Consider the following 115,343-nt stretch of genomic DNA (forward strand, 5'->3'; position numbering starts at 1 on the left):
CGTCGCCGCGGTGGTCCTCCTCGTCGTCATACGTACGTACGGCTCAGGGACCGAGCACCTGACCTTCTGGGCCGGCCTCAGTTTTCTGGCGTTTCTACAAGTCATGGCGACTGTGTTGAATCTGCTTCCAGTCCCCGGTCTGGACGGTTACAACGCGCTGGAGCCGTACCTCGCGCCCAACACGCGGCACCAACTCGAACAGTTCAAGCCGTACGGACTGCTCCTGCTGGTTGCACTCCTGTTTGTCCCGCAGATCAATGTCGTCTTCTTCGACGCGATCTACTGGATCTTCGAACTGAGCGGTGTGTCCGACTACTACGCCATGCTCGGTAACGCCCTCATGCGTTTCTGGACGTGATCGAGTGCGCTGGAGGAGACTCGTGAGAGTCTGACATTTCAGATATTTCTTCTTCAGGGGAGCATCGATGATTGCGACGTCATTTCAGTCCGGCGGAGTGGAGTACACCCTCACGCGGGCCGAGATTCGACACGTGGAGGCACTGATCGACTTGCTCGCCGACGACCCGATCGGGAGCACTCGGGAGACGACCAACCCCGAGGCCCGAATGATCTACGAGGACGCGTTCAAGCGAATCGACGAGGATCCGGCACAACTCCTCGTCACCGTTCTGATCGGCGACGCGGTAATCGGCACAATGCAATTGACCTTCATACCGGGTATGAGCCGGATGGGCGCGACGCGACTGCAGATCGAAGCCGTTCGCGTGCACGAGGATTTCCGCAGCAAGGGCATCGGCAGTTCGATGATCCGCTGGGCCTGCGAAGAAGGTGCCCGGCGGGGTGCCTTCCTGGCGCAGCTCACCTCGGATCAAACTCGCAAGGAAGCTCACGACTTCTACGAGCGACTCGGATTTGTCGCCTCCCATGTCGGGTTCAAGAAGTCACTGAGCTGAGGCTCATCTACGAACGGATCTGAACGCAGGAACGCAGCACAAGCACCGGGGCCTGGTGAAGCCCCGGTGCTCGCGTATTCAGTTATGCCCGTTCAGGCGGCCGTCGGTGGACTGTTCCCGCCGATCGGATGCTGGAACGGGTCGATCGACATCGGCGGATAGAACACTGTTTTCCGATCCGGGCCGATCTCCACCCGCCACTGCGTGTGATGCAGCGTCCGATGATGATGACCACACAACAAGATCAGATTGTCGAGATCCGTTGGACCACCGTCACCCCAGTGAACAACATGATGAGCATCGCACCACCCCGACGGAGTCCCGCACCCCGGAAACGCACACCCACCATCACGGACGGCCAACGCCCGCCGCTGCGGAACCGTCGCCGTTCGCACTTCCTTACCGCACTCGAGCGGAACACCATTCTCATCCAACAAAATCCGAGTGACCGTGCAGTCGCAGGCCAACATCCGGGCAGTATCGATGCTGATCGGGCCCACCCAATCTGCCCACGCGAACCCCAACTCTTCTGTCGACGGCAACAAGTCCTTCAAAGCCTGCATATCGGTCATGTCCTTCGCCGATGCGGTCACAGTGATGTGCGGTTTCACGCCGCCTTCGATCGGACCCAACCCCGCCCGCTCGTACCGGCGCAGCAGTTCGCAGAACCCGTCCGCCCGCCGCAATGCCGGAGTACGAGCGTCCTTCACCCCGTCCTTCTCCGGCGTCGGCGCCGACAAACTCGACAACAACGTGATCAGACGGGCACCGTTCACGGCATCCAAATCGCCTTTCACGCTGACTCTGCCGTACAAGCCCTTCGACGCGTAGAACTCGTTACGCTCCGAATTCTCACCCACCGGAACCCCGTCCTCGCGCTTGCCGTACTGCTTCTCGATCCGCCGAATCGCCGCCCGCACCGCATCACAATCCGCAATATTCTTCGACGCCAGATCAAGCAAAATCCCGCGAGCCTTGTCCACATCCGCCGGCGTCATGTTCTTAGGCGGATGCTGACAAAACGACGCCACCTGACGAGCCTTCAACGCATCCACCTCACCCCGCTGAAACGCAACCGCCACAACAGGTTCAAGCAACAGCAACCGCGCCAAACCGACCAGCAGACTGCACTCACCGATCTCCAAATTCGTCGAACCATGCAACCACTGCGCGATCGCCCGAAAACCCTTCCCGACCACAGTCTCCCGAGAAAACATCTCCACAATCAACAACACCATCCGCGACTGCAACTCGTGCCGCACGCGCACCAGATCCAGAACCTCACTCTCGAGATCCTCACCATCCAGCCGCCACGCTTCCCAACCGTCCATACCGAAAGTTTAATCGAACACACATTCGATTCCTAGGGACATAACGGACAACTTCAAAAACAAATAACACTCGAGACCCGTTGAAGTACATCAACATTCGAGCGTGCCTAAAACCTACCGCCCGCGCGATTTGTTGACAGAAACGCGCAACTCCCCCAAAGGCACTTCACGTCCCGACTCACTCCGCACCTCGACGCGAACGCGCTCACCGGTAGCGTCGTCCGCCACCTCCAACGGTCCACCTTTTCCGCCGTGCAGATACTTGTCCCCCCACTGCATCAGCGCAAGAACTGCCGGCAGCAGGTCACTGCCCTTCTCGGTGAGCACATACTCGTGCCGCGTCCGCTTTCCAGGTTCCTTGTACGGCACACGCTCGAAGAGGCCCGCCTCAGTGAGTTCCTTCAGCCTCGCCGACGCAACCGCCTCGGTAATTCCGACTCGCGACGCGAAGTCGTCGAAACGAGTTGTGCCGTAGTAAGCCTCTCGCAGAATCAGCATTGCGGAGCGAGTGCCGACCACTTCCATAGCCCGTCCGATCGAGCAGTGCGTGGCCCGCCAGGCGTCGCGATCTTCGAGCACCCCGGTCAGTCGCACAGCGTCCATGGGTTTCACCATACCCCCTGGCTTGCCATAACCATAGCCAGAGTCTAGATTGCTGACTATGGAACTTCATAGCCAGCCGGTGCGGACCTGGCCCCTCCTCGCCGTACTGTCGGGGGCGCCGTTTGTCGCCAGTCTCGATCTTTTTGTGGTCAACGTGGCCTTTGGCGACATCGCCAAGAGCTACCCGGGTCACTCGCTCGGCGAGTTCAGCTGGATCCTCAACAGCTACGCGATCGTCTACGCCGCGCTGTTGATACCCCTCGGACGCTGGGCGGACAGGATCGGACAGAAGCGAGCCTTCATCGCCGGCCTCGCGCTGTTCACCCTCGCCAGCTCCGCCTGCGCCTTCAGTCCGTCACTGTGGGCACTGGTGGCATTCCGCATCGTCCAGGCAGTCGGCGCCGCGGCGCTCACCCCGGCCAGCCTCGGCCTCTTGATCAGTGCACTCCCGGCTGCGAAACGTCAATCCGGCGTACGTATCTGGGCGGCAGCCGGCGCGGCCGCTGCGGCATTCGGCCCCGTCGTGGGCGGCATTCTCGTCGAGGCGTCGTGGCGCTGGGTCTTCTTGATCAATGTTCCAGTCGGGATCGTATTGCTCTACTTCGCAGTCCGACTCGTCCCGGATACAACACACAAGGACCCCGATGCCGGGATCGACTTCGTCGGCGCCGCCCTCCTCACCGTCGGAATCGGCTCTCTCGCGCTGGCACTCGTCCAGGGACCTGATTGGGGATGGACCGACAACCGCGTTCTGATCGCCTTCGCCGTCGCCGCCGCGACCCTACTTTCGTTCTGGTGGAGCAACTCTCGCCATCGCACTCCGTTGATTGCTCCCGATCTTCTGAAGATCCGCTCCTTTGCCTGGTCCAACGTCACCGCCATCTTGTTCAGCGCAGCATTTGCTGCCGGACTGCTCTCGAATATCTTCTGGCTGCAAGAAGTTTGGGGATACTCGGCATTGCGAACCGGCTTCGCCGTCTCGCCGGGTCCGCTTCTGGTTCCGCTGTTCGCGATCGCCGGAGGATCGCTTTCGCGCAGGTACTCGGCCGGCCGCGTCGCTGCACTCGGCAGCATTCTGTGGGCCGTCGGAACGGTATCAGTCCTCGTCTCGGTCGATACGACGCCCAACTACGCGACCGGACTCCTGCCAGGCTGGATCATCGCCGGAATCGGTGTCGGCCTTGCCCTCCCGACCATCCTGTCCCAGGCCACCGCCGATCTGGCGCCGGCCCGATCAGCCACCGGAAGCGCAGTCGTCAGCATGAGCCGACAGATCGGAACCGTTCTCGGCGTAAGTGTTCTGATCGCGGTTCTCGGCTCCTCCGTCGACCCTGACACCTTCCGTCAGGCCTGGTGGGTGATCTTCGCTGTCGCGCTCGCCTCCGCACTGGCATCGCTGGGAATGACCCCAGCGACTGCACCCACCCCAGTTGTCCCCGTTGAATCCGCCGTCCCTGAAAGGAATTTGTCATGAGAGACGCAGTTATCGTCGAATCCGTTCGAACTCCGATCGGCAAGGGAAAAGCGAACGGCGCACTGCACTGCATCAATGCCGTCGACCTCCTCGCCCACAGCCTGAAAGCGGTAGTCGAGCGCACCGGAATCGATGCCGCACTGATCGACGACGTCATCGGCGGTGCGATCAGTCAAGTCGGCGAACAGAGCCAGAACGTTACTCGCACTGCCCTTCTCGCCGCCGGATACCCCCGAGTCGGTTCCGGGGACCACCGTCGACCGACAGTGTGGAAGTAGCCAACAAGCGGTTCATTTTGCCGCTCAGGGCGTCATCGCCGGGGCATACGACATCGTCGTCGCTGCCGGAGTCGAGTCGATGAGCCGAGTGCCGATGGGCTCGAGCAGCGTCGGGCGCGAGTCACTCGGGGTAGGTTTCGAAGAGCGTTACCCGGACGGTCTGGTACCGCAGGGCATCAGCGCCGAATTGATCACAGCCAAGTGGGGACTGAGCCGCACCCAACTGGACGAGTTCTCGGCATCGAGTCATCGAAAAGCCGCGCTGGCAACCGAAAGTGGCTACTTCACCAAGGAAGTCGCCACTCTCCCGCAGCTCTCGATCGACGAGGCGATCCGCCCCGGCACCACGGTGGAAACCCTTGCCGGCCTGCGGACTGCTTTCGAATCCGACTACTACGCACAGCGATTCCCGCAGATCGACTGGTCCATCACCGCGGGTAACAGCAGCCCGCTTTCAGACGGCAGTTCGGCGGTGATGATCACGACCAGTGAGATCGCCGCGAAACTCGGTCTCACTCCGAGGGCAAGGTTGCACAGCTTCTCCGTCGCCGGCGACGATCCGCTGTACATGCTCACAGCGGTCATCCCTGCCATCCAAAAAGTCCTGGCCCGTGCGGGGTTGACGGTTTCGGACATCGATCTGTTCGAGGTCAACGAGGCCTTCGCTCCCGTCGTCCTCTCGTGGGCAGCGGATACCGGCGTCGACCTGTCCACGGTGAACGTCCACGGCGGCGCCATCGCGCTCGGCCATCAGTGTCTGAGGGCCGTCCCTTCGGACATCAGTGTCTGAGCGCCGTCCCTTCGGACATCAGTGACCGAGCGCCGTCCATTCGGGATCCGGCTTCCGCGCCACCACCCGAAACACGATTCCACCCCGTCCGCTGCGCTGCACCTCGTCGATCAGGAAGCCTGCGTTTTCGAGGTATCCGACCGGTTCGCGGGTGAGGTGATCAGCACCGAACCGAACGAACAGCGGTTCCACGGCCTTCATCAACGTGCGAGCAACAGTGTTTTTGCTCGGCCCGTGCTCCGCGAGAACGAATCGACCACCAGGCACCAGGACCCGAAATGCTTCGCTCGCAACTCGGTCCGGATCGGGGATCGTGCAAAAGGCGTACGTAGACACCAACGTGTCCACGCACTCGTCGGGAACGTCGAGTGCTTGCACGTCTCCGAGGCGTAGGTCGACTTCGGTCTTCACCCCCTCGGAGACCTTGACCCTGGCCTGATCGAGCATCGCACTCGAGATATCCACGCCGATGACGTAATCGACGTCATCCCCGTAGAGAGGCAGGTTCAGCCCGGTACCCACAGCGATCTCGACCACGCGGCCATGCGCCTGGTCCACAGCCCATTTCCGGGCGTCACCGAGCACAAAGCGTTCGAAGCGCCCGATCTGTCGGTCGTAGTGCGCCGCCATTGCGTCGAAAGTCTTGGCGACCTGTGCAGTGTCTGGTTCACGCATAGTGCCCCGTTTCGATCGATCTTCTGTGCAGTCTTACATGCGAGCACCGGGTCGGGAAGACCTTTCGTGACGAAGGCCAACCGACCGAGCGAGGTCGTCCCTGACGGATGCCCCCGGTATCGTTCCAGGTGACCTGACCTCACCTACGACGATCATGGATAGAGACCTCGTGCGATCAAGTAACTGCGTCACCGGTTCGGTCCGGCCACCTTTTTCCACTGATTCCACTGGAGGTCTGTGATGGCCGGAGGACTCTTCGCCCTGCTCGACGACGTCGCAGCCCTGGCTCGTATGGCTGCCGCCTCGATCGACGACGTTGCCGCCGCAACCGGTAAGGCGACCGCCAAAGCTGCAGGCGTCGTCATCGACGACGCAGCCGTCACGCCGCAGTACGTCCGTGGGCTCGCGGCCGAACGCGAACTGCCGATCATCAAGCGCATCGCCATCGGATCGCTACGCAACAAGCTGCTGATCATTCTGCCGATCGCTCTACTGCTGAGTCAGTTCCTTCCCTGGCTGCTGACTCCCCTGTTGATGGTCGGCGGCTGTTACCTCAGCTACGAAGCAGTTCACAAGATCTGGGGTGCAATCTTCGGCCACGGTGACCACCACGAAACGGCCGACGAGCATCCTCGCGACGAAGAGGCTGTGGTTTCGGGCGCCGTGCGCACCGACCTGATCCTGTCCGCCGAGATCATGGTGATCGCACTCAACACCATCGCGGGCGAAGGTTTCTGGAGCCGGTTGGTAATTCTTGCCGTCGTCGCCGTCGTCATCACCGTGGTCGTCTACGGCGTCGTCGGACTGATCGTGAAGATGGACGACATCGGCTTGAAAATCGCCGAGACGTCGTCGGGCTTCACCCACAAGGTCGGCCGAGGCCTGGTTCGCGGCATGCCTCACGTGATGTCAGTGCTCTCGGTGGTGGGTACCGCCGCGATGCTGTGGGTCGGTGGCCACATCCTGTTGGTCGGCATCGACGAACTGGGCTTCCACCCGCTGTACGACGCCGTTCATCATGGCGAAGAAGCAGTCAGTGACATCGCCGGAGTCGGCGGGGTACTGGCGTGGATCGTCAACACACTTGCGTCGGCAGCGCTTGGCCTCGTGGTTGGCGCGATCATCGTTGCAGCTCAGCTAGGCATTACCCGTCTGCTGGCAAAGCGTTCTGCGACGGCTTAGTTGTTGTACCTGTGGCGGAGCACCATCTGCTCCGCCACAGCGCGCATCCGTTCACGCAAGGACGAGGGTTCGAGCACTTCGACGTCCGATCCCAGCCCGATCAACTGCGAGAGCGCGACATCTTCGCTCTCGAGTTTCAGCTCGGCACTCACCCATCCGTCGTTGTCCTCTGGTCCCACTCCGACAGCAGCGGCGAGCTCGCCCACCACATCGGGGAGTCGGCGCCTTCCCTCGGGCGACACCCGCACTCGGCAGTGGAAACGGAGCAGCGACCGGTCGAACTCGGCCATCGACGCCGCCCACCACGACGCCAGGTCGAAATCCACCGGCCGGGCGAACGAATCATCTTCTACCACGGCGTTTTTGATGCGGCCGACCCGGAACGAGAGCGTACGTCCGTTCAAACCCGCCACGAGGTACCAAACGCCGGCTTTGATGACCAACCCCAGCGGTTCGACCGTCCGCTCCCGATCGCGATAGATGAAGCGCAGCCGACGCGAGTCGAGCACAGCAGATGTGACGATCGGAAGCGCAGAAATGTCGTCGACGCCGCCGAACCAGCCTGGGACGTCCACCAGGATTCGGTCCTGCCACAAGCGCGCGCTCTCGCGCAGCGGACCGGGCAGGGTGCGGAGCAATTTGGCCCCCGCCGAACCGACGGCGTCGGATCGCCCGAGATCCGCAGCGATGGACGGCACACCCAACAGCATGAGTGCGGACGTCTCGTCGTCCGTCATGCCGGACAGCTTGGACTGCCAACCGTCGAGCAGACGGATGCCACCACCCGGGCCGCTCTCGGTCCAGATCGGCACGCCGGCAGCCGACAACGAGGCCACGTCGCGGTAGATCGTTCGCACCGAAACACCGAATTCGTCGGCCAACTGATCGGCAACGGCGCCACGGCTGCCCTGCAAACGCAACATGAGTTGGAGCAACCGCGCGGATCTCATGACGCGAACATTACCGAGAATCACTGACAGAAGTTGTCAAGAATAGGGGTGCACAATGACCGTCATGGTCACCTGGAAGCAGTTCTCCGAAGAAGTTCCCGCCCTCGCCGACGCGGTCCAAGCGCGATTCAAGGCCCACAAGCATCACGTCCTCGCAACGCTGCGCAAGGACGGTTCGCCGAGGGTCAGCGGCACCGAAGTCGAAATCCTCGACGGGCGTCTGGTGCTCGGTTCGATGTTCGGCGCAATCAAAGCGAAGGACCTCATCCGTGACGGGCGCTACGCCCTCCACAGCAATCCCGGCGAGCACACGATGGAAGGCGGCGATGTGAAGATCGCCGGAATCGCACGCGAGGTGACCGGCGACGAGTTCGAAGCCGTGCTGGAAAGCTACCCCTACGAGGTTCCGAAACCCCTGCACCTCTTTGTCCTCGACATCGACGAGGTGGTGCACACGACTGTCGACGACGAGCACATGTACGTAGACCTCTGGAAGCCGGGCAAGGAGATCACCCGCTTCACCAAGTGACGTTCTTCTCGCAATGCTCGCCGTTGGCACATGATTCCACCTGGACAGTGGCGTGGGAAAGACCGTGACTCTCGAGGACGGTGCGCGCGGATTCCAGAACGTTCGACGAATTCGCGTCACTGGTCAGGTGTACCGTCGCGACATCCATTCCGGTGGTGAGTGTCCAGACGTGTAGGTCGTGAACGCCCATCACGCTCGGCAGCGCAGCCAGGTCGGCCTCGACTGCTTCGACGTCGACGTCGGCCGGCGACGCCTGCGTCAGAATGCGCAGCGATGCTGCGGCCAATTTCATCGCACGCGGCACCACCCACAGCGAGATGAGAACACCGACGACGACGTCCGCCCACGTCCAGTTGAACAGCAGGACAAGGCCACCGGCGATCAGAACACCGACGCTACCGACGGCGTCGGCAAGCACTTCGAGGTAGGCGCCGCGCACGGCCAGGCTGTCCTTGGAATCGCCGCGCAGCATCAGCATCACGACGATGTTCGCGGCCAAACCGGCGGCCGCAGTGATGATCAGGGCGCCGCCCGGGATCTCGGGTTCATTACCGATCCGCCCGATTGCCTCGTAGAAGACCCAGGCCGCGACGGCCAGCAGCATCACCGCGTTGGCCATGGCGGTCAACACTTCGGCGCGGTGCCAACCGAAGGTCCTGGCCGCGGTGGTGCTGCCCTTCTTCGCGAGTAGCAACGCCGTCAGGCCCATCGCCATACCCACCACGTCGGTGAGCATGTGACCGGCGTCGGCAAGCAGAGCCAACGAATTGATCAGGATGCCGACCGTGGCTTCGAGTACGAGGAACGCAACGAGGATCGCAAGCGCGATCGCCATTTTTCTGATGCGCTGCGGTGAAGGCCCTACGCCGACCGAATCTGCTGCCGAGTGGCCATGTGAATGACCGTGCCCTGCTCCCATTTGTCCTGTTCCCTCCCGAGTCCTTCTCAGAGCATATGCATACATTCGCATACATACAATGAGTTGCTCAGTGAGCGGGAAAGGGCAGAGGTCAGTGATCCGGCTCGTACGCCGGGTGCGGCACAGTCGGCGGCAGAGTGGCGATCGACGAGATGCGCTTCATACCTGCGACCTGCAAGAGGTCGACCGCCAACGATCGAATCTGGGCGAACACCACCGTCGAGGACAGGCCCGCGTTCTCGACTATCGCCGGTTTCAGTTCCTTGGCCACCGAGCGCAGGACACGCGCCGCCTCGGCCTGATCGGGTTGCTCCCCCGGCTCCGCCAGGATCATGTCCTTCAGAACTTCGACGGCTTTCGACAAGCGCTCGACCTGAGCCACCAGACGTGGATCGAGAATCTCGTCGTCCCTGACCAGCGTCAGCGAACGACGCGCGAGCACTCTGATATTGCGCAACGCATTGTCGATGGGATCGGCTGTCGCCATGAGCCTTTCGAGGCGCGGTCGACTGTTCCAGTACAGCGGGGAGATCCGGCTGATCTCGCGCCCGCCGAGGAGGTTGGTGCGCAAGCCGTCGATGGCACCTTGGGTTGCGCGCGCCTTCTGGAGCGCCTTCACGATCGGGTCCGGATCGTTGGCAACAAGGCCGTCTGCAACCAATTGCAGTACCTCGGAAGCTGTTCCGAGAATCGATGCAGCATCCTTGCGTGCGCGTCGCACCGGATGGGTGGGAATGATCGCGACAACCGCGATGCCCACCAGACCACCGACCAGGGCATCGATCATGCGATCGGGCCCGCCGCTGCCACCCGGTGGGATCAGCGTCGCCACCAGCACGGCCGAGTTTCCGGCCTGCATGGAGAAAATCGGCCCGCTGTTCAGAAGCACCGCGACGGACATCGCCAGCACGACGACCAAACTGATCTGCCACGGCCCGCTCCCGATACCGGAGATGATCAGGTCACCGATTCCGATACCGACCGTGACGCCCGCAACCAACTCGAACGAGCGTCGCAACCGGGCGCCCAACGACAGACCGAGCGAGACCACGGCGGCAATCGGCGCGAAGAACGGCGCATGGTGCCCGATCACCGTAGTGGCAACCCACCACGCCAATCCGGCCGCCAGGGCACATTGAATGATCGGTAGCGCCGACGTCTGAAGCCGACGCACCGATTTGCGAGCACGGTCCTTGATGCCGGCCCGGCTCGGGCGGAAACTGCTAACCGAGGCCAAGCGCTTCGGCGGCGTTGGGATCGCAGTCTTCGAGCAGATCGAGGCAACGCGCGTACTCGTCGGCCTCACCGATCGTCTTCGCAGCCTTGGCCAGGACAGCAACGCAACGCAAGAAGCCACGGTTCGGTTCATGGCTGTAGGGCACGGGACCGAAACCCTTCCAACCGTTACGACGCAGTTGGTCGAGTCCGCGGTGGTAGCCGGTACGCGCGTAGGCGTAGGCAGTGATGGTCTCGCCCTTGTCCAGGGCAGCCTCGGCGAGGTAGGCCCACGCGATGGAGGCAGTGGGATGGTCGGCCGCGACCTGGGCCGGGTCAGCGTGGTTGAGCAGTGCCGATTCCGCGTCTTCGTCGCCGGGAAGCAGAGTGGGCTTGGGTCCGAGCAGGTCACCGAATTGGGTCATGCGCTCATTGTGCCCGCTACACCTTTCCGCCACAGGATCGCCTCGCCGACGGTCGGAGTTATGCGGGCTACATACCGGTCGTTACCCTGACATGGTCATTGCTGCATAAGACCGAAGGGTTACCCGTGCCGGACTCGAAAGACGACAACTCGAAAAAGAGCGCAGCCCCGAACGGTGCGCCGGAGAAGTCGGTCCCGACCGAACCTGCGACTGTGGCGATTCAGAAGGCAGGCCAGGGCTCGACGGCACCGAAGGCGGACGCCGGAGTCAAGGCACCGAAGGCGGACGCCGGAGTCAAGGCACCGAAGGCGGATGGCGAAGGCACGGCAGCGAGTGCGCCAACAGTCGCGATCCCCAAGGCAACTCCGGCACCTGCAGCAACACCGACACCCCAGCCGAAACCGGAGCCGGCAACCGTCGCGATTCCGAAAGTCGCGCAGCCGACACCAACACCCCGGCAAGCTCCGGCACCCCCTCGAGCTCCGACACCACAGCCGCAGCGCGCCGCACCTCAACGAGTAGGCGTCGCGGCAACCCCACCTCCGGCCCAGCCGATGCCGACTCGCATCGAACCCGCGGCGCCGGAAAAGATCAAGCGCAGCGGCAAGGGCTGGTATATCGCGGCAGCAGCGGCCGGCGTCGCCGTAATCGCGGCAATCGGCATCGCTGTGTTCGTCTCGTCCAACAGCGGTAGCGGCGAAAGCTCACCCGAGGCGCAGGTTCAGACTGCCATCTCGACGTACGTCGACGCTCTGCAAACCGGCGATCTGGCGACGTTGCGAACGTCGACGTGTGGAGCGCTGGGCGAGTACTACCGCACCATTCCCGACGCGGCGTTCGCTCAGGTCCACGACAATGCCGTCGCACAGAAGACGATTCCTCAGGTCGGAGCCGTCGACGCTGTTCGCATCACCGACGACACCGCAATCGCTCAGGTGCAGGCAAGTTTGCCGAGCACCGGCGAGCAGTCGTGGCGCACGTTCGACCTCGAACGCCAGGACGGCACGTGGAAGGTTTGCGATCCCAGTAAGTAAGCACCTGAACAGAAAATGCGCGCCGGCGAGAATTTCGCCGGCGCGCATCTTGTTTTCTGAAGCTGAGTTGTGAAGCCGATCAGCCTGCGGACACCGAACGTCCGGCCGACTTCAGGTCGTTGCACGCCTCGACGACGCGAGCCGTCATGCCTGCTTCGGCCTTCTTGAGGTAGCTGCGCGGGTCGTATGCCTTCTTGTTTCCGACCTCGCCGTCGATTTTGAGGACGCCGTCGTAGTTGGAGAAGAAGTGTCCGGCGATCGGACGGGAGAACGCGTACTGCGTGTCGGTGTCGACGTTCATCTTCACGACGCCGAAGTTCAGCGAATCCTCGATCTCCGACTTCAGCGATCCCGATCCGCCGTGGAAGACGAAATCGAAGGGCTGTGAGCCGGCGGCCAGGCCGAGCTTGGCAGCAGCGACCTTCTGGCCCTCTTCGAGAACCTCGGGCTTGAGCTTGACGTTGCCCGGCTTGTAGACCCCGTGGACGTTGCCGAAGGTGGCAGCGAGCAGGTACTTGCCCTGTTCGCCGATGCCCAGAGCGTCGACCGTCTTCTCGAAGTCTTCGCTCGATGTGTAGAGCTTGTCGTTGATCTCGGCCTCGACGCCGTCTTCTTCGCCGCCGACAACACCGATCTCGACCTCGAGGATGATGCGTGCAGCCTTCGAGAGGGCGAGCAGTTCCTTGGCGATGGCCAGGTTCTCGTCGATCGGGATGGCCGACCCGTCCCACATGTGCGACTGGAACAGCGGGTTACGGCCGGCGTCGACGCGCTCCTGCGAGATCGCGAGCAGCGGACGCACGTAGGTGTCCAGCTTGTCCTTCGGGCAGTGGTCGGTGTGCAGCGCGATGGTGACGTCGTACTTTGCCGCGATCACGTGTGCGAACTCGGCGAGCGCAACAGCGCCGGTGACCATGTCCTTGACGCCCAAACCGGAACCGAACTCGGCGCCGCCCGTCGAGAACTGGATGATGCCGTCACTGCCGGCGTCCGCGAAGCCCTTGATGGCTGCGTTGATGGATTCGGAGCCGACACAGTTGATGGCGGGGAAGGCAAAGGAATGCTCCTTGGCCCGACCAAGCATCTCGGCATAGACCTCGGGAGTTGCGATAGGCACGGCGGGAGTCCTCCATTTACGTGTCGTTCGGAGCGCTCGGCGATGTGAAAGCGCTTCGTGTGGTCCTAGCAGTATGGCAAGTCCTACTCGCCACGTCTCTTTGCGGTCTCGGCCGCCGCACAACCCCGGCATCAGTCACCGAGACCGACGCGATGACCTGCGGTGGTGGGAAACACTCAGATTCGGCCGGTACTCTGGCCTCCGTGAATGTGCAGGCAGCAACTGAATCCGTGACGAACCTGGCCTTGCTGCCCGGCTTCCTCGATCCCGTGAACCTCTTGAATTCCTTCGGAACGTGGGTTCTGGTGGGGTTGCTTCTGGTGGTCTTCATCGAATCCGGCCTGCTGTTTCCGCTCTTGCCCGGCGATTCTCTCCTCTTCACCGCAGGGCTGATCGCGGCTTCCAAGTCGACTGAGATCGAACCGTTCGCACCGTTGTGGGTGCTCTTGGTGACAATTCCGATCGCCGCGATTCTGGGTGACCAAGTCGGGTTCTACATCGGAGCCAAAGGCGGAACGGCCCTGTTCAAGACGGACGACGCGAGGTTCTTCAAGAAGAAGTACATCGACGAGTCGCACGCCTTCTTCGAGAAGCACGGCCCGATCACCATTATTCTGGCTCGGTTCGTGCCGATTGTGCGTACTTTTGCACCGGTTGTCGCCGGAGCCTCGAAGATGAAGTACTCACTGTTCCTGACCTACAACATCGTCGGCGGCATCCTGTGGGGTGCCGGCGTGACTATGCTCGGCTATCTCCTGGGGCAGATCGAATTCATCCGCGACAATGTCGACTACATCTTCATCTTGATCGTCCTGGTGTCGGTTCTGCCGATCGTCTTCGAAATCGGAAAGCGAATTCTGGCGTCGAGACGTGGTGAAACGGCGAATACTTCCACTACGGACAATTCGACGGTGACAGTCCCCGAAGACCCCACCCCCTGATTGCAGAACGAGGCGAAGAACTGACGACGATGACGCTCGCATCCGGCAGTTTCTCCCCACTCGAGACTGCCGGGCCTCTGTTGGTCTGGATCATCGTCGTCACGTTCGTCTTCATCGAGTGCGCGATCATCCTCGGATTGTTTCTCCCCGGCGATTCGCTACTGATCACAGCCGGAATCGTGCTTGCCGGCCACGAATCCGGTGCAGGTCACGTGTGGGCGTTGTCGGTAGGCGCGATGATCGCCGCCATTGCCGGCAACCAGGTCGGGTACGTCATCGGTCACCGGACGGGCAACCACATCAAGGCCCGTAAGGGCGGCAAGTACTTCACCGAGAAGAATCTGCATCGCGTCAACATCTTGTTGGAGAGACACGGGTTCTGGGCGGTCCTGATTGCCCGTTGGGTTCCGTGGGTGCGCACCTTGTGCCCAATGGTCGCGGGCGCGGCCAAGATGAACCACACGCGATACACAATCGCGAGCACTATCGGCGCGATCATCTGGGCGCCGGTGCTTTTGCTGCTCGGCTTCTACGGTGGCTCGTTCCTCGATCGTGTTCCGTGGTTGCTGCCCGCCGTACTGATCGTGATGATGGTCAGCTTGGTCATCGGTACCGCGTTGGGAATCTGGCAGTACCGCAAGGAGATGGCCCGGCCGGCCGAAGACGTCGAGGTCGAAGAAGTCCTCGACTAGGAGCTGTCTGCTCAGTGCAGGTGGCTCTGGTCCCACGCCGGCAGCGGGTCCTCGTAGCGAGTCCAGGCCCGCGGTCCTTCGCGTAGTTCGTCATCGGTCAGCAGAGCTGGATCGAGGATTCGTGACGGCGCCGCCGGGTCGAGTTTCACTCCGATGAACACGATCTCCTGCCCTGGCACCTCCGCGGCCGACGCCCACAGTTGAGCCGGTTCGATGACGAGGTTGGGGCCTGCCTGCGACCAGATAGCGGCGAATTCGGGCCGGCTGGCGATCCAGCAGAAGCCTTTGCTTCGCAGGAGTCCGGCGAACTGACCGAGCGCAGCCTCGAGCCGCGCCGGATGAAAGGGTCGCGAGGCGCGATACGTGACGCTGCGTATTCCGTATTCCTCGGTTTCCGGGGTGTGCCCACCGGCCAGTTCCTCATCCCAACCGGGGACCTGCGCAGCCAGTTCCGGGTTGTAGAGACCGGTTTCGAGGACGCGATCGAGAGTGACTTTTCCGTGGTCCGTCCGTATCAGTTGAGCGGTGGGGTTGAGCCTACGGAGCGTTGCCTCGACGGTTCCTGCCGCCCGCGGGCTCACCAGGTCGGTTTTGTTCAGCAAGATGACGTCGGCGAACTCCGCCTGATCGACCAGGAGATCGGAGATGCTGCGTCCGTCCCCCTCCCCGGCTTCGAGGTTGCGCTCGTCGAGTCGTTCGCCTTTTGCCAGCTCGCCGAGGAAGGTCGACGCATCCACCACGGTCACCATCGTGTCGAGCTTCGCGAGCGAGCCGAGGCTGAAGCCGTCCTCGAATTCCCAGTCGAAGGTGGCTGCCACCGGCATCGGTTCGGAGATGCCGGTGGACTCGATCACCAACTGATCGAACCGTCCTTCTCGCGCCAGAGCGCGGACGGCGTCGATCAGATCCTCACGCAGCGTGCAGCAGATGCATCCGTTGGTCAGCTCGACCAACTTCTCCTCCGTCCGATCGAGGTGGCCCTGGCCCGCGACGAGGGCCGCGTCGATGTTGATCTCGCTCATGTCGTTGACGATGACGGCGACGCGTCTACCGTCGCGGTTGGCGAGGATGTGGTTGAGGAGTGTGGTCTTGCCTGCGCCCAGAAATCCGGACAGCACGGTTACCGGCAGCTGCTTCATTCCTTAATGGTAACCGTTGTCATTATCGACAACGCGAAGCGGGTCTACTGCACTGCGGAAGCACTAACCGCGAACTGGCTCTCGGGCCTCGGCAAACCGAAATGATCGCGAAGCGTCGTACCCGAGTATTCGGTCCGGAACAGACCGCGATCCTGCAGGATCGGGACCACTCGCTCGGTGAAGATCTCGAGCCCACCCGGGTAGTACGGCGGCATGACGTTGAATCCGTCGGCAGCACCGCTGGTGAACCACTCCTCGATCGTGTCGGCCACCTGCTCGGCGGTTCCGGCGAACACCCGATGTCCGCGCGCGCCCGCCAATCGATGAAGCAGTCCACGAACCGTCGGACGCTCGCGCTCGACGATCCCGGCGATCACCTGCAATCTGCTTTGTTTGTTGTCGGTGACATCCCCTGCAGCCGCGAACAATTCGACGGGAACCGGTGCATCCAGTTCCAGATTCCGAACATCGGTCCCGGTAAGTGCACCGAGTTGCGCGAGCCCGTACTCCGGCGAAGTCAACTCGTTGAACTCCCGCTCGAGCGCCTTGGCCTGCTCTTCGGTGTCACCGATGAACGGGCTGATTCCGGGCAGGACCTTGACGTGATCGGGGTTGCGGCCGAACTGAGCAGCCCTCGACTTGATGTCGGTGTAGAACGCCTGCGCATCGGAAAGTCTCTGGTGCGCTGTGAAAATCGCCTCCGCGTACTGACCGGCAAACGCGCGACCGTCGTTGGACGCACCGGCCTGCACCAGCACCGGGTATCCCTGCGGCGTTCGCGGCGCGTTGAACGGTCCCCGCACCCGCAGATGCCGGCCGACGTAGTTGATCTCGTGAATCTTGTTTCTGTCCGCGTAGATTCCGCTCTCGCGGTCCAGACTGATCGCGTCGTCCTCCCAGCTGTCCCACAGCCGCACCACCGCGTCGACGAATTCCCGTGCACGCGAATACCGGTCACCGTGGTCCGGATGCTTGGCCAGCCCGAAGTTGGCTGCCGCCAGATCGGTGCCGGTGGTGACGATGTTCCACCCCGCGCGTCCGTTGGAGATGTGGTCGAGCGAGGCGAACAGCCGAGCCAGGTTGTACGGCTCGTAGTACGTGGTCGACGCCGTCGCGATCAGACCGATCCGCTCGGTCGCCACCGCAATGGCTGTCAACAAGGTGATCGGCTCCAAAGTCCCTGCGGGACCGTGCTCGACGTCGCTGCGCAACGCCGGACCGTCGGCGAAGAAGATTCCGTCGAACTTCGCAGCCTCGGCGGTACGAGCGATCTCCTGGAAGTACGTGACGTCGAACAGACGTTCCGGGGTTGTCCACGGATGCCGCCACGCCGCTTCGTGATGGCCGGCGGGGTGAATGAACGCGTTGAGGCTCAGTTGGCGCGAGGAATCAGACATACCTGAATGCTGGCAACAACCACCACGCTCCGACAGGGTTACGGTTCGTGTGATTCCAACTCCGAGTGGGCGCTCGGTATCGTCACATGGGTGCCCTGTGTAGTTGTAACCGAGTTCGTACCGTCTGGAGCGACAGCACCTGTTCTTCACCAGTGGTGTGAAGTGTTCTCCGAAGGCCAGCGCCACCTCTCCGGAACGTCGCCGACAACGACTGCGCTGGTGGAAATGATCGAGGCCGAAGATGATTCGACCGACGTGTGGCGTTGGATCGCACGCGACACCGGGACCGACGAAATTCTCGGCATCGCCCAGGCGCGAAAAAATTCAGCGGAAGCCGATCTCGCAGAGTTTCGGATGTACGTGACACCCCATGCGCAACGACGAGGAGTGGGACGAGCGCTTGCCGAACTCGTCGAGGTCGACATCGCCGGGTTCGGCGTGCGGAGAATCAGGGTGACTGCGCTTGCGGGAAGTGCAGCCGAGCATTTTCTGCAAAAGTTCGACAGCCATCGCGTGCTGCTTCGACTGGCAAACCAAGTTCAGCACCTCGACCCTTCCAATGCAGAAGTCGCCCGGGCTGAGACCCGCCCCGGCTATCGAATCGTCAGTTGGCGCAACCGAACCCCGGACGAGCTTGTCCGCTCCTTCTCGGACGCATTGAACCGGCTCCTCGACGCACCGGGCGCCGATCTGCAAATTCCCGAACGTAATTGGGGAGTCGACGAGGTCAGATCGTGGGAGCAGAAGATGACCGGCGGCTCTCAGACACTCCTGGTGTGCTGCGCAGTCGACGACGGCGTCGGCGAAGTAGCCGCAGCGACAGTAGTGACAGTGGACTTTCATGACAGCACCCACGCTTCGCAGCACGACACCGTGGTACTTCCCCAGCACCGCGGGCACGGTCTCGCTCAGTGGGTCAAGGAGCAACAAGCGTCTGTGTTGGCAGCTGAATTTCCTTTGCTGCGAGCGATTTACACAACGGTGAACGCGGAAAACCACCCGATGCTGACCGTCAATCGGAGACTGGGATACCAGACCGTCGCGGAGCGAATCCTGGTGGAGATTGCATCGCACATGCCTCGGTGACGATCTTCCTCCACAGGTCCGGGTGAGACTGCCAGAAGTTATGTGCGACACCGTCGACGACCCCGAAATGACCGTTCGGCACGAGCGCGGCCAATTGATGCAACGGCCACGACGGGCGAATGTCGTCGGCCGCCGCGAGAAATGTCATGGGCACGGGTGAGTCGGCCAACTGCCGAAACAGCTGTGGCTCATGAATCCATTCGATGAAAGACTCTTGAAGCGATTGCCAGACAACAGGTTCCCAGGGTATCTGCAGATCCGGCTCGATCCCCGCTTCGTACTGCTTCGACCATGTCCGGTCCTTGTGGAGGCCGTGCCCCGCGATTCCGACGACACTGGACACCGATTCCGGGCAGTCGAGCGCGTACCGCACAGCCAAGTCCGATCCCCACGAGTGCCCCAGTACTACCCAGCTGTCGATCCCGAAGGTGCTCCGGACCAGTTCGAGGTCCGCAACGGCCTCCGCCATCGTATGAGCGCCGCCACCGGACCGGCCGACTCCGCGCGGCTCAGGGCACCACGCGCGCATTCCTTCAGGAAGCAGCTCGTCGTGAGCAAGATAGTGAACGCATCCCGGGCCGCCGGAAAGGACCAGAATGTCCGCCCCTGACCCTCCGACATCGATGTGAAGACGTACGCCATCGTTGTCGATCACGTGCCGGGATTCCATGACGGAAAAGCCTAACGCTTACGGGGGTATCCCGCCGCCGAGACGACAAATGCCGCTTCCATCAGCATCCACCCGCCCACCTGTACCGAGAGGTCTCGCTCGGGGACGCTCGACGAGCGCACCGTCCCGGCGGCGAAGGTGGCGATGTCGCCGGACAGACTCGGCAACTGGGCCTCCTTGGTCCAGTCGTGTCCGAACAGCGGCAGGCCTTCGATCTGCAGTCTGTTGTTCCAGGCAGCTTCCGCGGAGGACAGAACGATCTGCGCTGCAAGTTCTCGCGCTCGCAGGTCCTCGTGGGTCTCCCAGGACAGGTTCACCACCACGAACGCGAGGTAGCGAGCCAGGATCGCGTTGAACAATCCGCCGTCGCCCCCGCCACCGCCCGTGATGACTCCGTACTCGGTCATGCCGTCATACACGGCGTCGACCAGCTTGTGGACTCGCTCGCGGTGACGCGGTTCGCCCAATCGCGTCGACAATTCGGTTTCCAACCCCAGCGTGACGCCCTGACAGTACGAGTAGATCGCGCGCTCGAGGGTGCCGTCGCGGCGGATGCCGTCGAAGATCAGACCGGAGTCCGGATCCCGCAGCGTCGCGTCGATCCAGTCGGCTGTTGCCTGCGCACGCCAGAGTTTTCCGGTGCGCGCCAGCATGATTCCGGCGGGTCCGTTTGCCGGGGTGTTGTAGAAATCGGAGCCCTTGCACCACGGAATGCCGCCGCCGTCGGCCGGGGACCACGAATCGAAGAGTTGCGATTCGAGCGCCTGGACCGCAGTCCGGTGATCGACCGAGAACATACGTTGAGCACGTTCGAGGGATAGACCCAACCACGCCATGTCGTCGTAGTAATTGTTGGTCCACGCCGAGACGTTGCGGACCCGAACACTGCGGGCAACCTTCGCGACCCGACGACGACGCTTGGGCGTCGGGTCACGTTCGAGTGCGTCGATTGCAGTGTCGAGCAGGTGTGCTTGCCACCAGTAGTGCCACGGCTTGAACATCCGCTCGCGCCGAACTGCAGGCCAGGCAACCACGCCGAGTGCTGTCCGGGGCATCCCCCACAGGCGCCGAAGGTGACGACTGACTATCGCGCCCTCAGCCGCATCGGCCCGCTCTGCCCACACTTCCTGCATAACTACCTATCCTGTCTGGTCGAGGCGCTACGCGCTAGCCGGAATACGTCAGCGGGAATCAGCGGGAATCGGCGAGATCGGCGTGCTCACGTACCCACGCGTGCATCGCGATGCCGGCCGCGACGCCGGCGTTGATGCTGCGGGTCGAACCGAATTGTGCGATCGAGACCGTCATGGACGCAACCTCTTTCGCATGATCTGTCACACCGGGTCCTTCTTGGCCGAACAGCAGGATGCACTCTCGCGGCAGGCTGGCAGTCTCCAGCGGCACCGACCCCGGAGTGTTGTCGACGGCCACGATCGTGAGTGAATTCTCACGGGCGTACTCGACGAGCTCGCCGATGTCGGCATGGTGAACGATGTGCTGGTATCGATCGGTCACCATGGCGCCCCGCCGATTCCAGCGCCGACGCCCCACGATGTGGACGGCGGCTGCGGCGAACGCGTTGGCCGTGCGGACCACCGTGCCGATGTTGGCGTCGTGCGCGAAGTTCTCGATGGCGACGTGCATGGTGTGACGGCGCGAGTCGATGTCCTCGACTATCGCTTCCCGGGTCCAGTACCGGTACTCGTCCAAGACGTTTCGACGATCACCCTCGGCCAGAAGTACCGGGTCGTAGCATTCGTCGGTAGGAGGTTCCGTGTCGTGCTCCTCGGTCCACGGCCCCACGCCGTTGGGGTTCTCGCCCCATTCGGTGGGCCCCGGTTCGCCGGCCCCGCCGGAAACGTCTTCGGCAGCGACCTCGGTCATCAGAACACCTCGTTGGAATTTGCAGCCACCGTGAAGCCGTGCGTGGTCTGATCGTTGACACACGAGACGTCTGTCGCGGTGGTCGTGCAGGTGAAACCCAGTTTGCTCAGCGGCTGACCGGCCGCCAACACCGGATCGGCGTCGGGGCCGCCCGAGGTGTACACCTCACCGCCCGAACACATGAAGGCGCCCTCACCCTCGTCGGTGACGCGAATTCCGTTGCCCCAGTTGACCATGCAGCTCTCCGGTCGCGGCGGAACCGGGGTGGTCGTTCCCTCGCACCCGGCTTCGATTCTGGTGGGCAACTTGATGATGCCGCACTGGAAGTTCCCGTCGGGAGTGGTGAAGTAATACGACTCGTTGCGCTCGAACTGCACGTCCGTGAGCGTCGTCGTCGGCGGCAGTGTCGTGGTCGGAGGTTCGGTGGTCGTGGTCACGACGGGTGCGACGGTGGTTGTTGTCGTCGGCACGGCTGTCGTGGTGGTCGAACTGGGCTGCGCCGCTACCGTCGGCGCTGAATCCGCCTCGCCGCCGCACCCTGCAAGCAGAAGCGCGAACCCGACACCGAACAACACGAACCCCACCCGAACACGAACCACCCGAATACCTCCACACACGTCACCTTGGCCCTGCAACAGCCGACAGTGCACTCTATCGTGTGGCCGACTAAGTGCTGGTGACGCGCTTGTTCATCAACCGTGAGAGCCACGCGGGCGAGAAACGCGACGCACTGAGGAAGAGCTTCGCCTGAGTTCCGACCGGGTAGTGAACCTTGTGTATGCGTCCGGCGCCGCGCGTGGCCGCCCACAGCTCCTGAGCGACGTCGGTGGCAGTCAGCTTGATACCCAACGATCTGGTGGCACCGGTGTCCATTCCCGTGACCATCGCCGTCTGGACGAACAGGGGCCAGAGCGCGAGTACGCGGATGTCGTGCTGCGCCCATTCCAGATCGAGCGCCTCGGTCAAGCCGCGGATCGCGAACTTGGTGGCGCCGTAGGTCGCGAGTTCGGGTTGGCCGTAAATCGCCGAGGCGGAGCACAGATTGACCACCTGCGCCCCTGCGGTATCGCGGAGGTACGGGAAAGCCGTGTGCGTGCCGTTGAGAGTGCCGGTGACATTGATGTCGATCATTCGGCGATGCGACGCAAGAGAAATATCCTCGAATCGTCCTGAGGAGAGCACACCCGCGTTGTTGATCAGGATGTCCAGACGCCCTGACTTCCCGGCAAACTCGGCCAAACACTGCGCCCAGCCGGCCGGATCGGTGACGTCCAGGACACCCGTCACGACACTGCCACCGAAACCGTCGATCTCGGCCTTCAAGGAGGCAAGGCCGGCGTCGTCGATGTCGAACGCACCGACGCGGTATCCGTTGCGCGCGAACAACAGCGACGTCTCCCGTCCGATTCCCGCCGCAGCACCGGTGATGAAGACGTTCGATTCGCTCATGCGGTCAGGCTATCCTGGATGTGGAGGAAATCTGATGAATCACCGTCGCGTCGTACACACCGTGTGTTTCATCGCGGTGGGGTATCTGATCGTGCTCGCGGTGTGGCTCGGATGGCTGGTCGAGCACACTCCCCCTGGCACTCTGCCCTATCAGATCGGCGGACTGCTCGCCGCTTTCGGCTCGGTTCTCGGATTCGGAATGGCCTGGGCCAACCGCCCGACCCGCGCCGAACGCAAACTCGAAAAGCACGGCCTCGAAGGATGGGCACGAATAGACACGGTCACTCCCCTGCGCCGAACCGTCGACGGTGAATGGGCCAAACTCGCACTTCACCTCACGGTTCCGGGTTCCGACTCGTACTCGGGCCGGATCGAGTACGAGATCCGACCCGAGTACAAAGACAAGATCACTCCCGGATCTACGGTCACTGTCCTGGTGGACCCGAAGAACCGAGACCGAATCATGCTGTGCCCGTGAAAAACTAGACGCTCTTTTTGCGTCCCAGCGCCAACATGCCCTCCACCAGCATCAACTGTGCGCCCGCGTACGACGCCAAGATCACACCCTCGGCAGCGGCGCGGCCCGCAGTCCCGCGAATGAACAGTCGACGAACCACGATCAGCCCGTCGGACGCGGTGAAGAGCACTCCGCCCAAACCGAGCCAGGAGCGTCGATCCTTGTTCGGAACGACCACGTCGAGCACAGCCTTGGACTGCGGCGCCAAAGCGGGGTCTGCCGACAACGTCGAGGTTGTTCCCAACATCAATCCATATCCGGTGAGCGGCGTCGACACGCTCGGCGCCTTGGCGCGGAGCAGACCGGACGCCGTCGACCAACCGCTGATGCGGGGCCGCAGGGCAGCGCGGGTCGGGCGAGCGCCGCGGCGCAGCAGGAGCGCCGAGTAACTGGCCTGCATCACCGCGAACGAAGACGCGCCCTTGATCAGGCGCGCATCGTTGTCCGGGTCGATCATGAACACGTCGCCGACGGTTGCGGCGGCGAGACCGGCCAGAAGCAGTGCGGTATCGGCAGTTTCCGTCTCCGAACGCTTGCGCAGCACTCGGGCGGCCAGAGCGGGTGCGATCAAGGGCTTCGCGATCTGCTGAACCCGCTCGTTACCGACTACAGCCCCGACCACGGTCGCTGCCGTCGCCGCCACAAAAACTGCGTGCTCGATGCCCCACTTGCCCGCCATCACAATCCTCCTGTTGGTTACACGTCCAACAGCGACCGTACTGGGTCACTCAAGCGGCATCGCCGGATTTGACGTCCGCGCCGTAGACATCGACGTATTCCTGCCCGGATTGCTCACAAAGCACCGTCATCAATTCGTCCGTCGCCGCGCGCACGACGGCCTGGTAGCCACGAAGTTCGCGGTACCGAGAGAAGTCGATCGGCTCCCCTACCGTGATCCGGACCTTACTGAAGCGCCACATCCGTGTACCCGGCGGGTTGACGGCGTCGCCGCCGTGCACGACGACGGGAATGACCGGCGCCCCGGTTTCGAGGGCGACACGAATCGCTCCGGTCTTTCCCTTGTACAGGCATCCGTCGGGTGATCGTGTTCCCTCGGGGTAGATCCCCCAGACGCCGCCCTTGTCGAGAATCCCGATGGCCGTGTCCAACGCCGCACGGGAGGCGTCGGCGCCGCTACGGTCGATCGGCACCTGACCTGCACCGCCGAAGAACCAGCGTTGCATCGCGCCCTTCACACCGGTCCCGGTGAAATATTCGCTCTTCGCGACGAAGGTGATGCGTCGGCGAACCATGAGAACCAGGAAGAACGAGTCGACGACTGCCCGATGGTTTCCGGCGAGAATCACCGGTCCCTTCTTGGGGATGTTGTGCTGGCCCTCGATCGTCGGTCGCCCGAACACCCACAGGACTGGGCCGATCAGGACGTATTTGAACAACCAATAGAGCACTGGGCATCACCTCTCTGCACATCACCGAGAACCGTCTCCACACGCGGGTAGACGCTGTCTACGTTCGCAATAGTAGACACTGTCTTCTATGACCGTCATCAGCCTTCGCGAAACGCTCGTCGCCACCGGCGTCGAGATTCTCGATGCCGACGGCCCCACAGAACTGACGCTACGGGAGATATCGCGTCGGGCGGGCGTGTCGCACGGAGCCCCGCGGAGATACTTTCCGACGCACAACAGCCTGCTCGCCGCGATCGCCTTCCAAGGGCTTGTCGACCTCACCGACAGGCTCGATCCCATCCTCACCGGCAAACAATCCGCTCGCGACCGATTGATCTCGGCCGCAATCGAATACGTGTCATTCGCCCAGGAGCGGCCGGCGATGTTCGAGTTGATGTTTCGCCACGACCTCCTCGAGGGCGCAGGCAGCAACCTTCGAGAGTCCTCACTCCCTCTCTTTGCGGCTCTGCACACGCTGACCGAAGCGGCAAAGGCGTCCGATCCCACCACTTCTGCACTGAGCATCTGGACGGGAACCCACGGCGTCGCAGTGCTGGCGGCAAATCGAAGCCTCACGCTCGTCGCTCCAGACTTCGACATCGCCGCGCTGGTCGCCACGACTGTGACGGATCATCTGCCACACACTCGTTGATTTACATAGTTACCCTATGCAATAATATTTCTCGTGGCAGATGACCAGCAGCAACTGCATGAACTACTCGTCGACCTCGTGAGCAACACGCACCGCTTCGCGAAGCTGGCAGGCTCGTTCGCGTCCGATCAGTACCCACGCGCCTGGCTGCGCGCGCTCTCACTCCTCGAGGAGTACGGCGAAATGCGGATCAGCGATTTCGCCCGCCTCGACAGATGCTCGCAACCCTCCGCTACCGCGCTACTGCGCAAACTCGGTGAACACGGTTACGTCGAACGCCGCGCCGACCCGGAGGACGCCCGGGCAGTGAGAGTCGTCATGACTGACAAGGGGCGAAAGATCCTGAACGAAGGCCGAAACGAGATCGCCGACGCTCTAGTCCCCCACTTCGCAGAGCTCGAGCCCGAACAGATCAAGAAGCTGACCGAAGGATTGGCCGAATTACGGTCCATCATCAAAACTTCCGACCCCAGCTGAAACACCCACCACTGAAAAAGGAGGTGGCCGTGAGCAACACGACCGCGACATCAACGCACCAGAATGAGGCTCCGCCGAGCCTCCTGAAGCAACCGAAAGCTGTGTGGGCGGTAGCCTTTGCCAGCGTCATCGCCTTCATGGGCATCGGTCTGGTCGATCCGATCCTCAAGCCGATCGGTGAACAACTCGACGCCACACCGTCCCAGGTTTCGCTCCTGTTCACCAGCTACATGCTCGTCACCGGCGTCGCGATGCTCATCACCGGTGTGGTCTCGAGCCGCATCGGCGCCAAGAAGACGCTTCTTGTAGGCCTCGCAATCATCATCGTGTTCGCGTCTCTTGCAGGCGCTTCCAGCACCATCGGGCAGATCGTCGGATTCCGCGCAGGCTGGGGACTCGGCAATGCGCTCTTCATCGCAACGGCACTCGCGGCCATCGTCGGCGCGGCCAGTGGCGGTGTCGCTCGTGCGATCATCCTCTACGAGGCTGCATTGGGAATCGGCATCGCCGTCGGACCGTTGGTCGGCGGCGTTCTCGGTGACATCAGCTGGCGCGCACCGTTCTTCGGCGTCGCAGCCCTGATGGCGGTTGCCTTCATCCTCATCGTCGTGATGCTTCCCAGCGCACCCAAGCCAGAACACCACACGTCCATCGCTGCGCCGTTCCAGGCGCTGAGGCACCGCGGACTACTCACCGTCGCCATCACCGCGCTGCTCTACAACTACGGATTCTTCACCCTGCTCGCGTACACACCGTTCCCTCTCGACATGGGGGCGTACGCGATCGGATTCATCTTCTTCGGCTGGGGTCTGATGCTGGCGATCTCGTCGGTCTTCCTCGCCCCACGCCTGCAACGTCGCTTCGGCACACTCCCGATGATGATGCTGGCACTGACACTGTTTGCACTCGACCTGGGCATGATGGCTCTCTTCACCGAGAACAAGATCGTCCTGATCGTGGGCGTCGTCCTCGCAGGGTTGTTCCTCGGCGTGAACAACACACTCATCACCGAAACCGTCATGATCTCGGCTCCCGTGGAACGGTCGACCGCCTCAGCCGCTTACAGTTTCGTTCGATTCGTCGGCGGCGCCGCAGCCCCGTGGGTAGCCGGCAAGCTCGGCGAATCCAACGTCCACATGCCGTTCTGGGTCGGCGCGGTTCTCACCCTCGCCGCCGTATTCGTCCTGTCGAGCGGACGCAAGATTCTCGCTCACGTCGACGACCACGATCCCGCGCCACACAGCGTCGACGAAGCGCTCGCCGTCACCGTCGGCGACTAACCCCCTGTGAGTGGTTGAGGAGCCCCCAGACTCCTTAACCACTCACGGGCGTCAGCCACTCACGGGCATCAGCTCAGATTCAGATCTTCCAGGCCCAGCAGCGAGCGGTACTCGACGCCCTCGGCACCGATCACCGCGTCCGCACCCGTCGCGCGATCGACGACCGTCGCAACTCCGACCACGGTGGCCCCCGCTTCGCGCAGCGCCTTCACTGCCGTCAGCGGCGAATTGCCAGTCGTGGTCGTGTCCTCGACAACCAGGACGCGCTTGCCGACAATGTCCGGGCCCTCGATCTGACGCTGCATACCGTGCGCCTTGGCAGCCTTGCGGACGACAAACGCGTCGATCGGGCGTCCGGGAGCATGCATCACCGCCATCGCAACCGGATCGGCGCCCATCGTCAAACCGCCGACGGCGTCGAAATCCCAGTCCGCGACCAGTTCACGCAGCAGCGAGCCGATCAGCGGCGCTGCCTTGTGGTGAAGTGTCGCGCGGCGAAGGTCAACGTAGTAATCGGCTTCCTTGCCCGAGGACAACGTCACCTTTCCGTGTACAACAGCCAATTCGCGCACCAGCGCAGCCAAATCCTCACGATCGCTCATGAGTGCTCAGCCTACCGACCACCGCCTTACGTTCGGCTTCTGCCTCTGGGCTACGTTCGGCTTCTGCCTCTGGGCTACGTTCGCCCGCGGCCTCTGCCGACGATGTTGGTCATCCGGCGAACCAGCCCCTTGGGAACCAGACGCCCGGCCGTCGTGAGGACCTTGTACTGGATTCCCGGAATGCTGATGACCTTGTCGTCACCGAGATCCTTCATCGACGCCGCAACCACCTGGTCGACGCTCAGCCACATCGGCTTGGGGATCGTGGACATCTCGATGCCCGCACGCTCGTGGAACTCGGTGCGGATGAAGCCAGGGCACAGCGCCTGCACACGCACTCCCGTCCCGGCCAACCCGCCGGACAGCCCTTCGGTGAACGAAATGACATATGCCTTGCTTGCCGAATACGTCGAACCACGCCCGGACAGCAGGCCCGCGACGCTCGCCACGTTGACAATCGTTCCGTGCGCCGACGCGATCATGCTGGGCAGCGCCGCGCGAGTCAGCCGCATCACGGCGGTGACGTTGACGTCGAGTTGCGACTGCAGAAGCGCCGGATCTGCGGTCCAGAATTCGCCGGAGGTACCGAATCCGGCGTTGTTCACCAACACCTCGACGCCCTTCTCCAGGCGCAGCGCGACCGAATCGCGTCCAGCCTCCGATGCGAGATCGGCAACCAGAATCTCCGACTCGGTGCCGAACATCGTCTTCAACTCGGACGCAAGGTCGTGCAATCTGACCTCGTCACGCGCGACGAGAACCAGGTCATATCCGAGGGAGGCGTATTTCTTGGCGAAACCGGCGCCGAGACCAGAAGTAGGTCCGGTCACCAGGGCAACGGGGCGCACAGGGCGATCCGAGTGGGAAGTCGACATACCGGCCACGCTAGTGGTTATCGGGACGGGACGGGCACCTTAAGGGTCAGTCGACCGGACGAATTGTGCCCGAGCGCTGCGACGCCGGACGCTGAGCCGGCTTGTCAGCCGCCTCGGGCTTACGCAGCGATTGGTCCTGACGCGGTGCAGACTCACGCGGTGCAGACTCACGGGGCGGCGGCTCCTGACGTGAACGGGGCTGCTCTACCGGATCCGGAGTTGGGCGAGACTTCTCGGCACCCGGCCGCGGTCGGCTCGGATCGTGATCGACCTCGAGTTCGTTGGGATCGGTGACCGGGGGCAGTACGTGCAAAATGCCGGACAGGCGCGCAACCGACTCGATTGCAGCGTCCCAATCCCGGCCGTTGCTGGTCACCGGGAGCGAACCGAGCGTCCACTGCCCTTCGCTCCACAGCATGCTGATCGACGGCGGAACGGATTCGGTGAACGCCACCATGCGCTGATCACAGACGCGACGAGCAATCTCGAGGTCCGTTGCAAAAACCACCCGGGAACCGATCGCACCCAGCAGGTTCAGATCGCCGTCCTTGGGCGGAGCGGTCGACTTCAACCGAAGATCGATGTCGACGTCCGACCCGATCTCGCGGCGAACGGCCACGATGGTTGCGGTCTCTTCCAGGTCGAACAGCACGAACTGCTCTCCGCGACGGCGTCCGCGGACGACGTCGGTGGCAGTCAGGTAGTCCTGCTTGGCCATGACCGCGCGGTGCCATTCGCCTGCCAGCAGATCGTCAGTGGCCGTGTACGTGTAGCCCTGCGCCTTTGCCCAGATCTGACGCACTCGCCCCGATTGATCTCGCCTCGTCCTGTCGACGTACAGAAGCGCACCCGCGCCTGCGAGTGCAATTACTGCCAGTCCGAACCACATTCCAGTCATCACCCTCCAGGGTAGCGACTCACGGCCTCAACCTCCCGCGACACCCTGGTGGACTAGCCCGATGTGTCGTGAACGACTCAGTTGCCGAACTTCGGCAAGGACGTACTCAGAATCGTGTTGGCGGTCATCGTGCCGTTCTCCACCGGAGTTCCGTCGACGACGATGTTGTCTCCCGGTTGCAGATCCGCGATGGTCGCACGGTTGAGCGCGATGAGCGTGGTGTCCGCAGTGGTCAGGACCGTCACCTGCGAGCCGCCGATCGAATCGATGACCAACGTGCCGCCGTCGTTCGACTTGACGGTGCCGACGGCTCCCCCGGCGTCACCGATGACTTCGCCGAGCCCGCCCGGAAGCTGGCTGAGCGGGGAATCCGTCGTCGGAGTCGGCGCCGTGGTGCTCGCCTTCGGCGGTGTGGTGGTCGGCGCCTGCGTCGTGGTGGTCGGGGGGACAAAAGCGGTCTGGGTGCCCTTGTCGTTCGAGCCGAACGCCGAGAACGCGATGATCGCGATCACGGCGACCAGGATCCCGACCACGCCCGCGGCCACCCACATCGCGAGTTTGCGCTTCTTAGCGCCTCCCGACGACCCGTCTTCGATGAACGGCTGTTCCGGCGGAACCCCGCCACCGCCACCGGCAACCGGGTACTGCTGCGTGTTCCCGTACTGCTGGGCCGTGTACGGCGGATAGGCCTGGGTAGCACCGGGCGGCGCGGCCTGCGGATCGAACTGCGGGTTGTAGGCAGGAAAGGCTTGAGTGGGATTCGGCTGCTGACCCTGCTGGCCCAGGTACTCCGTGTTCTGATCCGGACCACCATAGGGATACTGCTGTGCCCCCGGCGGTTGACCGAAATACTCCGTCGGCTGGTTCGGATTCGACGGGCCCGACACCGTCCCGTATTGCTCCGTCGGCTGGTCGGGCGCACGCCCCCACACCTCGGTCGCCTCGGGATCCTCACGGCCCGGCCCACCCGAGTTACGCGGATCGTTCTGATCGGTCATGCCTGGCTCACCTTCGGTTAGGACGAAAGAGCGTCGAAGTCGTTCGGAGAGGCGCGGGTGCAGACATCCCCAGTTCGAGCATCCAGCCATCCAGGGTAGAACAAAAAGCGAATGCCCCGCCGATCCACTTGGATCGACGGGGCATTCCGCTTACCGAATCAGGAGAGAACCAACTGATCCGCGTCCTCGCTGACACCGACATGCACGGTGTCGCCGTCCTGGACCTTGCCGGCCAGGAGCAGCTTGGCGAGCTGGTCGCCGATCGACTGCTGAACGAGTCGACGCAGAGGCCGAGCGCCGTACAGCGGGTCGTAGCCGCGCACTGCGAGCCACATCCGAGCCGCACCGTTCACCTCCAGGGTGAGACGACGCGCAGCCAGACGCTTCTGCAACTGCTCGAGCTGGATGTCGACGATGTGCTCCAACTGCTCTTCCGAGAGCGAGTCGAAGACAACGACGTCGTCGAGGCGGTTGATGAACTCGGGCTTGAACGCGTGGCGCACCGCGTCCATGACCTGCTCACGTGTTCCACCGGATCCCAGGTTGGAGGTCAGGATCAGGATGGTGTTGCGGAAGTCCACCGTGCGGCCCTGACCGTCGGTGAGTCGACCTTCGTCGAGCACTGCGAGCAGGACGTCGAACACGTCGGGGTGCGCCTTCTCGACCTCGTCGAAGAGGACCACCGAGTACGGGCGTCGCCGAACTGCTTCGGTGAGCTGGCCGCCGGCTTCGTAGCCGACGTATCCCGGAGGGGCACCGACGAGTCGAGCCACCGAGTGCTTCTCGCCGTATTCGCTCATGTCGATGCGGATCATGGCGCGCTCGTCGTCGAAGAGGAAGTCCGCCAAGGCTTTGGCGAGCTCCGTCTTACCGACGCCGGTCGGGCCGAGGAACAGGAACGAACCGGTGGGCCGATTGGGATCGGCGACACCTGCTCGGGCGCGGCGGACGGCATCCGAGACGGCGACCACGGCGTCGGTCTGGCCGACAACGCGCTTGCCGAGCTCGGACTCCATGCGGAGCAGCTTCTCGGTTTCGCCTTCCATCATCCGGCCGGCGGGGATACCGGTCCAGGCTGCGACCACGTCTGCGACGTCGTCGGGCCCGACCTCCTCCTTGAGCATCACGTCACCGTCGGAGGCAGCTCCGGAAGCGGCTGCTGCTTCTTCCAGTTCCTTCTCGAGCGCCGGGATGCGGCCGTAGCGCAACTCGGCTGCCTTGCCCAGATCGCCGTCACGCTCAGCGCGTTCGGACTCTCCTCGGAGGGTTTCGAGCTGTTCCTTGAGCACGCGCACCGAATCGATGGCCTGCTTTTCGTTCTGCCAGCGGGTACTGAGCTGGTTGAGCTTTTCGCGGTCGTCGGCGAGTTCCTGACGCAGCTTCTCGAGCCGTGCCTTGGACGCGTCGTCGGTTTCCTTCTCGAGTGCCACTTCTTCGATTTCGAGTCGGCGAACAGTGCGTTCCACCTCGTCGATCTCCACGGGTCTCGAGTCGATCTCCATACGAAGTCGCGATGCGGCTTCGTCCACGAGGTCGATGGCCTTGTCGGGCAGGAACCGCGACGTGATGTAGCGGTCCGACAGCGCGGCAGCAGCCACCAACGCGGAGTCGGTGATGCGCACGCCGTGGTGCACTTCGTAGCGCTCCTTGAGGCCGCGCAGGATGCCGATGGTGTCCTCGACCGAGGGTTCACCGACGTACACCTGCTGGAAGCGACGCTCCAGTGCTGCGTCCTTTTCGATGTACTTGCGGTACTCCTCGAGCGTGGTGGCACCGACCAGCCGCAGCTCACCGCGGGCGAGCATCGGCTTGATCATGTTGCCTGCGTCCATCGCGGATTCACCGGTGGCTCCGGCGCCGACGATGGTGTGCAACTCGTCGATGAAGGTGATGACCTGTCCAGCGCTGTTCTTGATGTCGTCGAGGACAGCCTTGAGGCGCTCCTCGAATTCACCGCGGAACTTGGCGCCGGCGACCATGGACCCGAGGTCCAGGGACACGACGGTCTTGCCTCGCAGCGATTCCGGGACGTCACCCGCGACGATGCGTTGGGCCAGGCCCTCCACGATCGCGGTCTTGCCGACGCCGGGCTCACCGATGAGTACCGGGTTGTTCTTGGTACGACGCGAGAGCACCTGAACGACACGGCGGATCTCGGTATCGCGACCGATCACCGGGTCGAGCTTGCCGCTTCGTGCGGCTTCGGTGAGGTCGGTCGAGTACTTTTCCAGCGCTTGGTAGGTGCCTTCCGGCTCGGGGCTGGTGACGCGAGCGCTGCCGCGGACGGTGGTGAAGGCTTCACGCAGTGCGTCCTGGGTGGCGCCGTGGCGCACGAGCAACTGTGCGACGTCGGAGTCGCCGCCGGCCAGTCCGTAGAGGACGTGCTCGGTGGATACGTACTCGTCGTCCATCTCGGTGGCGAGGTGTTGAGCAGCGGTCAGTGCCGCGAGTGCCTCACGCCCGAGTTGCGGAGTGGAGCTTGCGCCGGTTGTCTTGGGCAGGCGATCGACGATTGCCTGCGCTTCTCGGTGTACGACGGTGGGGTCGACGCCTACAGCTTTGAGTAGTGGGGCAGCGATGCCGTCGGTCTGGTCGAGCAATGCGACCAGCAGATGGGCAGGCCGGATATCAGGGTTACCCGCCGACGACGCCGACTGCAGTGCAGCCGTCATCGCAGCCTGGGTCTTGGTTGTTGGTGTGAACGAGTCCACTTGTCACCTTTCTGGCGAAGTCGAACGGGAAGAGCCGCGACCGGTTGGTATTGCGACTGTGTCAATATGCTCAACGCGGACAAACTTGAGTCTATTCCGCTCAAGTTTGTTTTCGCCAGGCCGAGTTGGTTTCGTAGGTCACATTTTCGGCCGTACTAGAATTGTGGCGAGAGTTGCAGCTGGTGCGAAAGGGGGATGGATTGGATCCGACAGTGATCGCCCGTCTGCAATCCAGCCTCGATTCTCTGACCGACGACGAAGAGAGCCGTGCGCACTTCTCGGCAGTGTTCTACACCGGCCTCTTTGCGGAACATCCTCTGTACCGCTCATTGTTCCCCGCCGGGATGGAATCCCAGGGCCACCGTTTCTTCAGAGCCGTCGAGTTCGTCGTGAAGAACCTGCCCCAGCATCGCCGAATCCGAAAGTTCCTCACTCAACTCGGCCGCGACCACCGTCGCTACGGCGTCGAGCGTGAGCACTACGAGGCCGCCGGCGTCGCACTCGAACGCGCGGTTCGGTCGATGTACGGAACCAGCGCGCACAGTCGCTACAAGTGGACGCCGGAACTGGACGAGGCCTGGTCGCAGTTCACCGACCTCGTCGTGAGCACGATGGCCGACGGCGCCGAATCCGATACGTCCCCGGCGCTCTGGGGTGGAACCGTGGTCAGCCACGAACGAGTGCTCGACGATCTGGCGATAGTGCGCCTCGAAGCCGACCCACCGATTCCGTACGGGGCGGGGCAGTACCTCGGCGTTCAAATTCCCCAGCGCCCGAGAATGTGGCGGTACTACTCGCCGGCGATTCCGACCAACCCTTTCGGCCAGCTCGAGTTCCACATCCGCAAGGTGTCGGGAGGATGGGTCAGCCCGGCGATCGTCGGTGAAACCAATGTCGGTGACCGCTGGGTCATGTCCACTCCCCTCGGCGGCTTGGAGGTCGACTTCACCAGCGACCGCGACGTTCTGATGATCGGCTCCGGCACCGGCATCGCCCCACTGCGGGCCCAGGTGATGGAGATGTCTCAGCGCGCGAACAATCCGCGCGTGCACCTGTTCGTCGGCGGCCGATATCCGTGCGACCTCTACGACCTCGAAACGCTCTGGCATATCTCGCTCAGCAACCCGTGGTTGACCGTCGTACCGGTATCCGAAGAACCCGAAAACCCTTGGTGGCACAACGGACCGGTACTCGAACCCCCCTTCGGAATGCACAGCCGACTGATCGGACCGATCGGAAAAGTAGTCTCGCAGTTCGGCTCATGGGCCGACCGCCAGGTGCAGATCTCGGGTTCACCGTCGATGATCAAGACGACCGTCTACGCCTTGCGTGCCGGCGGAACTCCGCTCGACCAGATCCGGCACGACCCGCTCTACTGACTACAGGAGAACTTTCATGGCCCAGCGAACCTGGTCGAGCACAGTGATCGAACATCACCGTCTCCGTGAGGATCTGGCGGTTGTCCGTCTGGTCGGCGACGTCGTCCCGTTCCGCCCCGGCCAGTACGTCGACGTCAGCGTTCCACAGAATTCGCGGTTGCTCCGCCGACTCTCCCCCGCCCTGCCTCCCTCACACGACGGGAAGTTGGAGTTTCACGTCAAGACTGTTCCCGGCGGTTGGGTCAGCGGTTCGATAGTCAAGGACACCCAGCCTGGTGACGTCTGGCAGATACTCGACCCGCGCGGCAATCTGTCGGTCGACGAGAACGGCCCCGCCGTCATCATGGTCGCGGGCGGAACCGGTTTGGCCCCACTCCGCTCGATCATTCTCGATCTGGCTCAGACCCCGAACCCGCCGCAGGTGTACCTCTTCTTCGGCGGCCGAACGCTTCGTGATCTCTACGCAGCGGACATGCTGTGGCTACTCGCCGACCAGTTTCCGTGGTTGCAGCCGATTCCCGTCGTCGAAGATCTTTCCGACGGCGGCCCGCCCGACGGATGGTTCGACCGTTTGAACGTCGACATCGGATTCGGCGACGACCACCTCATCGAAGGCACGCTCGCCGACGTCGTCGCGTCGTACGGTGCGTTCACCGAACATCAGGTCTTGGTGTGCGGATCCGCGGCCATGGTTCGATCGACGCGTGATCGGTTGATCGAGGCCGGCACCCCGGCCGACGTCATTCAGTTCGATCCGTACTGACGGTCAGTAGGTCGGGTCATTGCGGACGGTGTCGACGTCGATCCCCACTGCACGAAGCCTGAATTTGGTGCTGTTGACCATGGATTCGCTGCCGACGAGCTGGATGTCGTAGCCCGCCCAGTCCCCGAACGAGGTCACGACCTTGCCGACCTTGCCGGTGATGCGCCGCTTCATGCCGATCGGCGGCAGTGGTTCCGATTCGGTGTGCCACCACGGATTCTCGTCCTCTTCGGAGACGGGGACGATCGTGAGCCACGGGTGCTTCTCGGCCAACTTCCACAGGTGCGGAAGGTCGTAGAGATCGCACGGATTCTGACCGGAATAGAACAGATGAACCTTGCGGGTGTTTCCGCGTCGGATCAGCTCGAGTATCTGCGCGCGAAGAGGCGCGACACCGGTTCCCGACGCGATCATCAGCAGGTCCTTGGAGTTCTCCGGAATCCCGAGAGCACCGATCGGCGAGCCGACCACCCAGGTGTCGCCGACAGCGGTCTGGTTCACCATCGCCGGGCTGACCCAACCGCCGGTGACCTGGCGGATGTGGAACTCGAGGAGTCCGGTTCCGTCGTACGGCGTCGCCGGTGACAGGTAGCGCCACATCCGCGGCCTCGCTGCGACCTGCACGCTGACGTACTGACCGGCGCGGTACTCCATCGTCTGGTCGAGTTGCAGCCGGACGACGGCGACGCCCTTGATGACCGGGCGGCATTCGATGACAGTGGCACTCCAGGCGGGCGGACCGTCCTCGGCGTTGGCGGCATCCATCATCGCTGCCGAGATGATCGCGAGCGTGTTACGCCACGCGCTGTCGACCTCGTCTGTCCACAGTTCGACGCCACCGAAGGACTCGAGCGCTTCGATCAAGGCATTGCCGACTGCCGTGTAGTGCTCGTCGGTGACTCCGTACTTACGGTGATCGCGGCCGAGCTGCGCGAGGTACTCGAGTATCGCGTCGGACTCGTCGAGACGTTCGACGACATGAGCGATAGCGCTGACGAGCCGATCCCGCTGCACATCCATCGCTGCCGGAAAAAACTCACGGGTTTCGGGCGATCGAGCGAACAGAATCGAATAAAAGGTACGGGCGAGCCGTTCCGGACCATCTTCTACCGCAGCGACGGATTTGAAGCTCGACCGGACCAGAGAAATTGCTTGCGAATCCACGCTCATCCTCGTCCCGACTAGACGCGGCAAGACCCGCCGCGGAATTTCGTCTGCAGCTTATGCCACAAATGTCTGACTCGTAAATCATTCTGGACAAGTGTCACAATCGACCCCATTTCGCGGTGTGACCGTCCCTTTCTTATTCTTGCGTGCAAGATAAACAAGAGCTTCGACACTCTCGATCGCCGAGCTAACGTTCAGCGAAATCTCAACCAGCCAAACAGGAGTCGTGCCGTGGATTTTGTTCGACAGGACGAATTGCCCACCGATAGCGGGCTTACGTCCCAGATCGCCTCCACTACCCCGACGCTGACCGAGCTTCAACGTCGGGAACTCGAGTGCGTCGAATTTTTCGACTCTCCGGAACTGGGCCACCTCCCGACCTCTCGGCGGCGCGAAGCCTTGCGTGAGCTCCACCGGACCGGTACCTACACGCACACAGCGGAGGAATTGCTCGTCGGCGCCAAACTCGCCTGGCGAAACCACGCCAGATGCGTTGGTCGTGCGCATTGGCGGACCCTCAAACTCATCGACGCGCGCGACGCCGTCACGGCTTCCGCTCTCGCAGAAGCGTGCTGGGAGCACCTGCGACTGTCGACCAACGGCGGCGCGCTGCAGTCGGTCGTGACGGTCGGGCCACTCCCCCGCGAGGACGGTCAGGAGTACCGCATCCTCAGCCCGCAACTGATCCGCTACGCCGGCTATCGTCAACCGGACGGCAGCATCCTGGGCGACCCGTGGCACGTCGATCTGACCGCTCAGGTCACCGCGATGGGATGGAAGGGTGCCGGTACACCGTTCGACGTTCTCCCCGTACTGATTTCGGTTCCCGACGAACCCCTGCAGTACTTCGACGTCCCGACCGACCTCGTTCTCGAGGTCGAGATCGAGCATCCCGAATACAGCTGGTTCGCTGATCTGGGGCTTAAATGGCATGCCGTTCCCGCGGTCTCGGACATGAACCTCGACATCGGCGGAATCGTGTATCCCTGCACGCCGTTCAGCGGTTGGTACGTCAGCACAGAGGTCGGCGCACGTAACTTCAGCGACGGCGATCGCTACAACATGTTGCCCACTATCGGAGCGATGATGGAGCTCGACATGAGCCACGACCGCACTCTCTGGAGGGACCGCGCACTGGTCGAACTGAACCGCGCAGTTATTCACAGCTACCGCAAGGCCGGCGTCATCATGGTCGACCACCACACTGTTGCAAAGCAATTCATCGATCACATCGCGCGCGAGGACAAGGCCGGGCGCAAGTGCCCGACCGACTGGTCGTGGGTGAACCCGCCCATGTCCAGCTCGCTCACCCCGACGTTCCACCGCCTGTACGACGAGCCAGATCTCGACATCCGGCCCAACTTCGTGACAAAAAAGAAGAAGGGCACCGACCAAGGCCGGTGCCCCTTCCACAACTGATCGCGCTCAGAAGGGGATCTGCCCCAATCCGACGCCGACCACGAGCATCGTGATCGAGATCAGGCCGGCTCGCCACAGAACCTTTTTGTGGTGATCCGCCAGTGACACACCGGCGAGTGTGACCAGGAGCAGGATCGCCGGGACCAGCGGGCTCTGCATGTGCACTGCCTGCCCGGTGATCGAGGCACGTGCCATTTCAACCGGCTCGATGCCGTACTGCGCTGCCGTCTCGGACAGCACCGGGAGCACACCGAAGTAGAACGCGTCGTTGGTCATGAAGAACGTGAGCGGAATGCTCAGGACGCCCGTGATGACGGCGAGGTGCGGGCCCATCGCGTCGGGAATGACCTGGAGCAGCCACTCTGCCATTGCCTCGACCATGCCGGTTCCCTGGAAAACGCCGGTCAGCACGGCTGCTGCCAGCACCATTGCGACAACCGAGACGATGCTCGACGAATGGCGTGCGATTGCTTCACCCTGATCCTTGACCGCCGGGAAGTTGACCGCGAGTGCGATCGACGACGCGATCATGAAGAGGACCGGAATGGGCAGGATGTCCATCACGAGCACAACGAGAAGGATCGTCGTCAGCGCCGCGTTGAACCAGAGCAGCTTCGGTCGCAAGGTGTCACGCCCGGGGGCAAGTCCGTCGATGAAGCGTCCGGTGTCGCCGCCGTCGTCTTCCGGGTCGTTCGAGCCGCCGGTGCCGGCGCTTCCGGTGCTGGAACTTCCACCTTTTCCGACCTTTTCGAGGATGCGCTCAGAAGTCAGGACCAAAGTCCCGATCCTTCGGCGTTCCATGATCCCGAGGTGAATCGCGAACCCGAGCACCATGATCAGGCCGACGATCAACGACGGCACCATCGGGACGAAGACGTCGGAAGGTGAGAGTCCCAGCGCGCTCGCGGCCCGGACGGTCGGGCCACCCCACGGAATGATGTTCATCGTCGCGTTCGACAGGCCGGCGATCACCGTCAGGACGACGGGACTGACACCGAGTTTGAGGTAGAGCGGTAGCAGCGCGGAGGTCACGATGATGAAGGTCGTCGAACCGTCGCCGTCCAGGGAGACCACCATCGCGAGCACTGCGGTTCCGACCACGAGCCGCATCGGATCGTCACGCACCATCCGCAGGATGAGCTTGACCAGCGGATCGAAGAGGCCGACGTCGATCATGATTCCGAAGAAGATGATCGCGAAGAACAACAGCGCTGCGGTGGGTGCGAGCGACTTGATGCCGTCGGTGATCATGTCGCCGATTCCGAGGCCGGCCCCGGCAAGTAGTCCGAAGGCCACCGGAACCAGAGTCAGTCCCACCACCGGAGTCGCGCGTTTGGTGAGGATCAGGAACATGAACACCGCAACCATGAGGAAGCCGAGTGTGACGAGCATGATGAACTCCTTTTGTGCTGAATTGCCGAGAAAAACGGCACGGCAAATCGAGCCGGTGACCTTCGTGGAGGTGAAACGAAACTTCGGTTGTGCTTAGTTGATGCCGGGCGGATCGAGTGTTGCGTCGACGAACCGGGATTGATCGGTGAGGAATGCGGAGAACTCGGGTTCGGTGAGAACTGCACTGTTCCAACCGTTTCGGCGAGACAGCTCGTTCCACCGCGGGCTTGCCGCCAGATCCCGCACCAAATTCTGCAAGTGCTGACGCTGATCGTCCGTCAGGCCCGGCGGCGCCATGAGACCGCGCCAGTTGGTGAAGGTGACTTCGACGCCCGACTCCGCCATCGTGGGCGCATCCACCGCCGGGGTGCGGGCGGGCGAGCTGACCGCAAGGACCCGAACCGTGCCTGCTGCAATCTGATCGAGGTACTCACCGATACCAGTGGCAGCGACGTCGACCTGCCTGGTGAGCAGTGCGGGAAGCAGTTCTCCGCCGCCGTCGTAGATGCGATAGGGAGAGCGCGACGGATCGACACCGACCGCGCGGGCGAACAGAAGGCGGAACAACCCGTCCGGTCCACCTTCACTCGAACCGCCGCCGATCGAGATCGACGACGGATCCGCCACCCAGGCCTGCGTCAGATCGGCAAGAGATTTGTACGGTGAATCTGCTGGAACCAGTAGCGCTTCCGGTTCTTCGACCAGTCTCGCGATCGGCGTCACGTCGGCAAGTGTGTGCTCGGACGGCAGAATCTCGAGCGAACCGAGAACGCCGAGTCCCATGACCATGAGTAGACCGGAATTTCCGCGTTCGAGAGCCAACCGGTTGAGTCCGACGATGCCGCCCGATCCGGGCAGTACAACGACGTCGGCGTCGACGGTTCCCTCGTCGGAAAGTGCCTGCACCATGGTCCGGGCGGTCAGGTCGTAACCACCACCGGCCACCGAGGGCACCAGTACGCGCAGTTCTTCGGAACTCTCACCCGCTCGGCCATCGGCGAAGAAGGACTCGACCGGAGTACATCCGGTCGACAGCACGAGAGTCATCGCGCAAGCACCGAGCAAGGCGATATGCCTGCTCAGCAGCTTCGATGTGCTCATGGCCTTGTCCTTGTCTATTGGCTGTCTGCTGGTAGCGATGTGTGAACAGGTTTCATACTGACTCACTTTGTGACTGGGGTCACCATTGGGAAAGCAAATTGATTTGTGCTCATTGTGCTCACGAACGGCCGCTTTCCCGGCATCGAACTGAAGGCTAGGGTCTGGCTGGTGTCCTCAGGAAACGAGCAGGCGGAGCGAGAGCGCAAGTCGCCTCTGCGTGCGCGCCTGCGTCGACGCCGGCACACTCTGGCGACACAACTTCTCGAACTGCAACTTCTGATCGTCGTTGCAGTTCTCGTGTGCGTCACTGCACTCTCCCTCGCGCAGTCGTCTGCGAGTTTCCAACGCGAGGAAGGACGTCGCGCACTCTCGGCAGCGGAATCGCTCGCAGCCAATCCGGCAGTACGTGAACTGCTCCCCCAGGCTCAGACCCGCCTCCGATCCGGACTACAAGGTTCGGTCGACTCGGTGCGCGCCATCTCGGGCGTCACCTACGTCTCGCTTGCCGACGCCGACGGCGGTGTCGTCATTTCGACGCGTCCCGGCGATGTCGGCATCGACGCACGTCAGACACAGGATCGCTCGTGGACGGGTTTGGTCGACACACCCTCCGGCAAGGCCGTGGAGGCGCACGTTCCGATTCTCGGCAATGAAGGAGCGATTACCGGAACTGCGATCGTCGGCATCGAGTACCCCTCGATCTGGACGCGGTTGCTGCAGTCGGCACCGAACCTCCTGGTATACCTCGCGGTGGCTTCCCTTCTCGGCGGCGTCGGTTCGATCCTGTTGGCCCGCAGGGTCAAACGGCAGACCCTCGGCATGGAGGCCGGCGAGATCTTGGACCTGGTTCGCCAACGTGAGGCAATGCTGCGCGGCCTCAAGGAAGGCGTCATCGCATTCGACGCGCAGGGAAAAGTGGTGCTGATGAGCGACAGTGCCCACCAACTCCTCGACATTCCACGCGGAAGTGCCGGTAGATCTGTGCGGGACCTCGGTCTCGACGACCGCCTCCAGAGTGTACTGACCTCCGGCACAACCGAATCCGATCAGTTGGTTCTCGTCGGTGATCGACTACTTGTCCTCAACACCGTCTTGATCGAATCGAAGGGCCGCACCATCGGGTCGGTCACCACCTTCCGCGACCGCACCGAATTGCGCTCCGTGGAAGAAGAACTCGACGTGACCAAAACCAGCACCGACGCACTACGCGCTCACATCCACGAGTTCGACAATCAACTGCACACCATCTCCGGCCTCATCCAGCTCGGCGAATACGACGAGGTGGTCGGCTACGTCGAGGGTCTGACAATGGAGCGCGCGCAGGTCAGTGCGACCGTGACCGAGAAGATCGCCGACGTCGGCACCGCCGCACTCGTGATCGCCAAGATAGGCGCCGCTGCACAGGGATTGGTCACAGTCGAATTGGCGCCGGACACGCATCTGGAGACGGTGGACCGCAGACTCGGACGAGATCTCGTGACGGTGGTCGGAAACCTCGTCGACAATGCCGTCGACGCCGTCGGTGAGATGCCGGAAGCTTCGCGCCGCAAGGTTCGGTTGTCGATTCGCGACCGCGGCACCGCCGTCGAAGTGCGTGTCGAGGACGCCGGCCCCGGTATCGCGCCGGAGAATCGCGAACGGGTTTTCGGCCAGGGTTGGAGCACCAAGGGACAATCGAGTGACGGACACGGTTTCGGTTTGGCGCTGGTACGCCTGACGTGTCGTCGGCGGGGCGGCGACGTCACCGTGAGCACTCGTTCGGCAGAAGGCATCGAGTGGACTGTCTTCACCGCAGTCCTACACGACGGAGAGGGCGCATGATCCGGGTACTAGTGGTCGACGACGACTTCATGGTGGCGAAGGTGCACAGCGGATTCGTCTCGCGGATAGACGGTTTCGACGTGTGCGGCGTTGCCCATTCAGCCGAGGCCGCGCTGACCGCGGTCGGCGAGCTGCAACCCGACCTGGTTCTTCTCGACGTTCACCTGCCCGGCACCACCGGACTCGATCTGATCGCCCCGTTTCGCGAGCTGGCACCGGAGCTGGATGTTCTTGTCATCACGAGTGAGCGCGAGGCGGGCTCGGTCAAGAAGGCTCTGCGCAGCGGCGTCGTGCATTACCTGATGAAGCCATTCACGTTCGAGGTTCTACGTGAGCGTCTCGAGCGGTACCGATCGACGTACGCGAACCTCGACAGCATCGGCGAAGCAGAACAGGGAGCGGTAGACGAGGCATTCGGCGTGGCCGGTGGCGCGACAGGAGCGTCGTCCCTCAAGGGGCTACCGAAAGGACTCAGTCCCGAGACCCTTCAACTCGTCGAGACAGCACTGCGAGACGAAACCGAACCCGCCTCGGCAACAGACATTTCCGAGAGGGTCGGTATCTCACGCGCGAGCGCGAGGCGCTACCTCGAGTACCTCTACGAAACCGGGCGGTCCACCACTTCGCTGAAATACGGAGTGGTGGGCCGCCCGGAGCGTCGATACGTCTGGAAACGCTGAGACTGCGCCACTGATTCGGCCCGATTCACCAGGGGTTGACACGGTTTTTGCGAAGTGAGCAGCCCTTGCATCCCGCTGCAAGGGCTGCTCACTCGAGGGAAACTGTGCTCACTCCCAGGGTGTGTTGCAAATCTGATCCGGGAACTGGAACGCCTGGGTTGACGCGCCTAGACCGCGCGGGCGCTGGTCTCCCAGTACCTCGCGCGCAGTGCCTTCTTGTCCAGCTTGCCCAGCGGCGTCAGCGGAAGGGAATCCACGAAGTCGATGCTCTTGGGCGCGTGAACCGAACCCTTGGCTACTTTCACTTTCTCGACCAGTTCCTCGAAGTCGACGGTCAGTCCGGCACGAAGCACCACGCAGGCCTTGACGGCTTCGCCCCACTTGTCGTCGGGCACACCGACTACCGCAACCGACGCGACAGACGGATGCGCCGAGATCACGTCCTCGATTTCGCGCGGGAACACGTTGAAACCACCGGTCACGATCATGTCCTTCTTGCGATCGACGATGGACATGAACCCGTCCTTGTCCTTACGCGCGATGTCGCCGGTGTGCAGCCAACCACCACGGAACGCCTCGGCTGTCTCGGCCGGCTTCTTCCAGTACCCCTTCATGATCAGCGGACCACGGACACATATCTCACCGAGTTCTCCCTGCGGCACCTCGTTCAGGTCGTCGTCGAGCAACCGGACGTCGAGCCACGGCACCGGCCGTCCGCAGGTGGCGAGGCGGGCCGGATCGTCGGCGAGGTGTTCTTCCTTGCGCAGCACCGAAATTGTCATGCCGCACTCGGTCTGACCGTAGAACTGGAAGAAGATCTGACCGAACTTCTTGATGCCCTCCTGCAACCTGGCCGGAGACATCGCGGACGCTCCGTAGAACAGAGTCTGCAAACTCGAGACGTCACGCTTGGGCAGATCGGGGTGATCCATGAGCATGTAGATCATGGTGGGCACCAGCATGGTTGCCGTGATCTTGTGCTTCTCGATGGCCTCGAGCACGGCTCCCGGCTCGAATGCGGGCAGGACGATCAACGCGCCGCCGCGCAGCAATGTCGGAATGAAGAACGCTGCACCCGCGTGCGAGAGGGGCGTGCAGATGAGGAAACGGTTGTCCTCGGGCCACTGCCACTCCGACATCTGGATCTGATTGAGCGCTGCACCCGAACGGAAGGATCCCACAACACCTTTGGGCTTGCCGGTCGTTCCACCGGTGTAGACCATGCTGCTGGCGTCTTCGGCGTCGACGTGCGCTGCCTTCAGCGGCGCGGGCTCGAACGTGGCAGCCAGCGCGAGGATGTCGATTCCCACCTCGGACGGCCCCATCGAGAGCACGCTGGTCAACGAGGGTGACGACGCCTTCAACTCGGCGGCGCGCTCTTCGAAGGCATTGGGATCGAAGATGAGGGTCTCGATCTCGGCGTCGTCGACGATGTACTTGTGATCGTCGAGCGATCCCATCGGGTTCAGGGCGCTTGCCCGGCACCCGGTGATCATGGTCGCGCCCATGCTGATCAGGACCTCGGGGCGGTTCTTCGACAGCATTGCGGTGCTGGTGCCCTGAGTGATTCCCAGTGACGCGAGCGCCTGGGCGAAGCAGCTGATCTGATCGCGCATCTGACCGCCGGTGAGGATCACGTCGCCGAGGTAGAGCGCGGGCTTGTCGTGATTGCGTTCCAGAGCGGTGATGAGCAGGTCCGGACCGTATACCGGTCGGTGCAGGTCAGCGAACTCGTCTGTCATCTGGTCTTCCTTCTGCTCGGCGCGTGCAGTCATCGAGATGTGCTCCCGGTCACGGATACGATATCCAGAATTGCACAAAACTGGAACAGGTTCCACCTCTTCGATCGAATCCGAGAATGCTCCCGATCAGCGGGAAGCCCGTCGTCACCCGCGAGAGCGGTGGTTAGCGTCGATGTACCCACCGAGACGACAGCGTCTCGGTCGCGTCCAACGGAGAGTGTCATGACTACCAACCTCGGTACCGCCCACTTCACGGCAACTGCTCCCCGTACTGCCACCACGCTCCTCTCCGATTTCGACTCGTTGTACGGCACCGTGCGCTCCGCACCCGACGGGTCCGTCGTCGAGCAGGACGTCGTGTTCTTCGGACGCCCCGATCCCGGCGCACTGCTCACCGGATCCGTGAGGTCGCTGGGTTCGGCGCTCGAGCGGATCACCGAATACCACGATCAGACCGGGCACCTGGTGGCCGAGGTCTTCGTCCGGAAAGTCCCGACGGTTTTCGTCCGGGAAGCCCCGACAGCGGGCGCCGGAACCGATTCCGTTGCTGCCCTTGCTGATTTCGCCGCTGGGCGCTACGGCTCCGCCTCGCTACGCCGGTTCCGCGGACGCTGCACAGCGACCTCCGTGGGAGTAGATCTGAACTGCTCCGTGACGGTGCTCGCCACGTACGAGAAGGACCACGAGAGCGTCACCGACGTAGCTCTGGTCGCCACCGATCCCACTGGAGTTGTCACCGCTCGCGCTTGGGCGACTTACGCGATAGACAATGCGGCGACTCTCGCGAGCTGAATCTCGGCAGGTCACCGAGTAGGTGTTCCATCCAGCGGGAACTGCCGTATCTCCAGCGGACGCTTCGTCGTTGTATGAGGCGGATCACATCACTGGAGCGTCGCAAGACGCGGCTCGGAGGAAGACATGGCACTCGGAACCGGCCCACTCACCACTACGGACGCCCCGACGCAGTCGGGCGCCGGCGAGGAAATTCGAGAAATCGAAGCGGCAGCGCCTCCCGCGCGGTTCGCGCGTGGATGGCACTGCCTCGGACTCAGCAACACTTACCGCGACGGTCAACCCCACCAGATCGACGCATTCGGCACCAGCCTTGTCGTCTTCGCAGACAGTAAGGGCGACATCAAGATCCTCGACGCCTACTGCCGCCACATGGGTGGCAACCTGGCGCAGGGCACGGTCAAGGGCGATTCGATCGCCTGCCCGTTCCACGACTGGCGTTGGGGCGGTAACGGAAAATGTACGGCGATTCCCTACGCACGACGGGTTCCGCCGCTGGCCAAGACGCGGGCATGGACCGCCCTCGAGAAGAACGGCCAGGTCTTCGTCTGGCACGATCCCCAGGGAAATCCCCCGCCTGCCGACGTCACGATTCCCGACATCGAGGGTTTCGGAAGCAGCGAGTGGAGCGACTGGAGTTGGAACACCCTCACGATCGAAGGCTCGCATTGCCGCGAGATCGTGGACAACGTGGTGGACATGGCTCACTTCTTCTACGTTCACTACTCGTTCCCCAAGTACTTCAAGAACATCTTCGAAGGTCACGTCGCGAGCCAGTACATGGAATCGGTGGGACGTGAGGACGTCATCAGCGGTACCAACTACGGCGATCCCAACGCCGTACTTCGTTCGGATGCATCGTATTTCGGTCCGTCGTACATGATCGACTGGATCAAGAGCGAAGCCAACGGGCAGGTCATCGAGACCGTCCTGATCAACTGCCACTACCCGATCTCGAACAATGCGTTCGTGCTGCAGTACGGCGCGATGGTCAAGAAGCTTCCCGGTATGGACGACGAGTCCACTGCAGCGATGGCAGCGCAGTTCACCGAGGGGGTCGAGATGGGATTCCTTCAGGACGTGGAAATCTGGAAGAACAAGGCCCCCATCGACAACCCGCTGCTCTCCGAGGAGGACGGTCCGGTTTACCAATTGCGGCGCTGGTACAACCAGTTCTACACCGACGTCGAGAACGTCACGGAAGACATGACGAAGCGCTTCGAATTCGAGATCGACACCACCCGCGCGGTGGAGAGCTGGAAGCGGGAAGTCGCCGAAAACGTTGCCGCACGCGACGCCCAGGCGCTCGAGACAACCTCCTGATCCGCAGTCGAAACCACAGCTGAAACAACCTGACCGGACGCAAGGAACAACATGACGTACGAAGTGCTTCAACAGATCAACGCGATGGCCGACGACATCTTCGCCGAAGGCATCGAGGCCGAGCGGATCGGCCGGGTGGCCGACGACACCGCCAAGAAGATGAAGGCAATCGGTTCCATCCGCATGCTGCAACCCAAGGAACACGGCGGCATGGAGGCGCATCCTCGCGAATTCGCCGAGACCGTCATGCGCATGGCTTCGCTGAATCCTTCGGCCGGCTGGGTACACGGGATCGTCGGAGTTCACCCGTGGCAGCTTGCGTTCGCAGACCCCAAGGTGCAGCAGGAGATCTGGGGATCGGATCCCGATACCTGGATGGCCTCGCCGTACATGCCCGGCGGAATGTGTATCCCGACCGACGGCGGCTACAAGTTCTCCGGTCGCTGGCAGTTCTCTTCCGGCACAGACCATTGCGACTGGGCATTTCTCGGCGCGATGGCCTGTGACAAGGACGGCAACATGGAGATGCCGCCGCGCATGCTCCATGTCATCATTCCGCGCACCGACTACGAGATCATCGAAGATTCGTGGGATGTCATGGGACTTCGCGGCACCGGCTCCAAAGACCTCGTGGTCAAGGATGCGTACGTCCCCGATTACCGCGTCATGGACTGCGACGAGGTCATCGACGGCACGGCAGTGCGCAAGTACGGACGCACCGAGACGCTGTACCTGATGCCGTGGTCGAACATGTTCCCCCTCGGTATCACCGCCGCCACGATCGGCATCTGCGAGGGAATGCTCTTCCACGCCAACGAGTACCAGGCCGATCGCATCAACGCGCAAGGCACTGCGGTCAAGGACGATCCGTACACTTTGTTCGCCATCGGTCAGGCAACTGCCGACATCCGGGCAGCGCGCGACACTCTGCTCGCCAACGTCGACCGCATGTGGGATCGAGTGGACGCCGGCAAGGAAGTGACCTTCGAGCAGCGCGCCGAGGGACGTCAGACTCAGGTGCAGGCCGCCTGGCGCGCGATCAACGCGATCGATCAGGTCTACCCACGCTGCGGCGGCAACGCACTGCGGATGGACAAGCCGCTCCAGCGATTCTGGCGCGATGCTCACGCCGGGCAACATCACGCAATTCACGTACCGGGCACCGTATTCCACGCCGCCTCACTGAGCCGCCTCGGCGCCGACCCGCAGGGTCCGCTGCGGGCGATGATCTGATCAGACTTCGACACAAGAAATCGACAGGAACAAGACACGATGACACACACTGACATCAAGGGACTTGGCTACGTCAAGATCTCGACCAACGACATGGCACGTTGGCGCACTTTCGCTTTCGACGTTCTCGGCTTCGCCAAGGGTAGTGGGCCGGACGAGAATGCACTGTACCTGCGGCTCGACGAGCGCGCTGCGCGCATCGTCGTCGTCGAGGGTGAGCGCGACGAGATCGTCAACATCGGCTGGGAGGTCGCCGATCACGCCGCACTGCGCCGCGTTCAGGAAGTGCTCGAGAAGAACGGCACCGAGGTGGAGCAGCTCTCGCTCGCCGATGCCGACGCTCGACGGGTCGAAGAGGTCATCGCCTTCACCGATCCCGGCGGAGCAGCCATCGAGGTCTTTCACGGAGCGATCCTCGATCACAGCCCGGTCGTGACGCCCTTCGGCGCTCGATTCGTCACCGGCTCACAGGGTCTCGGCCACGTTGTGCTCCCGGTGATGGACAGCGCTGCGAGCTTCGACTTCTACACCGAGGTGCTCGGCTTCTACCCGCGCGGCGCTTTCCGTCTGCCGGCCCCGCCCGAATTCGGGCCGCTGCGAATCCGTTTCATGGGCGTCAACGAGCGTCACCACAGCTTGGCCCTGTGCCCGGCACCGCACGGCGGCGCACCCGGCCTGATTCACATCATGGTCGAGGTGGACACCCTCGACGCTGTCGGCCAGGCACTCGACCGAGTGATGAAGGACGGGTTCTCCGTGTCGTCGACCCTGGGTCGTCACACCAACGACAAGATGATCTCCTTCTACGTCCGCGCTCCCGGCGGCTGGGACATCGAGTTCGGTACCGAAGGCGCGAAGGTGGATCAGGACTCGTACTCCTCCGAGGAAATCACCGCTGACAGCTACTGGGGCCACGACTGGTCCGGAAGCGAACCGCTGGCAGCTATGTAGTACCTGCCGGCGGCGATGTAGTACCTGCCGGTGGCGATGTAGCACCTGCCGATAGGGGAACAGAGGGGGCTTGCGCGAGCATTCGCGCAAGCCCCCTTCCTCGTTTCCAAGGTGACGCGCCCGAAAACAGACCGGTGATCCACTTCACAAATAGGCAACTCTATGACACTATTTCTAATTGAAATAGCCAGTTCACTGGTTGTGGAGCTCTAAGAGAAGTGAGGTACACGATGACACTGCAGGCTGTGGATGCTTTAGGCGGCGATTCGGCCCCGACGGCAATTCTCGATCGCGTCTCGCTGGTTCTCGACGCCTTCGACGGTCCCGGCAGGTTGACGCTCGCTCAAGTTGTTCGGAGCACGGGCCTTCCCCGCTCGTCTGCCCACCGCATGCTCGAACGTCTGGTCTCGATGCGTTGGCTGCGTCGCGACGGCCGCGACTACGAACTCGGTATGCGCCTCGTCGAACTGGGATCGCTCGCAGTTCATCAGGACCGCCTCCACGCTGCAGCCATGCCGCTTCTCCACGAGCTCTACCGCGTCACCGGTTTCGTGGTTCACCTCGGCATCCTCGACGGGCCCGATGTGGTCTACATGGAGAAGATCGGCGGACGCCTCGCAGCCGCGGTGCCGACGCGTGTGGGTGGTCGACGCCGGGCCGAAACCACTGCAATCGGTCAGGCACTGCTCGCGTTCGGTTCGCCGAAGTCCTCGGGCTACGCACTGCCGCACCTCGCCAGAATCCGCGAATCCGGGGTCGCATTCGAAACCGGAAACGGCCTACCGGGATTCAGCTGTCTCGCGGCACCGATCGGCCCTATCGGGCGCGCTGTTGCCGCGGTATCCATCTGCGCGCCGTCGAAGGCTCTCCGCCTCGACCACGTCAGCGCAGCACCGGTTCGGATGGCAGCCGCTGCCATCTGGCGAGGCATCGACGGCGGATCGCTGAGCGTCACTCCGACATTGCAGCGTCGTCACCTGCTGCGCAACATGCCGACCGCAGCCGGGGCCTGACTCAGATACTCGAGCCGTTACCGGTGAGCCCGGCCTGCTCGAGCGCCAACACGTACTCCTCGACGTTCTTCCATCTGCCAGGCGTCGAGGGCAACGGCGATCCCAGTCGATCGTGCTCGGCGACATTCGCGTACTCGGCGGACGCACGATCGATGTCTTCGAGAAGTTCGCGAGCAAGTTCGATCTCTGCTCGGAAGTAACGCTCCGACCAGCGCAACGTCATGACCGGGAACGACCAGGCCGGCTCGTTCTCGGCATGATCGGCGTGGAGTTTCGCACGTCGAATCTGCTCTTCGACGTTGGCGATGTGGGCTTCCACCAGGGCCTTCAGCCGCTCGGGCTCGTTGAGGTGTCCCATCCACAGACGCAGCATCACGCCGTGCTTGAGCACCGGAACTTCCACCGGCGCCTCGCGTGACCACGTCCGGACGGCGTCGGTTCCTGATTGGGTGATCGAGTAGAGGCGCTTTCCCCGTACCCCCGGCTCGGAGACGACCCGGGACTCCACGAACCCGATGCTTTCGAGCTTCTTCAGCTCTGCGTAGACCTGACTGATGGACGGGCTCCAGTAGAAGAAGCCGACACTCCAGTCGGCCCACTTCTTCAGATCGTTTCCGGTCAGTTCCTCCCCGAACGTGAGCATTCCGAGCACTGCCCAGCTGGTAGCGGGAAGTCCTCGGGACACGTCATCAGGTTCGGACATGCCCGAAGTCTAACAATCACTGGTGATTTGCTGGTTCGTAGAATCCGAACGGACCGCTGAGCGGGATCAAATTTGTGTGAGACCCCTTCACGTGGCACTCGGCGGTCCGATTCCGGGCAGAGACGGCATTACTGCCATTGAGTGGGACTGCCGCTGGATTACGGCCGCGACGCCACACATCGTTGCTTCTGAAGTTGTTTGCAGAGTTTGAACAAGGAGACGACATGTCCGTGGAAAACGCCGAGCCGCCAGTTCTGGACGGGCGCACACTTCGCAACGTGATGAGCAATTTCTGCACCGGCGTCACCGTCATCACCGCTCACGACGGAGATTCACCGCTGGGCTTCACCTGCCAGTCCCTGGTCTCGGTATCGCTCGATCCCCCACTGCTCTCGTTCTGCCCGGCGAAGACGTCGACGAGTTGGCCGAAGCTTCGTGAATCCGGAACTCTCTGCATCAACGTTCTCGCCCACGATCAGCAGGACATGTGTTCCGCCTTCGCACGCGGAGGAACCGACAAGTTCCTCGGCATCGAGTGGGATGCCGCCGGCAACGGTGCTCCGGCGCTCAGCGGCGCGCTCGCCCGCATCGAGGCGACGGTCGAGCAAGAGCACGACGCCGGTGATCACACGATCGTCGTCGCACGCATCACCGATCTGAACGTGCTGCGCCACGACGGTCCGCTTCTGTTCTACCGCGGTGGATTCGGACGCTTCGACGCCTGAGTTTGTTGCGTCCGTCCCGCTGCGTGGGAGATTGCGGCGCCGAATCGAGACAGCACCGATAGCGTCCGAAGTAGTTGTCAGACCCTGAACTTCTCGACTGATCGGACTAACTCGATGACCACTCTCGAACCAGACACCACGGCCGCGATCACGGCGACGGTTATCACCTACCTCGACGCCGTGGCTCGCGGATCGTCAGCGGACATCGCCGCCCTCTACGCCGAGAACGCGACGCTCGAAGACCCGGTCGGCAGCGAACCCCGCGTCGGCAAGGCTGCGATCACCGAGTTCTACGGCGCTCTCGAGGGCGGTTCGCAAGAGACGGAACTGCTTACCCTGCGGGTGAGCGGATCCAGCGCGGCCTTCCACTTCCGCGTCGTCACGCCGGTGGGCGATCAGGTCTACGAGGTCGAACCCATCGACGTCATGACTTTCGATGCGGACGCAAAGATCACGAGCATGCGTGCCTTCTGGTCACCGGCCGATCTGATTGCACGCTGATGCTGCAGGTCAGTTGCCGCAACTGCGGAAATCGTGTCCTGGTCGAGAAGTACAGCGACGCGCACACCAGCGTCCAATGGCTCGAAGAGTCGCAGGAAGTGTGCCCGGAGTTGGGGCGCGCGAACAGCCGTGCCAACGCTCAGCGAACGTGTGGCGCTCTACGTCAGACGATCAACGACCTTGCCGACGCCGGAGAGCTCGAGATGAGCCTTCGCAGTTACCCGGTGCCGGGCAAGCTGTCCTGAACGCTTCCGCGTAGCACTTCGGCGAACGTGCGCGCCGAATCCAAGTCGTCGGCGTTCGGCCGCCCCTTCCGGATACCGCCGAACGGCTTGAACGGGAAATACGTATCCCACGCACGGGACGAGAAGGCCGCGACCACATCGAAGCCTTTCTGCTCGAGCAACTGAACCAGCGGACGCGAGAAGCGATGAATCCCCTTGTCGGGAAAACCACTGGTGGCGAAGACAAATGCCTTGGATCGGCGTTCTTCGGGGAGCGCCCCGATGAACGAACGTAGGTCTTCGTGGTACGAGCGTAGGTAGATGCCGGAGCCGAAGCCCACGAGGTCGTAGTCGGCGAGCTCCCCGGCGTCGATGTCGCCAGGTTCGACCACGCGAGCATCGAGAACTTCGCCGATGACGTCGGCGATCCGCCGAGTATTGCCGTGGGAGACAGAGGTGCACACGATGATCGTCTTCATCGACTTCTTTCTTTCGTCGTTGCGTCTCCGGCGCTCTCTTCGTTTGCGCGTACGTAGATCCAAGTGATGAATCCACCGCAGATTGCAAAGATCGCGGCGACAATCGAATACGCATCGAGGGGAAACCCAGTCCAGATCAAGCCTGCAACAAGGACCATCGCACCAACAGCCAGACCTGCCGATACTGCCTTGGACATACTCATCCCTTCCTGGTTGTCATGAGACTTCTCGAGGATATGGGACGGAACACGATCGACAAACCTCTCGTGAGGAAAAATACCCTTCATGTCAGCACGATTGAAGGGGCGAAGACGTGCGGTGAATGCGCTGCTCGTCGAAGTCGCACGGTGGGCCGATGAACATGACGGCGTCAAGGCTGTAGTGCTGGTCAGGTCGTACGCGCACGGCAAGGAACGTATGGCGAGTGATCTCGATCTGATGATCCTGGCCGAAAACCCGGAGGCACTCGCCAATGAAGGCTGGTTCGTGCAGATCCGTCCCGACGCGCATTTCGTCCGAGCAGCGAGCTGGGGTCCGGTCCGAGAGCGACGCTTCCGCCTGCGGTCCGGTCTTCTCGTCGAACTGAATTTCGCGACCGAAAGCTGGGCGGACGTTCCGCTCGACGGGGGCACGCGGCGCGTTCTCGAAGACGGCCACCGAGTTTTGTACGACACGGGGCCTCTTCGTGTAGCTGCGAGTGCTGTAAGAACTGATCGATGAGTACTGCGTCGGTCCTCGAAACCTTAGCCGCCGAAATATCGGCGTTGCGCGGCTCGCCTCTCGTCGCGATCGACGGCGTCGACGGGAGCGGGAAGACGACCTTCACGAAAAGCCTCGCGGCACAGCTGAATGCACGCCCCGTCATCGTGATTCACGTCGACGACTTCCTCAATCCGCCGGAGATTCGTCATCGCAGAGGTCGGCAATCCCCGCAAGGCTTTTGGCTCGACAGCTACGACTACGACGCCCTCGAACGCCATGTTCTCGACCCACTGACGCCGGGAGGAAGCCGGGAGTACAGACAACGGCGGGACAGCGAGGCGGACCTGTACGCAGCCGACGATGCGATCATCCTCGTCGAAGGACTCTTCCTACTCCGCGACGAACTTGCTTCCCGATGGGACTATTCGATCTTTCTCGATGTGCCCTTCGGGATCACCGCTCAGCGTATGAACCTTCGCGACGGAACAAATGCAGATCCGGATCATCCTTCGATGAACAGATATGTCGGCGGCCAGGGACTTTACTTCGCCGCTGCAAAACCCTGGACCCGAGCCGACTGCGTCATCGACAACTCGCACCCGAACGTGCCGGTCATGCTCTCGCCCGATCACGTTGGAGACCGCTTGCGATAGCGGTACGCACTCTGTGCCGAATCACGTTGCTGAACAGTACGTTTCTCGCTCACCCGGCAATCCGATTGCTGGACTGTATGCGGCGGGCGCCGTCAGTTCCACGTACAGCGCGGCGAAGGGCGGTGGATTCCATATGGCCGATGCCTTCGCATTCGGCCGGGTTGCCGGCGCCCATGCTGCCGCGCGCGCCAATTCCGACGGCACAGGCCCTTTGTATCAATAACTACTGAATCAATAACTACTGAATCAATAACTACGCACGATCAGATGGCTCGTCAGTTGCGGTCGGTCGTCGCGCAAATGAATTCGCTGGGCAGGATGAAAACGTGACTCGTAGCGGGACGCTATCGCCTCGGCGGTCCCGTAATAGCTCACATCGCGCGGGCGTACCTTCGCACGCCGCAAGGACTCGTCGAAGCTGGCTTCAACCCAGATTCGTAGGTCGAACTGATCTCGCATCAGTCCACGAAAAAGCAGCACTCCCTCGACGACCACGATGGCACGATCGGGGACTCGGGACTTCGATACCACCGCTTCGTCTGTCTCCGGATCAGTCGAGACGTAGGAAATACCAGTGACTTCGGCCAACCGCAGCGGCACAAGTACACGACGGCTGAGGTTCGAATAGTCGTACGCATCCTCGAGGTAGCCACGCACCGCGTCAGGATTGTTGTTTCGTATGGCTTTCGCAGTCGAGAACTCGTCGCCACGGATCGTGACGACGTCATGGCCCGAAGTCGAGATACCGTCAGCCAACTCATCTGCAATCGTCGATTTTCCGGACGCCTCGATTCCCGAGATCCCGACAATCGTGCGTCCGACGCGATCTTCGTGGCACCGTACGACGTGCTCGATGAGAGAAATCGAATCATCGGCCCCGAAGGTTGTCTGTCGATTCACACCCGAGCGGCCTTGACCTCGTCGAAGAACGCGACGACGGCGGCTTCATTCTCCGGCGGAACGGTGAGCGATGCCCGTGGACCCGCTACCGCGATGGAGTCGTCGGCGAGCCGGTTTCCAATGGTGAGCTTCAATCCCGATTTCGACGGTTTCGCCTTCACCGCAATGTGTTCGACGTGCCAGCGAGCCACTTCGCTCGTGCTGGCGGCGGTGCGGTCGAAGACCTCCACCGTGCGGTGGTCGAGGACCATGACGATGTTGGTCCCGACGGTGACTTCCAGATAGCGTCGTTCCGCCACGGTGTGCGCCTTTCGGTTAGGTGAAACCGACGCTACACACCGTGGCGGAACCCAGCGCGACAAACCTCAGCTATTCAAAACTTCAGCGGGACGAACTCCCCGCATCCACCGGCAGGGCGACCGACGTGATGTAGCGGGCCTCGTCGGACGACAAGAACAGAGCCGCATTCGCTACGTCCACCGGTTCGATCCACGGAATGGCGAGCATGTTCATCGTCATCGCCGCGGCAGCAAATTCCTCGCGGGTAGGGTTCTCGAGGTCTGGGCGGAACTTGCCGCGCACCAACGGGTTCTGGATCATCGGGGTGTCGACGTTGGTGGGATGGACGGTGTTGACCCGCACGTTGTACGGCGCCAATTCCTTTGCCAGCGAGCGCATCAGACCGACTACACCGTGCTTGGCCGCTGTGTAGTGCGCAACCCCGACCAGTCCCCGCAGTCCGGCGATGGAACTGGTGAGTGTCATCGATCCCCCACCTCGCTCGATCAAGTGTGGAGCCGCAACCGTCGTGGTGTGCCACACCCCGGTCAGGTTCACGTCCAACATGGTCTGCCACATCGTTTCCGACATCGTCAGAGCCCCGTCGGAGGACGTGATACCAGCTGTAGCGCACACGATGTCGAGTCCACCGAGCGCTTCGACCCCCGAGTCCACCGCGCTGCGTAGTGCCTCGAGATCCCGAACGTCCACTACCGCAGATTCGACCTTTCGCCCCAGTGCCTCGATCTGGGCTACCGTCTCGGCGAGATCGGATTCCGACGCGGGCGGGGTGACTGTCGTTTCCACCGACGCGCACACGTCGATCGCGATGATGTCCGCACCTTCTTCGGCGAATCGCACGGCCTGAGCCCTGCCGATTCCTCGTGCCGCACCCGTGATCAGCGCGATCTTGCCTTCCAATCGAGAAGTCATCAATTCACACTTTCTGGGTCAGGCCGGCGTCGACCACCAACTGACAGCCGGTCATGTAGCGGGACTCCGCGGATGCGAGAAACAGGACGGCATTGCTGACATCCACCGGATCGACCCAGGGAACGGGTAACAGGTTGCGTGCGCTCAGTACTGCAGCGGCGTCTGCTTCCGTGGGATTCTCGATGTCCGGGCACAGGTTCGCGAACACTCGCTCGTTGATGATCATCGGGGTACGTACCGAACCCGGATGCACGGAGTTGACGCGAATGCCCTCCGCGCCCAACTCGTTGGCCAGCGTTCTGGCCAGACCCACCACGGCGTGCTTGGCGGCGCTGTAATGACTCGCTCCGGCAATACCTTTGATTCCCGCTGTCGAGCTGACCAGAACGACGGATCCACCGTCGCCGAAGTGCGGAACACAGGCCTTGACGGTGTGCCACGCCCCGGTCAGATTGACGTCGAGCGAGCGGTTCCACACCGTAGGATCGATGGTCCACGACGGTCCCGGCGTGTCGTACACGCCTGCATTCGCGACCACGACGTCCAACCCGCCGAGTTCGGCGACACAATCGGCGACTACCGCGGCGAGATCTTCGAAGTCTCGGATGTCCGCGACGCCGGTGACCGCCAAGCCTCCACGCTCGCGTACCGCCTGGGCGGTCTCCTCCAGCTCTGACTTTGCCTGCACGACATCCAACGCGATCACGGACGCGCCTTCTTCGGCGAGACGCTCGCAGTGTGAGCGACCCATCCCGCCGGCCGCACCTGTCACCAGTACCCGCTTACCCTCCAGCCGGCTCATGCGTGCACCGCACTGTTCAGCTCGAAGCCTCGGTATCCCGTGGCTGCCACGTCTGCACAGATGTCGGAGTAGACACCAAAGCCTCCGATGAAGGGCATGAATATCCTCGGCTTTCCCGGGATGTTGGCTCCCATGTACCAGGAGTTCGCGGACGGAAACAGCGTTGCCGACGCCCGACGCGAGCATTCCTCGAGCCAGTTGTCCACAGCTTCGGCGCTCGGTTCGATGGTGTCGATGCCGTTGGAATCGAGATGGTCGATCGCGTCGGCGATCCAGTCGACGTGCTGCTCGGCAGCAAGAATCATGTTGGACAGCACACTCGGGCTACCCGGCCCGGTGACGATGAACAGGTTCGGGAAGCCGTGCATGCCCAACCCGAGGTATGTTCTCGGGCCTGCGTGCCAACTCTCTCGCAAGGTCTCGCCGCTGCGTCCACGGATCTCGATGCGGTCGAGTGCCCCGGTCATCGCGTCGAAACCGGTGGCGAACACCAATGCGTCGAGTTCGTAGTGTGAGTCGGTCGTCTTGATCCCGGCCTCGTCGATTGCCTCGATCGGTGCGCTCTTGAGATCGACCAGGCTCACGTTGTCGCGGTTGTAGCTCTGGTAGTAGTCGGTGTCCGTCACGATTCGCTTGGTCCCGATGGGGTGGTCGTTCGGGATCAGCAGGTCTGCGATGGCCTGATCTTCGACCACCGATCTGATCTTGGCCTCGGCAAATGCTGCCGCCGTCGCGTTGGCGTCGATGTTGCTGGTCTGGTCTGCGAAGGTTTTGGCGAACAGAACACCGCCGAGCTTCCACCGCTCCTCGTATGCCGCGTTTCTCTCGGCCTCGGACACCTCGAGTGCACTGCGCGGGTCCGAGACGAACGGTGATCCGCCGCCACTGCGCTTGGACTGCGCTCGACGCTCTGCGTAGTCGGCCTTGATCTCGGCGCGTCGATTGTCATCGAGAGGCGTGTTTCCGGCCGGCACACTGTAATTCGCGGACCGCTGGAACACAAAGAGGTGATCGGCCTGCTCGGCGATCAGAGGGACGGACTGGATGCCCGACGATCCGGTGCCGATGACCCCGACTCTCTTGCCGGTGAAATCGACGCCCTCGTGCGGCCAGAAGCCGGTGTGGAACACCTCGCCGCCGAAACTCTCCCGACCTGCAATGTTCGGGACGTTCGCGGTCGAAAGGCTGCCGGTGGCGCAGACAACGAAGCGCGAGGTGACGTCGTGACCGCCGTCGGTTTGCACTCGCCACGTCGACGAGCCCTCGTCGAACTGTGCCCTCTGAACACGAGTATCGAAAGTGAACCCACTGCGCAGGTCGAAGCGATCGGCAACGTGATCGAGGTAGGAAAGGATCTCGGGCTGCGCCGCGTACTTCTCGCTCCAGTCCCAATCCTGTTGCAGCTCTTCGGAGAACGAGTAGGAGTAGTCGAAACTCTCGACATCGCATCGTGCGCCCGGGTAACGGTTGAAATACCACGTTCCGCCCACTCCGGAGCCCGCCTCGAAGCCGTGGACACGCAGCCCCTGCTGACGAAGTCGGTGCATGGCGTACATGCCGGCGACGCCGGCGCCGATGACTACGACGTCGAGTGGTGCGGTGGAGAAGTCAGGATCGGTCATGGTGGCCACGCTACGAGTGGGTTGGTTGGCAGAGGAACGGGTTCTCCCGCTGGGTGGGCGGAGCCTCCACCCCATGACACTGGGTGGGCGGAGCCTCCACCCCATGACACTGGGTGGGCCAGAGCGCTGCTGTCCACCGATCGGGGGACATCGATGTCGTCCAGCACTCGGACCGGTAGGCGGACAGACCCGAAGGGAATTGGGGGCCATAGTTATCTCATCACCGAAACACACGGTCACCGAGACCGACAAAACCGAGGAGAAACATCATGAGCACCAACACAATTCGACCCGAAGCAGCTACCTTTTCCGGCCTCAGCATGGCGGCTCTGGTCGCCCGCGCCGCCGGTGCGAACGCTGTGAAGTCGATAACCGACACGTCCGTCACGACGGCGATGATCAGCAATTCGGGCCGCGGAGCGCTGTATCTGGTCGACGCATCGAACCCGAACGGCGACTGGGTCGTCCCGCCGGCCGACTACATCCTCCCGAACATGAACGTGAACGTTGTCGCCACCAGCAAGAACCAGAACGACTTCCCCATCGTGCTCACGTACCGCTCCGACGACGGTGGAGTTTTTGTCTTCAGCGCCACCAACTCGAAGACCAGGGCGGATGCCGGCGGAACGTATGCCCCCGACGGCCACGACGTCACGGTGACGATGACCTCGGGTTACCCGGCCATGAACGTCACGTACGTGCTCCGGTGACGCCTGCTCACTCCAACAGACCCTGCCGCATCGCGGCGGCGACGGCGGCGCCTCGATCGTTGACTCCGAGTTTCTCGTAGAGGCGCTGCACGTGGGTTTTGACGGTGGAGGGCGCGAGAAAGAGCTGAGAGGCGATGGCTGGGATGCTGGCGCCCTGCGCGATCAATCCGAGGACCTCACGTTCGCGGGCACTGAGCGTCGGGCCGGACGGTTCACTGCGACGCCGAACCTCTCCCACCAATCCGGCAGCGATGCTGGGCGGCAACACATCTCGACCCGCAGCACAGTCGAGCACGGCGCTCACGATCTCGGCGCGGGTGGATTCCTTCGGCAGGAATCCTGCAGCACCCGCTTGCAGAGCCTGATAGACGACAGATGACTCGTCGTGAGCGCTGAGCAGTAGCACCCGCGTCGGAAGCTCGTCTCGAACCACTGCGGCCGCGACCTGAGTTCCATCCAGGTGCGGCATCCGGAAATCGAGCAGCGCGACCTGCGGGCGTAGTTCGCGGATCATTGCGAGCGCAGCTGCGCCGTCGTCGGCCTCGCCCAGGACATTGATGCTGTCACTGCCGGTCAGAGCCCGAACCACGCCCTCACGAAACAACGGATGATCGTCGCCGACCACCACGGAAACCTTGCCGGCCAGCGGCTTCGCGCCTTCTCGCATTGCTCACTTTCTCACGCCCGTACCAGCAATGCGAGCACTTGCGCCTCCCCCGATCGGGGGACAGACGATTCAACCCCGCCAAGGCCCCGTCGGCGGACATACAGCAGCACTCAATCGCGACAAGATTGATTCATCGCCGAAAACGGCAACCACACACCATCCCAGGAGCAGACATCATGCGTACCAACACCACTCGCTTCGTAGCAGTCACCGCGATCGCCCTCGCTGTCGGCGGAACCGCACTGGGAACCGCAGCGGTCGCCAACGCCGGCACCATGCCGACCGACGGCCCGACGGTTGCCATGACGATCACCAACAACACCGACAACCCGATGCTGCTGGACAGCGCGTCCAACCCCTACGGACAGTGGATCAACGGTCCTCGCTCCTACCTGGCCCCGCACACAACCGAAATCGTCACCGCCTACAGCAGCGATCCCCGCGGTATCGGCGTCGACGTCACCTACAACGTGGCCGACGGTGTACAGACCGTCATGGCGGCCAACAACTACGCCGGCAACCCCACTCTCGACGGGACTCGCATCATCGGCGACCCGACGCACGTCATCCTCACCGATTACATGGCCACGGGCTACCCCACGATGAACGCGTCGTACGACGTCTTCACACAGAACTGAACCAGATCGGCTGAATCAAACACACTTGTTTCGCTACGGCCCACGACCCGGTATCCACATGGATGTCGGGACGTGGTGTGTGCCGGCCCCTAGACCCGCTCGACCAACACGCAGCGGGCGCCACTGAAGATCGTGGGCATGCACTTGTTGCAGTGGATGCACAGTGAATGAGTATCGGGTTCGGCTGCGATCCGATTGACCAGATCCGGTTCTCTGAGCAGCGCCCGCGCCATGGCGACAAACTCGAATCCCTCCGCCATCGCCGTATCCATACCCGCTTTGTCCGTGACACCGCCGAGGAGCACGAGCGGCAACTTCACCGCAGCACGGATCTGTCGAGCCTCTTCCAGCATGAACAGCGGCTTGTAAGGATAGGTATGCAACATGCTCTTGCCCACCAACTGCACGCCGAGTCGAACTGGTTGCGGCATCGCGGCGGCGAACTCGCGGATCGGCGCATCGCCTTTGAACAGGTACATCGGGTTGAGCAGCGAGCTACCCATCGTCAACTCGAGCGCGTCGACGCTTCCGGATGCTTCGAGCCACTGCGCCACCTGGATTGCTTCGTCGACCCAGAATCCGCCTGGCACACCGTCGTCCATGTTCAGCTTGGCCAAGATCGCGATCTTGTCGCCAATGGCATCGCGTACGCTGCGCGCAGTTTCGAGTACGACGCGAGCCCGGTTCTCCAGTGACCCGCCGTAGGAATCCTTACGACGGTTGAGTTTCGGGCTCAGGAACGAACTCGCAAAATAGTTGTGACCGAAGTGGATCTCGACGGCGTCGAACCCTGCCTCGACGGCAAGTTGCGCGGCGCTGCCATGTGCCGCAGCAATTCTGGCGATGTCCGCTGTACTGGCGCTGCGAATCATCTTCATGCTCAACGGATTGAACGAACTCGACGGCGCCAGCGCAGGCAGACCTGTCGACTTCTGATTTGCCACCGGACCGGCATGCCCTAGCTGCGCCGACGCTGCTGCCCCTTCGGCGTGAATGGCATCGGTGAGTCGTCGCAGTCCGGGGAGGGCTTCGGGCCGCATCCACAGCTGGCCGTATTCGGTGCGCCCTTCCGGTGCGACAGCGCAGTATGCGACGGTGGACATCCCGACTCCGCCGGCGGCTGGGCGACGATGGAACTCGATCAGCTCGTCGGTGACCAGGGCGTCGGGAGTTTTGCCTTCGAATGTCGCGGACTTGATGATTCGATTTCGAAGGGTCACCGGGCCGAGCTTCGCGGGGGCGAGCACGTCGGGAGCAGTGGTCATCGAGTTTGCCTCTCGCGGGAGTTGTTTGCAGGACGGTAGATCGATGGACCCGAGCCGGCTAGTACCCGTGCCACGGAGCGGGAAACGACTTCAGCCCGGCCGAGGCGGCCGGGCTGAAGTCGTCACTGCTGTTCAGATGCGTCCGAAGTACGCGTCCTTGAGAACCGCGAGGTCGTCGATGTCCTTGGCGTCGGCGTCGAGAACCACCTTGCCGATGTCGAGGACTGTCACGTGATCGGCGACGCTCATCGCGGCCTCCACTGCCTGCTCCACCAGCAGGACCGCCAGTCCGGTTTCCTTGAGCTGTTGGACGCGGTCCATCACCTCGCCGACAATCACGGGAGCCAGCCCGCCCGAAGGTTCGTCAAGCAAGAGCAATCGGGGCTGCGCCATCAATGCTGCACCGATCGCGAGCATCTGCTGCTGACCGCCCGACATGGAACCGGCGGGAAGCGAACGCTTCTCCCCCAGGATCGGGAACATCTCGTACATGGACTCGACGGACTCCATGAGCTCGCTGCGCCCCACCTTGCGGGTGTACCCGCCGAGCAGGAGGTTCTGCTCGACGGTCTGCTTGTGAAAGACCCGCTTGCCCTCCTGCACGTACGCCATCCCCTGCCGCACCCGCTTGTGCGCGGGAACTCCGGTGATGTCGGCGCCGTCCATCTCGACGGTCCCCGAGGCCACTTTGTTGAGCCCGGACAGTGCGCGCAGCGTGCTCGTCTTGCCTGCGCCGTTGCGTCCGAGCAGAGCGGTTACCTGACCGGGATAGACGTCGAACGACACATCCCAGACGACGCGCAGATCGCCGTACCCGGTCTGCAGGTTCCGGACCTCGAGAATCGGTTCCATCACTTCACCTCGCTGGTCTGATGGTCTACTGCGCCGATTTCTTCGAGAAGCGCTTCTTCGTCACCGGACTTGACTCCGAGATACTCTCTCAACACGCGCGGGTGATGTTCGATGGTCGCTGCATCGCCGGTGGCGATCACCTGACCCTGTGCCAGCACGACTATTTCGTCGGCCAACGAGAGCACGAGGCGGAAGTTGTGCTCCACCAACACCACTGTGGCCCCGGCATCTCGCAGTACCCGGATCAGATCTGCCAGGCGTTCGAGTTCGTCTTCGTCGAGCCCCGACGCCACCTCGTCGAAGAGGACGACCCTCGGCTCGGCGATGACGGCGCGAGCAACTTCGAGCATACGACGCATGCCCAGGGGCAGCGAAGTCGCGATCTCGTTGCGCAAGTGCGACATCCCCACGAGTTCGAGGACACGCTCGGCCTCGACTAGGTCGGCCTTCGCGATCTTGCGGAAGCTGGGCAGGCGAAGCACGGCCGACGCCATCGACGCGCGGTGCACCGAATAGCGTCCGGATGCAACTGCTTCGAGAACCGTGATGTTCTCCGGAATCGTCGGAGTTTGGAACGTCCGCGCCACACCCACGCGCGCCACCTTGTGCGGCGACGACTGCGAGACGACCGTGTCACCGATCGTGATCACGCCCGCATCCGCGGTGTAGAAACCGCAGATCATGTTGAGCATGGTCGTCTTGCCTGAACCGTTCGGCCCGATCAACGCGGTGACCTTACCGGCTTCTGCAGTCAGAGTTGCCGCATTGAGTGCCTGGTTGCCACCGAAGGCTTTGGACACTCCCTCGACCACCAACCGCGCACCGTTGATCGGTGCCAGTTCCGGTGTTCCACCGCTGTTTTCCTTCGCAGCGACAACGCCCAAGCCGGCCTTGCGATCGAGTTTCGAGACGATCGCTCGCCCAACCTTGGTCAAACCACCGGAGAGCAGCACACCGCCGATGATCAGGAAGCCGCCGTAGAAGATCAGCGAATACTCCTGGAATGCCGTCGACTGGTTGGGACCGAGCTGCATGATCGCGGCACCGACTACTGCGCCGTACACACTTGCCGCACCGCCGAGGATCGACGCCGCCAGAACGGCTGTGGCAAAGGTGAACCCGAAGGCCTCCGGTGAGATGAACAGGTCGGTGTTGGCAAACAGCGCACCCGCCAGACCGGCCGGGAACGCGCCGATGGCATAACCGAGCAGCTTCATCCGGAACACCGACACACCCTGCGACGACGCCAGAACCGGCGACTGCTTGAGTGTGCGGAACGCGATGCCGTGGCGCGAGACCACCAGGTTGCGCATGACCGCGAACCAGAGGACCGTCACGACGACTACCACCATGTAGTACTGCTGGGTGTCGAGTTCGGAACCGAAGAGCGTCGGCGGCTCCATGCCGGTGAGGCCGTTTCGGCCGCCGGTCTTGCCGCCGAAGATCGCCAGTACGTCCGGTACCAGCAGCACCAGGAAGAACGACGTCATGGCCAGGGACCAGTTGCCCAGGCGCAGACCGGGAACACCGGTCAGTATGCCGACAGCCAGTGCCACCGCACCGGAGGCAGCAAGCTGGAGCAGAATGTCGGTGTGACCGGCCTGGGACATCAGACCTGCGGTGTAAGCACCTGCCGCGTACATAGCGGCCTGGCCGAGGGCCAGTTCACCGGCAAAGCCGAGGCTCAGGTTCAGGCCACTGACGACAAGCGCCAGGATGCAGGCCAATTGAATCTGCCGTGATGTCGACAGATCGAGCCCGAGGATCGGGAGCAGCAAGATCACCACGGCCAGGACCAGCGGGATGATCCAGCTCGGAAGGGAACGGAAAGTCCGCCACGCACTTACCATCTCACACCACCCGTTCTCGGACATTGCCGAACAAGCCGGCAGGTTTGACCATCAAGATGACGATCAGCACCGTGAAGACGGCGATATTGCTGTACTGACTCCCCGCCCACAGGGCGGTGAACGATTCCACCAGACCGACGGTCAACCCGCCGATCAAAGCGCCTGGCAGAGAGCCGAACCCGCCGATCGCCAACGCCACGAACCCCTTGAGCGCCAGTGCGGCACCCAACGTCGCAACCGCAAACGTCTTGGGACCGACCAGCAGTCCGAGGACTCCGGCCAAGGCACCCGAGAAGGCAAACGCACCCAACGCCAACCGTCGTACGTTGACTCCGCGCAGCATCGCCGCTTCACGATCCTCGGAGATACCGATCAGAGCCAGACCCGTCATCGTTTTCTTCGAGACGTAACTCAACCCGATGACCAGTGCGATCGCCGCAACCAGCAGAGCGATCTCGACCGGGTAGGTACGGCCGCCGAGCAAGGTGATCGGTTCGTTCGATCCGAAGAACGGAACGGTGAGAGGTTCACTACCCCAGATCAATTGGGTGGCGCCGTTGAGCAGAGTCGCAACGCCCAACGTCGTCACCAATTGGTTCTGGTGATCAGCCACCGGTCTGATCGCGACTATCTCCTCGACCGAGGCGAGGAGCATCACGGTCACGGTCGCCATGACGGCCACCACGAGAACGGGGAGTTTCAGTGTCACCAGACCGGTGTAGGCGACAAAGGTGCCCACCATCATCAGCTGAGCCTGAGCGAAGTTGAAAGTGTTGGAGGAAACGAAGACGATGTTGTACCCGATGGCAACCAGCACGTAGACCGCGCCGAGCGCCAAACCGGACCACAGAATGGTCATGACGCAGCCGGGTTTCCGAACTGACCGTTGAGGATCTTCGTCGGACTGATGAACTTCAACTCACTGGTGTCCGGATTCGGGCCGTGGTTATCGGAGCTGAAGTTATATCGCGAGAGGAAGGCAGTCTTGGCATTCTCCTGGACCTCCGAGGTTTCCAGCGCCTCGGCGAGCTTCTTCGGATCGGTCGAACTGCCGACCTTCTCCGCTGCTGCTGCGACGAGGGGGAATGCGTCGTAGTTGTCAGCGAGGATGAGTGTCGACGGGATGGAGCCCAGCGACGCCATCGTGTCCACCATCGTGGTGACGAGCGCGTTGTTCGGATCGAACACCGTGCTGGTGAACACCTGCGTCACAAGATTCTTCACCTGGGGCGTACCAAGCACACCGGCCGGCGGGTCGTTCGCGATCAGGTTGGTGGCAGACACCGATGTGTTTCCGACCAGCGGCACATCCCAGCCGAGACGCTCGAGGCTCTGCAACACGTATCCGAGAGGAGCACCGTACGCATCCAAGGCGATGGCCGCAGCACCGGCATTCTTGAGCGACTGCAACTGAGCCGTCATGTCCAGCGCTGCAGCGTCGTACTCCTCGTTGCCGGCAGCCTTCAGACCGACCTTCTCGAGTGCACTGGTCATCTCTTCGCCGAACAGTTCACCGTAGGCGGTGCTGCCGTGCAGCACTCCGACGCTGCTGTAGCCCTTGGTCTTTGCATACTCGGAGATTCCGCGAGCTGTGTCGGTTGCGCCCGGAGCCAGGTCGAAGTTCAGGGGGAACTTCGAGGGGTCCGTCGAATCAGGCGATGGTGCCATGCTCAACGAGAGGATGTTGTTCTGCTTGAGGATCGGGAGAACCGCAGCAGCGATCGACGAAGGACCCGAGTTGAGGTAGAGGTCAGGCTTGTTGCCCGAGTTGATGGCTTCGCGCAGCTTGGTGACGGCGATGGTTGCATCACCCGCATCGTCCACCGTGGTGAGCTCGATCTGGCGGCCACCGATTCCCCCGGCCTCGTTCTGGACCTGAACGCCAGCCTTGGTGGCCAGCAGCGAGGTCTGCGAGTTCGCGGCGAGGACTCCCTGTGCACTGATCCCGCCGGTCAGCAGCACTCGGTACGGCGAATCCGTGCCACCGTCGGACTCCGAGGAACCACTACACCCTGCAAGAGCCAGAGCCGTCACGGCTACTGCCGCAACAAGAATGGGCCGACGATTCATGTCTGCACTCCTAGAACACATGTATGCACCGAACGTCAGGCGAATACCTGACGAAAGAAGGGGCGGCCGGTGGACGCGCCTGATTTCGAGCACCAGCCAACCAAGCGCCCGCTTGATGATCTAGCAAGCAGTTGCTTGGGTTGGAGCATAGAATGTGATCTGGATAACGTCAAACGCACTGAAGTGGAGTCATGGAAGCGGACGCTATACACATTCGGGCGGCCTCGACAGACCGATTCCCGCTGGGTGGAAATGCCAAAACGGCTCCACTCCCGGCCGGATTCGATGAAGTGAATCCGACAGGGCGTGGAGCCGTTTGTGTAAGGTCCGACTACCGCTGGTTGCGGGGCTTCCAAACCACCAACGCGTTGTTGCGCGGGATCGGCACGAGGTCCCGGCGATAGCCCGCATGGACTTTCGCGATCTCCTCGGCCAATTCGCGGACGCGATGCTGCAGAGCCTCGACCTGGTTGGTCAGTTCGATGATCCGTTTGATTCCGGCAAGGTTGACGCCCTCGTCCTGCGAAAGCCGTTGCACTTCACGAAGAAGCGCAACATCACGAGGGGAGTAGCGTCGTCCGCCACCGGTGGTTCGGTGCGGGGTGACCAAACCGAGTCGGTCGTAGTTACGCAAGGTCTGCGCATGCATTCCGGCCAACTCGGCTGCCACCGAGATCACGAAGATCTGAGCGTCAGGATCGACCGTCGCATCCCATTGATTCTGCGGTCGCTCGGTCATCATGCACCGGCCCACCCGGCCCGTGGATCGAACCCGCTCGCCTTCTCGGCTTCGAGATAGGTTTTCAGCGCTTCGATCGCCGGGTCGTCCAACTTCTGCGGGACGGATACCTTGACGGTGACCAGAAGGTCACCAGCTCCCTCGGGACGCTTGGGGATGCCACGTCCGCGAACTCGCAGAATGCGCCCGTCCACCGTTCCGGCCGGAACCTTCACTCCGACACGGCCGTCCAAGGTCGGCACCGACAGTGTCGTTCCCAGTACCAGCTCGCCGTAGCTCACCGGAACCGTCAGTGTCAGGTCGTCACCGTTGCGGCCGAAGACGCTGTCCGGCTTGACGCGGATGTTGACGAACAGGTCGCCGGCCGGAGCTCCGCGGAGTCCCGCTTCGCCCTTGCCCTTGAGTCTGATCTTCTGACCGTCGCTGACGCCCGCAGGCACCCGTACCGTGATGGTCCGTGTGCGATTGGTGACGCCGCTACCGTGGCAGTCCTCGCAAGGCGAATCGATGATCGAGCCGGTTCCCCGGCAATCGTCACACGGCTCACTGAATCCGAAAGCGCCCTGGTTCCGGCTCACTACGCCGGTTCCGTTGCAATGCGGGCACACTCGCGGGCTGGTGCCTGGCTTTGCGCCGCTGCCGTGACACGTGGTGCACGACGTCGGGCTGGTCAGACGAAGTGGGACGGTGACACCGAGCGCTGCTTCGCGGAAGGCGAGCGTCGTCTCGGTCTCGAGATCCTTGCCTCGACGCGGACGGTTGGGCGCAGCTGTTCGCTGGCCCGCTCCCCCACGGTTGAACAATCCGCCGAAGATGTCTCCGAGACCCGAGTCCTGTCCACCGGCGCCGCCGCCGAACAGATCGTTGATGTCGAAACCACCAGCGCCGGGGTTGAATCCACCGCCGCCTTGTGCGCGGGGGCCGAAGCCGCCGCTGGCAAACAGACGCCTGGCTTCGTCGTACTCCTTGCGCTTTTCCGGGTCGGACAGCACTGCATGAGCTTCGCTGACTGTCTTGAAACGCTCTTCGGCCTTCGCGTCGTCAGGGTTGGCATCGGGATGCAGATCCCGGGCCAGCTTGCGATACGCCTTCTTGATCTCGTCGGCCGTGGCGGTGGACGAGACGCCCAGCTCCTTGTAGAAGTCCTTCTCGATCCACTCCCGTTGACTCACTGGGCGTCTCCTCCTCTCACTCTTACTTCGCTTCTTCCTCTGAACCGTCAGCAGGCTTGTCGCCCACCCGGTCCGTCACGGCCACCATCGCGGTCCGAAGGACCCGGTCGCCGAGCTTGTAACCCTTGCGCATGACCGTCCCGAGTACGGGGTCGTGGCCTTCGCCTTCATGCTGCACCGCTTCGTGGAGCGCGGGATCGAAATCGTCACCCTCGTTACCGAAGTCGATCAAACCCAGACCCGTCAGGGTCGTGTTGAGCTTGTCCGCGAGCGCACGCAACGGACCTGTTTCCAGGTCACCGTGTGCCCGAGCGCGATCCAGGTCGTCGAGAATTCCGATGAGCTCGGTGATGACCGAAGCCCGCGCGGTTTCCTTGATGACCTGCTTGTCACGCTCGACGCGACGACGGTAGTTGGTGAACTCCGCCTGCAAGCGCTGCAGATCCGCAGTTCGTTCGGCGAGCTGATCGGTGGCGGATGCTTCCTCCACGATCGACTCTGCTTCCTGAACTACCCCTGTGTCTTCCGAGTCGAGCGGCGGCAGGGATTCCCCCGCCGCCTCTCCCTGTGCACCGGTCTCGGGGTCGACCGGGTTGTTCTCGGAGTTGTCCGAGGTCACTTCTTGTCCGAGTCGGTGGGCTCGTCGACAACCTCGGCGTCGACGACGTCGTCGTCATTGCCAGCGCCGTCGGTGTTTCCGGCCTCGTTTGCAGCGGAAGCCTCGTAGATGGCCTGGCCCAGAGCCTGCGACTCGGTGCCCAGCTTCTCCACTGCGGTCTTCACTGCAGCGATGTCGGTGCCTGCCAGGGCGTCGTTGACGTCCTTGACCGCTGCCTCGACCTTGGTCAGGATCTCCTCGGAGACCTTGCCCGCGTTCTCACCGTCACGCTGCTCCTTGACGAACTTCTCCGTCTGGTGGACCAGCGACTCGGCCTGGTTGCGGACCTCTGCCTCTTCGCGACGGGCCTTGTCTTCCTCGGCGTGAGCCTCGGCATCCTTGACCATGCGCTCGATCTCTTCCTTGGACAGACCGGAGCCGTCCTGGATCTTGATCGTGTTTTCCTTGCCGGTGCCCTTGTCCTTCGCCGTCACGTGCACGATGCCGTTGGCGTCGATGTCGAACGTGACCTCGATCTGCGGGACGCCACGCGGGGCGGGCGGCAGATCGGTGAGCTCGAAGGAGCCGAGCAGCTTGTTGTGCGAAGCGATTTCGCGCTCACCCTGGAAGACCTGGATCTGCACCGAAGGCTGATTGTCGTCAGCCGTGGTGAAGGTCTCGGAACGCTTCGTGGGGATCGTGGTGTTGCGCTCGATGAGCTTGGTCATCACGCCACCCTTGGTTTCGATACCGAGGGAAAGCGGCGTGACGTCGAGGAGCAGAACGTCCTTGACCTCACCCTTGAGCACGCCGGCCTGGAGTGCGGCGCCGACGGCGACGACCTCGTCCGGGTTGACACCCTTGTTGGGCTCACGGCCACCGGTCAGTTCACGAACCAGATCGGAGACGGCCGGCATACGGGTGGAGCCACCGACGAGCACGACATGGTCGATGTCCTTGACGGCGATTCCGCTGTCCTTGATCACTGCCTGGAACGGCGCACGGGTGCGATCGAGCAGATCGGAGGTGATCTTCTGGAACTCGCTGCGGGAGAGCTGCTCGTCCAGGAAGAGCGGGTTCTTGTCCGCGTCGACCGTGATGTACGGGAGGTTGATGGAGGTGCTCTGCGAGCTGGAGAGCTCGATCTTCGCCTTCTCCGCAGCCTCACGCAGACGCTGCAGGGCCATCTTGTCCTTGGTCAGATCGATGCCGTTCTGAGCCTTGAACTTGTCGACCAGCCAAGCGACGACGCGCTCGTCCCAGTCGTCGCCACCGAGGTGGTTGTCACCGGAAGTTGCACGAACCTCGACGACGCCGTCGCCGATTTCGAGCAGGGAGACGTCGAAGGTTCCGCCACCGAGGTCGAAGACCAGGATGGTCTGCTCGGTGTCACCCTTGTCCAGTCCGTACGCCAGTGCAGCCGCGGTGGGCTCGTTGACGATACGAAGGACGTTGAGGCCGGCGATCTGGCCGGCTTCCTTGGTTGCCTGACGCTGTGCGTCCTCGAAGTACGCGGGGACGGTGATGACGGCGTCGGTGATGTCTTCGCCGAGGTAAGCCTCCGCGTCACGCTTGAGCTTCATGAGCGTGCGGGCGCTGATTTCCTGCGGCGTGTACTTCTTGCCGTCGATTTCAACGTTCCAGTCAGTGCCGATGTGGCGCTTGACGGAGCGGAGGGTGCGGTCGACGTTCGTGACTGCCTGGTTCTTCGCGGGCTGACCGACGAGAACCTCGCCGTTCTTGGCAAATGCGACCACCGAGGGGGTGGTACGTGAGCCTTCGGCGTTGGCGACCACTACGGGCTCGCCGCCCTCCAGCACTGCAACTACCGAGTTGGTCGTACCGAGATCGATACCGACTGCACGAGCCATAGTGTTCCTACCTTTCGTTCTGCGGTTCTCTGCCCGAGTGGTTGATCTCGAACATGACCGCGAGCTTTTCGCTTGGTGAGCGTCCTCCGCTCAAGTTTGCCTCCGACCGTGGCCGGGAGTCAACTTGAAGTTGAGCCGAGGGCACTCAAGCTTGTCGAAATGGTCAACTACAGCCCACGTAGATTTGTTCCCGCCTTCCCCGAAAAGCCGGAAAAGTGCGCCACATCACTTCCGTATCTCTCCAAATGGCTACGATCGGCCGGTGACCGATCCCGACAATTCTCCCGCTCGACCTGCTCGACCTGCTCGACCGGCGCCACCGCCGCCGCGCCCGGCACCCGAGCGACCCGACGTCTCGGTTCGGCCACTCCGACCTGCAGCGAGCGACGAGACGCCCAAAGCCGTGACCTTGTCTGCTTCTGCCTGGGTCGGCTCGTTCGTCGTTCTGGCCGGAATCGCCGGAGTGGTAGTCACCAACCTCGACGACGTCCGATCCGCTCTCGAAGAATCGACTGCGCGCGACAACCCCGGATACTCGTCTACCGACATCTCCGACGCCGTGACCGTCGTGCTGGCGGGCAGCGGCGGCGGCGCTCTCGTCCTGGTCCTGCTCGCACTTTTGAGCCTTCAACTCCTCCGCGCACGCAAGAACGCCGGGCGGGTGATGACGGTGATCGTCGGAGCCCTGAGCATCGCGGCCGGGCTCGGCTTCATGTCCCTGGTCGACGGCGCAGCGGATATCGGCGCCGGAGTCCTGACGTGGGGTCCGATTCTCTACTGCATCCTTGTTGCAGTGGCGGCGATCGCGCCGTTCGGTCCCGGTGTCAGCGACTGGCTGCGAGCACGCCGATGAAGGTTCACGTTCAACTCGACTCCTCGCCTGGCGCAGGCGCTGTTCGCAGCCGTGAACTCGCGGAGACCGGCGCCGGCGGCCTGTTCACGTTCGAGGGGCCGCACGACGTGTTCTTCCCACTTGTCGAAGCTGCTTCGGCCGTCGAACTCGACCTGATGACCAACGTGGCCATCGCGTTCCCCCGCAGTCCCATGCATCTGGCGCATTCGGCCAACGACCTACAGTTGCTCAGTCGCGGCCACTTTCGGCTGGGTCTCGGATCGCAGATCAAACCGCACATCGAAAATCGCTACAGCGCAACGTGGTCGCGTCCAGTGGCCCGCATGAAGGAGACGGTCGCAGCGGTCAAAGCGATCTTCACGGCGTGGGAGAACACCTCGACGCTGAACTTCCGCGGCGAGTTCTTCACCCACACTCTGATGCCGCCGACATTCGACCCCGGACCCAATCCCTATGGACCGCCGCCCATCCTGATGGGGGCACTCGGGCCGGTGATGACCCGTACCGCCGCGGCGGTGGCCGACGGACTCCTCGTGATGCCGTTCCACTCGGAGCGACACTTCCTCGAGCGCACACTTCCGGCAGTCGATACAGGCCTTCGCGAATCCGCGCGCACCCGAGACGAATTCACGATTATCCCGCAGGTCATCGTCGGCGTCGGCCGCAGCGACGATCAACTCGCCGCGGCCACCCGCGGTGTCCGAGCCCTGCTCTCGTTCTACGGTTCGACACCCGCATACCGTCCGGTGCTCGACGTCGAAGGGTGGGGCGAGATCCAGCCGGAACTCAACGCCCTGTCGAAGCGAGGCGGCTACGCCGACATGGCATCACTGATCACCGATCCGATGCTCACCACACTCGCCGTTGTCGGCACCCCCGACGAATGTGCCACCGAGATTCGGCGGCGGTTCGGCGAGCATGCCGACGAAGTGTGTTGCTACTTTCCCGGTTACGACGCAGAGCCGACAGACGTGGCGTCGATGATCTCGGGTCTCGCCTGAACCTGGTCAGACCCCTGATCAGGCCCCTGATCAAGCCCCCTGATCAATCCCCCAAGGTACGGACCAGCTCGACGAGCGATTCCCGGGCAGCGCGCAGGCTTGCCTGAGCCTGCTCGATCAGCGGTGCCATCGCCGGAATGCGCTGCGCCAAGGTCAGTTCCGCGGTGATGACGGAGACATCCATTCCCATCGACACCCCCAGTACCTGAACGAGCGGCGGGACGGTGTGATCGTTGGCCTCGTTCCCCGAACCCGGCGCATAGGTGTTTCCGCGGCTGGACACGATCACCACGGGCTTGCCTGCCATGGGCTGAGTACGCGTGTCGAAAGGCACCGTTGTGCCCAGGACGTGTACGTAATCGATCCACGCTTTCAACGTGGACGGGATCGACCAGTTGTACATCGGTGCACCGATCACGACTACGTCCGCAGCGGCGAGTTGCTCGATGACCCGAGCCTGCAATGCTTCTGCGTCGGCATCCGGACTCTCTCCGTCGACGCGCAAGCGTGGTGCGTAGTGCAGGGCCGCGTCCGCGAGGTGCGGCAAGGGATCTCGGTGCAGGTCCAACGTCACCGTCGTGTGATTCGGGCTGATCTCCGACCACTGCTGAGCGAACAGTGCGGTCAGGTCACGCGAGGTCGAGTTGCGGAGTTCGGCAGACGAATCGATGTGAAGTAGTTGTGGCATCCCTCATCAGTACCAGAGCGTGCTCAACTCTTCTCCGCGGCGAGATCGGATTCCGCCGCGTACTGCGCCAGCAGGACACGCTCACGCTCGCGATGCGGATAGAAGAACGTCACCACTGCGGCACCGGCGCACACGATGATGATTGCCGCGAGGTAGGCATGTGTATCCCCGTCCAGGAAGGCATTTTTGGCGGCGGTCATGATTTGGTCGGCGTATTGCGGGTAGCGTTCTGCCAGAACTTCGGCGCTGGAGAAGGATTTGGTGAGCGCGGCTTGAGTTTCGGGAGTCACCTCGGATGCGTTCGGCGAGGACGAGATCGCATTCCCCAACGATTTTGCGTACCCGGCAGTGAGTATGCCGCCGAGAATCGACTGCATGATGGCGCCGCCCAGGTCGCGTTGCAGGTCCGAAGTTCCCGACGCCATACCCGCGCGATGCACGGGAACGGAACCGGTGAGGGACCGAGATGCCGGTGTGCCGGCCAGCCCGACCCCGATGCCGACAAGTGCGTAGGCCAACGCAACCTGCCAGTATTGTGTTTTTTCGTTCCACATGAACAGCGCGACAAACAACCCGAGAACCACAAACAGGTACCCGGAGAGCAGAGTGACTCGGGCGCCGTACCTTTCGATCATGGTCGCCGAACGCGGCGCAACGATCACCATCGCCAGAGCCGCCGGAATAATGGCCGCACCAGCTGCCAGCGTCGAGTAACTCAGTACGTTCTGCAGGAACTGCTGGCCGATGAACATCGCGCCCATGAGCGATCCGAACACCACCAACCCGCCCACGGCTGCGACCCAGAAAGTTGGGCGCGCAGCTACGTGAAGGTCGAACAGTGGATTGACCGCGCGTCGTTGCTGCAGGAAAAACCCGACGCCCGCGACGAGCGCGATCGCGCCGAGCACGAGTGCCATCGTGCCCGAACCCTTCACCGGCGCGAAGTTGATGGACAGCACCAGCGCCCCGATGAAGACGATCGAAACTATGCCGCCGAGGTGATCAACTCGTTCGGTCGTCTCGTTGACGTGAGCGGGCACCAACATCAGTGAACAGATCAGTGCGACGAGAGCCAACGGAAGGGTGACGAAGAAGACCGAACCCCAGTGAAACTGCTCGAGCAGCGCCCCCGAGACGATCGGACCCAGTGCCGAGATCGCTCCGCCGATGGCCGACCACATGGCTATCGCCTTGGTTCGTGCCGGTCCTGCCCACAACGCCGTGATGATCGCCAGCGTCGTCGGGAATGCCAGACCTGCCGACACGCCTCCGAGTATTCGGGCGAGGAAGAGAACTTCGAAGTTCCCGGCGAATCCCGCCACGATCGACGCCGGAATGGACAGCGCCATGCCGGTGACCAGCAGCATCTTGCGCCCGTACCGGTCTCCCAAGGCCCCGAGGTAGAGCACCGTTCCGGCCAGGCCCAGCGAGTAGCCGACCGCGATCAGATTCAGTTGCGTCTGACTGGCGTCGAAAGCCCGACCGATGTCGGGCAGCGCGACATTCGCGACCGAAAGATTGAGGTTCGCGACCGCAGCCACCAGGATGAGCGTCCCCAGGACGAAGGTGGCTCGATCCGGTGATGCGGACTTGATGTCACTCGCCATGCGCGTGCTCCCATCGAGGTGGGACCCGAACCTGGGAGTTATGTCCGGATCATCCCGAACTCAAGATAGAACCCTCTTCCGGCGCTCGCATAGTGAACGGGTCCCTATTCGGGCACAATTTCGGCCAAGACGCCCTCGGCGCTGCGGGCAGCAACCAGGCAGGCGCGCGAGGTGAATCTGTCGAAGAGCGGATGTCTGGACAGTTCGCGCCATCGCCGGACAGCCGCCGTAGCCCGCGCACGCTGCACCTCCGACGATTCTTCCGGTTCGCAGCCCAGCCGATCGCTGGCCCGGATTCCGTAGCCACCGATCAGTCTTTGCAGTTGTGCCAGGTCGTCGGGGGGCAGATCTGTGTGTACCGAACGAAGACGCCCGAGCAGGCGAAGTTCGTGGAAACCGTGAACATCGGCGAGCAACCGTTGCGCCTCCGCCGCGATCTGATCGCCTTCCTCACTCGGATCGGCTTCGAGGATTCTTCCCAGCGTCACCAGTGCTGTATGCGATTTGAGCTGATCTGCCCGTTGACCGAATTGAACGTCGATCACCTGACGCAGTTCGTCCAGGCCGCTGCGCTCCAACAATTCGGCCGCCAGGGACGGTGAATCAGTGGCCCCCAGCTTGATCGACGTCACAGCGAGGCGAATTCCGAAGAGCCCGAACCGATCGGCCAATTGCGCCCGCATGGCCGCATCGACCGGCAGCGGACTGTCTTGCCTGGCAAAGCGATCCGCGGACAGGAGCGCCAGGCTCAGATCCTCGGCCGGAACCTGCGCGAGTGCCGAGAAGGCCGAGAACTCGCTCTGTCTCATCGTCCGAGCAGCGAGCGCGAGCAGACCCGCCACCGGAACCACCGACTGGCACAGGCCAGTTCGCTCCAACTCCTCGGCAAATCGTGCCGCGACGTCCTTCGCAGAAGACAACGCGTCGAGCCTGCCCGCGCCGACCTCGTCGGCACGCGAGAGAACACCGATCACTCCGAGCGGCCCGGATTCTCCGCCCACATGATCCGCGATCTTCCCGAGGAACTGCATGTCACTGGCGTTCAGGGCCCGCAGGAGATAGACCACTGCATCCGCGCCCGGTGCCCCGCCGTCAGGAACAAGCATGTCCCAGGTGCGGGCCGAAACCTCGGTCGAGAGCGACGAGGTACCCGGTGTGTCGATGATCGTCGTGCGAGCCAATGCCGAAGACGGCCAGTCGACGTCGATGCGGTCCACCGAGTCTGCGGTGTACTCGCCCAGATCGAAGGTGAGTCTGCCGTCGCGGCGCGTCACCGGCACGTTGAACTCGGCGCCGTTCTCGGCCGTCGCGGTCACCTGCGGCGTTGTCCCGTTCCGATACCAGGTGACGACGCGCGTGCACTCCGTCGCATCAGTGGGCGCTATGTCCTGTCCGACAAGAGAATTGAGCAGCGTCGACTTACCTGCCTTGAGGGAGCCGGCGAGTGCCACCCGGAGTGGCTCGTCGAGCCTGGCCGCACATTCTTCCAACTGGGCGCGCGTCCGTGGCTGATCGACGTAGACCCTCCTGGCGTGGTCGATCAGTGCGTGTGCCGACTCCACAGCGGTCACGGTGGTCGTGGCATTCATGCGTTGGTCACCTTTGCCGAAGCGAGAGCGGGACTTTCACCGATCAGCGTTCCGGCAACGGCGTCGAGCTCCGCGACGACGCGCATGTCGGTCTCCAGACGCTTGATACGAGCGGCATGTTCGCTCGACTCCAGCTGCGCGGCTTCCTGCGTAGCGCGGAGGGATTCGTTGATCGAGCGCAGCGCCTGCTCTGCGATCTCGGTGAAGTGATCACGCAACAGCCGCTGCACCAGGCGGAGGCGATCCTTCGACTCCTTGCCCACCTGGAAGCTGACGTCGTCGGCAAACCGCCGGATAGCCGCTTTCGCCTCGGCTCGACGCTTGAGTACCTGAGCCTGCTTGTCTTCACGATAAGCCTTGGTACCCAGCAGGACCCCGGCGCCGATGGAGATCGGATTGACCAGAGCCATGCCCATCATCGTGGTGATCAAGCCGAACATCAGCACGCCGCCGTACGAGCCGCGCATACCGACCAGGACCTTCTGAGTGATGCCGATTCGACCGGATTCGAGATCCGACAATGCGCCGACCGGTTCCAGGAAACCGTCGGTGTCGGCGACGTCGAGATGCGGCAGCGCGACGTCGCCGGTCTCCGCAAAGTGCTGCGCCACAACTTCTGCCAGCCATTGAGCACGGTCGTGAGCCCACACGAAGTTGTCACCGATCGCGGTGGCGATCTCCTGTTCGAGCCACTCCCCCACGACGTCCCAGTCCTTACCCGGATCGCCTTCGTCGACCGTCTCCTCGGCCTGGCGGGTGACCCGGCGCAACCGGTCCCGGAGGTCGTGATCGATGTCGGCTGCGAGGTCTGCGATGCCGTCGCCGAGGCTCTGTTGCCAGAGTGAGGTCTTCTTGTGCAGTTCCTCGGCCGCTGTCCGGGCGCGCTGCAAGCCGGCGACCGCTGCTTGAGCGGTCGACGGATCCTTCAGCGCCGCAAGCTCACTGCCCATCTCCAACGTCAGATGCGCTGCCGCGGAGCGCACGTCCATCGCGACCGCGCGTCGGGTGTTCGATTCGGCACGTGCAACGACGTTGTCTCGCAAGAACTGATAGAGGTCCTGGAAGCCGGATTCCGCTTCGAGTTCTTTGTCCCCCAGCCTCAGCGCGTGCGACCGCAGTACCGAGGAGATCGGGATGAGCGGCAGGTCCAGCCCGGCGCGCTGGAGGTGTCCGCGGTCGGCGTCGAGGATCTGCCTCCAGTGCGGGTACAGATCGGTCTTGCTGATCAGCCCGGCTACCGCAGGGCACAGATTGACGACCTGGCGGATGAATCCCAACTCGGGTTCGGTGAACTCCTGGCTGGAGTCCGACAGAACCAACACGGCATCGGCCGCGGTGATCAATCCCAATGTTCCTGCAGCATGCGGATTTCCATGACCGCCGACGCCGGGGGTGTCGATCAGTACCAAACCGTCGGCCAACAGTGGACTGGGCACACCGACCTCGACGCGCAGAACTTCGCGCCCTTCAGCGCGAGGTGTGGCCGGGGTGATCCCCATGAGTTCTTCGAGCGGAAGCGGTACCCGGATGGGCGCCGCACCCGGATCGGCGAGAATCAGTTCGGCGACCGCGGTCTCCGCGTACTGCACGACCGTCGCCACGGCCGTGGTCTCGTCGTCACCGACCGAGCAGACGTCGATGCCGAGCAGCGAATTGACGAACTGGCTCTTGCCCTGCTTGAGAGGGCCGACCACCACGATGCGAATACGCGGGTCGTTGACTCTGACCTGAGCGTTCTCGAGTCGACGCACCAGATCCGTGCGCCCGAAATCCTTCGCCACTACAGCTGTTCGTTCGAGCAACGACGCCGTCGACGACGCGACGCGTGCCTTCCGACTGCTTACCTGACTCGCTGAATCACTCATGAGCTACGTTGACCCGCAATTCTTCCCGACTCGAATATCCGGCCCTGCGAACGCATAGCGCACACAGGGCCGGATTTGTTACATCAGGTCATTTTGACCGATTTCAGTTCCTGCGTCAGCAGATCAGGGATGCAGGTGATCGACAACCGCAACCGGGTCGATGTGATCGACCGGTGCTGCAACCGAATCCTCGGCGAAGAGCGAGTGTTCGGTATCGGCGCTCAGGCCCGAAGCGGAACCCGAACCGAAAGCGTCGGTCGCATCGATCGACGACCACGGGTTCAGCGCACCGGTCAACGAGCTCGTCAGGTCGGACACACCGCTGACCGCTCCACCGAGAGATCCACCCAGGTCAGCGACCCCACCGCCGCCAACGGTACCGCCACCGTCGACGGTGCCACCGGCAGCAGCGGTTGCGTCTGCTCCGATCGAACCGGTCACGTCGGTCACTGCTCCGCCGGCTCCGACGGCTCCGACGGCTCCGACGGCTCCGCCGAGGGATCCACCCACGTCAGTGACACCATTCAGTGCACCGCCTAGCGACCCGCTCAAGCCGGCCACCGCATCCGTGGCTGCATCGAGACCTGCGGTTGCGTCGAGACCTGCTGTTGTGTCCAGAGCACCGCCCACCGTTGCTCCGAGGTCACCGGTCACACCGCCGAGGTTCAGGCCGTCCGCCGCGATGCTTCCGAGATCGACGGAAGGCAGTTCAGCGGAGATCGGGCCAAGGTTCACTGCGCCGAGGTCGACGGAGGGCAGGTCGGCGCCGATCGCACCGGTGCCGATTCCGCCGATGTTCAGTGCCGTGTCCAGCGCGCCACCGAGGGCACCTTCGGCACCGAGAATGCTGTCGAGAGAGCCGCCCAATCCAGCCCCGAGGCCGGCGCCCAGTGCACCGTCGAGTGCGCCGGTGAGGTCCGTGCCCACAGAACCGACAGCGCCCAAGCCGCCTGCACCTGCCAGAGCGGTGTCGAGAGCCGCGGCCACACCGGCAGCCAAACCTGCTTCGCCGCCCAGGCCGAGTGCACCACCGAGGTCGATTCCGGTAAGTCCGCCTGCGCCCAGCGCTGCATCGAGTGCGCCGCCAAGGCCGCCCGCGAGCCCGGCATCGACACCGAGTGCCGAACCGAGGACGCCTTCGAGGGCAGTCGACAGGTTCGCGCCGCCGCCCAGAGCCGCCGCGAGGTCGGCGCCGAGTCCGCCTTCGATGTCGAGTGCTCCCCCGAGCAGTCCGCCGAGTGCGCCGCCCAGGTCGGCTCCGACCGTTCCGCCGGCACCGAGAGCGCCGGAGAGTGCCGCGCTGAGCTGCGCGCCGAGGTCTGCGCCTCCGCCGAGCACTGCGTCGAGGTCGAGTCCTCCGCCGAGGCCCAGCGCTGCGTCGAGTGCACCGCCGAGTGCAGTTTCCAATCCGCCACCGACGCCGAGTGCTCCGCCGAGGGCGCCGCTGAGTGCAGCACCGAGATCGAGCCCTCCCGCGATATCCGTGAGAACACTGACGTCGGTGATCGCGCCGAGAACGCCGCCGAGCGATGCACCCAGGTCGGCGCCGATCGTGCCGCCGGCTCCCAGGACGCCGGAGAGCGCGCCTGACAATGCCGTGCTGAGGTCACCCGTCAGAGCGCCGGCCAGGTCCAGGCCGCCGCCGAGGGCAAGGGCGGATTCCAGTGCGCCGCTCAGGCTTGCACCCAGTTCGCCGCCGATGTCGAGAAGACCACTGAGGTCTGCTGCGCCGCCGAGGAGTCCGCCCAGAGCCAGTCCGAGATCGGCTCCGAGGTCGCCGCCGATGGCAAAGACGGGTGCGAGGGCTCCGCTGAGCCCTGCCGTCAGGTCGAGTCCGCCGACTGCACCGATTGCTGCGTCGAGCGCTGCTCCCAGTTCCGCGGTCAAGCCTCCGGTCACTCCGAGCGCGCCGCCCAGAGCCGCGCTGAGCTGTGCACCGAGGTCGAGTGCGCCGCCGAGATCGAGTTCGCCACCGAGGCCGAGGCCGGCTTCGATGACGGCGCCGAAGGCTGCGCCGAGGTCGGCACTGATCTCGCCCCCGATGGCAAGCGCGGCACTGAGGGCTGCTGCGAAGTCGCCGACCAGATCGAACTGGCCGCCGAGGGCGCCTCCGACTCCGAGGCCCGCGCCGGCGCCGAGACCCAGGCTGCCGCCGAGGCCGCCACCGAGACCACCGGTGAGTCCACCACCGATTCCGAGGCCGCCGCCGATCGCACCGGCAGCGGACGCGCCGGCGTTGACGATCGCGGACAGGTCGGCGCCGCCACCGGCAAAGAGTCCGGACTCGGCGACCAGCGGAGCAACAGCGACGATGTCGGCGGGGCTGACGTCGCACAGGCCTGCAGCGTTGAGAGCCTCGGTCGGGTTGGCGCAGTAGTTGGCAGCTGCCTCGTCGTCACGAAGTAGCCCGAGGATGAATTCGAGTACGGCGTTCGTTGCCATGGCGGGTTCTCCTGAAGTTCGTTGACCGTGTTGTTGCCGGTGGTCCGGAAACTGGTGCGCTGCCAGAGGTAGCGAGTGGAATCAACGCTAAGAACTTTGGCGACCGGGGCCAACGGGGAGCATCCCCCTCTTCTACGGGGGCGGAGGGGGAAGTCCCCTACGGGCTACGACTGGCCTGGTTAGGGGATTTGCCCCGATTAGGGGATCGACCCCCTACTTCGTCGGGCCGCCTCCAATCCGGTAACGATCTTGGTCCTGAAACCGACATCGCAGACAACCGCGACAGTCCTTCTGTCGCCCACGACCAGGGGAGTTCGTTCATGGCGGCAGGGCTCGGCATCAGCATCGGTTCGGCCACTCTCGTAGCTGTCAGCGACGGTTCGACCGGTGAAACGCAACAGGTCCGCTTACCCAGTGCACTGCAATTGGACGACGGATCCGTCATCACCGGATTTGTCGAGCGCGTCGGCGATCCGATTCCGATACTTGCCGCCGACGGCACCGAGTACCGCGGCGAGGATCTCGCGGCAACAGCGGTAGCGGCGCTCGTCGGCCAGGCGGGCGGAGACGAAGGGCCAACTGTCGTCCTGGCTCACCCTGTGGGGTGGAACCGCCACACAGCACGCACCATGGAGTCTGCGCTGGACGACGCCGGGGTTCACGGGGCGACTCTCGTCACCGAACCCGCGGCGGTCATGGCGTGGCTCGCCGCTTCCGGAACTGTTGTCAACGACGGTCTGACCGTCGTCTACGACCTCGGCGCCCGCTCGCTCGACGTCACGATGATGTCCACGACCGGCGGACGGAGCGAGATCTTCGGCAAGCCGCTGCGCAGCGAGGACATCGGCGGCGACGAATTCGATCACCTCGTCACCGTGCACCTGCTCGACGCGGTGTCGGATCACTTCGCAGCCCTTGATCCCTTTGCTCCCCAGACGATTGAAGCGCTGGAAACTCTGCGCGAGCATGCCCGCGCAGCCAAGGAGGAACTTTCCACCGAGACGGAAACCGTTGCCCCCGTGGCACTTCCCGGTGCCGTCAGCGACGTTCGACTCGTTCGTTCCGAGCTCGAGGATCTGATCCGGCCCGCCCTCACAGAATCGGTGGCCTTGGTTCGCGAAAGCCTGCGATCTGCCGGCGTCGAGTCCAGTGACGTCAATCAGGTTGTTCTGGCCGGCGGAAGCTCGTCCATTCCCCTTGTCGCCGAACTATTGTCTGCGGAGCTTCGTGTCCCGGTGATCGCCGACGCCGATCCCGCGTCGTGCGCGGCGTCCGGCGCTGCGACGCTGGCCACAGAATTGACAGCCACCTCGGCACTCGCTGTCCCTGTTGTCCCCACCGAACCGACCCGCAAGCCCGCACCAGTTCCGGCCTTCTCCACTCCGTTGCTCGCCGAGCCGACCGAGGAAGAGAACACGGCGACTCGACGCTCGTCGAGGGTGGGCGTCGTTGCTGCAGTGGTTGGTGCGTTCATCGTGCTCGCCGCCGGCGGGCTCGGAATCGGAACAGCCATGGACAAGATCAACGTCCCGTCCAGTTCGGCGAACACCACCAGCGAGTCCACCTCCTCGACTGCATCGACCACCGCAGGCTCTACTCCGGGCAGCACCACGGCAGCCGAAGCAGCAGGCACCGGATCCACGACTGCGAACAACGGAACTCAGAACAACCAGCCCGGTTCTCCTGCTGCCGCAGGCGGTTCGACGACGGCACCAGGGGCAGTTCCGGTTGCCGGCGCACCGGCTGGATCCGCGCCGGCACCGGGCGAGACCGCCCAGTCGGCGCCTGCACCTACCGCACCCGGCGCCCCGGCACCCGCTCCCGCCCCGGCACCGGCACCCGCACCCGCACCCGCACCTGGAGCAGGCGTCGGAACCGGTATCGGTGATGCTGCGACCGGCGTCGGCAACGGAGTCGGCGGCTTGGTCAACGGCGTCGGGGACGGTGTCGGCGGCGTGGTCGGAGGTCTCGGTAACGTCGTCGGTGGTGTCGGCAACGTGGTCGGTGGTGTCGTCGGCGGCGTCACCGCGCCGATCCGCTGACCGGTGGGCTTTCGATGAACCGTGACAGCGTCGCCGAATCGTCTTACATCGCAGGACTTTTGCGCGGGATCGTCCTGACTGCAACGCCACTGCGCCTGTTCGTCACCGGGACCGACGCCAGCGCCCGTCTCCAAGTCACGAGGGCGCTGAGGAAGAGAATCGAATCGGGTGACAAACCCGTGGTCACCACGCTCGCACGTGACGCCCCGGCCGATGCGATTGTGGTGATCGCGGACGCGCAGGCTCTGACCTCCGATGAAATCCGTGCCCTGAACGAGCTTGTTCAACGCGACGACCTCGGAGTTTTCGTCGCCTCCGATCGGATCGATCCTCCACTCGCACCGATCTACGCGAACATCTCGAGTTTCGGTACCGCCCTTCATCTGAACCTGTTGAACCGATCCGATATTCGGAAGATCGCCGCAGAGCGAAGAGTCCCGCTCGACGACCGTGCCGTGCTGACGCTCGAGCACCTTGCCGGTGGTTCCTTCGGGGCCATCGAAGCGTACTTCGCCGCCGCCTCGGCGGGCCGCCCGGAAATGGCGACAGCCGTACGCACACACTTCCTTCATCAGGTCACCGCTCTACATCCGATCGAGCGTGAGATCCTCGAAGTTTCACTCACCGTCCCGGACATCGACGCCTTCGAACTCGATCTGGGACAGGAGAAGTTCAGCCTCACAGCGGCATTCGACCGTGCACTGGCGACCGGTCTGTTCGGTTCACGATCTCCTCTCGTCGCGAGCGTTTTGGCAGAGTCGACGAGCACAAGGCGTATCCGCAGCGAGCTGATCGGAATCGTCGAATCACGCGCGCACGCGCGAACTCTCGACATCGACACTGCACGAAGACTTTTCGACTTCGGTATCCGCCACCGCGATCTCACGGCCGTGCTACGAGACGCAGTCGACGGCAGCACGCCGGCGGTCGCGGCAGATCTCTTTCGTCGTGTGCATTCGATCGAGCCTCTCGACCTGGCCGACACGCTGCTGTACGCCCAGGTCTCAGCTCGGAGTGGTGACATCGACACCGCGTGCCGCCTGGCAGATTCCGTCATCGCCGAACCCGATCTCGACAACGCGAAACTGGCGGCGGCAGTGCGGGTCCGCGCAGCTTCGTCCGCGGCGTGCGGTCAACTCGGCGCCGCTGCAGATCTCTACGCCTGGCTCGGATCAGAGCGCACCGGAACCGAATCCCCCTTCGCCGCAATCACCTTCCTCGGCCTCGGCAAGGTCGACGAAGCGAACGCGGCGCTCACCGGACACATCGGATCACCGTCGAGCTCCACTGTCGGCGCTGCCACGCTGGCCAACGGACTCATGCAATCGGTAACGGGGAGTGCACCGAGTGCTCTCAACACCATGTCCCGCGCACTCTCCCTCCCCGGCGGCGCCGACACATCGCAATTCCAGCCTGATTCCGCGCCGGCACTGGTCGCTCTGGCGCTCCTGCACAACGGTGCCCATGAACGCGCCGCCGCTGTTGTCACCGCCGCGATCGCCGCCGACGACGCAAGCAGCCACACGTGGGCACGGCTTCACATTCTCGGCGCCTGGATCGCGATGGTGCGCGGGCAGGACACTGCTGTCGAAGACCTACCGGAAGAGGTAGTCCGCGGTCCCCTCCGCGAACGTGACGCACTGTTTCTGCATGCTCTGATCGTGGGTCTCGCTCGGCGCTCCGGCGATCTCGCTCAGTTGCGTCGGGCTTGGTCCGGCGCGGCAGGCGCCCTCTCGTCCTGCAGCGTGGATCTCTTCAATTTGCTTCCCATTGGCGAACTGTGGCTTGCGGCAGTACGGCTCGACGAGGCCGAGCAGGTCGAGTATCTGGTCGACGACGCGCGCTCGCTCCTCCGCGCACTCGGCGAGCCGCCACTGTGGTCGTCACCGCTGCATTGGTACGGCGTCCAGGCGTCGATCCTCTCGCAGTCACCGGCCGACCTCCTTCCACACGCTCACGCACTCGCAGAATCGGCCAAAACCCACACTTACGCAGCCGGTTTGGCGACCGCCGGCCGCCAATGGCTCCTGCTCATGCAAGGCAGCGTCGACGCAGACGAAGTCGAAGCCGCTGCGCGAACACTCAGTCGCATCGGACTCCCCTGGGACGCTGCCCGCCTCGCCGGCGAAGCAGCGCTGCGCACCCCGGACACCAAATCGGCGACGGCCTTGCTCCACGTTGCACGCTCGCTACGCACAACGTCGACGGCCGAGACGATTGCAACCGATTCGGCCGACAGCGCGACACCACCGTCGGTACTGACCGAGCGCGAACAAGAAGTTGCCGAACTCGTCGTCGTCGGCCTGACGTATCGGGAAATCGGCGAACGCCTCTACATCTCCGCCAAAACCGTCGAGCACCACGTCGCACGTATCAAGCGGCGCGTCGGAGCGCAGTCTCGTTCGGAATTGCTCACAATCCTTCGAAGCATGACACCGGCGAACAAATAGTTAGCTGAATATTGTCCGCAGGGTTGCGTATATCCATTCAGGTGATTGTTTTCACGGAATCGGGGCATGTATGCCGAGCAAAGTTCGGTAACTGCAAAACGGGGATCGCTGCGAATTGGGGAGTCGGACTCGCTGTCGGCAATAAACGAAGCATTGCTGCGATCGCGAAACCTGACTCGGAACCAGTGATCCTCGAACGCAAATCGGTGCTGCACCGCGCCCCTGACGGCACCGTGCAGCCAGGTGGAACCGCGACGGGTTCCATGCAGATCGACCCACTTCGGATCGAAAACCTGCCGCCGGTCGTCAGACCGCTGAATCCGGTCGATCTGGTCGATCCGGCTACCCCGGACACTCCCACCGTGACCGACCCCACTGATACACAGACGACGCCGACGCAGCCCTCCAGCCCGACCGACACAACCGATCCGATGGTTCCGAATCCCGACATGCCCGTAATGCCAACGGCTCCGAGACCCGGAATGCCAAGCTAGACAGATGGATTCAACCGGCCGACAGGAGGTGCACATTCCTCCTCGAAACTTTTCCCCTATGGTGGGTGCCGTACCTACCGGCTCGGTGCCGGGGACTCGAAGGGATTTCATGCGTAACTCGTTGGCGATCCGCACCGCTGTGGTCGGCGCCTCGGCACTACTGCTCGCAGCTCCATTCATCACGACGGCATCGGCAGGGCCCGCCTCCGACACGCATGTCGAACAGCTCGACGCCGACCAGCTTCCGGCTGAGCTGGTCGAGGCGATCACACGCGATCTGAAGATCTCCCCGCAGGAGTACCTGGACCGCGCTGCCAAAGCTCAGGAGCTCGGTGCGTACGCCCAGGATTTCAAGTCCGAGCGCCCCGGCGACTACGCCGGCTCGTGGATGGGACTCGACGGTCAACCCGTCGTAGCCGTCACCACCACCGAAGCTGCACGCATCGCCGCCGACGACGGTTACCGCACGCACGTCGCCCCCGTCTCCGCCGACACCCTCGAGAAGACGCTGGCCGACGTCAACGGATGGATTGCCGGGCTGCCCAAGGAAATCTCACGCGCAGTCAATTCGGCGACGATCGACGTCCTGAACAACCAGGTCGTCATCGACGTCGCGAACAGCCCCGTCGGGCAGGCACTCAATCTGCCGACCCTGCTCGAGAACACCAAGATCGTTCTCAGCCCGGACGCTGGCGGATCGGTTGATCCCCGAGCACTCGGCGGCGACACCTACATCACGTCGACGGGCCCCATTCGCGAGACGCCGACCGAGAACATCTCGGTCTGCTCGTTCGGGTTCAACGCCGTCGACGATCAGAACAATGCACTCAATATCAGTGCTGGACACTGCAATCCGGCCGAGGGTTCGAAGTCCCCGGTCTACCTGCCGAATCACGTGAACGTCGACGACAGTCAGTTGATCGGCGCCTTCTCACAGTCTTCGGTCGGCAACAACGCCGGCGATCTCGATTACTCGGTCATCAAGTTCGACCAGTCGGGCATCGATGCGGGCCTCGATCGCGCTGCCGTCCGCGGCGCCAACGGCACCACCCTCGCGATCACCGGAACAGCACGTCCCGTGATCGGCGCTCCCATCTGCAAGTCGGGCCAGACGTCGTCCTTCACCTGTGGCGTCGTGGCGGCGGATCGAGTCGAAACACAGCTGGTCATGGCCGACGGTGATTCGCGAACCGTCCGCGGATTCGCCGGTACCGCGTGCACCCTCGCCGGCGACAGCGGCGGCGCCATCGTCTCCGGAACCTTGGCGTTGGGCATCACCAGCGGCTCGAACAGCAGCGGCGCCCCGAGTTGCAACGAAGCGAACCTGGTACTGGCGACCTCGGGTGGAACCTCGAATCTCGGTATTCCGGTCGGAGACATCCTCGATGCGGCAGATCGCGCATCCGGTGGCGGTGTCGGTTCCGGAATCCGCGTTCGCACTGCGGGTTGACCAACCCCGATCCACTCACTGTGCCCGCCGATCCGTTTCTCGATCGGCGGGCACAGTGCTGTTGTCGGCCGGGGTCAGCGCTGCGTGCTCGTGTAACGGGTGGGATTAGCGCGTTCGAACCCATATAGTCATGGTCGACTGTGATCGGCTCACCACAAGTCCGTGAGCCGTATCCGTGTGCTCCCAGGGGGGTGGTACGCGGTCAACGAAGTGGAAAGGCCCTCATGCGAAGCTCCATCGCACGTCGTGCCGCAGTGTTCGGTTCGGCCGCGCTGCTGCTCCTCGGACCGATTACCGCGGTCGCGAACGCAGAACCGAACGAATCCGGGGTATCCGATCAGGCAGCCCATCTGCCCGTCGAACTCGCCGAAGCCCTACAGCATGACTTGGCGCTGACGCCCGACCAGTTCGTCTCGCGTTCCGAACTCGCGCAGAAGCTCGCGGAGTTCGCCGCAATCGCGCGCGTCCAGTTCCCCGACTCTTTTGCCGGTGTGTGGCTCGACGACCTCGGCAAGGGCGTCGTCGCTCTCGCTGATGGTCGCGACAAGGATGCTGCCCGCGAGGCCGCCGAAAAGGCAGGCTTCGAAGTCAAGGACGTCGCTCAGAGCGAGCAGGCTCTGCAGGGCCAGCTCTCGGCGCTCAACACTTGGCTCGAGTCGCAGCCTGCCGAGGTCGCAGACCTCGTGCGTGGCATTGCCGTCGACGTAGTCGGCAACGGAGTCGCCCTCACGGCCGATCCTGCCGCCGGCATCGAATTGCCTGAATTCCTGAAGCGGACAGTTGTACACACCGCTGCTCCGCTGCTGGTTCCCCCGATCGTCGCGGACCTCATCCCCGCAACCGGATCCGCAACCGGCGACGCAGCACTGGGCGGAGATGCATTCGGCGCAACCTCCGGTAACACCGGACTGCGTTGTTCGTTCGGATTCAACGGCACCGACGGTTCAGGACGCACGGTCAACATCAGCGCCGGCCACTGCGATCCCAACCGCGCCGCTGCCGGCACCTCGAACTCCAGCCAGGTCTTCCCGATGGTGAACAACCAGACCGGCCCCCGCGTCGGATTCTTCGCCAAGAGCAGCTTCGACGGACGCGACTACTCGATCATCAACATCGACGACAACGCGAAGTACCGCTTCGAGAACAACAGCGTGCGGGTCCCGTTCAACCGCTCGGTCAACATCACCGGTACCGCCGATCCTGTTGTGGGCGCCCCGGTCTGCAAGGCAGGATCGACCACCGGCTTCAGCTGCGGCGTCGTCACCGGCGTCAACCGCGTCGCCAAGGTTTTGGATCACACGCTCGACAACGGCTTCACCACCAACATCTGCGTCCTGCAAGGTGACAGCGGTGGCCCCATCGTCTCCGGAACACTGGCAGTGGGCATCACGAGTGCCTCCAACGTCGCCACCTCTCCCCTGTGTGAGATCGCACAGGCCGAGACATTGTTCGGACAGGAAGCACCGACGCAGTACGCGACGCCGATCAACGACATCCTCGCGGCCAATCCGGGCCTGAAGGTTCGTGACTACTGATCGCATGCTTTCCCTGAGATAGCAATACGGGACATACAAAACGGGCGCCACACCTTTCGAAGGTGTGGCGCCCGTTTCGGCGTGCGTGATGTCTTTACTGGAAGAGCTGCCTACTGGAAGAGCTGCTTACTGGAAGAGCGTCGTTCCGGCCGGAGCGTTCAGAACCTTGATCAGGTCCATACCCGCGACGATGGCAGTTCCGCCGCCGGCGAGGATCGTACCGGCGACTCCACCGATACCGGCGCCGGTGACCATGCCGGGGAGGCAGCCGATAACCAGACCGGGCAGACCCACGATGCAACCGATGACTGCACCGACGATCGTGCCGGTGAGGCTACCGATCTGCGTGGCAAGCCCGAGCTGTGACTGGAACTTCTCGATGGCCTTCTGATCCTCGTCAGGCGAAGCAACCGGGGTGAACTCGGCAGCGACCGGCTTCGGCTTGGAGCTGGCCGGATCCAGGTTCGGCTTGAGGGTGAGGGTCTTGCCGTCCTCACTGACGGTCTCGTCGAACGGGAACTGAACGTCGCCGAGGTTGAACGCAAGCGGCAGGCTCACCAGAGTTGCGCCCTGGCTGTTCTGCAGGTCGACATGTGTTCCGTCACCCGATACCCGGAATGCCCCGGCATCGATGGTGGTGACAACGGCCTGGTCGACGACCTCGGCGGTGTACGAAACGTCGGGTGACGTCTCCGGAGCTGCGTACGAAGTACCTGCAGCGATGCCCGTAGCGGCAATGGTCATCGCTGCGACGGCCGCAGCTTTACGAATGAACATTTTCAATCCTCCCCGGGATCGGGCGGGTGCAAGTCGATGACTCACACCACCCGTTTCCCCTGTGCGTGACGGGCGTAACGATAACAGCCGGTCGGTTGTCCTTACCTGCTCGGAACCCGAGTTAGGGCTGCCTGACAGATGGACACCTGACGGGTACCGCCTAACGTGACCACCAGACATGTCTGCGTCTGGCCAAGCCCGTCCGACGCAGAAGATTGATCTCTCCAGGCCACGAGCGGTTACCAGCCGGTACCTACAGGTTGATAATGCTAGTTACTGGCGGGTAACATAACGCAGGTTAGTATCAGTGGGCTGTCCCGAGGTGGCCGACGCGTCGCCCTGAAACGAAAGGCCGCGACATGAATGCCCTGACGATTACGTTGGGCACGATTGGTGCACTGCTGAGCTTGGTGTGTTGGTACATCTTCCTCTCAGGTGCATTGAGGATGTTCAACACCGTGCGCATCGGCCAGTCGGCACCCGATCGATGGCGCCCGTTCTTCCCTCGCTTCAAGCAGATGATCATCGAGTTCATCGCGCACACGCGCATGAACAAGTTCCGCAGCGTCGGCTGGGCCCACTGGCTCGTCATGGTCGGCTTCCTCGGCGGATTCCTGCTGTGGTTCGAGGCTTACGGACAGACGTTCAACCCCGAGTTCCACTGGCCCATCTTCGGTAACACGTGGGCGTGGCACCTGTGGGACGAGATCCTCGGCCTGGGCACCGTCATCGGCATCACCACGCTGATCGTGATCCGTCAGCTCAACCACCCGCGTCTGCCCGCGCGCCTGTCCCGGTTCGGCGGCTCCAACTTCAAGGCTGCCTACGTCATCGAAGGCATCGTCCTGCTCGAGGGCCTGGGCATGATCATGGTCAAGGCCGGCAAGATCGCAACCTACGGCCACGCCAACCCGTGGACCGACTTCTTCACCATGCAGGTCGCGAAACTGCTTCCCGCCAGCCCCGTCATGATCTCGGTGTTCGCGTTCGTCAAGCTGATGACCGGCATGATCTGGCTCGCGATCGTGGGCCGAAACATCACCTGGGGCGTCGCCTGGCACCGCTTCTCGGCGTTCTTCAACATCTACTTCAAGCGTGAAGACGACGGCACCGTCGCCCTCGGCGCCGCCAAGCCCATGATGTCCAAGGGCAAAGCCCTCACCATGGACAACGTCGACCCCGACACCGACACCCTCGGCGCCGGAAACATCGAAGACTTCTCCTGGAAGGGCTGGCTCGACTTCACCACCTGCACCGAGTGCGGGCGTTGCCAGTCCCAGTGCCCCGCGTGGAACACCGGAAAGCCGCTCTCCCCCAAGCTGCTCATCATGTCGCTACGTGACCACGGCTATGCCAAGGCCCCGTACCTGCTGGCCGGTGGACGCAAGGACATGGGCGGCGACGAGATCGGTCTCGTCGACGCCGAAGGCAACGTCAAGGAAGCCGCCCTCGCCGCGATCCCGGAGGCCGCACGCCTCGAGGCCGACCGCAAGCTCGTCGGTGAAACCGTCGAAGGGGAGATGGCCCCGGTCATCGACGCCGAAACCTTGTGGAGCTGCACCAACTGCGGCGCCTGCGTCGAACAGTGCCCCGTCGACATCGAACACGTCGACCACATCATCGACATGCGTCGCTACCAGGTCCTCATCGAATCGGAATTCCCCTCCGAACTCGCCGGCCTGTTCAAGAACCTCGAGAACAAGGGCAACCCCTGGGGCCAGAACTCCAAGGACCGTCTCAACTGGATCAATGAGATGGACTTCGAGATCCCCGTCTTCGGCAAAGACGCCGACAGCTTCGAGGACTACGAGTACCTCTTCTGGGTCGGCTGCGCCGGTGCCTACGAAGACCGAGCCAAGAAGACCACCAAGGCCGTTGCCGAGCTCCTCGCCACCGCGGGAGTGAAGTTCATGGTCCTCGGCGCCGACGAAACCTGCACCGGTGACTCCGCTCGCCGCGCCGGCAACGAGTTCTTGTTCCAACAGCTCGCGATGCAGAACATCGAGATGCTCAACTCCGTCTTCGACGGTATCGAGCAACGCAAGCGCAAGATCGTCGTCACGTGCGCGCACTGCTTCAACGCTCTCGGCAACGAGTACCCGGAAGTGGGCGGCGACTACGAGGTCGTGCACCACACCCAGTTGCTCAACCGTCTGGTGCGCCAGAAGAAGCTGATCCCCGTTGCATCCGTGAGCGAAGACGTCACCTACCACGACCCGTGCTTCCTCGGACGCCACAACAAGGTCTACGACGCTCCCCGTGAACTCATGGAAGCCTCCGGCGCCAAGCTCGTCGAAATGCCGCGTCACGGTGAACGTTCCATGTGCTGTGGTGCCGGTGGCGCCCGCATGTGGATGGAAGAGAACATCGGCAAGCGCATCAACGTCGACCGCGTCGACGAAGCGCTCTCCACCAACCCCAAGAAGATCGCCACGGGTTGCCCGTTCTGCCGCGTCATGCTCACCGACGGCGTCACTGCCCGCCAGGAGCAAGGCCAGGGCGAAGGTGTCGAGGTTGTCGACGTCGCGCAGCTGATGCTGAACTCGGTCACCCGCCTCGAACCCGCCCAGCTCAGCGAGAACATCAAGGTGATCCCGCGGGAGAAGGCACCGGTCGCTGCTGAGGCAAAGGCTGAAACTGTCGAGCAGGATCGGGTCGCCGAAGTCGAGGAAGCAGCTGCGACTCCGGAAGCCAAGGCCGCGCCCGCTGGTAAGGGTCTGGCCATGAAGGGCCTCGCCAAGGCACCCGGTGCAAAAGCTCCCGGCGCCAAGGCGCCCGGCAAGGGACTCGGAATGGCAGGTGGGGCAAAGGCTCCCGGCGCCAAGAAGGCAGCTCCCGCTGCAGCCGACGCAGCTCCCGCTGCCGAAGCACCCGCTGCACCGGTCGCAAAGCCGAAGGGCCTCGGTCTTGCGGGCGGAGCCAAGGCTCCCGGCGGCAAGGGACTGCAGATGAAGGGCGCCGCCAAGGCACCCGGAGCGAAGGCTGCGGCCGCACCGGCAGCGGAAGCTCCCGCTGTTGAGGCTGCTTCACCCGAAGCTGCTGCACCTGTCGCCAAGCCGAAGGGTCTTGGCCTGGCGTCCGGCGCCAAGGCTCCCGGCGGCAAGGGACTGCAGATGAAGGGCGGAGCCAAGGCACCTGGTGCGAAGGCAGCCCCTGCTTCTGAAGCACCTGCCGCTGCGACGGAAGCACCCGTCTCTGCACCTGCTGCACCTCCAGAGGCTCCGGCCGCCGAGGCGGAAGCCCCGAAGGCTCCACCGGTCGCCAAGGCCGGCGGACTCGGATTCAAGTCGGGCGCAAAGGCTCCCGGTGCTCGGAAGGCAGCTCCCGCTGCAGCCCCGGCACCGGCTGCGGAGGCACCGGCAGTGAAGGCCGAACCCGTGAAGGCGGAAGCATCTGCCGAAGCACCTGCTGAGGCGTCCGCACCCGCGGAAGCTCCGGCACCTGCTGCCGCGCCGCCCGCCCCCAAGGCAGGCGGACTCGGATTCAAGGCCGGCGCAAAGGCTCCCGGCCGCAAGAAGTAGACGCACCACCCGCGAATGCCCTCACCGTCATGGTGGGGGCATTCGCATTTGTATGGGAGCCCTAGCCGACCGAGCACCCTTTCTCTCGACCCAGCACACCGTGCAGCACGCGGAAACCGGTGCTCGCCCTACGCAAGTGGTGCTCGCTCCCCGCCCTCTGAAACCCGGCGTGTCAATCTGCAACAAGCATCGCCGCACCGCGCGCACGCCCGACGCCTCTTTCCTGCTGCCGTCCGATGACGTAACGCCCCGGAGCGATGCCAGTCGCGCCGTGCTCCGGATGGATGAGGTACGCGGTCACTCGGGTGTCGAGCACACCGAGCGCAAGGCGCCGGGCATCTTTCACCGGCGTCGACCACGTGCACTCCCCTGCGTCCGCAACCAAGCTGTGAGGGTTCCCGCCCGCCGCGCTCCGCAGCAGTTCCACTCCGGAGAGCGGAACGTTCACGGATCGAGTCCACGGTAACGGCGCGACGATGTTTGCAAGCAGTGCAAACGGGATCACGATGAGATCGCCCTGCGCCTGAAGACCGTCGACCACAGGAATGGACACTTCCCTGTCGAGATAGTCGAAGACATCGAGGCCGGTGAGGGTGGTAAGAGCGGACAAGGTCATGTTCGAGTTCATATGTATCACCTGGGGTTTGAGGATTGGCGGTTCGGGTTCGAGGTTCAGGTTCGACGAACGAGGCATGCATAGTCGGCACCGGTGATGCCGTAGGTCCAGCCGGCGGCATCCATCGCGGACGTGAACCATCCCGGCACGTGAAGTCCGTATCGCCGCCGATGCCCATCACGTTCGAGAGAGCCGTTGACCGCGAGCAAGATTCGCCCACTTCGGCCCCAGCCTTCCGGTGACGCGTAGAGCTGTAGCAGACAACCCGCATTGCCGGGATCGTCAGTTTCATCGACCAGTGTCAGTCCGGCAATCTCGATGTAGGTATCCCAGCCGATACGCTCGATCGCGCATCGGCGGATCTCGACATTGCGCTCCTGCGCGATCCGTTCGGCGGTCGGGTCGAGCACCACCCAGTCGGGAACGATCGCCCCGTGCAGAACGAAGGCGTTTGTGCCGTCTTCGAATTCGATTGCGGGGGAATCAGAATGGTGCAACCGTCGTTCTCCCTGCGCGCTGCCCGGAATCGGTTCGGCATGCAAGGCGGTGGGTCGTTCAGCCATGATGCACACGTTGTCGAACGCCCACCACCACCCGGTCGAGTCAGCCAGTGCCGTTTGCACGTCCAGAAGCTCACGATCTTCCGAATCGAATGTCGAAAGACCGTATCGACGGAACATGTCGTAGTACGCGATTCGATGGGCTTCCTGCTGTCCGTACCAGGTCACCCCGCCGGCCACCGGGGTCAACATCGTTCGTATCGCAGCTGCGACGCCGTCGAACAGCGTGGTGTGCAACGATTCCCAAACGGCTGCTCTGATGAGCCGCTGGGGACTGATTCCACGCCGAGCCGAATCATCGGATGGCAGGTCACGCACGGTCCCGACTGCTCGGCGTCCCCTCTGCCAGTGTTCTATCTGCCAGTCAATTCTCCGACGTTCGATTCGCGCATCCATACGTCGGCGCGATGCCGCAAACATGCTCGCGATATACCCAGAAGCGCAGTCGAGTCCGGTGCCGTCGAAGGACATCTTGGTCGACAGTCCTTCAATGACAATCAGGTCCGAACCGGCACGGGGAGACGGGACCCAGACGAACTCCGGTTTCGGGAGTCCGGATCGCCGATATAGTTGCGCGACAGAGGATTCTGCGGTGGATCGATCGGCAGGACGAGTACACAATCCGCGTTCGAGCCATACGTTGCGGATCGTTTCCAGGGCCAGGCTGTCTTCATCGAACAGCAGCTTGCGTTCATCGAAGAGATCGATGTTCTCGGGCAATGTCGCTCGACGTGATGCCGACGAGCGAATCGGTGCGGCGCTCACGCGACGGTGGCGGTGTCCGCCTTTCCTGTAGTCATAGTTCTACAGCGTGGCACGCAAATGCTCCGAACGCAAGGAACACCCGGTCGCAACGCCGAGAACCGGACACCGTTTCCGTTTACTCAACACCCCCTCCAGCGAGGCGAAACCAGTTCGCACTGTGGACAAGTGGTGTTCACTCGAACTTATCCACAGCCTCCGGATCACCACTTCCCTCTCGTCGCCACGTGCACCAAAATCGATCGACATGGGGGAACAGACACGTATCATCCGCAGGCCGGACCAGCTGTCGATCGGTCGCACCGATGCCGAGATCCGACAGGCCTGCGCCAGTGGGACCTGGGCCAGAATCCATCGTGGTGCATATGTAGACAGCGACCACCTGTCCCGCCTCGACACAGACGGACGACATCGATTGCGGACCGAGGCCGTGGCCTGCGCCGCTTCACCCGGTGCCGCTGTCAGCCACATCTCGGCTGCGGTGCTGCACGGTTTCGAACTCTGGAACACTCCGCTCGAGGTCGTCCACCTGTCCCGGAACCGGCGAGGTGGTGGCCGAAAGTCCGCTCGACGTCACGTGCACTCGACATCGCTGACGGACAACGAGGTCACCGAAGTCGATGGTCTGCGCGTCACGACTCCAGCTCGCACTGTTGCCGATCTCGCCAGAGTTCTGCCTTTCGAACAGGCTCTCGTAGTTGGCAATTCAGCGCTGCACCGGTCATCTTTGACCACGGAAGCGCTTACGAACTCGATTGCGCTCAGCCCGAACCACCCGCGACATCGACACGCGCTTCACGCCCTCGCTGCGATGGACTTCCGTATCGAAAGCGTCGGCGAATCACGCAGTCTCGCACTATTCATCCGAGAGCACCTTCCGCTCCCCGAGCCACAGGTCGAAATCCACGACGCTCGCGGGCTGGTCGGTCGCGTCGACTTCCTGTGGCGTGAACAGCGCACCGTCGGAGAGTTCGACGGCCGCATCAAGTACGGCCGACTGGTGCCCGCCGGTCGCAGCGCCGAGGACGTGCTCTGGAACGAGAAACTCCGCGAAGACCGGCTCCGTGATGCAGGCTGGCAGGTCGCGAGGTGGACCTGGTCCGACCTGGCGACTCCGTCGCTCGTGGCAGGTCGGATCACGGCGGCCTTCTCGCGCATCCGCGGGCCGGTCAGGTACTGATTGCCTGCTCCCACAGCTCGAGCGCCGGAATGCCGGGTGGGGTGAATCCGAGCACCTGCCCGTAGAAGGACAACTCGGCGTTACGTGAGCTGATGATGGTCGACTGCTTGCGGAATCCGTGAGATTCACCCTCATAGGCCAGGTACGCATGCGGAATGCCCTTGGCCACCAGGGCATCGCGGAATCGCTCCGCCTGCGAGGGTGGCACGATCGGATCGTCGAGACCCTGGAGCAGCAACACCGGGCAGTTCAACCCGTCGACGTTGTTGAGCGGAGCACGTTCCGCATACAGGTCGGCGGATTCCGGCAGCGGGCCGATCAAACCGTCGACGTAGCGCGATTCGAAATCGTGAGTTTCCTGCACGAACAGGTCCAGTTCGGCCACGCCGAAATAGGAAGCACCACAAGCGAACACGTCGGAGGTCGTCAGTGCGGCCAGGACGGTCCATCCACCGGCAGATCCACCCTCGATGGCAAGGCGGTCCGGATCGGCAAGTCCCTGCTCGGCCAACCCGGTGACTGCGGTGACGACATCCTGCACGTCGACGACGCCCCACTGTCCGCGCAGTCGGTTGCGGTACTCACGTCCGTAACCGGTCGACCCTCCGTAATTCACATCGACGACGCCGATTCCGCGGCTGGTGAAGAAGGCGTAGACGAGGTTCAGTGCCGGTGCAACGTGTGCCGTCGGGCCACCGTGAACAAACGCGACGTACGGCGGCAGTTCACCGTCGAGACCTTTGTATCGCGGACTGCGCGGCGGATACGCGACGGCATGCACTTCTCGTCCCTGTCCGTGGGCGACGACGGCTCGCGCTTCCGGAAGATAGGCGGACTCGGGCAATTCTTCGACCGACGATCGGATTTCTTCGAGTTCACCGGTACCGAGGTTCAATTCACGTAACGCACCCGCCAGCTTTGCTCCGCCCGAGGTGAGCAGCAGCCGGTCTCCACGGACCTGCATGAGGCCGATGCTGGTGACGCCAGGGATCGCGATGTCGCGCAGTTCTCCCGACGCCGGGTCGAGTACCGCCAGTGTGTCGGTTCCCACGGTGCGTGCGGTGAGAAGGTGTCCGTTGTCGAGTTCGACGAACCAGCGCGCGCCGAATCGCCATTGCGGCCCACCGAAATCCGCATCCGTCGGGCATACCGGGGTGATCTCGGCGCCGACACGATAGATGTTCCACCAGCCGCTGCGATCACTGATCGCATAGAGCTCGTCGTCGGTGATCCACTCCGGTTGCAGGACAGACTCTTCGGGTCCACCGACCAGCACGGAGTACGCCTGCGCGACGCCGTCGACGAGTGGAGCAACCCGTAGTTCGGTACCGTCCCAGGGCATTTGGGGATGATTCCACGCGATCCAGGCGATCTTGGTTCCACTCGGCGAAAGCCTCGGTGAGGAGAGGAAATCGGAGCCGCCGACGATCGAGCGAATCTCACCGGAACCATCCAGCGGAATCGCACAGATGTCGCGCGTGATCGTCCCGTCAACAGCGTGCGCTTCCCGAACCGCCCACACCTCGCCGTTCACGATCTGCAGGTCCGCGTACCGCAGCACGGCCGGCGACGCCGGTTCGGGCGTCAGAGCCCGCGGAGTGACGCCGTCGAGGACGTACACACGCTGATCGGAGAATTCACTGAAGACCAGTTTCCCGGACTCCGTGACGGTCCAGGCGCCACCGCCGTACTCGTGAACCCTGGTCCGCGCGTTCCACGGCGCGGGGAGAATGTCCACGGGTTGGTTGTCGAGACCAGACCGACGAATCGACGTCCGACCGCTCTCGGTCGGCCGGAGTTCGGCCCACCAGATCTCGTCGCCGACGTATCGTCCGCCCTCGACGGGGTGCCCGCCTGCAGCGAGATCAGCTGCTGTGATCGGCGACGTCCACGATCCGTACGGGGCTGCAATCTGCTCGCTCGGGGTCATCGCTCGACAATAGCCAACGGGTCGTGCGACCAGGTCCCCGACAATGCACTTGCGCGGTCCCCGACAATGCACTTGCACAGTGGTGGGATCATGTAACTCGTGAGCACACCAGAACCCGTCCGCCATCGTCAGCCGCAGCGCGAGCTGGAGCAGTCGTCGAAGCTCCAGAACGTCCTGTACGAAATCCGTGGACCGGTGCACGCGCATGCCGCCCGGTTGGAGGCGGAAGGGCACCGGATCCTCAAGCTCAACATCGGCAACCCGGCACCGTTCGGATTCGATGCTCCCGATGTGATCATGCGGGACATGATCGCTGCTCTGCCCTATGCGCAGGGCTATTCGGAATCCAAGGGCATTCTGTCGGCGCGGCGCGCGATCGTGACGCGATACGAGCTGGTTCCCGGCTTCCCCGAGCTCGACGTCGACAACATCTACCTCGGCAACGGTGTTTCCGAGCTGATCACGATGACCATGCAGGCCCTCCTCAACAACGGCGACGAGGTGCTGATCCCTGCGCCGGACTACCCGTTGTGGACCGCGATGACGAGCTTGTCCGGGGGCACACCCGTCCACTACCTCTGCGACGAGGCCAACGACTGGAATCCCGATATCGCCGATATCGAATCCAAGATCACCGACAAGACGAAGGCTCTCCTCGTCATCAACCCGAACAATCCCACGGGTGCGGTGTACTCGATGGAGGTTCTGCAGCAATTGGTCGATCTGGCGCGCAAGCATCAGCTTCTGCTCCTCGCCGACGAGATCTACGACAAGATCCTCTACGACGACGCAAAGCACATCTCGCTGGCGACGCTTGCCCCTGATCTGCTGTGCCTGACTTTCAACGGCCTCTCGAAGGCCTACCGCGTCGCGGGCTACCGCTCCGGCTGGGTGGCGATCACCGGGCCGAAGGATCATGCGGCCGGCTTCCTCGAGGGGCTCGATCTCTTGGCGTCGACGCGACTGTGCCCCAATGTCCCCGGACAGCACGCCATTCAGGTCGCCCTCGGCGGACACCAGAGCATCGAAGACCTGATCCTGCCCGGCGGCCGTCTCCTCGAGCAGCGCGACGTCGCCTGGGAGCGACTGAACATGATTCCTGGCGTCTCGTGCGTGAAACCTCGCGGCGCGCTCTACGCGTTCCCTCGTCTGGATCCGAACGTCTACGAGATCCACGACGACGAGAAGTTGGTTCAGGACCTCCTTCTCCAGGAGAAGATCCTGATGGTTCAGGGCACCGGGTTCAATTGGCCGAACCACGATCATCTTCGGATCGTTACGCTTCCGTGGGCTCGAGATCTTGCCGTGGCCATCGAACGATTCGGCAACTTCCTCACCAGTTACAAGCAGTAGATTCTCCGGCCGAATCCGGGCGAAATCGGGTAAACAATTCGTTGTACAAATGCCCCGTAAACGTAAAACGGCGGGGCATTTGTGCGACCTTGGTCACATCTTTCGCAAACCACCCGGTTTGATTGACACTTTAACTATTTAGTGACCTGCCCTGATGTGAAAACGGTCCACCCGGTACGTGATTCGTTGTGAAATTGATAGTTGGACAACGCGCCAAATCAGTTTGAAATTGGGTACATTAGTTATCAGCACTTCGGTGCCGCGAGCACCTGGTATCCCTCCCCCCCCTGTGGATACCAGGTTGGTGGCGGGGACAACCCCCCCTGTTCCCCGCCACCCAGCTCGACCAATCTCAGTTTCACACTCCGGTATTTATCTCCCGGATAATTCCTGTGCCGACACTGTCGTTGATCGACCCTGTCTTCAGACGTTGATCGACCTTCAGACGTTGATCGACACTGTCTTCAGAAGCTGACCATTCGCTTCGAAGCCGATAACATTGCAGCGGTGCAAATCCCCAGTCCGACACTCAGTTTCCGATGAGTCACGGCCACGGTCACGGCGGACCCATCCAGATCGGGCCCACCGCATCCCGCGTCGTCATCGGCTTGCTCGTCGTCATCGGCATGGTCGTCGTCGCGGCAGCAATCGCACTGTGGCCCGACAAGAACTCTTTTCCCGTCCCGCTCCCGTTTCAGAACGCCGACGGCAGTTCGGTGGAAACCGAGGCGGGCACTGTCACGATGCAGGATCTTGGCGACTGCGGAAGCTCTTCCGCCGGAAGGGTATTCGTGGGTGCACCGCAACCACCACCCACCTCTGCATATCAGTGTCAGCGAAGTATCGTCGATATCGAATCCGGGCCTAATGCCGGAACCAAGACATTGCTCGAGGTCATTCCGGGTGCCGGTCAGCCGGACCTTCGCGTGGGTGACCACATTCGCCTCGTGCGTCAGACGGACCCGAACGGCAATACGCAGTACTCCTTCGAGGACTATTCGCGTGGGCTCCCGCTGGCGCTGATCGTCGTCGCGTTTGCCGTCGTCATCATCGCCGTTGCGCGGTGGCGCGGATTGCGCGCACTCGTCGGCCTGGTGATCGCCTTCGGCGTTGTCGTCGGATTTCTCCTCCCCGCCTTACTGGACGGCAAGCCTGCAATACCCGTTGCACTGGTCGCCGGGGCGGTGATCTTGTACGCGGTTCTCTATCTGGCGCATGGCGTCTCATTGAAAACCAGTTCGGCATTGCTGGGCACCCTTGCCGCGATGGTGCTCGCTGCCGTTCTCTCATACCTCTGTATCGAACTGACTCATCTCACCGGACTGTCGGAAGAGCAGAACACCAATGTTCAGACGTACATCGAGCACATAGATATCACCGGCCTGCTGTTGGCGGGATTCATCATCGGCTCACTGGGCGTTCTCAATGACGTCACTATCACCCAGGCATCCTCGGCTTTCGAGTTGGCCGAACTCGACAAGCATGCGTCGCGCCGAAAAGTCTTCAGCGGTGCGATGCGGGTCGGACGCGATCACATTGCCAGCACGGTCTACACCTTGGTTCTCGCGTACGCGGGCGGGGCGCTGCCGCTGCTGCTGCTCTTCAGTGTCAGCGGGCGCCCGCTTCAGGACGTTTTGGTCGGTGACGCCGTCGCGATCGAGATCGTACGGTCCGCGGTCGGCGGAATAGCTCTGGCTCTTTCGGTTCCGCTCACCACTGCCATTGCCGTGATTCTCGCGCGGCCACCCGGCAGTGCGGTCCAGGCCGGTTCGACTTCGGGTGGACGCCACTCCAAACGTTGAGAACGGGGCCTCAGAGTCCAGGAATCGGCGGGAGGACCGGCAACAGAATCGGCGGCAGTCCGGGAATGTAGATCGCGGGCGGCGGAGGCGCAGGTGCGGGCGCCGGCGGCACGTAGGTGTCCCGTACCACCGGCGGTGCCTCGACGACGGGTGGGGCTTCCTCGGTCGTAGTCGGAGGCGGCGTCGTTGTGGTCGGCGGCGGAGTAGTCGTGGTCGTCGGGGCCGGGGTAGTCACCTCGGTTGCCGCAGGTCCAGCTTCTTCGGAGTCTCCGAAGACCTTTCCTCCATAGCCCAACCCCAGCCCGACGATGACGACTGCTGCGATCACACCGGCGCCGAGGCCGGCAAAACGCAGTGGATTCCTCGGCTCTGTGGACATGGTTTCCACAGTCTGGGTTCCGGAGAGCCACGACGGGTGTGCGGTTCCTGCTCCGACTCCCTCGTCTTCGCGCACTGCCGAGTACGCCTGGGCGTCAACCATCACGGCCTCGGTATCGGCGTCCCGCTCGGCCCCGAACCCGTCCGTGACCGGTTCACTGTCAGCGACGACAAAATCTGCACTCTGGTCGAATCGTTGCTCGTGCCGGTTCGGTCGTGGCTGCGGCAGTTCCGCGGCATACGGACTCGACATCCGTTCCTGCGGAACCGACTTCGCCTCGACAGCAACCTCCGGCACGGCTTTCGGTCGCTCCGATTCGGGGAGCGTCGTGACTCCTCCATAGCTGAACGCCTGTACCGGGACGGGCACCTCTGCCGGTGTGTGAATCGGATAAGGCGCGAAGATCGGCGCCACCGCTGGGACCTGAACCGGCACGGCGACAGGGCGTGACGACGGCGCCATGGACAACTCGGCGATCAGCGCGGCGCCTTGCGCTGTCACCAGTTCAGGCTGCTCGGGCGCGATGACGGGGGAATCCAGCCACGCCGCGAGAGTCGCTCGCACGATCGGGATGCGCGCGCCGCCGCCGATGAGGACAATCACGTCCGGGTTACGGCCGGACGTTGCGATGACCTCTCGTATTTCTCGCGCAAAAGCCTCCACCGACGTGATGACCAAGGAATCGAAAACTTCCCGCGACAACAAGAGAAGTCCACCAGGGCCGGGCAGGCACACTGCGCTCCGTGTGGACAGCTGTTCCTTGGCAAGTCGGCATCGCGCCTGCAGTTCGGAGTCGCCACCCGGGTCGGCCGGCGTCGCAATTCGGCGACGCACGGTCTGGTCGGAGTAGACGAGGTCATCGAAGTGGTCTCCACTGGCCCGAGTCGACCGAGCGGTCACGACGGTAGATCTCGTATGCCTGTCCACAACGCTGATCGTCGATCCCGAACTACCCATGTCGACGACGACGAGCGTGCTCTGATCGGTCAGTGCACCGGGTTCCTCGAGCATCCGGAGCGTCGCTGATACTTCGGGCACCAACTCGAAGTTGTCGATGCCTTTCTGTTCGAACGCGGACTGGAGTGCACCGGCTTGCGCTTGATCGCGGTAGACGACGACCGTATGGCTGCTGAGTTCGGCGTTCTCGGTCAACGCCACTCGAGTCGCTTCTGCAGCGATGTCCTCCGGGACGTCCCGCCCCCGATCAACCGATCTCGATCGAAACACCGGACCGCTGTGGTCGGGCGTCCCCGGGCGCGCCAAACGCACAGCGCTGGCTCCCACCGTCACGCCCAATACCAAGTTCATGATCCACCTTCGTCGACCGTGGACGGGTCCCGTCAGCAGACCCGTCATTCCCCGGCCGGAAGTCTACCCACTAGGGATGGGCTGCGAGGTTCGCGCATCGCATCCAACGCTTAAACGCAGCTACTATTTCGCTACCTGGACGCTCAACCTACCGCCCTAAGCCGCGATAGTTCCAACCGGCAGCACGCCAGAGTTCCGGATCGAGGCAATTTCTGGCGTCGACGATCACGCGTCGACGAACGAGGGGTTCCAGATCGGCAGGCATTAGTGAGGCGAACTCATCCCATTCCGTCGCGATCAAAACGACATCGGCATTCTTGCAGGCGTCTGACGTGGAGGTTGCGTAGTGCAGGGTGGGAAACAGTCGGCGAGAATTGTCCATCGCCTTCGGATCGAAGACGGTAACTGCCGCCCCGTGCAGCTGCATCATTCCCGCAACGTTCAGCGCAGGCGAATCGCGCACATCGTCGGATTCGGGCTTGAATGCGGCCCCGAGCACCGACACGTTAGCTCCCAGCAAACCGCCATCGCAGGCTGCCGTCACCAGTTCCACTGCTTTTGTTCGTCGTCGCATGTTGATGCTGTCGACCTCACGAAGGAAGTACAGCGCTTGGTCTACACCCAACTCTCCGGCGCGTGCCATGAAAGCCCGAATGTCCTTCGGCAGGCAACCACCGCCGAACCCCAACCCCGCATTCAGAAACCGCCTGCCGATCCGAGCGTCGTATCCGAGAGCGTCGGCCAAGATCGTGACATCGGCGCCGGTGGCCTCACACACCTCCGCAATCGCGTTGATGAAGGACACCTTGGTCGCGAGAAACGCATTCGCAGATCCCTTCACCAACTCGGATGTCGCCAGATCGGTCACGAGAAACGGCACCCCCGCGCCTAACATCTCGGCGTACACCTCACGAAGAACACCTTCGGCATTTCCCGGTCGATCACGATCAACCCCTAGAACCAACCGATCAGGGCTCAGGGTGTCCGCGATGGCGTGCCCCTCACGCAGAAACTCCGGATTCCAGGCCACCTCAACGGCGCTACCCGCGGGCGCAGTGGCCCTGAGTCGCTCGCCGAGAGCCGCAGCCGTCCCTACCGGAACGGTCGACTTGCCGACGATCAGCGAAGGCCGTCGAAGGAACGGCGCCAACATATCGATCACCGAATGAACGTGACTCAGATCCGCGGCGTACTCCCCCTTCTTCTGCGGAGTCCCCACCCCGACAAAATGGATGTCGGCAAAATCCGCGGCGTCGGCATAGGACGTCGTGAACCGGAGCCGACCCGACTCCAGATTCTTCTCGAGCATTTCGGTCAGACCCGGCTCGAAGAACGGGACCTCCCCCCGGGACAACTTGTCGACTTTGGACTGGTCGATGTCGACTCCCAGCACGTCGTGACCCAGTTCCGCCATACACACTGCGTGGGTCGCCCCCAGGTATCCCGTTCCGAACACGGTCATTTTCATGTGTTGTTGGTATGCGCCCGAACTTTCCGACACGCGTACGCCAGGTGGGCGCGAAACCAACATCGGGCGTACGACGAGTGCGTCGCGCCTGCGACCTATGCTTCTGCCATGCACGTTCTCTTTGTCTGTACGGGAAACATCTGCCGATCACCTACCGGTGAACGCCTCGCGCGTGCCTACGCCGCCGAAGCCGGGGCCACCGGCTTCACCGCTTCGAGTGCCGGCACCCGGGCGATGGTCGGACACCCGATCGAGCCGACTGCAGCACGGGTTCTCGCGGGTCTCGGCGGCGACCCCGGAGAGTTTCAAGCCCGACGTCTGACGACGGTGCTGGCTGCCGATGCCGATCTCATTCTCACGATGACCGAAAGTCACCGGGACAAAGTCCTGGCGATGGCTCCGACGCGACTGAAGCGCACCTTCACCCTTCGAGAAGCCGCACGGTTGGCCACGCTCGCCGACGCCGGCAGTGTTGACGATCTGGCCGCCGCCAGACCGCGTTTTCGTGCCACCGAGCCCGAGGACGTCACAGATCCGATGGGTAAGGAAGAGAGACTCTTTCACGAGATCGGACTTCAGATCGCCGATCTCGTGGGCCCGCTGCTCAGCCGACTTCGCTTCGGTGAGGGCTGAGCGACGTCACCGCGGTCAACTGCGGTAGCGACTTGTCCGATTCGCAGGAGTAGCTGTACTCGTACGCATTACGCCCTCGAGACGGCGTCGTTATTCACCCTCCAAGCAGGCAAGTACGCGCATGCTTCACCATTAGCATTGCGTACCTATAGTTTTCATTGCCTGACCAATTGGACTCCACGTTTGAGCGGAAACCCGCACGCGGTTGATAAACCCTCTGCAAATCGAACCATCGCCCGTCCGGCTGCACGGCAATTCCGAACGATCGTCCGACACTTCGCCGCTGGGTGCGCCACGCGATATGTGAAGACGAAATCTTCGACGAATTGGGGGCATACCTACCAAGCGATTAGCCCGCATATCGGAAAAGATTGCAGTACAACATCATTCGCAATACTTGACAGACCACCGACCCGAAGCTGCAATGCGCGGAGGCTGCTACCGCAAATACCTGGCCCGTTGCCATCGGCCCTACAAAAAGAAGGGCACGTCGGCTGATTTCGTAAACTGCTCGGTCCCAACGTCATCGCGTCTCGACGCAACAGGAATACCGCGCCGCCAAGATTGCGGACACGCGGCACCCTCCAAGTACGGAATGGGGCCGACACCGGCATCCCGGCAAACAGACAAAAACGGATCCGAACGCCGACGACCCGACCGGCGATACTCTCACGGGCATCTCCAGTCGGGTCCGGTTCGAAGATCGAAGTATCTGCGACGGGTAATCGCCTCCCGTGCCAACACGGCCGGGGCTACCGGAGTCGCTGGAAAGCTAACGGGCCCCCGAGCATTTCTCGGGGGCCCGTTAGCGCGACGCGAGTGAAACAAAGGTCAGTACTCGACCCGTTCAGTTGACTGTCGACGGAGCCCGCACTTCGTTGACTGCGCTGGCACTGGCGCCGGACGAACTTCCTACAGGTATGTCAGCCACAACAGGATCGGAGTCGTAGTAGTACTTGTACTCGTAAACCCCGCGACCGTTCAGCGGGGTCATCGTTATGACAGTGCCGAGAATCGTCGCACCCACGCTGTGGAGGTTGCCCACCGCCCTGCTCAACTGTTCCCTCTTCGTCGAACCATGACGAGCAATGACGAGTGCGCCGTCAGCTAGAGCAGACAGAACTGCAGCATCCGTAACCGGAAGCAACGGCGAGGCGTCGATGATGACGTAGTCGAACCTTCTGCGGAGATCAGCAAAAACTGCGTGGGCAGTGTCAGTCCCCAGCAATTCGCTCGGGTTCGGAGGAATCGGACCCGAGGCAAGAACCGTCAGGTCCGCATTGCTCGTAACTTGAAGCACGTCGTCCAGATCTGCTTGCCCGGCCAGGACCGAACTGAGCCCGACGCTTCCGATTAGTCCGAGGTACTTCGACACACGAGGCTTACGAAGGTCCCCTTCGACGAGACATACCTTCTTGCCCGCCTCGGCCAGCACGAGTGCGATGTTGACGGCGGTCGTAGTCTTGCCCTCCGAGGGAAGCGAACTCGTGACGACGATGACACTCGGGGGGTGATCCACTGCCAGGAACTGCAAATTGGTTCGTAGTTCACGGTATGCCTCGGCACTGGCGGAGTTGCCTTCGTGGAAGTTGATCGCTTGATGAACTTCACGTTCCTTGTCGAACGGAATTGTTCCCACCATCGCCGCACCAACGACGTCCTCGACTGTCTTTCGTTCTTTGACAGTGTTGTCCAAGCGGTCACGCACCACCGCTAACCCGATCCCCAGCAGAAGACCGATCGCGGCACCCAGTGCCACGTTCCGCGACGTCTTCGGCGAGACCGGTTCCGCGGGAGTTTGTGCTCGCTGCTCCACAACGACGCGCGCAGGCGCCGTGCCACCGTTGGCGGGCGTACCCAGATCTTTGACCATGACGACAAATTCGTCCGACAGCGCATTGGCAATTTCTCGAGCCAGTTCAGGCGACGCATCTTGCACGCTCAAGTCGAGAAGTACTGTCTCCGGTGCCGATGTGGCGGTCACCTTCGACGAAATCTCCGCAGCGGAAAGCCCGCCGAGCCGATCCGGCCCGACTGAATCGATCGTCCTCTGTGCCAGTGTCTCGCCGGTAAGGAGCTTGGCGTAGGAAGTGACCAACTGCTGCGAGAGCTGGTTGCCTTGGTAAGCCTCGTTCACGGTTGTTCCGGTAGAAGTCGACACGAACAGGCGTGTGGAAGCCTGGTAGATCGGTGTGGCAATCAACGAGGCGCCCAATGCACCCAAGATCACGACTACAGTGACGACAGCAACTATCTTCCACCGTGCCTGCAGAATCTTCAGGTAGTCCCGTACATCCATCGTCGAATCTCCTTCGGCTCGAACACGAATCACGTCTTCGAGTAGTAATCGACAGCCGCTTGTCGAGCCGCTGCACTCAATCCAGGCTGAACGAGGCAGCCAATCTTCTATCGCACACACATAGTGTGATTTTGTGTTCGGAACGAGCAGGTTCGCGTTCCTTCAAGGCATGTCACGACGCGGCCGACACATGAAGGCGTAGCGACGGGCTCGAGGCAGTGGACATCAGGGCCCTCTCCCACGTCTCCTGTACCAGCCTTGCTCGCCGAGACCGCATTGCGGCGACCCCAGCGCATGCATTCAGTCCGAGTTGGGAGCAAATACTACGAACAGCTGTGCTGAACTCTACTGTGTCATTAACCTTTTCACCACCGCAACAACAATTCGGCGCAGCTGTGCAGCCACATTCGATCTCGCCGTCCGAGCGAGGATCGCCCACGGCCAATTGACGGTAAGGACCAAAGTCCACCCAGGTGCATTCACGGACCACTAGATCGAAAGCTGCTGCGCACCAGTAGAACAAGGCTCTATTCCACACCACGGCACCATCGGCCGGACGCAAACTCAGTGCCGCGCCGACACAGCTCATCTATTGACGGACCTTGGTCCCGATCCTTGGCGAATCCACCCGAGGGTGGACTCGCACCAGGCTTCGCCCACTGATGGTTTCGACGATTTACGGCTGGTTTCAAAGATTTACGGTCTTCCGAGCCCTCGATAGGTCCACCCCGCGTCGCGCCAGGTGCTCGGTTCCAGGCAATTGCGCCCGTCAATGATCGCCTTCTTGCGCACGATTGCTTCGAGGTCCGACGGCAGCAATTTTCGAAATTCGGTCCATTCGGTCAGGACCAGGACGACATCAGCCCCTGCGCACGCTTCAAGTGCGCTCGACGTGTAGGTGAGGGTGGGGAACAAAGCCTTCGAATTTCCCATTGCCTTTGGATCGTAGACATTGACGGCAGCGCCTTGCAGTTGAATCTGACCCGCGACGTTCAGTGCCGGCGAGTCACGAACGTCGTCGGAGTCAGGTTTGAACGCGGCACCGAGAACCGCCACACGGGCTCCGAGCAGCGAGCCACACGCTTCACGAGCCAGTTCGACCATCCGTGTACGACGGCGCATGTTGATATTGTCGACTTCGCGCAGGAAGGTGAGTGCTTGGTCTGCCCCCAATTCACCCGCGCGTGCCATGAAAGCACGGATATCCTTCGGCAAGCAGCCGCCACCGAAACCGATCCCGGCATTGAGGAATCGCCTGCCTATTCTCTCGTCGTGGCCGATGGCATCGGCAAGAACGGTGACATCCGCACCCGAGGCCTCGCATACCTCCGAGATCGCATTGATAAACGAGATCTTCGTCGCCAGAAAGGCATTGGCTGATGCTTTGACCAACTCCGAAGTGGCAAGGTCGGTGACAACAAAGGGGATACCTTCGTTCAAGAGCTGCTCGTATACTTCACGCGCAACCGATTCTGCACGTCCAGGTCGATTGCGGTCTACCCCTAGCACAAGCCGGTCCGGGTGAAGCGTGTCCTTCACCGCGTAGCCTTCCCGGAGGAATTCCGGGTTCCACGCCACCTCGACGTCTCGTCCTGCAGGCGCCAGCTCACGCGCCCGCGCACCTAATCGCTCGGCAGTACCCACTGGCACAGTCGATTTTCCGAAAATGACGGCCGGCCTGGTCAAGAGAGGTGCGAGGGACTCGATCACCGAATCGACAAAGCGCATGTCGGCCGCGAACTCCCCCTTCTTCTGAGGCGTACCGACGCCGAGGAAATGGATGTCCGCGAACTCTGCGGCCTCCTCGTAGGAAGACGTGAACCGAAGACGTCCCGCGGCTATGTTGCGGCGCAACACTTCCTCGAGCCCTGGCTCGTAGAAAGGAACCTCCCCAGCTTCGAGCATAGCGAGCTTGTTCGGATCGACATCGACGCCGAGAACCTCGTGACCCAACTCGGCCATGCATGCTGCGTGTGTCGCGCCCAGGTAGCCGGTGCCGAATACCGCAATACGAGAAGTCATAACGATGTCTGCCTGTCGAAGTCGGTTTTACGTCGAATAATGCTGTAGTACTTCATGTCCTGATCGAATCGACGTTCTGTCGATACCACTCCACAGTCGATGCGATCCCCACACGCAAGTCAATCCTGGGCTGCCAACCCAAATCTCGAAGCTTCCCGATGTCGAGCAGCTTCCGCGGCGTTCCGTCAGGTTTCGTGTGGTCCCATTCGATCTCGCCGCCGAACCCGACCTCGTCCGCCACGATCGCGGAGATCTCCGCGATGCTCTGGTCCTCGCCAGTACCCACGTTGACGTGCTCAACTCCGTCATAGTGGTCGAGCAGATGAAGACAGGCATCCGCCATGTCGTCGACATGAAGAAACTCACGCCGTGGGGTCCCGCTACCCCAGTTCACAACTGACGCCGCTCCCTCACGGCGCGCGTCGTCGAAGCGCCTGATGAGTGCTGGCAGCACATGAGAGCCCTTGGTAGAGAAGTTGTCACCAGGGCCGTAGAGATTGGTCGGCATCGCGGAAATCCACGGACGCCCGAACTGCTTGCGAACAGCCTGCACCTGCAGGATTCCGGCGATCTTTGCGATCGCATACGCATCGTTGGTCGGCTCCAAATGACCGGTCAGCAGATACTCTTCGCGAATCGGTTGGGGAGCGAACTTCGGGTAGATGCAGGATGACCCGAGGAATAGCAGGCGCTCGACATCGAACTCGGCCGCCGCATCCATCACGTTCACCTGAATGCGAAGGTTGTCGGAGATAAAGTCCACCGGCAGTGTGCTGTTCGCCAAGATCCCGCCCACTCTGGCTGCCGCGAGAACCACGTTCTTCGGCCTCTCCTCGGCGAAGAATTCGAACACTGCACCGCGGTCACGAAGATCGAGTTCGGCGGACGTGCGACCGACAAGGCGATTGAAACCGTCGGCTTCCAAACGACGCCAAATCGCTGAACCTACGAGCCCACGATGGCCCGCGACGAACACACGCTCGCTCCGATCGAGCGGCCGCTGCACGTTCTCTCCTGTCATCGAGCGTGCTCCCAATCCACCAGGTTCGGACGATCGATCCAAGGCTTGCCCTCACATGTCAACGCCTCGATGTCCGCGTCGACCATGATTCGAGCCAGTTCGGGGGTATGCACTGTCGCCTTCCAACCGAGCTTCTGCTCGGCCTTTCCGGCGTCCCCGATCAACGCATCGACTTCCGTCGGGCGGAGATAGCGCTCATCGAAGCGCACGTGATCTTCCCAGTTCAGCCCGGCATGCTCGAAGGCCACCGTCAGGAAGTCCTTGACTGAATAGTTGCCGCCAGTCGCGAGAACATAGTCGTCCGGTTCGTCGGCCTGAAGCATCCTCCACATTCCCTCTACGTACTCCGGCGCATAACCCCAGTCACGAATTGCATCGAGATTGCCCATGTACAAGTTACTTTCAAGGCCCGCTTTGATTCGAGCGACTGCTCGCGTGATCTTGCGGGTCACAAACGTCTCACCACGGCGAGGGGATTCGTGGTTGAACAGAATTCCATTCACCGCGAAGATCCCGTATGCCTCACGATAGTTCTTCGTGATCCAATATGAATAGACCTTCGCAGCGCCATACGGCGACCGAGGATAGAAGGGGGTCTGCTCGTCCTGCGGAGGTGGTGTCGCACCGAACATCTCGGAACTGGACGCCTGGTAGAACCTGCATTCGAGCCCTGCCATTCGAACTGCTTCGAGCAACCGGATCGACCCGATTCCCGTCGTGTCACCGGTATGTTCAGGCTCGTCGAAGCTCACCCGTACATGGGACTGCGCCGCGAGGTTGTAGACCTCGTCCGGGCGTATCTGTGCGAGAAGGGTGACCAAACGCGCCCCGTCGCTGAGATCTCCGTAATGGAGGAACAGTTTTGCATCCGGGGTGTGGGGATCTACATACATATGATCGATCCGAGCTGTATTGAACGTGGACGACCTACGAATGAGTCCGTGGACCTCGTATCCCTTGCTCAACAACAGCTCGGCCAGGTATGAACCGTCTTGGCCTGTAATTCCGGTAATCAGTGCGCGTTTCACTTGAAACCCCGTCCTCGAAGCAGATACTCGTCTGCGGATAGTCATCGGCCGAAATGTGTTGTGTGGGAGTACCGACCCCACAACCAGAACTGAGAAACCCTCACGGCATTACTGCCCCCTTGATCCGCGACCTCAAATCCTCCAGTTCCGCGGCAGCGGAATCCATTCCGTGAAAGATTCGGGCAGATTCGTCGTGCCCGAGATTCAAGCTGCCACCCGTCGAGTCGTCCATCCACGATGCCTGCGGCGCGAGTACCGGTTCCAGCGAATCCCTCAGCTTCGGTACCGAACTGCTGCCCGACATCACCGGTATCGATCCACGTCGAGCGCTCAGGATCAAAACATGGAGTCGGTCACTGATCGTCACAGCCGCGCGCTCGTACAGGGCACGGAGCGCGAGCTCCTGTTGCCGATGGGTCACGTCATCGTCCCATCCCACGTAGGGAATTCCGAGCGTCGCAGCAACTTCACGGTTGTGGTTGTCGTCCTCGACAACCTGGCAACAGGCCATCAGATCCAAACCATTTGCCTCGACCTGAGTGTGGATCGACCGAAGGGTCGCGTAGTTCACCGGACGGTCATGCCGAAGCGAAAGCAATGCTATTTCTCGGCCCGCAGATCCTTGGCCCGCCAACTTCGCTACGTCAGATGCGCTGCCCCGGAACGCGAGATCGGGATAGAACCGGCTCTTACCTCGCAGATACTCGCACGTCCGTTTGTCACGTGCCGCGTAGACGTCGGCTATGCCGACGAGGATCTTCTCGGGTACTGCCGCGAAGGAGCTTCGCACCTCGATCGATCGCCCCAAAACGAGGATTCGTGTACCGAACATGCGAAGCACCGCAAAGACTGTCACCAGTAACGAGTGTTTGACGACGCTCGCGACCGAAGCTCCCAGAACTGCAGGCCCAGGCGCCATGACGATCACTGCCCGCTTGCGGCGCACCGTATCGGCCAAAACTGCTCGCCAGAAGCGAAAGCCCGAATTCATGACCTCGTCGGTTGGTTCCCAATCGAAGGCATCCACGTACTCCGCGCTCATACTGCCCGAAAAGACTACGGGACGGAATCCCAGGCCGCGCATGTAATCGACTGCTGTTCGGCGTATCTCGATGTCGCCCAGATTTCCCTGGGCAGCCGCAATACTCATGAAGAACCTACGCATGGGGATCCCTCCTCATTGCAACGACAACGACGCAGGTCAGGAATACGGTTTGAAGTACATAGCTGAGCGAGAGCGACCATCCCGCCCCGAGCGCCCCGTAACGGGGAGCCACCAGCACGATTCCGACTAGGCAGATCAACGTGCTCAAAACAGTTATGTACGAGACAATTTCAACTCTGCCCGTACCTTGCAGAATTGCGTTCAACTGCGACGAGATCGCTGCGAAGATCAAACTGAAGCAGACGACCTGCATTACCGGTACCGCGTCTACATATGCAGCGCCCAAAACCGGTGGAACGACCACAGGTATGACTGCCGCGATCACGCCGAAGATCACCGCGCTGGCAAGACACACATACATCGCGGGCCGCAGAATGCTCTGGGTAATTCGCCCAGTCGTCGAGCGCGCCGCTGCAGGCATAAGAACTGCCGCAAATGAAGTGGGAATCAGCCGCAGTGGAGTGGTGATACGACTAGTCACGCCGTAGATTCCGGAGACGGCCGGGGATGTCACGAGTCCGACCAGCAGTACGTCGAAGTTACGCGTCTGAGTGGCCACGGAATTCAACCAAAAGTGCGATGACTTGCGAAGAATCGACGTATACGATCGCCTCGATCTGATACGGGTGATTACCGGTCCGAGCCGAATGGCCACGAAGACAGCGATCATCGAAGAGAACGCGAGACCCACTGAATACCAGAGCACTGCATCGACACCCGAGAGCCAAGCGGCCGCGACAAAGACGAGGGCAAGTGCTCGACGAAGGAGCAACGATACGGCGTTCTGCCAGGTATTCCCGTCAGCGAGTGGTAGCGAAAGCAGCGTCTCGACGTAATTGTCCAGGACAACCCACACTGCCAATGGCACAACGAACCAGAGCCTCGGCTCGAAGACCGAGGCCACAGCCGCGATCATTGCCAGCAACGCCCCAACGGCCAGATTGGCGCGGCGCGAGAACTCCAAAGTCGAAGCGATGAGAGTTTCCTGGTCACCCAACGCACGGATTCGAACCAGAAATGGGGTGAACCCGAAGTTCAGAACGGTTTGAAGCACCAGTCCGACGCCATATGCCGCAGCGAAGATTCCAAAGCCGGACGGACCGGAGATGCGAGCGAGGAGAACCATGCTCAATGCCTGAATCAATGCACCGACGAGACGTCCGCCGGCGATTCCGGTGAACTGCACCACCAGGGGGTTTGTCATCACCTTCACGTGGCACCAACCAGGTGGTAGAACGACTGTGCGACTCCAGCGCAATGCGGCCGTGCGCTTCTCATGCTCGTCCGATCGCCGAGACCGGGGCACGGACAATTGCCCTCGCCGGAACATCCGATATGACAAGGCAATTCGCGCCAATCACCGAGTGGTCACCGATCGACGTACCACGGAGGACGGTGGATCTGGCCGCAATCCATACGCCATCACCGATGACGATCGGCCCGTTGTCGAACTCGAAAGTCCGTGATTTTCTGCTATGACTGCCCGCGCACAGGAAAACGTCCTGCGAGACGCAACTGTTCGACCCGATGCTCACCGGTTCGAGATTGAGGATCCACGCTCCCTCACCCACCCAGGTGTTATCGCCGATCGACAGCTTCCACGGCCAATGGATCTTCACGCCGTGCCGTATCAGGACTGCCTCGCCGATCCGAGCGCCGAACAGTCGGAGAATGGCGACCCGCATGCGTGCCGGCACGAACCAGGCCCGGAACAGTGGTGCTACCGCGAGCCAGGCGATCTGCACTGACGCCGGACGTCCCTTGTCATATCCTGCCCCGGTGAATTCGCCGAGGGAGAGCTGTGGGTGGGTCACCGCGCTCGGGCTTCCGTCAGTCGAGTCGGCGAACTCGCTCGGTTGACAAGTCTGTCGAACAGTTCACCGAACGCGATAGTGGCAGAACCGGGAGACAGTACTTCGTGCACGTACGCCCTCCCGTTTCGCGCGAGTTGCTCCGAACGGGCGGGGTCAGACACCAACATCTCTATTTCACGAACCAATGCCTCCGGATTGCCGGCGTCAACGCGTACTCCCGCCTCTGACAGGGCGATCTCTTCGCCCGACGCACTGTCCGCAGACGTAGCCGCGACGACTGGCACCCCTGAGGCGAAATACGATGTGAGTTTGCTCGGAACAGCCATGCTGCGAAGATCGGCCAACTCGTTGAGAAGTAGCGCATCCGCCGCACGTAGCACGTCGGTGAAGTCCTCGCTGCCAACAGGATCCATGAATTCGATCCCCGCGCATCCCTTGGACAACTCTTCGAGATGGGCTCGCTGATTCCCGTCCCCCATCAACACGAATTTGATGTCGGACTGCCGTGCATCGAGCAAACGCGCGGCGTCCACCACGTTTTCGAGCCCTTGCTTTGCACCCATGTTTCCGGCATGCAGAACTATCTTCTGTTCCGGCGCCCATCCCAATCGTCTTCGCGAATCCTCTCGGGCACAAGCCGACTGGGAGAGGTCGAGATGGGTCCAGTTTCTGATTACCGTGATGCTGCTCGAATCGACGCCGAGGTTCTCCTGGGCATGCTTCGCAAACCGCGGATGGATCACGACAACGTGATCGGACTTTCGCAAGATCCAAGATTCAACTCGATCGACGAGAGACGACAAACCACCGCTCAGTTGGCCGGTCTCGGACGCGCCCAGTCCGTA

105 protein-coding genes and 1 pseudogene (2 of these 106 running past the window's edge) are annotated in these 115,343 nt (G+C 62.6%); 43 read left to right on the top strand and 63 right to left on the bottom strand.

The genetic code is table 11. From position 1 onward, the window contains the following. Both QM716_RS20290 and QM716_RS20295 read left to right on the top strand, forming a co-directional pair. Positions 1–358, top strand: the end of a protein-coding gene (locus tag QM716_RS20290; RefSeq protein WP_283305880.1) for a site-2 protease family protein. 413 nt of this gene lie to the left of the window's left edge; 358 of the gene's 771 nt are visible here — the last part of the coding sequence; its start codon lies off the left edge, out of view; it ends in the stop codon at positions 356–358. Between the two features lie 67 nt (positions 359–425). Next, positions 426–914, top strand: coding sequence for a GNAT family N-acetyltransferase (locus QM716_RS20295; RefSeq protein WP_283305882.1), 489 nt, complete (start codon positions 426–428; stop codon positions 912–914). Between the two features lie 92 nt (positions 915–1,006). On the opposite strand, the gene QM716_RS20300 is transcribed toward QM716_RS20295, so the two are convergent. Beyond that, positions 1,007–2,245, bottom strand: coding sequence for an HNH endonuclease signature motif containing protein (locus QM716_RS20300; RefSeq protein WP_283305883.1), 1,239 nt, complete (start codon positions 2,243–2,245; stop codon positions 1,007–1,009). 114 nt (positions 2,246–2,359) lie between these two features. Further along, positions 2,360–2,848: a winged helix-turn-helix transcriptional regulator gene (locus tag QM716_RS20305; protein ID WP_283305884.1), complete on the bottom strand. Its 489-nt coding sequence runs from the start codon at positions 2,846–2,848 to the stop codon at positions 2,360–2,362. A 58-nt stretch (positions 2,849–2,906) separates the two neighbouring features. On the opposite strand from QM716_RS20305, the gene QM716_RS20310 reads away from it, so the two are divergent. Continuing rightward, positions 2,907–4,322 carry an MFS transporter gene (locus tag QM716_RS20310; RefSeq protein ID WP_283305885.1) on the top strand — a complete coding sequence of 472 codons (1,416 nt, stop codon included), beginning with the start codon at positions 2,907–2,909 and terminating at the stop codon, positions 4,320–4,322. Then, positions 4,319–5,351, top strand: a pseudogene (locus QM716_RS20315) (thiolase family protein); the annotation flags it as partial. The gene QM716_RS20310 and the pseudogene QM716_RS20315, both read left to right, overlap by 4 nt. A 57-nt stretch (positions 5,352–5,408) precedes the next feature. Here the strand turns inward: QM716_RS20315 and QM716_RS20320 are convergent. Further along, positions 5,409–6,065 (bottom strand): class I SAM-dependent methyltransferase, encoded by a 657-nt coding sequence (locus QM716_RS20320; RefSeq protein WP_283305886.1) that lies wholly within the window; start codon positions 6,063–6,065, stop codon positions 5,409–5,411. A gap of 240 nt (positions 6,066–6,305) precedes the next feature. On the opposite strand from QM716_RS20320, the gene QM716_RS20325 reads away from it, so the two are divergent. Beyond that, positions 6,306–7,247 (top strand): DUF808 domain-containing protein, encoded by a 942-nt coding sequence (locus QM716_RS20325; RefSeq protein ID WP_029254756.1) that lies wholly within the window; start codon positions 6,306–6,308, stop codon positions 7,245–7,247. Here QM716_RS20325 and QM716_RS20330 read toward each other — a convergent pair. Next, positions 7,244–8,197: a helix-turn-helix transcriptional regulator gene (locus QM716_RS20330; protein WP_283305888.1), complete on the bottom strand. Its 954-nt coding sequence runs from the start codon at positions 8,195–8,197 to the stop codon at positions 7,244–7,246. The two genes, QM716_RS20325 and QM716_RS20330, sit on opposite strands and share 4 nt — an antisense overlap. A gap of 64 nt (positions 8,198–8,261) precedes the next feature. Here QM716_RS20330 and QM716_RS20335 point away from each other — a divergent pair, with 64 nt between their 5' ends. Then, positions 8,262–8,726, top strand: a complete 465-nt coding sequence (locus tag QM716_RS20335; protein ID WP_283306150.1) for a pyridoxamine 5'-phosphate oxidase family protein — start codon at positions 8,262–8,264, stop codon at positions 8,724–8,726. On the opposite strand, the gene QM716_RS20340 is transcribed toward QM716_RS20335, so the two are convergent. The 3 genes from QM716_RS20340 to QM716_RS20350 all read right to left on the bottom strand — a co-directional run bounded on the left by QM716_RS20340 (position 8,716) and on the right by QM716_RS20350 (position 11,285). Next, the gene (locus QM716_RS20340) at positions 8,716–9,645 is read right to left on the bottom strand and encodes a cation diffusion facilitator family transporter (RefSeq protein WP_283305889.1); all 930 of its coding nucleotides are present in this window, start codon (positions 9,643–9,645) and stop codon (positions 8,716–8,718) included. The two genes, QM716_RS20335 and QM716_RS20340, sit on opposite strands and share 11 nt — an antisense overlap. A 91-nt stretch (positions 9,646–9,736) precedes the next feature. Further along, positions 9,737–10,882 (bottom strand): FUSC family protein, encoded by a 1,146-nt coding sequence (locus tag QM716_RS20345; protein ID WP_283305890.1) that lies wholly within the window; start codon positions 10,880–10,882, stop codon positions 9,737–9,739. Continuing rightward, positions 10,869–11,285, bottom strand: a complete 417-nt coding sequence (locus QM716_RS20350) for a DUF3151 domain-containing protein (protein ID WP_283305891.1) — start codon at positions 11,283–11,285, stop codon at positions 10,869–10,871. The genes QM716_RS20345 and QM716_RS20350 overlap by 14 nt, the downstream gene beginning before the upstream one ends. Positions 11,286–11,410: 125 nt before the next feature. Between QM716_RS20350 and QM716_RS20355 the strand changes: the two genes are divergently transcribed. Next, positions 11,411–12,319 (top strand): Rv0361 family membrane protein, encoded by a 909-nt coding sequence (locus QM716_RS20355; RefSeq protein WP_283305892.1) that lies wholly within the window; start codon positions 11,411–11,413, stop codon positions 12,317–12,319. Between the two features lie 79 nt (positions 12,320–12,398). Here the strand turns inward: QM716_RS20355 and fbaA are convergent, their stop codons facing one another. Beyond that, positions 12,399–13,436, bottom strand: coding sequence for a class II fructose-bisphosphate aldolase (gene fbaA / locus QM716_RS20360; RefSeq protein ID WP_021343256.1), 1,038 nt, complete (start codon positions 13,434–13,436; stop codon positions 12,399–12,401). 152 nt (positions 13,437–13,588) lie between these two features. Here fbaA and QM716_RS20365 point away from each other — a divergent pair, with 152 nt between their 5' ends. Beyond that, positions 13,589–14,377, top strand: a complete 789-nt coding sequence (locus tag QM716_RS20365; RefSeq protein ID WP_411194287.1) for a VTT domain-containing protein — start codon at positions 13,589–13,591, stop codon at positions 14,375–14,377. A 29-nt stretch (positions 14,378–14,406) separates the two neighbouring features. Continuing rightward, positions 14,407–15,069 carry a DedA family protein gene (locus QM716_RS20370; protein ID WP_019749448.1) on the top strand — a complete coding sequence of 221 codons (663 nt, stop codon included), beginning with the start codon at positions 14,407–14,409 and terminating at the stop codon, positions 15,067–15,069. An 11-nt stretch (positions 15,070–15,080) separates the two neighbouring features. On the opposite strand, the gene QM716_RS20375 is transcribed toward QM716_RS20370, so the two are convergent. Beyond that, a complete protein-coding gene (locus tag QM716_RS20375; RefSeq protein ID WP_283305894.1) occupies positions 15,081–16,208 on the bottom strand; it encodes a GTP-binding protein in 1,128 nt (375 codons plus the stop codon). 44 nt (positions 16,209–16,252) lie between these two features. Beyond that, positions 16,253–17,605, bottom strand: a complete 1,353-nt coding sequence (locus QM716_RS20380) for an LLM class flavin-dependent oxidoreductase (RefSeq protein WP_283305896.1) — start codon at positions 17,603–17,605, stop codon at positions 16,253–16,255. Between the two features lie 6 nt (positions 17,606–17,611). Here QM716_RS20380 and QM716_RS20385 point away from each other — a divergent pair, with 6 nt between their 5' ends. Next, a complete protein-coding gene (locus QM716_RS20385; protein ID WP_283305897.1) occupies positions 17,612–18,691 on the top strand; it encodes a GNAT family N-acetyltransferase in 1,080 nt (359 codons plus the stop codon). Here QM716_RS20385 and QM716_RS20390 read toward each other — a convergent pair. The 5 genes from QM716_RS20390 to QM716_RS20410 all read right to left on the bottom strand — a co-directional run bounded on the left by QM716_RS20390 (position 18,618) and on the right by QM716_RS20410 (position 22,694). Then, positions 18,618–19,346, bottom strand: coding sequence for an alpha/beta fold hydrolase (locus tag QM716_RS20390; protein WP_283305898.1), 729 nt, complete (start codon positions 19,344–19,346; stop codon positions 18,618–18,620). The genes QM716_RS20385 and QM716_RS20390 overlap by 74 nt on opposite strands. 26 nt (positions 19,347–19,372) lie before the next feature. Next, positions 19,373–20,494: a glycoside hydrolase family 76 protein gene (locus QM716_RS20395; protein WP_283305899.1), complete on the bottom strand. Its 1,122-nt coding sequence runs from the start codon at positions 20,492–20,494 to the stop codon at positions 19,373–19,375. A gap of 58 nt (positions 20,495–20,552) precedes the next feature. Beyond that, positions 20,553–21,245, bottom strand: coding sequence for a TrmH family RNA methyltransferase (locus tag QM716_RS20400; RefSeq protein WP_283305901.1), 693 nt, complete (start codon positions 21,243–21,245; stop codon positions 20,553–20,555). Further along, positions 21,245–21,844 (bottom strand): DUF6636 domain-containing protein, encoded by a 600-nt coding sequence (locus QM716_RS20405; protein ID WP_283305902.1) that lies wholly within the window; start codon positions 21,842–21,844, stop codon positions 21,245–21,247. Before QM716_RS20405 ends, QM716_RS20400 begins: the two co-directional genes overlap by 1 nt. 67 nt (positions 21,845–21,911) lie before the next feature. Then, positions 21,912–22,694 (bottom strand): SDR family oxidoreductase, encoded by a 783-nt coding sequence (locus QM716_RS20410; protein ID WP_283305904.1) that lies wholly within the window; start codon positions 22,692–22,694, stop codon positions 21,912–21,914. A 34-nt stretch (positions 22,695–22,728) separates the two neighbouring features. Between QM716_RS20410 and QM716_RS20415 the strand changes: the two genes are divergently transcribed. Then, complete coding sequence (locus QM716_RS20415) at positions 22,729–23,172, top strand: hypothetical protein (protein ID WP_283305906.1); 444 nt, start codon at positions 22,729–22,731, stop codon at positions 23,170–23,172. 4 nt (positions 23,173–23,176) lie between these two features. On the opposite strand, the gene QM716_RS20420 is transcribed toward QM716_RS20415, so the two are convergent. Both QM716_RS20420 and QM716_RS20425 read right to left on the bottom strand, forming a co-directional pair. Beyond that, positions 23,177–23,890, bottom strand: a complete 714-nt coding sequence (locus QM716_RS20420; RefSeq protein WP_283305907.1) for a lysoplasmalogenase — start codon at positions 23,888–23,890, stop codon at positions 23,177–23,179. A 49-nt stretch (positions 23,891–23,939) separates the two neighbouring features. Further along, the gene (locus tag QM716_RS20425; protein ID WP_283305908.1) at positions 23,940–24,620 is read right to left on the bottom strand and encodes a lysophospholipid acyltransferase family protein; all 681 of its coding nucleotides are present in this window, start codon (positions 24,618–24,620) and stop codon (positions 23,940–23,942) included. Between the two features lie 88 nt (positions 24,621–24,708). On the opposite strand from QM716_RS20425, the gene QM716_RS20430 reads away from it, so the two are divergent. From QM716_RS20430 to QM716_RS20440, 3 genes are read left to right on the top strand one after another with little or no spacing between them, the layout of a single operon-like run. Next, on the top strand, positions 24,709–25,272 hold the full coding sequence (locus QM716_RS20430) for a TetR/AcrR family transcriptional regulator (protein ID WP_283305909.1): 564 nt from the start codon (positions 24,709–24,711) through the stop codon (positions 25,270–25,272). Positions 25,273–25,305: 33 nt separating this feature from the next. Then, positions 25,306–25,749 (top strand): MarR family winged helix-turn-helix transcriptional regulator, encoded by a 444-nt coding sequence (locus QM716_RS20435; protein WP_283305910.1) that lies wholly within the window; start codon positions 25,306–25,308, stop codon positions 25,747–25,749. Positions 25,750–25,772: 23 nt separating this feature from the next. Next, positions 25,773–27,029 (top strand): MFS transporter, encoded by a 1,257-nt coding sequence (locus tag QM716_RS20440; protein WP_283305911.1) that lies wholly within the window; start codon positions 25,773–25,775, stop codon positions 27,027–27,029. Between the two features lie 68 nt (positions 27,030–27,097). On the opposite strand, the gene pyrE is transcribed toward QM716_RS20440, so the two are convergent. The 5 genes from pyrE to clpB form a co-directional block, all read right to left on the bottom strand. Then, positions 27,098–27,631, bottom strand: coding sequence for an orotate phosphoribosyltransferase (gene pyrE / locus QM716_RS20445; RefSeq protein WP_003944385.1), 534 nt, complete (start codon positions 27,629–27,631; stop codon positions 27,098–27,100). Positions 27,632–27,705: 74 nt separating this feature from the next. Continuing rightward, positions 27,706–28,506 carry an SDR family NAD(P)-dependent oxidoreductase gene (locus tag QM716_RS20450; RefSeq protein ID WP_283305913.1) on the bottom strand — a complete coding sequence of 267 codons (801 nt, stop codon included), beginning with the start codon at positions 28,504–28,506 and terminating at the stop codon, positions 27,706–27,708. Between the two features lie 46 nt (positions 28,507–28,552). Then, entirely contained in the window at positions 28,553–29,395 is an 843-nt protein-coding gene (locus tag QM716_RS20455; RefSeq protein WP_283306151.1) for a TtfA family protein, read from the bottom strand. An 86-nt stretch (positions 29,396–29,481) separates the two neighbouring features. Then, positions 29,482–30,402: a hypothetical protein gene (locus tag QM716_RS20460; RefSeq protein ID WP_283305914.1), complete on the bottom strand. Its 921-nt coding sequence runs from the start codon at positions 30,400–30,402 to the stop codon at positions 29,482–29,484. A 158-nt stretch (positions 30,403–30,560) separates the two neighbouring features. Further along, entirely contained in the window at positions 30,561–33,113 is a 2,553-nt protein-coding gene (gene clpB, locus QM716_RS20465; protein ID WP_283305916.1) for an ATP-dependent chaperone ClpB, read from the bottom strand. 182 nt (positions 33,114–33,295) lie between these two features. Here clpB and QM716_RS20470 point away from each other — a divergent pair, with 182 nt between their 5' ends. Together QM716_RS20470 and QM716_RS20475 are read left to right on the top strand one after the other, a co-directional pair. Further along, positions 33,296–34,492: an FAD-binding oxidoreductase gene (locus QM716_RS20470; RefSeq protein ID WP_283305917.1), complete on the top strand. Its 1,197-nt coding sequence runs from the start codon at positions 33,296–33,298 to the stop codon at positions 34,490–34,492. Between the two features lie 16 nt (positions 34,493–34,508). Then, the gene (locus QM716_RS20475; RefSeq protein ID WP_283305918.1) at positions 34,509–35,255 is read left to right on the top strand and encodes an FAD-binding oxidoreductase; all 747 of its coding nucleotides are present in this window, start codon (positions 34,509–34,511) and stop codon (positions 35,253–35,255) included. A 3-nt stretch (positions 35,256–35,258) separates the two neighbouring features. Here the strand turns inward: QM716_RS20475 and QM716_RS20480 are convergent, their stop codons facing one another. After that, positions 35,259–36,419, bottom strand: coding sequence for a globin domain-containing protein (locus QM716_RS20480; RefSeq protein WP_283305919.1), 1,161 nt, complete (start codon positions 36,417–36,419; stop codon positions 35,259–35,261). A gap of 234 nt (positions 36,420–36,653) precedes the next feature. Here QM716_RS20480 and QM716_RS20485 point away from each other — a divergent pair, with 234 nt between their 5' ends. After that, entirely contained in the window at positions 36,654–37,841 is a 1,188-nt protein-coding gene (locus QM716_RS20485; RefSeq protein ID WP_283305920.1) for a nitric oxide synthase oxygenase, read from the top strand. Between the two features lie 6 nt (positions 37,842–37,847). On the opposite strand, the gene QM716_RS20490 is transcribed toward QM716_RS20485, so the two are convergent. Both QM716_RS20490 and QM716_RS20495 read right to left on the bottom strand, forming a co-directional pair. Then, the gene (locus QM716_RS20490) at positions 37,848–39,233 is read right to left on the bottom strand and encodes a CitMHS family transporter (protein ID WP_283305921.1); all 1,386 of its coding nucleotides are present in this window, start codon (positions 39,231–39,233) and stop codon (positions 37,848–37,850) included. A gap of 93 nt (positions 39,234–39,326) precedes the next feature. Continuing rightward, positions 39,327–40,334, bottom strand: coding sequence for a Bug family tripartite tricarboxylate transporter substrate binding protein (locus QM716_RS20495; protein WP_283305922.1), 1,008 nt, complete (start codon positions 40,332–40,334; stop codon positions 39,327–39,329). Between the two features lie 168 nt (positions 40,335–40,502). Here QM716_RS20495 and QM716_RS20500 point away from each other — a divergent pair, with 168 nt between their 5' ends. After that, positions 40,503–42,155 (top strand): sensor histidine kinase, encoded by a 1,653-nt coding sequence (locus tag QM716_RS20500; protein ID WP_283305923.1) that lies wholly within the window; start codon positions 40,503–40,505, stop codon positions 42,153–42,155. Further along, positions 42,152–42,835: a response regulator gene (locus QM716_RS20505; RefSeq protein ID WP_283305924.1), complete on the top strand. Its 684-nt coding sequence runs from the start codon at positions 42,152–42,154 to the stop codon at positions 42,833–42,835. Before QM716_RS20500 ends, QM716_RS20505 begins: the two co-directional genes overlap by 4 nt. A gap of 167 nt (positions 42,836–43,002) precedes the next feature. On the opposite strand, the gene QM716_RS20510 is transcribed toward QM716_RS20505, so the two are convergent. After that, on the bottom strand, positions 43,003–44,577 hold the full coding sequence (locus QM716_RS20510; protein ID WP_283306152.1) for an AMP-binding protein: 1,575 nt from the start codon (positions 44,575–44,577) through the stop codon (positions 43,003–43,005). Positions 44,578–44,799: 222 nt separating this feature from the next. Here QM716_RS20510 and QM716_RS20515 point away from each other — a divergent pair, with 222 nt between their 5' ends. The 5 genes from QM716_RS20515 to QM716_RS20535 all read left to right on the top strand — a co-directional run bounded on the left by QM716_RS20515 (position 44,800) and on the right by QM716_RS20535 (position 49,889). Continuing rightward, complete coding sequence (locus tag QM716_RS20515; RefSeq protein ID WP_283305925.1) at positions 44,800–45,369, top strand: hypothetical protein; 570 nt, start codon at positions 44,800–44,802, stop codon at positions 45,367–45,369. A gap of 126 nt (positions 45,370–45,495) precedes the next feature. Then, a complete protein-coding gene (locus tag QM716_RS20520) occupies positions 45,496–46,692 on the top strand; it encodes a 3-ketosteroid-9-alpha-monooxygenase, oxygenase component (protein WP_283305926.1) in 1,197 nt (398 codons plus the stop codon). A gap of 51 nt (positions 46,693–46,743) precedes the next feature. Beyond that, on the top strand, positions 46,744–47,925 hold the full coding sequence (locus QM716_RS20525; RefSeq protein WP_283305927.1) for an acyl-CoA dehydrogenase family protein: 1,182 nt from the start codon (positions 46,744–46,746) through the stop codon (positions 47,923–47,925). Between the two features lie 39 nt (positions 47,926–47,964). Next, complete coding sequence (bphC, locus tag QM716_RS20530; protein WP_283305928.1) at positions 47,965–48,876, top strand: biphenyl-2,3-diol 1,2-dioxygenase; 912 nt, start codon at positions 47,965–47,967, stop codon at positions 48,874–48,876. A 230-nt stretch (positions 48,877–49,106) separates the two neighbouring features. Continuing rightward, a complete protein-coding gene (locus QM716_RS20535; protein WP_283305929.1) occupies positions 49,107–49,889 on the top strand; it encodes an IclR family transcriptional regulator in 783 nt (260 codons plus the stop codon). Position 49,890: 1 nt separating this feature from the next. Here QM716_RS20535 and QM716_RS20540 read toward each other — a convergent pair whose 3' ends face one another. Beyond that, positions 49,891–50,592 carry a PadR family transcriptional regulator gene (locus tag QM716_RS20540; protein WP_283305930.1) on the bottom strand — a complete coding sequence of 234 codons (702 nt, stop codon included), beginning with the start codon at positions 50,590–50,592 and terminating at the stop codon, positions 49,891–49,893. Between the two features lie 224 nt (positions 50,593–50,816). On the opposite strand from QM716_RS20540, the gene QM716_RS20545 reads away from it, so the two are divergent. From QM716_RS20545 to QM716_RS20555, 3 genes are all read left to right on the top strand, one after another. Next, positions 50,817–51,317 carry a flavin reductase family protein gene (locus tag QM716_RS20545; protein WP_283305931.1) on the top strand — a complete coding sequence of 167 codons (501 nt, stop codon included), beginning with the start codon at positions 50,817–50,819 and terminating at the stop codon, positions 51,315–51,317. A gap of 114 nt (positions 51,318–51,431) precedes the next feature. After that, the gene (locus QM716_RS20550; RefSeq protein WP_283305932.1) at positions 51,432–51,818 is read left to right on the top strand and encodes a nuclear transport factor 2 family protein; all 387 of its coding nucleotides are present in this window, start codon (positions 51,432–51,434) and stop codon (positions 51,816–51,818) included. Then, the gene (locus QM716_RS20555; RefSeq protein ID WP_283305933.1) at positions 51,818–52,063 is read left to right on the top strand and encodes a hypothetical protein; all 246 of its coding nucleotides are present in this window, start codon (positions 51,818–51,820) and stop codon (positions 52,061–52,063) included. The genes QM716_RS20550 and QM716_RS20555 overlap by 1 nt, the downstream gene beginning before the upstream one ends. Here QM716_RS20555 and QM716_RS20560 read toward each other — a convergent pair. Both QM716_RS20560 and QM716_RS20565 read right to left on the bottom strand, forming a co-directional pair. Beyond that, a complete protein-coding gene (locus QM716_RS20560; RefSeq protein ID WP_283305934.1) occupies positions 52,036–52,521 on the bottom strand; it encodes a flavodoxin family protein in 486 nt (161 codons plus the stop codon). The genes QM716_RS20555 and QM716_RS20560 overlap by 28 nt on opposite strands. Then, on the bottom strand, positions 52,518–52,808 hold the full coding sequence (locus QM716_RS20565; protein ID WP_283305936.1) for a hypothetical protein: 291 nt from the start codon (positions 52,806–52,808) through the stop codon (positions 52,518–52,520). The genes QM716_RS20560 and QM716_RS20565 overlap by 4 nt, the downstream gene beginning before the upstream one ends. On the opposite strand from QM716_RS20565, the gene QM716_RS20570 reads away from it, so the two are divergent. Beyond that, the gene (locus QM716_RS20570) at positions 52,807–53,241 is read left to right on the top strand and encodes a nucleotidyltransferase domain-containing protein (RefSeq protein ID WP_283305937.1); all 435 of its coding nucleotides are present in this window, start codon (positions 52,807–52,809) and stop codon (positions 53,239–53,241) included. The genes QM716_RS20565 and QM716_RS20570 overlap by 2 nt on opposite strands. Continuing rightward, positions 53,238–53,876, top strand: a complete 639-nt coding sequence (locus QM716_RS20575) for a nucleoside/nucleotide kinase family protein (protein ID WP_283305938.1) — start codon at positions 53,238–53,240, stop codon at positions 53,874–53,876. The genes QM716_RS20570 and QM716_RS20575 overlap by 4 nt, the downstream gene beginning before the upstream one ends. 246 nt (positions 53,877–54,122) lie before the next feature. On the opposite strand, the gene QM716_RS20580 is transcribed toward QM716_RS20575, so the two are convergent. From QM716_RS20580 to QM716_RS20600, 5 genes are all read right to left on the bottom strand, one after another. Next, positions 54,123–54,776, bottom strand: a complete 654-nt coding sequence (locus QM716_RS20580; protein ID WP_283305939.1) for a nucleoside/nucleotide kinase family protein — start codon at positions 54,774–54,776, stop codon at positions 54,123–54,125. Beyond that, positions 54,773–55,075: a hypothetical protein gene (locus tag QM716_RS20585; RefSeq protein ID WP_113682298.1), complete on the bottom strand. Its 303-nt coding sequence runs from the start codon at positions 55,073–55,075 to the stop codon at positions 54,773–54,775. The genes QM716_RS20580 and QM716_RS20585 overlap by 4 nt, the downstream gene beginning before the upstream one ends. A gap of 82 nt (positions 55,076–55,157) precedes the next feature. Then, complete coding sequence (locus tag QM716_RS20590) at positions 55,158–55,988, bottom strand: mycofactocin-coupled SDR family oxidoreductase (RefSeq protein ID WP_283305940.1); 831 nt, start codon at positions 55,986–55,988, stop codon at positions 55,158–55,160. A gap of 4 nt (positions 55,989–55,992) precedes the next feature. Continuing rightward, positions 55,993–56,790, bottom strand: a complete 798-nt coding sequence (locus QM716_RS20595; protein ID WP_283305941.1) for a mycofactocin-coupled SDR family oxidoreductase — start codon at positions 56,788–56,790, stop codon at positions 55,993–55,995. Continuing rightward, positions 56,787–58,412, bottom strand: a complete 1,626-nt coding sequence (locus QM716_RS20600; protein ID WP_283305942.1) for a flavin-containing monooxygenase — start codon at positions 58,410–58,412, stop codon at positions 56,787–56,789. Before QM716_RS20600 ends, QM716_RS20595 begins: the two co-directional genes overlap by 4 nt. 269 nt (positions 58,413–58,681) lie before the next feature. Between QM716_RS20600 and QM716_RS20605 the strand changes: the two genes are divergently transcribed. Beyond that, a complete protein-coding gene (locus tag QM716_RS20605; RefSeq protein ID WP_283305943.1) occupies positions 58,682–59,122 on the top strand; it encodes a hypothetical protein in 441 nt (146 codons plus the stop codon). Positions 59,123–59,129: 7 nt separating this feature from the next. Here QM716_RS20605 and QM716_RS20610 read toward each other — a convergent pair whose 3' ends face one another. Then, a complete protein-coding gene (locus tag QM716_RS20610) occupies positions 59,130–59,789 on the bottom strand; it encodes a response regulator (protein WP_283305944.1) in 660 nt (219 codons plus the stop codon). A 176-nt stretch (positions 59,790–59,965) separates the two neighbouring features. On the opposite strand from QM716_RS20610, the gene QM716_RS20615 reads away from it, so the two are divergent. Next, positions 59,966–60,427: a hypothetical protein gene (locus tag QM716_RS20615; protein ID WP_283305945.1), complete on the top strand. Its 462-nt coding sequence runs from the start codon at positions 59,966–59,968 to the stop codon at positions 60,425–60,427. 89 nt (positions 60,428–60,516) lie between these two features. Here QM716_RS20615 and QM716_RS20620 read toward each other — a convergent pair whose 3' ends face one another. The 9 genes from QM716_RS20620 to dnaK form a co-directional block, all read right to left on the bottom strand. Next, positions 60,517–61,692, bottom strand: a complete 1,176-nt coding sequence (locus tag QM716_RS20620) for an NADH:flavin oxidoreductase (protein WP_283305946.1) — start codon at positions 61,690–61,692, stop codon at positions 60,517–60,519. 132 nt (positions 61,693–61,824) lie between these two features. Continuing rightward, entirely contained in the window at positions 61,825–62,544 is a 720-nt protein-coding gene (locus QM716_RS20625) for an ABC transporter ATP-binding protein (RefSeq protein ID WP_283305947.1), read from the bottom strand. Then, entirely contained in the window at positions 62,544–64,394 is a 1,851-nt protein-coding gene (locus tag QM716_RS20630; protein WP_283305948.1) for a branched-chain amino acid ABC transporter ATP-binding protein/permease, read from the bottom strand. Before QM716_RS20630 ends, QM716_RS20625 begins: the two co-directional genes overlap by 1 nt. Position 64,395: 1 nt before the next feature. Continuing rightward, positions 64,396–65,253: a branched-chain amino acid ABC transporter permease gene (locus tag QM716_RS20635; RefSeq protein WP_020906602.1), complete on the bottom strand. Its 858-nt coding sequence runs from the start codon at positions 65,251–65,253 to the stop codon at positions 64,396–64,398. After that, positions 65,250–66,464 (bottom strand): ABC transporter substrate-binding protein, encoded by a 1,215-nt coding sequence (locus tag QM716_RS20640; protein WP_283305949.1) that lies wholly within the window; start codon positions 66,462–66,464, stop codon positions 65,250–65,252. Before QM716_RS20640 ends, QM716_RS20635 begins: the two co-directional genes overlap by 4 nt. A 331-nt stretch (positions 66,465–66,795) precedes the next feature. Next, the gene (locus QM716_RS20645) at positions 66,796–67,206 is read right to left on the bottom strand and encodes a heat shock protein transcriptional repressor HspR (RefSeq protein ID WP_003944355.1); all 411 of its coding nucleotides are present in this window, start codon (positions 67,204–67,206) and stop codon (positions 66,796–66,798) included. Beyond that, the gene (dnaJ, locus tag QM716_RS20650) at positions 67,203–68,375 is read right to left on the bottom strand and encodes a molecular chaperone DnaJ (RefSeq protein ID WP_050656306.1); all 1,173 of its coding nucleotides are present in this window, start codon (positions 68,373–68,375) and stop codon (positions 67,203–67,205) included. The genes QM716_RS20645 and dnaJ overlap by 4 nt, the downstream gene beginning before the upstream one ends. A gap of 22 nt (positions 68,376–68,397) precedes the next feature. Continuing rightward, positions 68,398–68,994, bottom strand: a complete 597-nt coding sequence (grpE, locus tag QM716_RS20655) for a nucleotide exchange factor GrpE (protein ID WP_283305950.1) — start codon at positions 68,992–68,994, stop codon at positions 68,398–68,400. Further along, the gene (dnaK, locus tag QM716_RS20660; protein WP_283305951.1) at positions 68,991–70,844 is read right to left on the bottom strand and encodes a molecular chaperone DnaK; all 1,854 of its coding nucleotides are present in this window, start codon (positions 70,842–70,844) and stop codon (positions 68,991–68,993) included. The genes grpE and dnaK overlap by 4 nt, the downstream gene beginning before the upstream one ends. Before the next feature lie 262 nt (positions 70,845–71,106). Between dnaK and QM716_RS20665 the strand changes: the two genes are divergently transcribed. After that, positions 71,107–71,697: a hypothetical protein gene (locus tag QM716_RS20665; protein WP_283305952.1), complete on the top strand. Its 591-nt coding sequence runs from the start codon at positions 71,107–71,109 to the stop codon at positions 71,695–71,697. Then, positions 71,694–72,698, top strand: a complete 1,005-nt coding sequence (locus QM716_RS20670; RefSeq protein ID WP_283305953.1) for a TIGR03617 family F420-dependent LLM class oxidoreductase — start codon at positions 71,694–71,696, stop codon at positions 72,696–72,698. The genes QM716_RS20665 and QM716_RS20670 overlap by 4 nt, the downstream gene beginning before the upstream one ends. Before the next feature lie 43 nt (positions 72,699–72,741). Here the strand turns inward: QM716_RS20670 and QM716_RS20675 are convergent, their stop codons facing one another. The 5 genes from QM716_RS20675 to QM716_RS20695 all read right to left on the bottom strand — a co-directional run bounded on the left by QM716_RS20675 (position 72,742) and on the right by QM716_RS20695 (position 80,889). Continuing rightward, a complete protein-coding gene (locus QM716_RS20675; RefSeq protein ID WP_283305955.1) occupies positions 72,742–73,386 on the bottom strand; it encodes an FMN-dependent NADH-azoreductase in 645 nt (214 codons plus the stop codon). 23 nt (positions 73,387–73,409) lie between these two features. Next, complete coding sequence (locus tag QM716_RS20680; RefSeq protein WP_283305956.1) at positions 73,410–74,993, bottom strand: MFS transporter; 1,584 nt, start codon at positions 74,991–74,993, stop codon at positions 73,410–73,412. A gap of 104 nt (positions 74,994–75,097) precedes the next feature. Continuing rightward, complete coding sequence (locus tag QM716_RS20685; RefSeq protein ID WP_283305957.1) at positions 75,098–76,582, bottom strand: dynamin family protein; 1,485 nt, start codon at positions 76,580–76,582, stop codon at positions 75,098–75,100. Further along, positions 76,579–78,447, bottom strand: coding sequence for a dynamin family protein (locus tag QM716_RS20690; protein ID WP_283305958.1), 1,869 nt, complete (start codon positions 78,445–78,447; stop codon positions 76,579–76,581). Before QM716_RS20690 ends, QM716_RS20685 begins: the two co-directional genes overlap by 4 nt. Positions 78,448–78,570: 123 nt before the next feature. Then, positions 78,571–80,889, bottom strand: coding sequence for an IniB N-terminal domain-containing protein (locus QM716_RS20695; RefSeq protein ID WP_283305960.1), 2,319 nt, complete (start codon positions 80,887–80,889; stop codon positions 78,571–78,573). Between the two features lie 320 nt (positions 80,890–81,209). Here QM716_RS20695 and QM716_RS20700 point away from each other — a divergent pair, with 320 nt between their 5' ends. The 5 genes from QM716_RS20700 to QM716_RS20720 all read left to right on the top strand — a co-directional run bounded on the left by QM716_RS20700 (position 81,210) and on the right by QM716_RS20720 (position 88,860). Continuing rightward, complete coding sequence (locus QM716_RS20700; protein ID WP_283305962.1) at positions 81,210–82,931, top strand: Hsp70 family protein; 1,722 nt, start codon at positions 81,210–81,212, stop codon at positions 82,929–82,931. A gap of 14 nt (positions 82,932–82,945) precedes the next feature. Beyond that, complete coding sequence (locus QM716_RS20705) at positions 82,946–85,381, top strand: LuxR C-terminal-related transcriptional regulator (protein ID WP_283305963.1); 2,436 nt, start codon at positions 82,946–82,948, stop codon at positions 85,379–85,381. Between the two features lie 185 nt (positions 85,382–85,566). Next, positions 85,567–85,875, top strand: coding sequence for a hypothetical protein (locus tag QM716_RS20710; RefSeq protein ID WP_283305964.1), 309 nt, complete (start codon positions 85,567–85,569; stop codon positions 85,873–85,875). Between the two features lie 109 nt (positions 85,876–85,984). Beyond that, entirely contained in the window at positions 85,985–87,325 is a 1,341-nt protein-coding gene (locus QM716_RS20715) for a S1 family peptidase (protein ID WP_283305965.1), read from the top strand. 224 nt (positions 87,326–87,549) lie between these two features. Beyond that, positions 87,550–88,860, top strand: a complete 1,311-nt coding sequence (locus QM716_RS20720) for a S1 family peptidase (protein WP_283305966.1) — start codon at positions 87,550–87,552, stop codon at positions 88,858–88,860. 126 nt (positions 88,861–88,986) lie between these two features. On the opposite strand, the gene QM716_RS20725 is transcribed toward QM716_RS20720, so the two are convergent. Continuing rightward, positions 88,987–89,637, bottom strand: coding sequence for a DUF8020 domain-containing protein (locus tag QM716_RS20725; protein WP_050655717.1), 651 nt, complete (start codon positions 89,635–89,637; stop codon positions 88,987–88,989). 359 nt (positions 89,638–89,996) lie between these two features. Here QM716_RS20725 and QM716_RS20730 point away from each other — a divergent pair, with 359 nt between their 5' ends. Then, the gene (locus QM716_RS20730; protein WP_283305967.1) at positions 89,997–93,158 is read left to right on the top strand and encodes a (Fe-S)-binding protein; all 3,162 of its coding nucleotides are present in this window, start codon (positions 89,997–89,999) and stop codon (positions 93,156–93,158) included. Between the two features lie 172 nt (positions 93,159–93,330). Here QM716_RS20730 and QM716_RS20735 read toward each other — a convergent pair whose 3' ends face one another. Then, a complete protein-coding gene (locus tag QM716_RS20735) occupies positions 93,331–93,786 on the bottom strand; it encodes a DUF8820 family protein (protein ID WP_283305968.1) in 456 nt (151 codons plus the stop codon). 44 nt (positions 93,787–93,830) lie between these two features. Next, complete coding sequence (locus tag QM716_RS20740; protein ID WP_283305969.1) at positions 93,831–95,099, bottom strand: DUF6745 domain-containing protein; 1,269 nt, start codon at positions 95,097–95,099, stop codon at positions 93,831–93,833. A 244-nt stretch (positions 95,100–95,343) separates the two neighbouring features. Between QM716_RS20740 and QM716_RS20745 the strand changes: the two genes are divergently transcribed. Then, entirely contained in the window at positions 95,344–96,276 is a 933-nt protein-coding gene (locus tag QM716_RS20745) for a hypothetical protein (protein ID WP_283305970.1), read from the top strand. Here the strand turns inward: QM716_RS20745 and QM716_RS20750 are convergent. Beyond that, on the bottom strand, positions 96,266–98,206 hold the full coding sequence (locus QM716_RS20750; protein ID WP_283305972.1) for a S9 family peptidase: 1,941 nt from the start codon (positions 98,204–98,206) through the stop codon (positions 96,266–96,268). The genes QM716_RS20745 and QM716_RS20750 overlap by 11 nt on opposite strands. A 99-nt stretch (positions 98,207–98,305) precedes the next feature. Here QM716_RS20750 and QM716_RS20755 point away from each other — a divergent pair, with 99 nt between their 5' ends. Together QM716_RS20755 and QM716_RS20760 are read left to right on the top strand one after the other, a co-directional pair. Next, positions 98,306–99,559, top strand: a complete 1,254-nt coding sequence (locus QM716_RS20755; RefSeq protein WP_019747413.1) for a pyridoxal phosphate-dependent aminotransferase — start codon at positions 98,306–98,308, stop codon at positions 99,557–99,559. A 539-nt stretch (positions 99,560–100,098) separates the two neighbouring features. Then, positions 100,099–101,361, top strand: coding sequence for a YibE/F family protein (locus tag QM716_RS20760; RefSeq protein ID WP_283305974.1), 1,263 nt, complete (start codon positions 100,099–100,101; stop codon positions 101,359–101,361). A gap of 10 nt (positions 101,362–101,371) precedes the next feature. Here the strand turns inward: QM716_RS20760 and QM716_RS20765 are convergent, their stop codons facing one another. Together QM716_RS20765 and QM716_RS20770 are read right to left on the bottom strand one after the other, a co-directional pair. Next, positions 101,372–103,048, bottom strand: a complete 1,677-nt coding sequence (locus QM716_RS20765) for a DUF7159 family protein (RefSeq protein ID WP_283305975.1) — start codon at positions 103,046–103,048, stop codon at positions 101,372–101,374. 148 nt (positions 103,049–103,196) lie between these two features. Then, complete coding sequence (locus QM716_RS20770) at positions 103,197–104,516, bottom strand: UDP-glucose dehydrogenase family protein (RefSeq protein WP_283305976.1); 1,320 nt, start codon at positions 104,514–104,516, stop codon at positions 103,197–103,199. Positions 104,517–104,624: 108 nt separating this feature from the next. Here QM716_RS20770 and QM716_RS20775 point away from each other — a divergent pair, with 108 nt between their 5' ends. Beyond that, positions 104,625–105,149 carry an arsenate reductase/protein-tyrosine-phosphatase family protein gene (locus tag QM716_RS20775; RefSeq protein ID WP_283305977.1) on the top strand — a complete coding sequence of 175 codons (525 nt, stop codon included), beginning with the start codon at positions 104,625–104,627 and terminating at the stop codon, positions 105,147–105,149. An 847-nt stretch (positions 105,150–105,996) separates the two neighbouring features. On the opposite strand, the gene QM716_RS20780 is transcribed toward QM716_RS20775, so the two are convergent. The 8 genes from QM716_RS20780 to QM716_RS20815 form a co-directional block, all read right to left on the bottom strand. After that, a complete protein-coding gene (locus QM716_RS20780) occupies positions 105,997–107,448 on the bottom strand; it encodes a tyrosine-protein kinase domain-containing protein (RefSeq protein ID WP_283305978.1) in 1,452 nt (483 codons plus the stop codon). Between the two features lie 696 nt (positions 107,449–108,144). Next, positions 108,145–109,470, bottom strand: coding sequence for a UDP-glucose dehydrogenase family protein (locus tag QM716_RS20785; protein WP_283305979.1), 1,326 nt, complete (start codon positions 109,468–109,470; stop codon positions 108,145–108,147). A 52-nt stretch (positions 109,471–109,522) separates the two neighbouring features. Beyond that, complete coding sequence (locus tag QM716_RS20790; RefSeq protein ID WP_283305980.1) at positions 109,523–110,491, bottom strand: GDP-L-fucose synthase family protein; 969 nt, start codon at positions 110,489–110,491, stop codon at positions 109,523–109,525. Further along, on the bottom strand, positions 110,488–111,519 hold the full coding sequence (gene gmd / locus QM716_RS20795) for a GDP-mannose 4,6-dehydratase (RefSeq protein ID WP_230816379.1): 1,032 nt from the start codon (positions 111,517–111,519) through the stop codon (positions 110,488–110,490). Before gmd ends, QM716_RS20790 begins: the two co-directional genes overlap by 4 nt. A 100-nt stretch (positions 111,520–111,619) precedes the next feature. Then, a complete protein-coding gene (locus tag QM716_RS20800; protein WP_283305981.1) occupies positions 111,620–112,684 on the bottom strand; it encodes a polysaccharide pyruvyl transferase family protein in 1,065 nt (354 codons plus the stop codon). Further along, positions 112,677–113,888, bottom strand: coding sequence for a lipopolysaccharide biosynthesis protein (locus tag QM716_RS20805; protein WP_283305982.1), 1,212 nt, complete (start codon positions 113,886–113,888; stop codon positions 112,677–112,679). The genes QM716_RS20800 and QM716_RS20805 overlap by 8 nt, the downstream gene beginning before the upstream one ends. Positions 113,889–113,958: 70 nt before the next feature. After that, positions 113,959–114,498: a DapH/DapD/GlmU-related protein gene (locus QM716_RS20810; RefSeq protein ID WP_283305983.1), complete on the bottom strand. Its 540-nt coding sequence runs from the start codon at positions 114,496–114,498 to the stop codon at positions 113,959–113,961. Next, positions 114,495–115,343 carry the 3' portion of a WcaI family glycosyltransferase gene (locus tag QM716_RS20815; protein ID WP_349307358.1) on the bottom strand. The gene runs 441 nt beyond the window's last position, so 849 of the gene's 1,290 nt are visible here — the last part of the coding sequence; its start codon lies beyond the right edge, outside the window; the stop codon is at positions 114,495–114,497. Before QM716_RS20815 ends, QM716_RS20810 begins: the two co-directional genes overlap by 4 nt.

Origin of the sequence: Rhodococcus sp. IEGM 1409, from assembly GCF_030056735.1 — a bacterium.
GTDB lineage: Bacteria > Actinomycetota > Actinomycetes > Mycobacteriales > Mycobacteriaceae > Rhodococcus_F.

Bases quoted from the DNA above. Each gene is read 5' to 3' on its own strand.
- QM716_RS20295 (WP_283305882.1), top strand. From the start codon at position 426: ATGATTGCGACGTCATTTCAGTCCGGCGGAGTGGAGTACACCCTCACG.
- QM716_RS20300 (WP_283305883.1), bottom strand. From the start codon at position 2,245: ATGGACGGTTGGGAAGCGTGGCGGCTGGATGGTGAGGATCTCGAGAGT.
- QM716_RS20305 (WP_283305884.1), bottom strand. From the start codon at position 2,848: ATGGACGCTGTGCGACTGACCGGGGTGCTCGAAGATCGCGACGCCTGG.
- QM716_RS20310 (WP_283305885.1), top strand. From the start codon at position 2,907: ATGGAACTTCATAGCCAGCCGGTGCGGACCTGGCCCCTCCTCGCCGTA.
- QM716_RS20320 (WP_283305886.1), bottom strand. From the start codon at position 6,065: ATGCGTGAACCAGACACTGCACAGGTCGCCAAGACTTTCGACGCAATG.
- QM716_RS20325 (WP_029254756.1), top strand. From the start codon at position 6,306: ATGGCCGGAGGACTCTTCGCCCTGCTCGACGACGTCGCAGCCCTGGCT.
- QM716_RS20330 (WP_283305888.1), bottom strand. From the start codon at position 8,197: ATGAGATCCGCGCGGTTGCTCCAACTCATGTTGCGTTTGCAGGGCAGC.
- QM716_RS20335 (WP_283306150.1), top strand. From the start codon at position 8,262: ATGGTCACCTGGAAGCAGTTCTCCGAAGAAGTTCCCGCCCTCGCCGAC.
- QM716_RS20340 (WP_283305889.1), bottom strand. From the start codon at position 9,645: ATGGGAGCAGGGCACGGTCATTCACATGGCCACTCGGCAGCAGATTCG.
- QM716_RS20350 (WP_283305891.1), bottom strand. From the start codon at position 11,285: ATGACCCAATTCGGTGACCTGCTCGGACCCAAGCCCACTCTGCTTCCC.
- QM716_RS20365 (WP_411194287.1), top strand. From the start codon at position 13,589: ATGACCTGCGGTGGTGGGAAACACTCAGATTCGGCCGGTACTCTGGCC.
- QM716_RS20370 (WP_019749448.1), top strand. From the start codon at position 14,407: ATGACGCTCGCATCCGGCAGTTTCTCCCCACTCGAGACTGCCGGGCCT.
- QM716_RS20375 (WP_283305894.1), bottom strand. From the start codon at position 16,208: ATGAAGCAGCTGCCGGTAACCGTGCTGTCCGGATTTCTGGGCGCAGGC.
- QM716_RS20380 (WP_283305896.1), bottom strand. From the start codon at position 17,605: ATGTCTGATTCCTCGCGCCAACTGAGCCTCAACGCGTTCATTCACCCC.
- QM716_RS20385 (WP_283305897.1), top strand. From the start codon at position 17,612: ATGCTGGCAACAACCACCACGCTCCGACAGGGTTACGGTTCGTGTGAT.
- QM716_RS20395 (WP_283305899.1), bottom strand. From the start codon at position 20,494: ATGCAGGAAGTGTGGGCAGAGCGGGCCGATGCGGCTGAGGGCGCGATA.
- QM716_RS20400 (WP_283305901.1), bottom strand. From the start codon at position 21,245: ATGACCGAGGTCGCTGCCGAAGACGTTTCCGGCGGGGCCGGCGAACCG.
- QM716_RS20410 (WP_283305904.1), bottom strand. From the start codon at position 22,694: ATGAGCGAATCGAACGTCTTCATCACCGGTGCTGCGGCGGGAATCGGA.
- QM716_RS20415 (WP_283305906.1), top strand. From the start codon at position 22,729: ATGAATCACCGTCGCGTCGTACACACCGTGTGTTTCATCGCGGTGGGG.
- QM716_RS20420 (WP_283305907.1), bottom strand. From the start codon at position 23,890: ATGGCGGGCAAGTGGGGCATCGAGCACGCAGTTTTTGTGGCGGCGACG.
- QM716_RS20430 (WP_283305909.1), top strand. From the start codon at position 24,709: ATGACCGTCATCAGCCTTCGCGAAACGCTCGTCGCCACCGGCGTCGAG.
- pyrE (WP_003944385.1), bottom strand. From the start codon at position 27,631: ATGAGCGATCGTGAGGATTTGGCTGCGCTGGTGCGCGAATTGGCTGTT.
- QM716_RS20450 (WP_283305913.1), bottom strand. From the start codon at position 28,506: ATGTCGACTTCCCACTCGGATCGCCCTGTGCGCCCCGTTGCCCTGGTG.
- QM716_RS20455 (WP_283306151.1), bottom strand. From the start codon at position 29,395: ATGTGGTTCGGACTGGCAGTAATTGCACTCGCAGGCGCGGGTGCGCTT.
- QM716_RS20460 (WP_283305914.1), bottom strand. From the start codon at position 30,402: ATGACCGATCAGAACGATCCGCGTAACTCGGGTGGGCCGGGCCGTGAG.
- QM716_RS20475 (WP_283305918.1), top strand. From the start codon at position 34,509: ATGGCCCAGCGAACCTGGTCGAGCACAGTGATCGAACATCACCGTCTC.
- QM716_RS20490 (WP_283305921.1), bottom strand. From the start codon at position 39,233: ATGCTCGTCACACTCGGCTTCCTCATGGTTGCGGTGTTCATGTTCCTG.
- QM716_RS20495 (WP_283305922.1), bottom strand. From the start codon at position 40,334: ATGAGCACATCGAAGCTGCTGAGCAGGCATATCGCCTTGCTCGGTGCT.
- QM716_RS20505 (WP_283305924.1), top strand. From the start codon at position 42,152: ATGATCCGGGTACTAGTGGTCGACGACGACTTCATGGTGGCGAAGGTG.
- QM716_RS20510 (WP_283306152.1), bottom strand. From the start codon at position 44,577: ATGACAGACGAGTTCGCTGACCTGCACCGACCGGTATACGGTCCGGAC.
- QM716_RS20515 (WP_283305925.1), top strand. From the start codon at position 44,800: ATGACTACCAACCTCGGTACCGCCCACTTCACGGCAACTGCTCCCCGT.
- QM716_RS20520 (WP_283305926.1), top strand. From the start codon at position 45,496: ATGGCACTCGGAACCGGCCCACTCACCACTACGGACGCCCCGACGCAG.
- QM716_RS20525 (WP_283305927.1), top strand. From the start codon at position 46,744: ATGACGTACGAAGTGCTTCAACAGATCAACGCGATGGCCGACGACATC.
- bphC (WP_283305928.1), top strand. From the start codon at position 47,965: ATGACACACACTGACATCAAGGGACTTGGCTACGTCAAGATCTCGACC.
- QM716_RS20535 (WP_283305929.1), top strand. From the start codon at position 49,107: ATGACACTGCAGGCTGTGGATGCTTTAGGCGGCGATTCGGCCCCGACG.
- QM716_RS20540 (WP_283305930.1), bottom strand. From the start codon at position 50,592: ATGTCCGAACCTGATGACGTGTCCCGAGGACTTCCCGCTACCAGCTGG.
- QM716_RS20545 (WP_283305931.1), top strand. From the start codon at position 50,817: ATGTCCGTGGAAAACGCCGAGCCGCCAGTTCTGGACGGGCGCACACTT.
- QM716_RS20550 (WP_283305932.1), top strand. From the start codon at position 51,432: ATGACCACTCTCGAACCAGACACCACGGCCGCGATCACGGCGACGGTT.
- QM716_RS20555 (WP_283305933.1), top strand. From the start codon at position 51,818: ATGCTGCAGGTCAGTTGCCGCAACTGCGGAAATCGTGTCCTGGTCGAG.
- QM716_RS20560 (WP_283305934.1), bottom strand. From the start codon at position 52,521: ATGAAGACGATCATCGTGTGCACCTCTGTCTCCCACGGCAATACTCGG.
- QM716_RS20570 (WP_283305937.1), top strand. From the start codon at position 52,807: ATGTCAGCACGATTGAAGGGGCGAAGACGTGCGGTGAATGCGCTGCTC.
- QM716_RS20565 (WP_283305936.1), bottom strand. From the start codon at position 52,808: ATGAAGGGTATTTTTCCTCACGAGAGGTTTGTCGATCGTGTTCCGTCC.
- QM716_RS20575 (WP_283305938.1), top strand. From the start codon at position 53,238: ATGAGTACTGCGTCGGTCCTCGAAACCTTAGCCGCCGAAATATCGGCG.
- QM716_RS20590 (WP_283305940.1), bottom strand. From the start codon at position 55,988: ATGACTTCTCGATTGGAAGGCAAGATCGCGCTGATCACGGGTGCGGCA.
- QM716_RS20595 (WP_283305941.1), bottom strand. From the start codon at position 56,790: ATGAGCCGGCTGGAGGGTAAGCGGGTACTGGTGACAGGTGCGGCCGGC.
- QM716_RS20600 (WP_283305942.1), bottom strand. From the start codon at position 58,412: ATGACCGATCCTGACTTCTCCACCGCACCACTCGACGTCGTAGTCATC.
- QM716_RS20605 (WP_283305943.1), top strand. From the start codon at position 58,682: ATGAGCACCAACACAATTCGACCCGAAGCAGCTACCTTTTCCGGCCTC.
- QM716_RS20610 (WP_283305944.1), bottom strand. From the start codon at position 59,789: ATGCGAGAAGGCGCGAAGCCGCTGGCCGGCAAGGTTTCCGTGGTGGTC.
- QM716_RS20615 (WP_283305945.1), top strand. From the start codon at position 59,966: ATGCGTACCAACACCACTCGCTTCGTAGCAGTCACCGCGATCGCCCTC.
- QM716_RS20620 (WP_283305946.1), bottom strand. From the start codon at position 61,692: ATGACCACTGCTCCCGACGTGCTCGCCCCCGCGAAGCTCGGCCCGGTG.
- QM716_RS20625 (WP_283305947.1), bottom strand. From the start codon at position 62,544: ATGGAACCGATTCTCGAGGTCCGGAACCTGCAGACCGGGTACGGCGAT.
- QM716_RS20630 (WP_283305948.1), bottom strand. From the start codon at position 64,394: ATGGTAAGTGCGTGGCGGACTTTCCGTTCCCTTCCGAGCTGGATCATC.
- QM716_RS20635 (WP_020906602.1), bottom strand. From the start codon at position 65,253: ATGACCATTCTGTGGTCCGGTTTGGCGCTCGGCGCGGTCTACGTGCTG.
- QM716_RS20640 (WP_283305949.1), bottom strand. From the start codon at position 66,464: ATGAATCGTCGGCCCATTCTTGTTGCGGCAGTAGCCGTGACGGCTCTG.
- QM716_RS20645 (WP_003944355.1), bottom strand. From the start codon at position 67,206: ATGATGACCGAGCGACCGCAGAATCAATGGGATGCGACGGTCGATCCT.
- dnaK (WP_283305951.1), bottom strand. From the start codon at position 70,844: ATGGCTCGTGCAGTCGGTATCGATCTCGGTACGACCAACTCGGTAGTT.
- QM716_RS20670 (WP_283305953.1), top strand. From the start codon at position 71,694: ATGAAGGTTCACGTTCAACTCGACTCCTCGCCTGGCGCAGGCGCTGTT.
- QM716_RS20675 (WP_283305955.1), bottom strand. From the start codon at position 73,386: ATGCCACAACTACTTCACATCGATTCGTCTGCCGAACTCCGCAACTCG.
- QM716_RS20680 (WP_283305956.1), bottom strand. From the start codon at position 74,993: ATGGCGAGTGACATCAAGTCCGCATCACCGGATCGAGCCACCTTCGTC.
- QM716_RS20685 (WP_283305957.1), bottom strand. From the start codon at position 76,582: ATGAATGCCACGACCACCGTGACCGCTGTGGAGTCGGCACACGCACTG.
- QM716_RS20690 (WP_283305958.1), bottom strand. From the start codon at position 78,447: ATGAGTGATTCAGCGAGTCAGGTAAGCAGTCGGAAGGCACGCGTCGCG.
- QM716_RS20695 (WP_283305960.1), bottom strand. From the start codon at position 80,889: ATGGCAACGAACGCCGTACTCGAATTCATCCTCGGGCTACTTCGTGAC.
- QM716_RS20700 (WP_283305962.1), top strand. From the start codon at position 81,210: ATGGCGGCAGGGCTCGGCATCAGCATCGGTTCGGCCACTCTCGTAGCT.
- QM716_RS20705 (WP_283305963.1), top strand. From the start codon at position 82,946: ATGAACCGTGACAGCGTCGCCGAATCGTCTTACATCGCAGGACTTTTG.
- QM716_RS20715 (WP_283305965.1), top strand. From the start codon at position 85,985: ATGCGTAACTCGTTGGCGATCCGCACCGCTGTGGTCGGCGCCTCGGCA.
- QM716_RS20720 (WP_283305966.1), top strand. From the start codon at position 87,550: ATGCGAAGCTCCATCGCACGTCGTGCCGCAGTGTTCGGTTCGGCCGCG.
- QM716_RS20725 (WP_050655717.1), bottom strand. From the start codon at position 89,637: ATGTTCATTCGTAAAGCTGCGGCCGTCGCAGCGATGACCATTGCCGCT.
- QM716_RS20730 (WP_283305967.1), top strand. From the start codon at position 89,997: ATGAATGCCCTGACGATTACGTTGGGCACGATTGGTGCACTGCTGAGC.
- QM716_RS20735 (WP_283305968.1), bottom strand. From the start codon at position 93,786: ATGAACTCGAACATGACCTTGTCCGCTCTTACCACCCTCACCGGCCTC.
- QM716_RS20745 (WP_283305970.1), top strand. From the start codon at position 95,344: ATGGGGGAACAGACACGTATCATCCGCAGGCCGGACCAGCTGTCGATC.
- QM716_RS20750 (WP_283305972.1), bottom strand. From the start codon at position 98,206: ATGACCCCGAGCGAGCAGATTGCAGCCCCGTACGGATCGTGGACGTCG.
- QM716_RS20760 (WP_283305974.1), top strand. From the start codon at position 100,099: ATGAGTCACGGCCACGGTCACGGCGGACCCATCCAGATCGGGCCCACC.
- QM716_RS20765 (WP_283305975.1), bottom strand. From the start codon at position 103,048: ATGAACTTGGTATTGGGCGTGACGGTGGGAGCCAGCGCTGTGCGTTTG.
- QM716_RS20770 (WP_283305976.1), bottom strand. From the start codon at position 104,516: ATGAAAATGACCGTGTTCGGAACGGGATACCTGGGGGCGACCCACGCA.
- QM716_RS20775 (WP_283305977.1), top strand. From the start codon at position 104,625: ATGCACGTTCTCTTTGTCTGTACGGGAAACATCTGCCGATCACCTACC.
- QM716_RS20780 (WP_283305978.1), bottom strand. From the start codon at position 107,448: ATGGATGTACGGGACTACCTGAAGATTCTGCAGGCACGGTGGAAGATA.
- QM716_RS20785 (WP_283305979.1), bottom strand. From the start codon at position 109,470: ATGACTTCTCGTATTGCGGTATTCGGCACCGGCTACCTGGGCGCGACA.
- QM716_RS20790 (WP_283305980.1), bottom strand. From the start codon at position 110,491: ATGACAGGAGAGAACGTGCAGCGGCCGCTCGATCGGAGCGAGCGTGTG.
- QM716_RS20800 (WP_283305981.1), bottom strand. From the start codon at position 112,684: ATGCGTAGGTTCTTCATGAGTATTGCGGCTGCCCAGGGAAATCTGGGC.
- QM716_RS20805 (WP_283305982.1), bottom strand. From the start codon at position 113,888: ATGACAAACCCCCTGGTGGTGCAGTTCACCGGAATCGCCGGCGGACGT.